Here is a 115,343-nt window from a genome sequence, read left to right as displayed (position 1 = left end):
AGCATTAAACCAAAAACTACATTGTTTTCCTGCTTGAACATCGCCAACTATTGTTGCGTTCTCTGCTATGTAACAATCTTCTGGAAGTTGTGGTGATTTACCGTTTACTGGTTTTATAATTGGCATTTTGATTTACTATTTTTTATTTACGGTTTAAATTTCTCTTTCATAGAGATTCCTTCTTACGCAGGAATTTTTAATTAAAATACGATAATAATCCTGATTTTTTGGATGCTGAAACCATAATTTCTTTTCCGTTACTTAATATTACGCTTCCGCCTTTTCCTTTTACATATTTAACGACTTCTGCTACATTTACTAAATAACTTTTGTGGACACGTGCAAAACCATTTTCGGCTAAAATATCTTCAAAATACTTTAGTGTTTTACTTACTAATTTTTTCTTATTGTTATTTAAAAATATTTGAGTGTAATTATCGTCTGCTTTACAATATAATATGTCTTTGGTATTTAAAACTTCAAAACCGTCTTGCTGCGGAATAGTAATTTTACCATCCATAGTCTTGGTTTTTGCCACAAGGATTTGATCTTGTAAAGCATCTTCTTTTGCTTTTATTTCGGCAACATAATTTACTGCTTTTATTAGCTCGTCAATATCTATTGGTTTCATTAAATAGTATGAAGCGTGAGCATTTAAGGCGTCCATTGCATAATTATTGTATGCAGTAACAAAGATAGTCTCGAAGTTGCGGTTATCTACTTTATCAAGTAAATCGAATGCATTACCAAATGGCATTTCCACATCCAAAAACACCAAATCTAAATCTAATGTTCTTATAAGTTCTAATCCTTCGTTTATGTTAGATGCTTCTCCTAACACATTAACTTTTGGGCAGTATTTGGACAAGTAGTTTTTTAAAATGGTTCTACTTTGCGCTTCGTCTTCTACTAATATGGCGTTTAGTTTCATTGTATTTTGTTTGAAGCTTGAAGACCGAAGTCTGTAGCTTTATTTATTAATCCTTTTTTAAAGTCACTATTACTTTTGTACCAACATCTTCTGCATCTGTTAGATTATCTTCTATGCTAATGTCTACTTTATCTTTATACATTTCATTTAAAATAGTAACACGTTTTTTTATGTTTCCTAAGCCTTTAGAGTTGTGTTTTTTCTGATTTTCGGTCTTTAATGCTTTAGATTTTTTGCGTCCAATACCGTTATCTGCAATCGTAATTTCAATTTCGTCCTTACGCTTTTTACTTATTTTAATGTCTAAAATTCCCTTTTCTTCTTTGTAACGTAATCCATGCCAAACCGCATTTTCTATATAAGGTTGTAGTAACATTGGTGGTATTTTGTAAGCTTCTACATCTATAGTGTCTTCGACAGAAATTGTATAATCAAACTTATCTTTAAATCTAAAATGCTCTAACTTAGTATATAATTCTATTAGTTGAATTTCTTTTTCTAATGGAATAAAATCTTCTTCTGAATTTTCTAAAACTGCTCGCATTAGTTTTGAAAAATCGGAAAGGTATTTATTAGCTGTACGCTCGTCATTAGTAGCAATAAAACTATTTACAGAATTTAATGCATTGAAGATAAAGTGCGGATTCATTTGGCTTCGTAAAGATTTTAGCGCCAGTAAATTATTAGCCAATTTTTGCTGTTTAATGTTTTTAAACATTAAATAAGCGGTAATTACTAGTAAAAATAATCCTCCAATTAAAGAGTAAATGATAAGCTGTTGGCGCTTATTTTTCTCGTCAGACAATTGTATTTGGCTTAAGGTAAGTTGCCTATCGTTTTCTAGTGATAGAATACGGTTTTGTTTTTCGGCTATACTTTTAGAAAACCTTGCTGCTTGCGATATTTCTTGCTCTTTTTTTATATATAGTTGGTCTACAGCTTCTGTATAAGCATTAAAGGCTTCTTTGGCTTTTTCAAAATTACCAGATGCAACAAATACATCTGCTAACTTTTTTGTAGCGTCTTTTTTAACAATTAAATCTTCTTTTTTATTAGCTTCTTCAATACTTTCTTCTAAATAAGGAATTGCTGCATCTAGATTATTACTTAAATAATAAGCGTTTCCTATTTTATAATTTTGTTTTTGCTTTGTTAATGGACTTTCATTAGTGATGATAGAATCTTTTTCTATAGAATTTATGTCTTTAATAATTTGTTTTCGGGTTTCTATCTCCTTGGAATATGCTCTATTGGTGTTTTGAAAATCGGCAAATTTCACCTTTTGTTCTACCTCTTTGGTTTTGTTAACTTTTGACGCAACTGTAACCGAATTTTCTAAATAATTTTCTGCTTCTTGGGCATTACCAGATTGTGTGTACACTTGTCCAATTTTAGCGTTTAATTCGGCTATTTTTACAGTAATCTTATTGTCTTTAGCTATTGCTAATCCGATTGCATACGCGTTTTTAGCCTTTTCGATTTTATTTTGCTTTAAATACACGTCACCAAGACCTTCTTGTTTTAAAATTTGTTGCCAGTTTGAGAGTTTACTGGTATTTAAAGCATCATATTCTTCTAAACTTTTACTTAAGTTATTATTAAAAAAATAGGCTTTGGCTAGTTTAAGTCTTACATCTACATTTGCTTGATTTTTTAAACTAATACGGTAGTTGGTTGTTGCTAAATCATACTGTTTCCAATACATATTTACATCTGCTAACAACTCAAATGCTTCTGCATTTTGTTGTACAGATTTGCTTTTTGCTATACTTTCGGTTAAAAACTGTATGCTTTTTTCGGCAGATGTTGTTTTATATATTTTTGCAGAATCTATTGCGCTTTCAAACGTATTTTCTTTATTTTTTTTCTTGTACGTATAGTTTGTTGTTTCGGCTGGATGAACTTCGACTGTAATATCATCGTCGTCTTTTATTATGTAATAAACGGTTTCAAAATCTTTGTGACTTATAATAACTTCATCTCCTTTTTTTACTTTAATTCTAAATGTTCCATCTAATAACGTTGTGGTATAATTACCACCATTTACTTGAATTTCTACATCAGAAATTGGCGCATTATCTTCGCTGTCTTTTACAATTCCTTTGACTGTAAAAGAAGCATCTTCTTTGTAATTGTAGTTTTGCGCATTTGCTTTTAGACTAGCAAATATTACAAGTAGGATTGATATGTATTTAAAAAACTTCATTTAAAAAATATAATGTATAAAGCTAATTGTTTTAATGCATTTAATAAAATCAATTATCGCTTAAAACAAACCAAAAACAACCAAAATACACCTGTTAACTAAGCTAAATAACCCTTTTACTAATTACTAATAATGACTCACTCAATTTACCTTTAGTGATAAAAAAGTTGCTTTTAGGTTTACATAAATTTAAATACTTAAAGATGAAAAAACTTATCCTAACTCTTGCATTACTATTTAGTTATGTTACCCTTATTAGCCAACATAAGGGTAATTACGACGCGTCTATTTCTAGACAAAACATTTCGGGAAACGCTATTGTATATGGACATATGCCTAAACATAATATGTCTACTTTAAACCCAAATAGCACTATTACTATTGATGTAAGAGCTTTACAAAATGTAAAAGCTAGTAGTTATACTGCGATTTTTAATGTATCCCAAATAGGTGAAACTGCCGAAATCACAAAGAATTTAATACAGAATAAAATAGACGCAATTAAAAAAGCATTATTAAATATAGGTATTTCTGAAAAGTCAATTGTGATAGACGTCATATCCTTTGTTCCAGTGTATGAAGTTGAAGTTACTAAAAAGTTGTTTAGTAAATCTTATACCGAAGTTCCTAAAGGTTTTGAATTACAACAAAACATACATATCCAATTTACTGAAGCTAATCAATTTGAAAAAATCCTTTCTGCATGCGCAAATAATGAAGTTTATAATTTAGTAAAGGTTGATTATTTTATTGATAATATTGCAGAAGTTTATAGTAATTTACAATCTAAATTACTTGCCTTAATTAAAGACAAAAAAGATTACTACAATGCTTTAGGTTTTAATTTAAACAACTATAATGCGATGATGGCAGATCAAAAATATTGCTACTTCCCAAAAGATTTTTATCAAAGTTATCAGGCTTTTAATAGTATTTCTTTTGAAGCAATAAATCAAAGTAAAGGTATTACTAGTGTAAAAAAACAAACATCCTATTACTATCAACCTTTACCCTATCACAACTACGACATAGTTATAAACTCTGCTATTCTAGAACCTGTTATACAAGTAGGAATGGAGATTAAAATTAATTTTTCTCCTAAACCAAAAGAAAATACTCCTGAACCAATTACCAAAACAGAAACCAAACATAAATATTATGTGATTTCGCCAAACGGTAATGTAGACATTAAAGAGCTAAATACTAATTAAAAAAAAGCCTTGAGACATCTCAAGGCTTTTTTTTTAATTAGTATTATATTTTAGTTAACTGCAGGACAATTACAACTATAAGCTGCTCTACCACAATTAAAATTAAATCCTAATGTTATTTGATGAAAACCACCACTATTATAAACAATATCATTCGCTTGGTAGTTGTAAGAATACGCAAACATAAAATCTTTAACATTAACACCTAATAAAGGAGTAATGTACTGTAATTTTTGGCTACTAACAGACTGACCATCTAAATACTCTGCACCATCTAAAGAACGTCTATAAGATAATCCGCCCCAAACTTTACCAAAATCCATTTCTTTATAAACCTTTAAATTTACATCAAAAGATGCTTCTTCTGTTGCATCTCTATACATAAACATTGCAGAAGGTTCAAAACTCCATTCACTACCGTAACTTCCAAAGGTATTACCTACAGACACTAAATACGTTCTTAAATTATTAAAGTTTAAATTTCCTGGATTGTTATTAAAATTTACACCGTCGTTTTTTAATAAGTTTTTTACGGTTGCATGCGCATAAAAATCATATAGATTATAAGAAAAACCAAAATCTACATTAAATTCTGTTGCAGATTGTTCTATACCTCCAATAATAGGATCTGGACCATCGGCTAAAAAGCTAGTTTCATCTAACTTATATTGTATAGCTCCTATACTTAATCCAAAAGATAACTGGTTTAAATCTGCAGTACTTCTAGAAAACATTAAATGGTGTGCATAAGTAAAATAAGCTCCTGTTTGAGAATGAAATCCATTTCTATCAGAATATACAATTGCACCAATTCCTGAAGGCGAATCTCCTATTCTTCCATTAACACTAGCAGTAATTAATCTTGGCGCATCATCATCTCCAAACCATTGTTGTCTTCCTGTAACTCTTACTTTTGCACAGTTTGCTGCACCAGCCATAGAAGGATGAATTAAATAATAATTATCTGTTAAATAATCTGAATAAATTGGTAAGCCTTCTTGTGCTTTTACTAGCTGTAAACTAAATAGTGTTGCAACAGCAAAAAATAGAATGTTTTTTAATTTCATAATCTCTTATTTCTCGAGGTCGATAGTCTGTAATTGTGTAAGCTATAAAAATATAACTTTCTTTTCTCTAAAAAATTATTACGATTGTAAATATATAAATTTAGAACGTATTAATTTACCGAAAAAAGTTAAAGGTTTAAATATAAAATTGATTTTACAATAGCTAATTACTTAAGCAAATAAAAACCTTTGTATAATCTTCAAATATATAGATATCTCTGTTATTCTTTTAGTATTTTTGTAAAAAATTTAGCTTAATGAGTAACTATAAAATCACAATACAAGAAACTAATAATCCTACAATATTAAAATTTGATGTAAACCAATTTATCACCAAACATCAAAATTTTGAATATAATAACATAGACGAAGCTAAAGAATCGCCTTTAGCACAACAATTATTTTTCCTTCCATTTGTAAAAAAAGTATACATTTCTAGCAATTTTATTGCTATAGAACGCTATAATATTGTAGAGTGGAATGATGTAAAACAAGAAGTTGCAGATCAAATAGAAAACTACCTTAATACAGGAGGAATTATTGTAGAAGAACATGCTACAACAAAAAAAGTACCTGTTACAGTTTATACAGAAAGTACGCCTAATCCATCTGCGCTTAAGTTTGTAGCCAATAAAAAATTAGTAACAGCTACTTACGAATATGACTCTATTGAAAAAGCAAAAACATCACCTCTTGCTACTTCCTTGTTTCATTTTCCATTTGTAAAAAGTGTATTCTTTGATGAAAACTATATTTCTATCACTAAATATGATATCGCTGAGTGGAATGACGTATCTATGGAATTAAGAGATTTTATAAAAAATTACATAGAAAACGGTAAAGAAATTGTAAATCCAGATGCTCCAGAAGTAATTGAAAAATCTGCCGAAAAAGTTGAAGCTCATTTTGAAAGCTTAGATAACACATCTAAAGAAATTATTAATATTCTAGAACAGTATGTAAAACCAGCTGTTGCAAGTGATGGAGGAAACATCCAATTTCAATCTTACGATGAAAACTCTCAAATTGTAAAAGTAATATTACAAGGTGCATGTAGTGGTTGTCCATCTTCTACTTTTACATTAAAAAATGGAATTGAAAATATGCTTAAAGAAATGTTACCTGGTAAGGTTAATACTGTAGAAGCTATAAACGGGTAAATTATCGATTTTTTTTACGTTTCATCTATACTTTTTATTATAACCGTTTAAATAATCATTACTAAAATAATAATTGTAACTTTAAGTAATTAACAAAAAAACAAATTATTATGGCAGTATTAAAAGTAATCGAGGTATTATCAAATTCTGATAAAAGTTGGGAAGATGCAACTAAAAAAGCTGTAAAACAAGCAGCAAAAAGCGTTAAAAACATTAAATCTGTTTACGTACAAGACCAAAGCGCAATAGTAAAAGACGACGAGGTTATTGAGTTTAGAGTTAATCTTAAATTAACTTTTGAAGTAAAGTAATCTTTCTTTTCTTTTTATTGAATATTAAAAAAGCCTGAACTTTTCGTTCAGGCTTTTTCTTTTGTTTGTGGTTTGTTTATTCTTAGTTGTATTCCCTATTATCGTTTTAATGTAAAGTGTGCTCTAAATTGCTTCTTCGCTGTCTCTTGTGATGCGCCTGGTTCTCTATACTCTACCGTAAACCAATAGTCACTTGTTGGTAATGGATTACCATTATAAGTTCCATCCCATCCTTCGCCCATTGGACTTAATTGCTTTATTAATTTCCCATACCTATCAAATATATAGATGACTGCATCTGGCTGATCGCTTATTCCGTAAATCTGCCATGTCTCATTATAACCATCGCCATTTGGTGTGAAATAATGTGGGTAATCCATTACCATTACTGTTATACTTGACTCGCCACAACCATTTATATCTCTTACCGTTATTGTATGTTCGCCTCCGCTTACATCGTTAAATAGATACGTGTTATCATTTGGTGTGTTTGTATACCACGAACCGCCATCTAATTGGAATTCATATTCTGATATTCCTGTTCCTGTTGCTGTTACTTGTATACTATGCTCATCTGCAAACGCTGGCGTTACTACATCGGCTTGTATACTTGGCGGCGCACTTTCTTCTACGATTGTATTATCGGTACTTATACATCCTGTTACGTTGTCTTCTATGGTTACTGTATAGTTTCCTCCTTGGATTGGTGCTATACTGCTGCCTGTTCCTACTACTGTTCCGTTTAAGGTCCATTCAAACGTGTAGTCTGATGGGTTTAAACCTGTTTCTATCACTAATGGATTGATTACTTCTGTTCCATTTGTATTTACACATAATAGATAATTAGCCTCTAAATCTACTACTGGTAATGGATTTACTGACAATGTTATTTCTGCTACTTCGTAACATACAGAGCTATCTACCATAGTTCCTGTTCCATCGTCTTCCATTGTGTCATTATCTACTCTTACGTAAATTATTTGTGGATTAGATGTGTTTTCATACACTGTTGGTATTGGGTTTGTTCCTGCTTCTGCATCTTGTAAATTATCATAGTAAGTTACTGTATAATTAGTTGGATCTTGACCCATTAATACATCTGCATTTTGCGTGGTTAAATCAAACTGTGCTTGATCATCTGTTGGATCTCCATCAAACTCTATATTATCATCACATTCATAATAGATTGGCATTGATTGATTAGCTTGCGCTGCTTCATTAACTTCTATATTAAACATTGTTGTTACATCACATCCTGTTATTGTATTGGTTATGTTGACATAAATCTCTTGAGGATTTGTGATGTTAAAATATGGACTTACTAATGCGTTTATTCCTGAATCTGCATCAGATTGACTCTCGTGATAGGTTACTGTAAATACTGTCGCATCTTGACCATTTAGTATCTCATCTGTTTTACTTTCTAAATCAAATCCTGCTACTTCATCTGTGTTTAATTCGCATATAATATAATCCTCTATTGGACTTACCTCTGGTAATGGGTTTACTGTAATATCAAAGTTTACCAAAGTAAAGCATCCTGTACCGCCTTTTGTAACTCTCATATAAATAGTTTGAGGGTTTATAGCGGTTCCTGGATTAGCTGGATCTTCATTGGTATGCATTGTTGGGGCTACTATTGGGTTTACTCCCATTAACGCATCATCTAAATCGGTATAATAACTTGCTGTTACATTTGGCTCGCCATTTAATGTTACGTTTTCATAAGTCGTTAAATCAAACATCTCTATCAAATCATTTGGACCTACTATATTAGTATCGTCACACAACTCTAAATCTGTTGGATTTTGATTTGGTGTTGGATTTGGTAACACACGAATGGTTAATGTGGTTAAAGAGAAACATCCTGTATCTGAATCTACAACTCTTACATATACCGTTTGCGCTCCTGATGCTGTATTTTGATACATTGTTGGATCTGGTATTGCATTAACTCCGGTTTGTGCGTCTGATGATGTTTCATAATAACTAACTGTCCAACTTGCTGTTGCTCCCGTTATCTCATCATTTTTTACCGTTAAATCAAATACCGCATAACCATCATTATTCTCATAATATACTGCGTCTAACTCATCACAAATCTCTAATGGTGTTGGTTGAACTAGTACTGGTGGAAACTCTACTCTAATCTCAAATTCACCTGTAGTCACACAACCATTAACATTGCTTTCTAATCGCACATATATGGTTTGAGGGTTATTTTGATTCGTATAATTTCCTGGATTAACAATTGGCATATTACCTGTATCTGCTCCTGCTTGTGTGGTATGATATGTTAATGTGAAATCTAATGGATCTTGTGTCCCTAAGATTTGTGGCGTCATTACTGTTACAAAATCAAATTGATTGTAACCGTCGTTATCATCATCACATATAATATAATCTGGTATATTTACTGGAACTTCTGGTGATGGCTCTACAACTAAATCCATTGTTACTATCGTATAACATCCCGTTAACGTATTCTCTGCTCTTATATAAATGGTTTGAACATTTTCTACTATATTTTCATAAGGACTACTTAATGTATTTTGTCCATTTTCTGCATCTGCTTGGGTCTCATGATAGCTTAAAACTATGTTTGGCTCGTTATTTATAATTCCTGCTGTTTGACTGTCTAAATCAAATCCTGAATAAATCCCATCATTATCTTCATCACATGCTACTAATGGCGATGGCGCTACTGGTGATGGTAATGGATTAACTCTTAAATCTAATGTGATTGTATTAACACAACCTGTAGTATTATCTTCTGCTCTTACATATACCGTTTGCGGATTTGGTCCATTGGTATATGGACTAAATATTTGTGCTGTAGCATCTGCTGTATCTGCACCTAACTGAGTGTCATAATACGTTAAGGTAATTCCGGTTTGACCGTTTAATATTTGTGCATTTGCGTCTTCCAACGTAAATGCTTCTTGCTCATCACCTGGATTATTATAATCACATAAATTTAATTGATCTGGTTGCACCAATACTGGCAATGGATTTACAATTAGATCTAACTCTGTAAGTTTATAACATCCTGTTGCATTATACTCTACACGAACCCAAATGGTTTCCATATTTGGTGTTGTGTTGGTGTAGTTTGATGGTGTTGCTATTGCATTTGATGGTGTTTGTGCATCTGCTTGTGTTTGATAATAGCTTATGGTCACATCGGATGGATTTATATCGTTACTAGAATCTGAATCCAATAAGTTTAATATCTCATCATTAGATTGTATTAAATCAAATGCTACTAACCCATCTGTGTCATCATCACACTCCTCTAATGCTGTTGGTGTAATATCTATTTGAGGTGTTGGGTTTACTATTAATTGTAAATCTACGTAGCTAGCACAATCGGTTACTATAGTTTGACTCTCTACACGCACATAAATAGTTTGTGTGTTTACTACTATATTATCATATGGACTTGTTAATGCATTTACATTATTCTCTGCATCACTCATCGTCTCATGATAGGTTACTACCAATCCTGCTGCGCCTCCTGTTATTTGCCCATCTGCATCTGTTAACATAAACTCACCAAAACCATCACTGTCTGGATCACAATACTCTAATGGTGTTGGGGTAAAAGCGGTTGGTGCTTGCTCTACCTGTAATTCCAGTGTTGTTGTGTCATAACACGTTGTATTTGCATCTTCTACCCTTACATAAATTAATTGTGGGTTAGTTAGATTTGTATACGGAATTGGTAATGGATTTGTTGCTGTTTCTGCATCGGTTAATGTTAAATAATAACTCGCAACATATGAGGCTACTCCGCCTGTAACTTCAGTATCTTTTAATGTTAAGTCTATTTGTGTAATTCCATCTGGTGTGTTATCATCACAAACTTCTAATGGTGTTGGATCTATTGCTATTACCTCTGGATGTACTGTTACATTTTGAGTTGTTGTTGTTGGACATGGTCCGTTTGTTGTATATTCTACAGTATGTACTGAACCTGGTAAAGCTCCTGTTACTGTTCCGGTTGCTGCATCTATTGTCGCTCCTGTTGTGGTTAACACAAATGTTCCGCCTGATAATCCTGTTACTGTCGCTGTTGCACCATCACAGGTTGGGTCTAAATTAAAACTTGAATTATCTGCAGGTAATACATTTAATACAAATGTACTGGTTGCTGGACATTGCGTGGCTGTTGTATACTCTACCGTATAACTTGTACCTGGTGTGGCCATAGTCACTGCTCCTGTACTTGCATCTATCTGTACTGTATCTCCTGATGGTGCTGGTGGATTAAACGTATAGGTTCCGCCTGGCATTGCTACACTATCTACTGTTCCTCCATCACAGTTTGGCACCATTGTAAAACTTGGATCGTCTTGCGCTAATACTGTTACATTTTGTGCACTTACTTCTGGACATGGTCCGCCTGTAGTATATTCTATTGTATAGGTATCACCATAAGTTCCACCTGTTACTGTTCCCGTTACTGAATCTATTGTTATTGGTGATCCTGGATCTGGATTTAATACAAATGTACCACCGGTATCGCCTGTTATTGTTACTGTCGCACCATCACACGTCGCTGTTGGTACAAAACTAGCATCTTCTAATGGATACACTGTAACGGTTGCTGTTGAACTCGCTGGACAAACTCCGTTAGTTGTGTGTTCTACTGTATAGGTTGCTCCTGGTGTGGCATTTAAAATTGTTCCTGTTGCTGTATCTATAGTAGCTCCATCTCCTGGTATTGGATTAAAGGCATAACTTCCTGGTGTTGCTTCGCTATCTACTACAGCGCCATCACAAGTTGGTTGTAAGGTAAAACTTGGATCGTCTGTAACTAATACTGTAAAGTCTACGGTGGTGGTGGTTGGACATGCGCCTGTTGTTGTATAACTTATACTATGCGTCGCTCCTGATGCTGCGCCTGTTACCAGTCCTGTTACCGGATCTATTGTTGCTCCGGTTGGTGAACTAAAAGTACCGCCTGGTGTTGATACATTACTTACCGTAGCACCATCGCATGTTGGTGTTACTGTGTAACTGGAATCGTCGTTTAAATTTACTATTAAATTAAATAATGGTGTTGTGGTTACATTATAACAACTCGCATCTCCTATAACTTCTATCCTTACATATATTGGCTCTGGATTTGTTACATTAGTATATGGACTCATTAATGCGTTTACATCACCATCTGCATCTGCAAAACTAGTATGATATGTAACTTCATAATTAGATGCCGGCTGTGTACCTAATATTAATGGCGTCTGAGTCTCTAAATCAAATGGCATAAATCCATCATTATCCATATCGTCACATTGCACCATGTCAGGCGCTGGATTGATGGTAGTAGAAAATATATCTAAAGTGAAACTAGATGTATCTATACAGGTTTGTGAAGCATTATCTTCTATTCTAATGAAAATGGTTTCAGGATAAGCTCCTGAAGTAATGTACGCAGAAGGATTTGCTATTTCATTTATATCATTTTGAGCATCTGATAAAGAATTAAAATAACTAACTGTGACTGTTGTTGGATCTTGAGTACCAATCGCTTCACTATCATTTAAGGTTAAATCAAAAGTTTCTGGACCACCAAATACATCACACACAGTTAAATCTATTGTGTTTTCTATAGTTGGACCAGGAATAAATTCAATATAAATTGAATCTGAAGTTTGACATGATGCAGAATACACAATATCTACACTATAATTACCATCTTGAGTTGCAGAAATCACCGGACCTGTTTCACCTGGAATTACATCACCTTCGTAGTACCAAGTGTGAGTAGCAGTTGTTAAACCGGTATCTAAAGTTATCGCTCCACCTGCACAAACAGCTGTTCCTGCAGCAATAGTTACATCATCTCCTAAATCTCCTCCTAAATCAAACGTACCTGCACCTAAAAATACTGCTGCATTATAAGCTGTATCAAAAGCATCTGCAATAACTAATTTAATTCTGTAATTATTATTAGGTGTAACTGCAGAAAATGCTGTCATTGATGTTGTATATCCTCTAAAGTTTATTGGGTCATTAACAGTAGGTAATCCACCTGCACCATAATAGGAATCAAAATATTGAGGATTTACTGAGTTACATCCATTATTATACGTGTTATCTCTAACTGTATAAACTGAAACCACATCTGTTGTACCAGGTACTAATGCTAAATTTGTTGTAATCCCTGTAGATAAATCTGTAAGCAAAAATGCAAATGCATCTGTAAAACTACATTGAAAAGTACCGTATTCTTCTGAAGCAAATAAGAAGTCAAAACTTATACTGTTTGCTATTGGTACAAAATCAAACTCTATAAAAGATGCATCGTTAGAATTTGTTAAACTTGGTATAGCTGCTTCTAAGTCTGCATCACCTGGCCAACCACCACTACTTTGCGTGCCTGTTTCTGGTCCTTCAGCTTCCATAGCATCACCAGAATTTAATACAATTCCTGCTTCAAAAGGAAATGCTCCTGGTAATGCAGAGAAATACCCAATCCCGTTTTCTTGACCAAAATTTGTACCTGTACTCCAGTTAATATTCGAAACGGATGCACAAGGACTATCTATTAAAACATCTGTTACTAATTGATCTACGGTATATGTAGTTTGATCTACATCAATATAAGGACTTAATACTTCTACATCTATTTGGTAAAAAGCTGAACAACCTGTTGGGTTGGTATCTGTAACTGTAAAAGTTACAGTATAGGTTCCAATATTATTATATGTATGACTTACATTTTGCCCACTGCCTACTGTAGCATCACCAAAATTCCAACTGTAAGTCGCTCCTGCACCATCAACCTCAAAAATTGCGCTACCTTCAAAATCTACTGTTCCGCCTAACGGAATTTCTACTACTCCAGCTCCATTAGCTGCTGGCGTTGTAGAATCTATGGTTGGTGTAATAACTTGACACGATTGTAAACAAGAAATATCTGCAGCCCAACCTAAAGTATTGCCGGATCCATCTGAAACAAATTCTAAAGTTAAACATCCTGTTGCACTTGTAGTTGATGCAGAAATTGTCCCAGGATTATTTGCTGCTCCACCACCAGAAAATGTTCCAATTACTGGAGCCGAAGTATCATCACCATCATATACTGTTAAAATATCAAGGTTTAATTGAGTACTAAAAAGAGTAAAGTCTAATTGTATAAATTGATCCGGTCCATCTGGACAAATTGTTAAGACGAAATTTTCGTCATTAGCATAATTTGCCGATCCGCCACCAGAATCGTATAATACTCCAGAACATTGAGAAAATGTCCCGTTTTGCATATTTATATCTTGAGAATATATGCAAAATGTTACTAAAAAAGTAAAGATTGATAGTAGAAGTTTCTTCATGCTTGTAAAGAATTTGTTAAAACCTTGTTGAAGGTACAATTTAGATAAAATTTCACCTAATAAATCTGATTATTTAACTATTTCATCGATAAAATTCGCTTTTGGACTATTTGGTCTAATTTTAATCTTATATTAACTATTACTATAACAGCTTAAATTGTATAATTCCTAACTTTGACTTTTTATTTAAACTAACACAAATTTTATTTATGAAAGAAGAATGGATTGACACAGGTATAAAATATGCAGCCGATTATGGTTTAAGAATAATTGCCGCTATTATTATCTGGATTGTAGGATCTTGGATTATAAAAAAACTACTTGGTTCTACTAAAAAATTTATGGAAAAAAGAGCTTACGACGAAAGCTTAAAAAAATTTCTTGTAAACTTTTTAGGATGGACTTTAAAAATATTATTGATTTTAGCCATTCTTTCTAAATTAGGTGTAGAAACAACTTCTTTTGCAGCCATTTTAGCTGCTGCAGGATTAGCTATTGGTATGGCGTTACAAGGCTCGTTAGGGAATTTTGCTGGTGGAGTTTTACTAATGATTTTTAAACCTATAAAGATTGGCGATTTGATTGAAGCTCAAGGAGAAATTGGAGTAGTTAAAGAAATAGAAATTTTTACTACGAAACTTATCGGTCTTTCAAATAAAGAAATTATTATTCCTAATGGCGCTTTATCTAACGGAAACATTGTTAATTACACGACAGAAGGTACAAGACGTGTAGACTTAGTTTTTGGTGTTGGATACGACTCTGACATTAAAAAGACTAAAGAAGTTTTAATGAAAGTAATTACCGATAACCCTAAAGTTTTACAAGAACCAGCTCCAACTGTTAATGTATTAGAATTAGCAGACAGTTCTGTTAATTTTGCTGTTAGACCTTGGTGTAAAACAGAAGATTATTGGGCTGTATATTTTGAAACTATGGAAAACACAAAAGAAGCTTTAGATGCTGCAGGAATAGAAATACCTTATCCGCATAGCGTAGAAATACAAAAACAGGAAAACTAATTTATTTCTTAGATTTTACAGCAACAAAATCTTTTAAATAAAAAGGCTCAAAATAAGCAACATCTTGTATGTTGCTTTTTTTGTACGCTTCAAAGGACAAAAGACTCATTTGATTTGCAGAAGGCAACTTTTCTTCTATAAAAACTGCGTTTTTGTTTGTAATTAAATCCATTGTCTTTTTTACACCATTTCCTATAAAATAGACTTTACGTTCTTTTAAATATTCTGAGAACGAATTTTCATCTAAAACTTGTGCTTCAATAGCTCTTACTTCTTGATAATCTGAATTAAATATTTCTGAATACACTTCTAATCGTCTTGCATCTAACATAGGTATTATCAATCCGTTTTCTGCTTTTACTTGATGCGCTAAAGCTTCTAATGTAGATACTGCAATAAGAGGAATGTCTAACGCAAAACACAATCCTTTTGCTGCCGAAACGCCAATACGCAATCCTGTATAAGATCCTGGTCCTTTACTTACTGCAATTGCATCTAATTGTTGTTTTTCAATTTGCACCTCTTTTAAAACTTCATCTATATATACATGAAGTTTTTCTGCATGACTATAACCATTATCGTAGTCTTCTTTTAACGCTATAGTTTTTCCGTCTTTTGCGACAGATACCGAGCAGTTTGTGGTTGCTGTCTCTATATTTAAAATGTATGCCAATGTTTATTCTGTTATTGGTTTTCCAAGGTAGAAATCTAATACTTTTGTTTTAAAAATAAAATCGTATTTAGCATTAATTAAAGATGATTCTGCATTGACTAATCGCAATCTTGTTTGTTCTAAATCAAAAGCATTCATAGCTCCAATGTTATATCGTTCTTGCGAATTTTGAAATGCAATTGTTTGTGCTTCTAAACTAACTTTTGCTGCTTCATATGCTCTAAACGCTGCTTTTGCATCTGTAAATGCTCTTTGCACGTTAGACTCTAAATTCAACTTTGTTTGCTCTAAATTTAACAAAGCATTTTTTTCTTGAATTTCTGCCTTAGCCACATTAGTTTTATTTTGAAACTGCGAAAATATAGGTACGTTTACGTTAAGTGTAAATCTATGTCCTTTTTGGTTATTTAACTGATTGAAAAAAGAATCTTCTGTATCGTATAAGTTGGTATAAAACACATTTGAACCAAACCCATATCCAAAGGAAACTGAAGGTAAAAATCCGCTTTTTGAAATTTCTGTATTTAACTTAGAGTTTTCAATGTTTTTTTGAGCTACTTTAATTTCATTTCTATTTTGAAGTGCATAACTTACAATTGGAGTTGCATTATCATACATTAATTCGGCAGAAGGATCGTCCAGATTTATTACTTCTACATCAAAACCTTCAAAAGGTAATTGTAATAATTGCGATAAAGTTAATAGTGCTAATTGGTAGTTATTTTCGGCAACTGTTACATTTTGCACATCGTTACTTAATGTTGCTTGCGCATCATAAATATTTGCACTTGGTTGTACGCCAGCGTCTACTAATTGTTTAACTTGATCTAATTGTTTTTGTGTAAATTCTAATTGCGCTTGTGCTATTTCAAGATTTTCAATATTAAATAAAACGTTTAAATATGCATTAACCACATTTAAAGAAATATCGTCTTTAATACGGTTTAATTCTAGTTGCGACGTCTCTAAATTTAACTGTGATTGTTTGTATAGATTAGTTAATCTAAATCCATTAAATACAGTTTGACTTACGTTAATAGACGCATTTGTTGAATTATCTGTACGATCTACAAATTGTCCTGGAAACAACTCTCTATTACCTAAGCTAATGGTATGCCCTAAGTTTGCGCCAACACTTGGTAAAAATTGTCCTTTAGAGGCTTTTATGTCTTGCTCGTTACTTAATATTGTGTTTTGACCTTGTAGTATCGTAATATTATTTTGTAACGCGTGATCTACACATTCTTGTAATGTCCATTTTTTTTGAGCCGATGCAGTAAAACCTACAAACAGCAATACTACTAATGCTATCTGTTTCATCTTAATTGTTTTGGTTATCATTATTATCTTCAGATGCTTTGTTCCACACTTTTATGTTGTCACCTTCTTTAACACCGTTAGTGATTTCTATATTTATCCCATCAGATATACCAGTTTCTACATCTACTTTTTTAAATGAACCGTCTTCATTCTTTATTTCTACAAAAGGTTTTTCTGTAATTCTATCAAACTGAAGTAATGATTCTTTAATTGAAAGAATACTGTCTTTGCTTTCCATTTCTATTTCGGCATTAGCGCTATAACCAGCTCTAATTTTTGTAGACTGTTCTACCTGTACATCTGCTTTAATTGTAAATTGTACAGCACCGTTTTCTTCTATCCCTTTAGGCGCCACAAAGGTTAATGTTGCTGGAAAATCTTTTTCGTTTAATGCACCTAAAACCACTTTAATTTTTTTGCCTTCTTCTATTTTACCAACTTCAGCTTCATCAACTTTTCCTTCAAAAATCATTTTACTCATATCTGCAATGGTAGCGATTGTTGTACCTGCATTAAAGTTGTTACTTTGAATAACTTGATCTCCTTCACGAATTGGAATTTCTAGTATTGTACCAGGAATTTGAGCCGTAATATTAGTGTTTGCACTGCTTCCGCCAGACAACGATCCTTGCTTGATGATTTGATAATCGTTTTGTGCTTGTCTGTAAGTTTCTTTTGCTTGATTGTAAGACAGCTCACTGTTTTCAAAATCTTGTTTAGAGACAATACCTTTTTCAAAAAGCGCTTTATTTCTTTTATACAATGTTTCGGCATTATTAACAGATAATTTTGCAGATGAAATTCTGCTGTTAGCGCTAGCCAAATTCTGCTCGTTAGGTACAACTCTAATTTTTGCAATTAGGTCGCCTTTTTGTACTATATCTCCTTCTTCTACTAAAATTTTATCTACTATTCCAGAGATTTGAGGTTTTAACTCAATTTCTTCTTCAGGGTTTAATTTTCCTGTAGCAACAACCTTTGTGTTTATTGAAGTGAAAAATGGTTGTTCTGTTTTAAAATCTACAACAGACTCTTTATTTGAGTCGTTAAAGTATTTTAATACCACTAATAATAGTAGTACTAAAACGATACCGATTATAATTTTTACTGCTTTACTCATTGTATAGATTATTTTATTTTGATTGTTTAGTTATTCTTCTCTTAATGCTTCTATTGGTTTTATACTTGTAGCTTTAAATGCTGGTATTAATCCTATTAATGTTCCTAAAATGACTAATATGATTAAGGCGATAAATACGACTGCTATAGATACAGAAGCGTTAACAATTACAGCCTCGTCACCTTGTCCAAATGCTGAGTCTAATAGAATTAAAATCCATCCGCCAGAAATTATCCCTATAATTCCTGCTAATAAGGTGATAAAAACAGCTTCTACTAATATTTGTCGTTTTATCTCAAAAGGTGTTGCACCTAAAGCACGTCTTACACCAATTTCTTTTGTACGTTCTTTTACTGTGATTAATAGTATATTACCAATTGCAAAAACACCTGCAATTAGTGTTGCTATTCCTACAAACCATGTTAAAAATTGCATTCCTACTAAAAAGCCCGTTACTTTTTTAAACTCTTTACCTAAGTTAAAACTACCAAAAGCACGATTATCTTCTGGATGAATTCTATTTAAATTGCGAAGTAATAACTTGGCATCTTGTTCTATTTGAGCGATGTCATATTCTGGTTTACCGGTAATCATCATCCAACCAATTCTATCTCCTAAATTGTAGATTTGCTGAAAGGTTGTAAACGGTATATGCATATCACTGGTTGGTCCCATATTTACATTTCCGTTTTGAAACATACCAATCACTTTAAAATTCATGTCGTTTATTTGAACGTATTCACCAATCATTTCGGCATCCTTTTCAAATAATTGTTTATAAACTTCTTCTGAAATCACTACGACCTTACGGTTGTTATCAATATCATTTTGATTTATAAATCTACCGTGAATTAGCTTTTTTTTCTGTACTTGATCTAACAAAGGGTAATCTCCATTTAGGCTAAATGATCCTGATAGAAAATTTCTAACCACTTGTGCTTGATTTTGATTACGAGGCACAACAAACTCTATGCCTTCTACATTTTCTTCTACTTTTTTAGCATCTGTTAAGCTTAATTGTACTTGACGACCTTCTTGAAACCCTTTAAATGGTTTGCTTGTACTTTGTCCCCAAACAAAAACACTGTTGGTTGCAAAGTCACCAAATAATCTGTTAAACGAGTTTTCTAATCCGCGAGCTGCGCCAAGTAAGCCAATAAGCAGTAAAATTCCCCACCAAACACCAACCATGGTTAAAATGGTACGAAGTTTATTTTTACTTAAACTCTCGTATACCTCTTGCCATGTATCTCTTTCAAATAAAAACTTCATAATTTAATCGTTTCTAAGTGCTACAATTGGTTTTATTTTTGATGCTTTTTTTGCTGGTAAATAACCTGCAATAGATCCTGCTATTATTAAAGTAATAGTCGCACTAAGTACTAAGCTTGTACTTACACTTGGATCTTTTATAAAGTAAGGCTCTAATACTGGACCAATAAATTCTAATACGCCAACACCAACTAGTAGTCCTATGTATCCTGCTATTGTTGTAATAAGTATAGATTCTAATAGTATTATTGCAATTATAGATTTTGGTGATGCACCTAATGCCTTACGTATACCAATCTCTTTTGTTCGTTCTTTAACTATAAAAATCATGATATTACTTATACCAACTACGCCAGCGATTAATGTTCCAAATCCAATCACTATAATTATTACAGATAATCCAAAAGTCATCATACCAACTTGTTTGGTACCTTCTGCCATATTACGAATTCTTATCGCACGTTGATCTTTTGGAGATACTGTAAATCGATTTTTTAAATCCCTTTCTAATTCTCTACCAAAACTTATAGCTTGATCGTAGTCTAATTCTGGATTGTATCCTAAATTGATTTGATCTACGTAATCGTTGTTACCATAAATTAGTTGCGCTGTAGAAACAGGCATGTAAATCATACGTTCTTCATTATCGCCACCATCGTCTGTAAAAATTCCAACAACTTTATAAGGTATACCACTTAAATTAATGTATTTACCTAATGCTGTGGTTTTTAAAAACAAATCCTCTTCAACCAATCTACCTATAACAACAACTTTTGCTTTGTTATCTATATCCAATTGGTTAATGTATCTTCCATCTCTAATTTTTGTTTTTTCTAAAAATTGATGATCTGGATTTACTGCTCTTAAATTGTAAGTGTTTTTTTCGTTTCTAAAAGAAGCGTTTACATTTTTATAAATTCTTGAAGTGATATACTGTATTTTATTTCCGTACTCGTCTTCTATGTAATTTTGATCTTCGTTTTTTAATTGAATTCGTCTACCTGATTGTAACCCTTTGTAGGCTTTTGTTGTTAATCCTGTATTTATAAAAATTGAATTTGTAGCATCGTCTACAAATGCTTGCGCAAACGTATTTTTTAATCCGTTTGCGATACCAAAAAGTATCACGAAAAGTAGAATTGCAAATGCTACGGTAAATCCCGACAACAAGCTTCTAGTACGGTTTTTATTGATACTTTGAAATATCTCGCGCCAAAGATCTATATCAAACATATTGAGACGCTCTTACTTGATTAACTGCTGTATCTTCCATAATTACACCATCTTTTAGACGCACAATACGTTTACACATATTGGCAATATCTTCTTCGTGGGTAACCATTAATATTGTTTTTCCTTCATCGTTTAAAGACTGGATAAAATCCATAATCTCATAAGATGTTTTGGTATCTAAAGCTCCTGTTGGCTCATCTGCTAGTAACAGTTTTGGGTTTGCTGCTAAAGCGCGTGCAATAGCGACACGTTGTTTTTGTCCTCCAGACAACTCGTTAGGTAAGTGATGTGCCCATTCTTTTAAACCTACTTTTTCTAGATGAAACAAGGCTTTTTCCAAACGGTCTTTTCTTTTTTGACCTTGATAATATAGTGGTAACGCTACATTTTCTAAAGCGTTTTTGTAACTAATAAGGTTAAAGGACTGAAATATAAATCCTAAAAATTTATTACGATAAATAGCTGCTTTTTTCTCGGTAAGATTTTTAATTGGTACGCCATCTAAAATGTATTCGCCTAAATCTGCTTCGTCTAACATACCAATAATATTAAGTAAAGTAGATTTTCCTGAACCAGAAGAACCCATAATGGCTACCATTTCGCCTTCATTGACTTGCAAATCAATTCCTTTTAAAACATGAAGACTTGAGTCGCCAATAGGATAAGATTTGTGTAGCTTTTTTATTGTAAGCATAATTGGTGGTTTTTGATTGATTGAAGTTACTCAATATCAATTAGACTACAAAGCACAAGATTTGTTACAAGCTAAACTTTAAAAAAATGTTAAAGTTTTAAGACTTCTTTACTTTAAAATATTTCCAATACACGAAAAAGCCTAAACCAAACACTAGGATATAAGGTATAGACATTAGATATAAAATACCGTCGTTAATTCCTTTTGCTGCAGATTGCCCTTCTTCGTTCTCTAAAACTGCACGACACATAGCACATTGTGCGTTACTTTTTAGAAAAAAGAAACATGATATTATTATAAAAAGAATTTTAGTTTTCATCTGCTAACTTTTATAGTTTTTAATTGTCAGATGGAACATCCTAATTATTATTCTTCTGTATTATTAAGAATTAATCAAGGCTGTTTCATTATTTATTAGGTTAGACTGCGCTCAAACTGACAAATTATACATAATAAGGCGAAATCATTATATAAACAATAACTCCGGTAACCGCTACATACAACCATAACGGAAAGGTGATTTTTGCTATTTTTTTATGTCTTTCTATATTATTAGTTATTCCTCTTACATAAGTAATTAATACAAATGGTATGACTACTATAGATAATAGTATATGTGTTATTAAAATGAAAAAATAAATATATCTTAAAACACCTTCTCCACCATATTTAGTAGAATCGCTAGTCATGTGATAGGCTACATACATAACTAAAAAAAGCACAGATAATGTAATGGCAAATTTTATTAAATTTTCATGCTGTTTCCTTTTGCCTTTTTTGATTGCAGAAACTGCTAGCACTAAAACTATTGCTGTAATACCATTAATTGCTGCGTAAATTGGTGGTAAAAAAGTTAACGGTTCTACATCTATACCATAATCTTTTAGTTTTACTCCAAAAAGTATAGCAACTGCAACTGGTATTATGATTGAAAGTGCAACAATCCATTTGTTGTACTTTTTTTCTTCTTGTAGGTTTTCTGTATTCATAATGTCTTCTTTACACAATTTCTTTTGGGCCTCAAAGTCACCAAAAAGTGACGTTAATTTATTCTTTTAATAATTTTGCTATATCTTCTTTTAGCATTGATATTTCTTGCGGATTTCCATCTTCATCTACTTTTTCTTGTTCACTTATCACACCTTTGTAAAATATTTTAGGATTGCCAAAATTGTCTTTTCTTGATCTTAAAAATCCGTTTTTATCTACTAAAGCAAAATCGCCAGAATGTTCAAAATTTTCTACATCTACAAAGATATTAAATCCAATATTAGCAAGGTTGTAAACATCTTGCTTATCGCCTGTCATTAAATGCCAATCTGGATTAGTAATACCATAATTTTGAGCATATTCTTTAAGCTTTTCTGGTGTATCTGTATCTGGCATAATACTAAAAGATGCTACGCCAAAATCGGTTTCATTTTTAAATGTGTTTTGAATGTCTACTAAATTTCTATTCATCCTTGGACAAATTGTTGGACATGTAGTAAAGAAAAACTCTACTATGTATACTTTTCCTAAGTAATCATTATTTGTAATTGTATTTCCGTTTTGATCTGTAAAACTAAAGTTTGGAACTTTTTTACGTTTACCGTTAATTACCAAGTAGTCTAATTTATCTACAGAAGTTGGTGCTTCTGTGTTTTTTAAAACACTACCAGATCTACTTTCGTAATTTCTATTAATGTCTTTATTAGAAATTCTGTCTATAATTTTTGGTATAAATAAGATTCCGAATAATAAAATTATAAATGAAATTCCTACGTAAGAATAGTTTGCTTTTTTACTCATTTGTTGTGCCTTTTAAATCGTCTGCTCTACGTGTTGTCGAATTAAATTCTCCTTTTCTTTTTTGTCTGTATTCTGTAAAAAGCACACGTAAATCTTCTGCTGCCATTTTATTTTTAAGTTCTGATACCATTGTACAATCATAAGAGTACAAAGGATATTCTGTCTGGTTTAATTTAATTTCTCTTTTATTACGATCATCAAATCGTCCTCTTTGATTTAAATCTTTATCTATAATAAACACATTATTTGTTGCTTGATTATTATCTAATACTAAACTTGATTTTAGGCTATTAAATAATTTTACAGTGTCTAAACTATCTAGACTAACAAAGTTCCAATATTTTAAAGGTTCGAATTTAGATAGCTCTTTAGTTAATCGTTCTGTCTTTTCTTCTGCATTATTTGCAACTACCATTACAACTTGAAATTTTTTAAAACCTTGAAATTTATCATAGATTAATTCTTTCAAATTAGAAGTTTCGACAATTTTAGATTCTGGATCTGTGCCTAAAAACCCTAATACTGTAATATGATCTTTTAATTGTACGTTAGTCTGTGTAGACATTAAATTAGAAAAATCTAAGACTTGATTTTTTACAATAGGTAATGGATTATAATTGTTTGTAGAAGGATACAAAAACAATAAGAAAATTACTGGCAAAAAGAATAATACGCTAAGAATTGCTGGTTTTTTAATCTTTTTTAACTGCATAATTTTTCTTTTTTATTTGTTTTACAAAAATAAAAAAGGTGGCTTTAAAAAACCACCTTTTACCTATATTTTATGTCTAATAAATTGAATTAGAAATCTCTTTTGATAAATCCTTTATCGTAAACATCAAAAACATATCCTCCTTCTTGTAATAGTATAAATACCATATAGCAAATTAAGAAAATTCCGGTCCAAACTACAGCACGACGTAAACCTGGTGTTTCGTCTCTCATGTGCATAAAGTCCCAAGTAATGTAATATGCTTTAACTATTGTTAGTATAATAAATATCCAGTTTAAAGCTTTCATCCCTAAAACATGTGCTTCTAAAGATGCTGGCTTGTATATACCTAAAACAACTTCTATTGCAGTGATTATAGATAATAATATTAATACGCCCCAAATTTTTTGAGTGTTTGACTTAAATTTAATTAGTCCTCTAAATATTTCTAATTTATGTGTATCTGCCATGATTTTTCTTTTCTAATATTATTAAACTAAGTAGAAGAATGTAAATACGAATACCCAAACTAAATCTACAAAGTGCCAGTAAAGACCAACTTTTTCTACCATTTCGTAGCTTTTACGTCTTTCGTATGTACCAATAATTACATTAAACCAAATGATTATGTTTATCACTACACCTGACAATACGTGAAAACCGTGAAATCCTGTGATGAAGAAGAAAAAGTCTGCAAATAATGGTGATCCATATTCGTTTACTTCTAGGTTAGCTCCTTCAACGACTCTTTTTCCGTTATCCTTTAAAGCCGCTAAAGATGCTTCTCTTGAAAGGATTGTTTTTTTACCTTCTTCGTTAATTAACTGTGTTCTTACTAAAATATCTTTATTAGCTTCTAGTCCTTTAACTACGTCTTTTACTTGGAAAGGAGGTAATGTACCTTCGTCTACAAACCATAATCCGTTTTTACGCTCATGGTTAGTTCTTTCGGTAGGAGAAGCAACCACAAAATCTCTTACAGCTACTCTCTTAAATACTTGTTCTCCGTCTTCGTTAGTTTGGTATTTACCAAATTGTAAAATATTTCCTCCTTTTGTTTGTACTGCTCCATAATCTCCTTTAATAAAAGTTGCCCATTCCCAAGCTTGAGAACCAACAAAGATTATACCTCCAATAATGGTTAAGAACATGTATAGAGTTACTTTACTTTTATTTAAATGATGACCTGCATCTACAGCTAATACCATAGTTACAGAAGACATGATTAATACAAACGTCATAAACGCTACATAAATCATAGGTAATTCTTGACCGTGTAAAAATGGGACGTGAGTAAAAACTTCGTCTGCAATTGGCCAAGCATCTATAAATTTAAATCTTGAAAATCCGTACGCAGCTAAAAAACCAGAGAATGTTAAGGCATCTGTTACGATAAAAAACCACATCATCATTTTACCATAACTTGCTTTAAGTGGCTCATTTCCACCACTCCAAGTTTTACCTTCTGTATTGGTTGTTGCAACTGTAGTGCTCATAATGTTAAATTAGTTGTTAAAAAGTGTGACAAAAATAATCATTTTATTGAGTTAAAAAAATAGGAAAGTCTAAATTTTAAAGCATCTAAATAAGGTTATTCTTGATTTTTTAGTTTAGAAAAAAGTATAAGAAGAAAAATAAATACAGCCATAATATATCAACGAAATGCCAAAAAATTTCAGCTAACTCAAATCCTAGATAATTGTTAGGTGTATATTTTCCTCTTAAATGGTTAATTATTACTACTAAAATTGGAATTAATCCTGCAGCAACGTGCAATATATGCACGACTGCAATAAGGTAGATATAGCTTACAGTTACATTACTTGTAGGACCTGTAAAATTATATCCCATTTCTATAATTTGACTAAAACCTTTAAATTGATTAAAAACAAAAAACAATCCTAAAACAAATGTTACTACTAACATTATGGTTGTTAAATTTTTATTGTTTTTCTCTAGTGCTTTTCTTGCTATTATAAAAGTTACACTGCTTATTAACATGATAACTATACTAGTCCAAAAAGGTGTTGGCATAACAAAATCTTGAAGCCAATCTGGTCTAGAACTACTAACAATAAATGCACTTGTCCAACCTGCAAAAGACATGACTAATGCTCCAATACCAAAATAAAGCATCATTTTTTTTGCTCTACTGTTTTTATCTTGTTTTGTCCCTTGTGTTAAATCCATGTTCTTATAAATTTATCTAATACATATATAACCTGTATTACAGTTATATATAATACGCTAGCTAACATTAATTGTTTAGCAGCTTTTTCGGTCATTTTCTTGTAAAGTTGCACAGCATAATACAGCATAAATAATCCAAAACCAAAGACTATTAATGCAGCAACTATTGATAATTTTAATTTCCCTGTTATACCAAACACAGGAACTATAGACACTAATATGGTCCAAATAGTATATAGTATTGTTTGTATTGCTGTACCTTTATCTTGCTTACCTGTTGGCAACATAAAAAAGCCACCTTTTTTATAATCTTCAAATAAAAACCAGCCTATTGCCCAAAAATGAGGAAATTGCCAAAAAAACTGAAGCGCAAATAATGTACCTGGCTCTATACCAAAATCATCTGTTGCTGCAACCCAACCTAACATAAATGGAATTGCTCCTGGAATTGCACCTACAAAGACAGATAACGGTGTTTTTGTTTTTAATGGTGTATAAACGCTTGTATATAAAAAAATTGAAATTGCGCCAAACATTGCTGTTTGTTGATTAATTGTATACAATATTATAATTCCTAATATTGTGAACACACAAGCAATTACAAAAGCTGTATTTACAGTCATTCTACCAGAAGCTACTGGTCTATTTTTGGTACGTAACATTAAAGCATCTAAATCTTTCTCTATGATTTGATTAAATGCGTTACTTGCACCAACCATAAAATAACCGCCTAAAGCAAGTAGTAATAAAATTTTAAAACTTATGGTATCTGCGCCTAACAAATATCCTGCTATAGAAGAAAACACGACGCTTAATGATAAACGCATTTTTGTGATTTCTTTAAAATCTGAAATTGCAGAATGTTTAATTGCCGATGTTGTTGTACTCAAAATTGAAGCGTAATTTTTGCTGGCGCAAAGATACTGCTAATTGTTATTTTTACCCAATTTATACAATTAAAAAAACCACAAGGAATTTAACTTGTGGATTTTAACTGTTTTAATTGAAACTTATAAATCAAAATACCAATTAAACAAATCGGTTCTTATTCCAAAATTTACCCAAACTGTACTATTATTAAATACATTTAATGTTTGTGCTTCTGGATTAAAGTTTCTATAATTTACGTTTACAAAAGCTTTTAAGTTAGAAGAAGGATTAACTAAATAACCTAATTGTGTACTTGCGTTAATTGAGGTTGTTTTTATCCCTTGTCCTATTTTAACGCCTGTATCAAAAGGTCTATCGTTATAATCACGATAAATATCTCCACCATAACTAAAATTATCAGTATCATTATTATAATCAAAGCCTCTTACTCCAGCTATAAATTTGGCTTCTGCAAACCAACGATCTTTTTGATAACGTCCTATTAATACTAATTCTCTAAAATTTGCGCCCCAAAGATGCGCCATAGGCTGATTATTATGTGCGTAGTTTAGGACTATTGTATTATGAGAATAAGTATAAGGTCTAACCTGGTTATATTCTGCCTGTAACATTAAATTCTTCACTTTAAAAGCATTGTAATATTTTGCACCTAACTGAAAACCATACTTGTTTTTCCAACTTTTTTCACCTGCTTTTACATCGTTTAGAGAAAATTCATCTAATATAAATTGACCGTAAACATTTACGTTGTCATTAAATTTATACTTACCTGAAGCTCCTAAAATAGCATTTCCTGCGCCTTGACCTGTTTCAAATTCTATAGCTCTAAAAAATATTACTGGATTTAAATAATTTATATCAAATCCTCTATCGTTTGTATTTTCCCAAATTACAGATTCAAACAATCCTAAATTTAATCGTTTTGATACATTCCAACTTAAAAAATGATTTGCAATATATTTTGTCCTAAAAGCATCATTTTCTACAGCTTCTGGTCTCACATCTTTTAACCAAGTCCAAGTATTTGTGTATTTAATTTTCCAAAATTTTGTATTCAATTTTAAATAAGGATATGGTGAGGCTACATCACTTTGTAATAAACTACGGTAACCATCACCTATAAATTGTTTTCCGTGTCCAAATTGAATATTAATAAATTTTGCTGGAGAATAAGATAGATAACCTTCTGCAACAGGATAATCATAAGCGTCTTCTTTAAATCTTTTTGCAATACCACGACCTGGTATTATAGCTGGATCTGGCCCAAAAGCTTTTAATGACTCTGCATATTGATTATAATATTGGGCAAATCTTCCTTGGTTTTCAAAGACAGATGCCGAAAAACTAAACTTTTTACCTAATCCACCTTGTATATACACGCCTCTTGTATTATTGTAAGTAGTATTAAAATCCGCATCTGTATCTTTTCCTAATTGAAGATCAAAAATAGGATCTAAAGTAAACCAATAGTCTTTACCTTGTAGTTGGACTAAATGCTCGTTCCATATTTTTTTACCAGACCAAGTTTGTCTGTCTTGTTTTAAAGCTTCATTTTCTGAAACAAAATCATAATAATTCACCAGATCTTCATACATATATGGTTTTGAAGCAGTATGACTATTTGTGCCAACTAAATTAATAGCTCTATCAAACCTAAAATAATTTTCGTGACTAAATGGAATATTTATTTGACTTTGATAAGCTTTATTTTGATAATTAACTACTGCTTTTTGAACACTATCAAATTCGGCTTTTGCTTTTTGTTCTAAAGCTGTTAACTCTTCAATTTTATTTATTGCTGGTTTGGTCTCTAATTGTTTTGGATTAGATAATTTAGGCGGAATATTATCTGCATTTAATGGCAAATAAATAGACATCGAATACTGCTTAAATGTAGGATTACCATTATATGTTGCTGGTTGTATTTGTGGTATACTATCAAAAACTCTGTTTGTTTCATTTTTTAAACTCTCGAATTGAGATTGCACGAATAATGTTTTAAAGTTTCCTGTTTTAGAAACTTCAAACACAACTCTAATCTCTCCAGAATAGTACTTTTGGACATCTTGAGGATATTTAAAATTAGAATATATAAAATTGAAAACTTCTTGATTAAAACAATTCTCTAAAGCTTCAGCATTTAACTCCTCACAAGCATTAAACTTTGGAGACGTCGTGACATAGTTGTCTTGCTGTGCTACACTTAAAGATGAAATAAATAGTATTGAAAGTAAAATGAAAGATTTCATTTAATAGTTTTTTTATTTTGCCGAAAGATAATGCTTTTTTTATAACACTTTTAACCCAAAAAAAAAGTCGTTACACAAGATAACGACTTTAGATTTAGATAAACATTAAATTAATACTTAACCTGAAAAGCAATAGGCAAGGTATATAAAACTGACACATTATTATTTCCTTGTTTACCAGGTTGCATTGTTGGTATTTGACCAACTACTTTTTTTGCTTCTTCTTCTAACTTAGGATGTGCTGCTCTAGTTTTTAATACGTGCGCCTTACCATTAGTATCTATCTTAAAGTTTACATATATTTTTTGAACACCTTCTTTTAATCCTAATTCTGTCCCTAAACCTGTATCAAACTTTTTTCTCACTAACTTAGAGAGCTGCTCTGATAAGCATTTTTTACGCTCAAGATTTGTAGTTTGATTTTCGCAACCAGGATAAATAGGTACTTGCTCTACAAAATTAACATTTACTATTTCCGGTATATCTTCTATAGGCTTTTCTACAAAAAAGTCGTTAGGATTAATGTTTTTTTGTGGTTTAGGATTAGTATCAGTAACAATATTGTCTGTTATCAATTTGTCTGGTGTATCATCTGGTACCTCAACAATATCGATTAGCTCTTTGGGCAACTCTACTTTTTGAGTTTGTTCTACTTTTTGAGGTTCTTCAATTGTAAAGTTTAACTTATCTAAAGAAAACTCTTCAAACTGCACATCTTCATCCATCACAATATCTGGATGAGATGTTGTTTCAAACTTCATTTCTAAAGCGCCATATACACCAAGCAAACACAATATTAGCCCTATTTGAAAATATAAGACGGTGTTTTTTTGTAAATTTACATCATGTTTTTGCGACTTTAACACATTTTTCTCTGTTTGGCGATCGAGAATCTTGTTGTTTTTAAATTTTTCCATAATTAATTAAGTTTAAATGTTAATATTATGAAATAGTCACAATAAACATACCAAAAACAAAAATCCCGCTACGTAAGTAACGGGATTTTTAAATTTATATGGAAATTGTATTATTCTACTTTAAAAGTAATTGGTAAAGAATATGGTACATTTACTGGCTTACCTCTTTGTTTTCCTGGTTTCATCTTTGGTAATTTATTAATTACTCTAGCTGCTTCTTGCTCTAATTTAGGATGCGGAGCTCTAGATCTAATTCCAACAATATTACCTTGAGTATCTACCTTAAATGATACAAATATTCTTTTTATACCAGAGTCTAACCCTAAATCTTGTGCTAAATCTGTATTAAAGTTACGTTGTACAAATTTGTTAATCTTATCTGACATACATTTTCTTTTTGCATCGTTATTACCGCTTTCACAACCTGGAAATACTGGTACGTTTTCGATAATTGAGAATGGTACGTCTTCTATAACTTCTTCTACTTCTTCTACTTCTACTTCTTCTACTTCTACGATTACTTCTTCTTGTGTAGTTTCTGTAGATTCTATAACTGTCTCTTCCACTTCTTCCTCATCTTCTACAACTTCAATTACTTCTGGAGCTGCTGGTGGTGGCGGTGGTGGCGGAGGCGTATTTTGGATTTCAGTAATTGGAATTTCTTCTTCAATTTCGTCTTCTAGATTTAGTTGACCTATGTCAATTACTTCTTTATCGTAAGTCTTGTAGTTAATAGCTGTGTATGCTAAAAACATCATTAATGCTAGACCAACTGCTAAGTAAAGACTACTGTTACGTCCTACATTTGCTTCTGGATTTTTCTTTGGTTCCATATTTGTAAATTTTACTGAACGCTAAAATAACTATTTATTTGTTAAAAAAACAAGGTATTAATTATATTTAACGTTAATCTTTAATACTAATTTTATTATTAACACCGCTAATATTGCGCCTAATGTATTGGCTATAACATCGTTAATATCTGCTTGGCGATATTGTGTTAATGTGTGTTGTAATATTTCAATTATTATGCCAAATACTATAGCATAAATTACTGTTATAATTATTGCTTTTTTTGTACTTATCTTATTTTTATAAGTAAAAAATAAATACCAAACTATGGTAAATATAAAGTAAGCTATTGTATGAAATACTTTGTCACTATTACTAGGCATGTTTGAAGGACCAACTTGAGGTAACAGGCTTAATACTGTTAACAAAATGGTATACGGTATGCTAGCAAAAGCTAATAATTTATGCACCAATAATTGCTTTGTAATCTTCTGCAGATAATAAGCTATCAAGATCTGAAACGTTTGATACTTTTACTTTAATCATCCAACCATCACCGTAAGGATCTGTATTTACCTTTTCTGGCTCGTCTTCTAAAGTTTCATTAAACTCTATTATTTCTCCTGCAACTGGTAAAAATAAATCTGACACTGTTTTTACAGCTTCTACAGTACCAAAAACTTCTTCTGCTTCTAAGATTTCATCTAAAGTTTCTACTTCTACGTATACGATGTCTCCTAACTCACTTTGTGCAAAGTCTGTAATTCCTACTGTTATTTGATCGCCATCTACTTTAATCCACTCGTGGTCTTTTGTATATTTTAATTCTGCTGGGATATTCATTGTGTTTTTATTTAGTTGCTACAAATGTATTTAAATGGGTAGTAATTTCAAACAGTGTTTTATTAATTTCCGAAATTATATCGTAATGTTAATCCTGATCGTATCGTAGTTTGCGGAAATGCTGTAGATATCGCGTACTCTGAGAATGTATAATCAAAATAAAATATTCCTGTTAAGTTACGACTAAATGCATATTCTGCATTATACTTTAATCCCCAAATAGTTTGTCCGTTAGTGATTTGGTTATTATCTACATCTAGATATCTTATTATTGTTTTATTATCTCTTACAGATACGTCTGCAGACATTATTAAATCTGAAACTATTGATCGTCTTGGACCTGCTAATTTAGATTTTATTCTAACGTCTTTTAATCGATATCCTAATCCTACTACATATTCGTTGCCTGCAATTTCTGTCATTAGATTATTATCAAAACTTAATGATAACAACCTGTCTTTTTTCATTTCTAATAATACTCTAACAGAATTTTTCATCTCCATATCAAACCTAAATAATGGGCTAAACATTTCTGTTAACGTTACACCACTAAGTAAGTTTTTTGATTTAAAGTTACCTGCTTGATCTAACGATTGGTTTGGTTGTGAATCGTAATCTAAAGTGTAATCTATTGGCGAATAATCTAAGTTTGTTCTAAATTGTTGTACTGTATACGTAGATCTATAACCGTGTGTCAAAGAGAATCTTTTAAATCGTTTTTTAAACCAATTCATCTTCATAAATCCAGTGTACTTTAAATCCCAATTAGGAATTGGTACATCTCTTAATGCTCCTAATGGTGTTTTATCTGGACTTTTTCCTGTATAAGCACTTACAAAAGCTGGTAATAATACTTGCTGACTTGTTTTTCCAAATCCTTTTGGATAACCTTCTTCATCTAAATTTGCTGGATCATTTACGTTTATTCCTTGTTGTGAAGCTAGTCGTTTTGCGATTTGGATTCTATTGGTTCTAAATGCATTAAATGCTTCCGAGCTAACCTCGTCACTTTTAGAAAACGCAGTTGGTAGTGTAAACGTAGAAATACTAAAGTTACCGTAAGTATTTGGTGTTAATGATACGTATTGATCATTTTCTATTCTATAGTTTTCGGTATAATTTTCTGCATAAGTTCTAAATCCTACTAAATCTATTTTTAGATCATTTATTGGCTCTAAATTAGCAGATAAATCTAATTGTTTAGTTTGGTTTGTCGTGTATTGCTGGTTGAATTCTGGGAACAATGTTAACCAACCGTTTCTTGCTGCTAGATCTCTAACATCTCTTTGACTTCCTAATGTATATCCTAACGTAGGTTTTGATGTTCCTAAAAAGCCTGGTGTTTGTAAATAACCTGGTAAATATGTACCATTTGTTTCGCTATAAACAGCTTGAATTCTTTTAACTGAAGTTAATAAACCAATTCCAAAATTACCAAGTTTAGATGCAAATCCATCACCTTTTTTAGCAACTGGTTTTGCTGGGTTTTCTTGGTTTTTACTTGGTGGAGCTGAGTTACGACTTACACGACTAACTTTGTTACCTCTTCGTACATTTCGTTTTTTAGCAATACCTAAATATTTATACAACTTATTCATGTCTAAAGTTGAATTTATATTATGTGTATTACCGTTTGAAATAGAATTACCTAAATCGTAATAACTATCATCTGCTTCATAATAAATTTCTCCAAACAAATCAGAGCCTTTTTGCCACTGGTATAATCCAGAATAGCTATAGGTTGCTTTTATAAAATTAAGTGTTGGAATTTTGCTAAACGGAATTTCATAATTAATTCCTATTTGTTGTTGTTGTCTATTTGGGTCACCAAAATCAAAAAATCCGTCCCAAACATCTAATAATGGATCTGGTTCTCCGTTAACTATGTTATCCTTGAAATAGTTTCTGACAATGTTATTATTTGATGCAGATAAATTGAATTGTAATGATTTTGTTAGATTCCAGTTAACGTTATACTGGTAATCGAAAGTGTAATTACGTCTGTACAATTCTTCTAACCCAATATTTGCGCCTCCTAAATCTACATCTCTAAACTTTTGTCTATTATATTGTCTATTTAAATCTGTATTTACAGTAAAACTTGCTGGTAATAAGTTTACATTAAAATCTTTTAAAATTTGCCAATATTTACCTGTAAATAAAGAATCGTTTTTCTTAAAAGGCTCAATTATTTTTGGCTCGAAATTATATGCATAATTAACACCTGCTCTTACTTGTTTGTCTACAGAATTTTGAATTTCGAAATCTCTATGTTCAGTTTTATTATAAGAATAGTTTAGTGTTAAATTTTCTACATCGTAAAAACGAGGTTTACTTTCGCCTGTTCTATTTTTCTTTACACCTATAAAGTTTATGCTTTTACGTTTTGTATATTCTTCAGATTGTTCTAGAATCTTATCTTGTTCTTCTTGATCTGCTGCTTCATCTATTCTTGTTTGAAGTTCTAAATCTTCGTATTGCTGATCGTATTTAGGTGTTACTACTTCTACACCTTGACCATAATTAAATGGTATTTGTAATCCCCATTTTTTTGGTAAAAGCTGTCCTACATTTACATTTGTTACAACATCGTATTGTTTAACATCTTCAAGACTTCTTTCACTTGGACCTTGATTAATATCTCCAAATCCAGAAGTACTCATTCTTCCTGTTGCACTTACATTTGCAAAATCTGCTAAGTTGGTGTCTACACTCATTACTGCTGCCCAACCACCTTCGTTATCCATGTCAGACAGTCTAAGCTCGTTAAACCATACATCACCACATAAATCGTTATTTGTAGCATTTTTAACACCAACCATAAGTGTTCTAATATCTCCAAAATTAGGATTACCTTTTATGGCTACACGATGTTGACCTGCAACATAACCTTCAAATTGGTTTGCTAAAGGCACTTCTATTAAATCATCACCAACTACATCATAAAAACTAGGATCGCCGTTAGTTAAAGTTTGGTTACTAATTCCTAGAGATTTTATACGCTGTAAAACTTCTAGTTTTAAGTTAATTTCATTTACTGAAGGCCAATAATCTTCTGCAGATCCACCACCATTGTAGACTTCAAGAGGAATTTCTATTTGGTAATAATTTTCGGTTAAATCATTACCCATTCTTATAAAACCAACTAATTCATTATCGGACAATCCTGGAGTTTCACCTTGTCTAGCATGCATAAACATTCTCAGTTTTTTAAATTGACGCATGTCTACTGATATGTTTTTGAATACTGCTCTTGCATCTTTTGCTTCTAGATCACAGACTTTTACAACTAGAGATTGTTCGTTTTGTCTTACAATTGTATTGTTGTTATTTAATTGTTCTGGTACTACGCTTGGTGGCGACACATAACTTCCATCGTTTTCTTGTGTACTAACTGCTCCAACACTAAAATCTGTATCTTCAAAGTTTGGATCTGTTGGTCCGCCATCTAAAGCTAATTTAAATCGTCTCCAATCACTTCTTACTAAATCTAAAGTTCCAAATCGTAATACAGTTTGTTCTTGGAATTGATTTAAAAACATTCTAGTAAACCTAATTGATCTTAAATCTGTAATTCCGTTAATTGCTTCTCCTGCACTTACAGGAATTCTAAATTGATACCATCTTGGATAAGCTGTATCACCATTTGGTAACACACGTGGATTGTTATTATCTGTTACGTTTTTGGTATCTACGATGTATTGGTTATCTATGTTTAAAGTTGCTGGTGTGATATCTAACTCGTATTGATAATAACTATCTATTGTATTCATAGTATTATCTCTGTTCACATCTTCTACATCTGGTTGAGTTGTAGATCCTCTATTGGTGTCACTAAAAATATCTGGTGAGTTACCATCTACACCATTGTATAGTTTATATCTATCAAAAATACCACCTTCAGTATTTAAATAATATGAATAATTATCTTTTGCTGGATCTTCTAAACTTGAGAATGCAGATGGAAAATTAATAGCCTCTTCTGCATCGTCATAACCATCTAACCCAACATCTTGGTTAGTACGCTCTTGTCCTGTTGTATCAAACGCATAAATTAATGCTTGATTTTGAGGCACTACAGATTGATAATCTGTTTGAGGTAATAAACTTATATTACCATCTTGTGGTAATCCGTTTTCGTATTGTTTACGACCATCTTTTAAAATATCTTCTGATATACTTCCTAAGTTTATAAACAGTTTTCCTCCAGGATTTGATGGGTTTTCTTGAAATGGATCTTGAAGCCAAAACTCGATATATTCTACATTAGATTGTTCAAAATCTGTAGAAGTGATTTGTCGTGTTATTCCTGCCCAACTATTTTGGGGATTAACTGTATTTCCGTTTTCAGATCCTGGTTCGAAATTATAAGGACCTCTTTCTTCTGGATAATAGGCTAAATCTAATGTGTTTATAACCGTAGTTTGTCCTTGCGCTATATCTTGCTCTGGAAATAATTCGTTTACAAATACACGACTTGTGTAAAGACTTGACATATCATCGTCTGATATCCCTGTTGGTCTTTGGCTACCGTAAAAAATTGGATCTATAGTATACCAGTTTAATTGCGCTCTACCATAGCCGTTTTCTATTCCAACTCCATCAAACGTCGTGACATTATTTAAATTTAATGGTCTACTTGATAATGTCCAAGATTGCGGTGATTTTAAATCAATTCCGTTTTGTGTACCTTCAAAATCGTCTATATAAGATGTAGCTTCACCATTAAAACTTGTTCCTTTTGGTGCTCCTGGTAATAAATAGGCAAAATCACCTCTTACAGATAAATTAGATGGTGCATCTGTATCTATATTTGGAAGTTTATTTACTAATCTTGTAAAAAATGGTACTTCTGTAGAGTAGTTTCCGTTAAAGCCTAATATTGTATTATTTATTGGCTCTGTACCATAATTGGCTTTTTGTGTTATTGGACGCTCATTTAAATTTAAATATGTTGCTCCAACTACAAAATTATCACTAAAACGATGTTCTACATTTATACCTGTAAATCGTTTTGTTTGCTGACCAAATATCGAGTTGTTTTCTGTTGAAACTTGTATTGGAGTGTTAGATGCTTTTAAACTTTCATCTAAAATATATACACGTCCTAATTGATAATTTACGGTATAATCTACACCTTCTACTAAAACTCTTCCTCCTGCTTGTACTCTTACTGATCCTCTTGGAACATTAAATCCGCCAATTGGTATTCCGTCTCCTCCAGACGATTTATAGCGACCTTTTATTAAGAATTTATTTTTTTGAGACTCGTCTAAAGCTGCTGTTTTTGTAGCCTTATATAATAAATCGTAAACGTATTTTTCTTGGTTTGGGTTGGTGTAGGTTTCATCTTCATAATCTGCTGCGTTATCTGCCTGATTACCATCATCGTCTAAAATATCAAATAAATAACGACCAAATGGTTCTACTTTTGTAAATACGATTTTACCATTTTGAGGTATTACTGTAATATTTGGCACAAAATCGAAGAAACCATCTCCGTTTGCTTGTGGATCGTTGTTAAAATTTAATCGATCAAAATTGAATAATCTTAGTAATGTTGTTTCTGGAATTGGAACATTTTCTGTAGACGGATTATTATCTGGATCGAATAACGGAAACGATGTTCCATCTACTGGTGTAATGTAGTTTAACGGAGCAGATTCGTTATAAAATATATTTAATTTAAAATCTTCTTGTGTTAATTGATATGCACCAGTATCGTAGATGTTTTTCATCATTAAATCCCAAATAGGTTGCGATACACTAGTTATACTACTTTTAAGTAATTTTAATATTAATGCATTGTTTGTTACACTGGTTACTTGTCCTTGAGAATTTGTATTTACATCTGTTGCTTCTAATCCATCGTTAGCAAATTCTCCTACTTGAAAAACTTGTCCGCCAACCGTATATTGGTAAGCTACTGCTAATACTTCGTCATTATTTAACCTTTGATTTAAAGAAATATACCCTAATTGAGTATTTAACGTATATTCTTGTCCTTCTATTAATTTTCTAGTATTTTCTTGTTTTGCATAATCAAACCCTTCATTAAATCCTGGAATTGTTATACCGTTTTGTACAGTAGCAATGTCTCTTACTGCGTTTGTAAGTTGAGATGTTGCTTGACCAATTATTGTTGGATCTAAACCGTTATTACCGTTGTCTGGATATGCATTTGGACCTTGATAAACAGCAACACCTGTATTTCCTATTTTAGAAGTTTCGGCTAAATCTTGGAATGCTACAATATTTCTTACATTTTCTGTAGAATTACTTCTGTTTGTAACCCAAACTTCTATTCTAGTTATTTGAATATTATTATTGATAAACGGGTAATTTTCTAACGCTTTATCATAATTATCTCTAAAATAATGCGATAAGAAAAAGTGCCTATTTTCATCATAATCTCTAATAAAAAACTCAAATTCGTCTAAAGTTCCTCCACCTTGTGCAACAACAGATCTTGTGTCTGATCTTTGGTCAGAGAATACACCAGTAATTGTTGTGTTACCAAATTTTAATTGGGTTTTTACACCAAATAAACTTTGTGCTCCAGAAATTAAAGAGCTGTTAATTGGCATGTTTACATTACCTACTTCTATTTTTTGAATTATATCATCTTCTGTAGGTGTATATTCTAATTTTATTAAGTTTTGAAAATCAAAAGTAGATTGTGTATCGTAATTAGCATTTACTTGCAATCTTGTACCTACTTTACCTAACATACTTAGACTTATACGTTGGTCAAAATCGAAGGTAAAGTTTCTTCTATTACGAGGTGAAAATGATGGATTATCTTGCTTTGTAAATAAAACACCTAAATCCATCTCTACAGATCCTTGAGGGATAAATTCTATTGTATTACCGCCAAATATACTTTCAAAAAAACCTGAGTTGACATAAAATTCAGGCAATAAATTTTTTTGAGCTTCTTCCGAGTTTTCTTTTTTTCCATCATATGCATCTATCTTTTCTTTGTAATAAGATTGCATATTTTCTTGGTCCACAATAGATTGATATTCTTGCGGAGTTAATATTACTGGATAATTAATATTAAATTGTCCAACAGACTCTGTATAAATATATCTATCTGTTACTGGATCATACGTATATTTAGAAACTATACTATTAGGATTAGGCATTTGCATTTGCCCTAAACTGTAACCTGTTTTTGTACTATCTGTAACAGTTTCTGGAGTTTCTTGAGCTACTATTACAATACTAAAAAGAAAGAAAAAGGTGGTTAGCAGATTAGATAGCGCAGATTTATAAAAACTATGTTGATTTGTATTCAAAATATATTATAAATTTTTTAATGCAAGTTTAATTATGGTTTCTACGTTAGCATCAGGTTGAGCTGCAACAATTTTATCTATAACTTTCTCTGCTTGCTTTTTAGCAAAACCTAAAACTTCTAAAGCAGATAACGCTTCTTCTTTATTGGTATTGCTTTCTTTAACAGAAACTTCGTCAATATCATAGATTTTAAGAATTTTATCTTTTAAATCTATAATTACACGTTGTGCTGTTTTAGCTCCTATACCTTTAATAGATTGAATTAGTGCTACGTCTTCTGTTGCTATACCTTCTCTAATCTGTTTTGGTGTTAGAGAAGACAACATTGTTCTTGCTGTATTTGCACCAATACCACTTACAGATATTAGTAACCTAAACAACTCTCTTTCTGCTTTAGAAGCAAAACCATATAGCGTATGTGCATCTTCTCTTACTTGAAGATGTGTATACAGTTTTAAGGCTTCTTGATCTGGAATTTGAGAGTAAGTATGCAACGAGATATTTAATATATAACCAACACCATTACAATCTATTATAACATCTGTAGGATTTTTTTCTACTAATTTACCTTGTATGTGTGTAATCATATATTTGCTGCTGTTAAACTTTCAAATGTAATAAAATTATCTGTACTATATATTACTTCTTATTTTTAAGGCTAACTTCTAATTTTTCCTTTTGTTGCGCATCTATTACAGCAATTGCAGCCATACTTACAATCTCGTCTACACTAGCATCTAATTGAAGGATATGTACTGGTTTTCTCATACCCATCATAATTGGACCTATAGAATCTGCTTTATTTAATTCTTTTAATAACTTATAAGTAATATTTGCTGCGTCTAGGTTTGGAAATATTAAAGCATTTACTTTTTTACCTGCTAATTTAGAAAATGGGAAAATGTCTTGTAACATTTCGCTATTTAAAGCAAAATCTGTTTGTAATTCTCCATCCACAATTAAATCTGGATAAGAATTATGTAAATATTTTACAGCTTCTCTAACTTTTGAAGCTCTTTCGTTAGTTGAAGATCCAAAATTAGAATAAGACGTCATTGCCATTACAGGCTCTAAACCAAACATTTTCATCGTTTTTGCTGTCATTTGGGCAATTCTCGCTAAATCCTTAGCAGATGGATCTATGTTTATTGCCGTATCACTTAAAAACATTGGTCCACGTTGCGTCATCATTAGGTTTGTGGTAGCAAGTCTTGAAGATCCTGGTGCAAGACCAAATAATTCTAACATAGGCTTTACAACAGATGGATAGTTACGCGAATATCCTGTTATTAATGCATCTGCATCACCTTCGTTTACCATCATTGCTGCAAAATAATTACGCTCTCGCATAATTTTTTGAGCATTAAATAATGTTACTCCGCGACGTTTACGTTGTTCCCAATAGACTTTAGCATATCTGTTTTTATTTTCAAGTTGCTCGTCAGATTTTGGATCTATAATTGGGACTTCTGCATCAAATTCTATTTCTTCTTTTAACCTTTCAATCTCGTCTTGTCTTCCTAATAAAATTGGATGTGCTATACCTTCTTCATAAACAACTTGAGCCGCTTTTAAAACATCTAATTGATCTGCTTCTGCAAAAACTACACGCTTAGGATTAAGTTTTGCACGATTAAAAAGTAATCGCATTAACTTATTATCAGAGCCTAAACGTTGCATTAATTCGTCTTTATATTTTTCCCAATCTGTTATTGGCTCTTGCGCAACACCACTTTCTATTGCTGCTTTTGCTACAGCTGGTGGCACTTCTGAAATTAATCTTGGATCAAACGGTTTTGGGATAATGTAATCTTTTCCAAACGCTAATCGTGTTTCTCCGTATGCAATATTTACTTGTTCAGGAACTGGTTCTTTAGCTAAATCTGCAAGTGCTTTTACCGCAGCCATTTTCATCGCTTCGTTAATTTTTGTTGCACGAACATCTAATGCACCTCTAAAAATAAAAGGAAACCCTAATACGTTATTTACTTGGTTAGGATGATCGCTACGTCCTGTAGCCATAATTATATCTTCTCGAGTTGCAATTGCAACATCATAAGCTATTTCTGGATCAGGATTTGCCATAGCAAATACTATTGGGTTTTTAGCCATAGATTTTAACATATCTTGACTAACAATATCTGATGTAGATAAACCAATAAATACATCTGCATCTTGCATAGCTTGATCTAATGTATCTATTTTTCTGTGTGTAGCAAACTCGGCTTTTTGTGCTGTTAGATTATCTCTATCGTCTCTAATAACACCTTTACTATCTAACATGACAATATTCTCACGTTTTGCACCAAACGCTTGGTATAATCTTGTACATGATATTGCTGCTGCTCCTGCACCACTTACTACAATTTTTATTTCATCTATCTTTTTTTCTGCTAATTCTAATGCATTTAGTAAGGCTGCTGCTGATATAATTGCTGTTCCGTGTTGATCGTCATGCATTACAGGAATGTCTAATTCTTCTTTAAGACGACGTTCTATTTCAAAAGCTTCTGGAGCTTTAATATCTTCTAAATTTATACCTCCAAAAGTTGGTGCAATATTTTTTACGGTTTGTATAAATTCTTCTACATTTTTTGTATCTACTTCTATATCAAACACATCAATATCTGCGAAGATTTTAAATAACAGACCTTTACCTTCCATTACTGGTTTTGAAGCTTCTGGTCCTATATCTCCTAATCCTAATACAGCTGTACCATTAGAGATTACAGCTACTAAATTTCCTTTAGAAGTATATTTATAAGCGTTATTTTTATCTTTTTCGATTTCTAAACAAGGCTCTGCTACACCAGGAGAATATGCTAAAGATAAATCTCTTTGTGTGGCATATCGTTTTGTTGGTACAACTTTTATTTTCCCTGGAGTTGGCTTTGCATGATATACTAAAGCCTCACGACGTCTACTTTGTTTACTCATATGATATATAATTTTTTCGCTTTCGCGGAAAAGATATTTTTAATTTTAAATGAAATACAAATGTAACAATACTAAAACGTTTTTAAACTAGTCTTTTAAAAAATTGATGTTTCGATTTAATCCTGAAAGTTTTGTTCTTTTTACTGCAGATTTTTTAAAAATCTTCCTGAATGTGTCTTCTGTAATTTCATCCCAATCTTTTTTTGTCATTGATAATAAATCAGGATGTGGATTAAATAATGGTTCTGAATGTGGTTTACTAAACCTATTCCATGGACAAACATCTTGACAAACATCACAACCAAACATCCAATCGTCAAACTTGTTTTTCATTGTAGAAGGTAATTCTTCTTTTAATTCTATAGTAAAGTAACTTATACATTTACTTCCATCTACTACGTAAGGTTGTACAATTGCTTGCGTTGGACATGCGTCTATACATGCAGTACATGTCCCACAATGGTCTGTTGTTGGATTATCGTAATCTAAATCTAGATCTATTATAAGTTCTGCTATAAAATAAAAGCTTCCTGTTTGTTTACTTAATAAATTACTGTGCTTACCTATCCAACCTAATCCGCTTTTTGCAGCCCAAGCTTTATCTAATACTGGTGCAGAATCTACAAAAGCACGTCCGTTTACATCTCCTATGTTTTCTTTTATAAATTGTAACAACTGCTTAAGTTTATCTTTTATTACAAAATGATAATCTGTACCGTATGCGTATTTAGATAACTTGTAACTGTCTTCTGTTTGTGTTTGGTCTGGATAGTAATTTAGCAATAAAGAGATAACACTTTTAGAATCTTCTACTAATTTGGTTGGATCTAATCGTTTATCAAAATGGTTTTCCATATACTGCATTTTTCCATGCATATTATTGTTTAACCATTGTTCTAACCTTGGCGCTTCTTCATCTAAAAATTGTGCTTTACTTATACCACAAGACAAAAAACCTAATCGTTTTGCCTCTTCTTTTATTAATCTAGTATGTTTAGATGTATTATTTATCAAACGTAATTACCTTTCTATAAAGTTAACAAATGCATTTTTAGGCTTTAATGTTATTAATGGTAATATTTCAATTTGATCAAATTTAGGTTCGATTTTATAAGTTTTAACTAAGTGATTTATTGCTAAAATTATTTCATATATCGCAAAATTATTACCTATACACTTTCTTGGTCCAGCGCCAAAAGGGAAATAAAATGAAGAAAACGGTCTACTTCCATCTTTAAAACGTGTTGGTGAAAATGTATTTGGTTTATCCCATAATTTAGGATGGCGATGTATTTCGAATATAGAAAACAACAAATTAGACCCTTTTTTAAAACTGTAAGTTTTAAATTTATCTGCTTCAATATTTACACGATCAATAAAGTAAACTGGCGGATATAATCGCATTGCTTCTTCTATAACTTGTTGACAAATTGTAGAATTAGCTATTACAGACATTAAATTATCTTGATCTTCATTTTTTTTAATCTCTTCATAAATTTGCTCTTGCCAGTTTGGATGCTTAGCTAGCAATTGAACAATAAATGTAAGTGCATTAGATGTGGTTTCGTGACCTGCAGTGAATAGAATTAAAATTTCATCTAAAAGCTGTTGTTCTTCCATTGATGATCCATCTTCATAAGTCGCAGATAAAAGCATATCTAATAAATCATTATAAACTGTATTAGAATTTAGTCTATCCTTAACTATATCTCTTAAAATTTGTCTTGCTTCTAAGGATAAATTAAGATGATTTTTTAAAGTACCACTCAACTTAAACCACCATCCAAGATACGGTTGTCTAAGTTCTTTAACCAGCATTTTTTGCTCTGCTTCAGTAATGTATTGCAGTCTATTAATTTGATCTTGATTAGCAGCATCGCTAAATAGGGACTTTACGACTATATTAAATGCTAAATCATTAAATGCCGGAAATACATCTGTTGTTTGATTTACAGAAAATGCTTGATACTGATCTTCTATTGTATCTTGAATTGTTTGAAGCAACAATTCTATTTGTTTTTTATGAAAAGCAGGTTGAATTAGTCTACGTTGCGTTTTCCAGTGTTCGCCTTCTGCAGTTAACAAACCATTACCAACGTATTTTGCCAAATCTTGTGTTTGAATTTTGGACTTTGTATAGTTTCGGTTGTTTTTTTGAAGGACATATTCTGCTAACTCAGCATCTCTACAAAAATAGATGTATTTATTAAATCCTATTTTAAGTTTAAATAGGTCACCATGTTTTTCAAAATTAGATTTATGAAAAGGAAGCGGATTTTTTAAAATTTGAAACGAATGTTTTATGAAATGAAACAACGAAACTTCAGGTATGCTATTGTTATCTTCCATACATTTTAACTAGAATAATCCTCCTTGTATTGGTCCTTTAATTTTTCCAAGGTGTTTATATGCTAACTCTGTAACTTCTCTTCCTCGTGGTGTACGAATAATGAAACCTTGCTGAATTAAGAATGGCTCATAAACTTCTTCAATAGTTTCTGCACTTTCACTTACAGCAGTTGCAATAGTAGTTATACCTACTGGTCCGCCTTTAAATTTATCAATAATAGTAGAAAGGATGCGATTATCCATTTCATCTAAACCATAGGCATCAACATTTAAAGCCTCTAAAGCATACTTTGCAATTTTAATATCTATTGCACCGTTACCTTTTATTTGTGCAAAATCTCTAACTCTACGTAACAAAGCATTAGCAATTCTAGGTGTACCACGACTTCTACCAGCAACTTCTATTGCGGCTTCCATAGAGATTGGTACATTTAATATATCTGCACTTCTTTGAATAATTGTAGTAAGTAATTCGGTACTATAATATTGCAGCCTACTTTGAATACCAAAACGAGCACGCATTGGTGCTGTAAGTAATCCTGAACGAGTAGTTGCGCCAACTAAAGTAAATGGGTTAAGATTAATTTGAACAGTTCTGGCGTTAGGACCAGATTCTATCATAATATCAATCTTATAATCTTCCATAGCAGAATAAAGATATTCTTCTACAATTGGGCTTAATCTATGTATTTCATCAATAAAAAGAACATCTCTTTCATCTAAATTAGTTAGAAGTCCTGCAAGATCGCCTGGTTTATCTAATACTGGTCCAGAAGTAATCTTAATGCTAACTCCTAATTCATTGGCTAAAATATTAGCTAATGTCGTTTTTCCTAAACCTGGAGGACCATGAAATAAAGTGTGATCTAAAGCTTCTGAGCGTTGATTAGCTGCTTGAACAAAAACTTGAAGATTTTCTAAAACTTGATCTTGACCTGTAAAATCATTAAAATTTAAGGGTCTAAGTGTTTTTTCTATATCAAATTCTTCCGAAGAAAAATTATCGTTTGTAGGATCTAAATGTTCATTCATCTTAAAACAAAGATAAAGAAAAAGCCTTTCTGTTAGGAAAGGCTTTTAAATATTTTAAAAGAAAATAATTAGTGTTGTAACTCTTCTTCTCCATCTTTTAATGGAATGTCTTGAGGTACAAAATCATCTTCGTGTCCCGGTTTACTATAATCATAAGCCCATCTGTGAACTGTTGGTATTTCACCAGGCCAGTTACCGTGAATGTGCTCTACTGGAGTAGTCCATTCTAGTGTATTAGATTTCCAAGGGTTTTGTTCTGCTCTTTTTCCGTAGAAAATACTAGAGAAGAAGTTATAGAAAAATACGATTTGGAATGCTCCTCCTACTAATGCAAATACTGTAATTACAACATTAACATTAGATAAATCGTCAAATAAAGGAAATGCACTATTTGTATAATAACGTCTTGGTAATCCAGCCATACCTATAAAATGCATTGGGAAGAATACACCGTAAGCACATACTGCTGTTACCCAAAAGTGAACATATCCTAAATTCTTGTTCATCATTCTTCCAAACATTTTAGGAAACCAGTGGTAAACACCAGCAAAGAAACCGTATAATGCAGATATACCCATTACTAAGTGGAAGTGAGCTACTACGAAGTATGTATCGTGTACATTAATGTCTAATGCACTATCACCTAATATGATACCAGTTAATCCTCCTGTAATGAAAGTTGAAACTAATCCTATAGAGAATAACATCGCAGGGTTAAGTTGCAAGTTACCTTTCCATAATGTTGTAATATAATTAAAAGCTTTAACCGCAGAAGGAATAGCAATTAATAACGTTGTGAAAGTAAATACAGATCCTAAGAAAGGATTCATACCAGATACAAACATGTGGTGACCCCAAACTATTGTAGAAAGGAATGCAATTGCTAATACTGAAGCGATCATTGCACGGTAACCAAAAATAGGTTTACGTGAGTTAGTCGCAATAATTTCTGAAGTTATACCTAAAGCTGGTAATAATACAATGTATACTTCTGGATGACCTAAGAACCAAAATAAATGTTCAAATAATACTGGTGATCCACCTTGGTAATGTAATACTTCTCCTTGTATAAAAATATCTGATAAGAAGAATGATGTTCCAAAACTTCTATCCATAATCAACAATAAAGCTGCTGATAATAATACTGGGAATGAAACGATACCAATTATAGCTGTTACAAAAAATGTCCAAATTGTTAAAGGTAATCTTGTCATAGACATACCTTTTGTACGTAAGTTTAATACAGTTACAACATAGTTAAGAGATCCTAAAGCAGAAGATGCAATAAATATAGCCATAGATGTTAACCATAATGTCATACCCATTCCTGATCCACCTTGCGCCATAGGTAAAGCACTTAATGGTGGATAAATTGTCCAACCTGCTGCTGCTGGTCCAGCCTCAACAAAAAATGAAGCAACCATTATTACACATGAAACAAAAAACAACCAATAAGATACCATATTAAGGAATCCTGAAGCCATATCTCTTGCTCCAATTTGTAATGGAATTAATAAATTACTAAACGTACCTGATAGTCCTGCTGTTAATACGAAGAATACCATTATAGTACCGTGAATTGTCACTAACGCTAAATAGATATCTGCGCTCATAACACCATCTGGAGCCCATTTACCTAAAAATGTCTCTAAAAAAGCATTTGGTTCTCCTGGCCATGCGATTTGAATACGCATCATTAAGGACATTAAAACACCTACAACACCCATAATTAGTCCAGTAATTAAATACTGCTTTGCGATCATTTTATGATCTTGACTAAAAATATATTTTGTTATAAAGGTCTCTTTATGGTGATGACCGTGATCGTCATGAGCATGTGCTTCTACGTGTGCTGACATATCTAAATATCTTTTCTTAAATTAAAATTTTCTTTTTCTTTATTACAAATTTAACGAATTTTCGAACACTTTTTGTTCTTTCATCCAAGCGTCAAATTCTTCTTGAGTTTCTACGACTATCTTCATTTGCATGTTGTAGTGAGATGTTCCGCAGATTTTATTACATAATAATAAGAAATCAAACTCATAAGGTTCTAAAGCTTCTTCACCTTTAGCGATTAACTCTTGACTATTTTGAGTTCTTATTTTATTAATATTTGCAACTTTGTCTTTGATTTCTGGTAATTCACGCATCTCTTCTGTAGTTTTAGTTGGCGTGAAACTGAATTGTGTAATCATTCCTGGTACACAGTTCATTTGAGCTCTAAAGTGAGGCATGTAAGCCGAGTGTAAAACGTCTTGAGAACGCATTTTGAATAATACTGGCTTTCCTACTGGTAAGTGTAATTCTGTAACGATTACATCGTCTTTTGCATTAGGATCAGACTCATCAACTCCAAGGATATTTGCTTTATCTAAATCAATTAATCTAACGTTGGCTTTACCTAAAGCGTTGTCTTGACCTGCATAACGTGCTTTCCAGTTAAATTGTTGAGCGTAAAGTTCAACAACCATTGGATCAGACTCTTCATCAACGTTCATAATACTTGTCCAAGTGAATAAACCTTGAATTATTAATCCTGCTAAAACGATTACTGGAATAATTGTCCAAATTGCTTCTAATTTATTATTATCTGCAAAGAATAAAGCTTTTCTCCCTTTTTGACCACGGTATTTAAATGCGAAGTAGTGTAAAAGAAACTGAGTTATAGTTTGAACAAAGAAAATTACTAAAAGTGAAATTATCATTAATCGATCTACACTTGGTCCATGTTCTGAAGCAGAGTTAGATAATAATGGTAAATCTCCATATTTTATAAGACATACTATAGTTATTACATAGATGAAGATTAAAAATCCTATCATTAGATAACCGTTTACTTTGTTGTCGTTATCATTAGCGATTTGGTTATTTACATTTGATTTTCCTGTTTGAGTTAAATCAAATATTTTAACCATTTGCCAAATGGCAACAAAGATAAATACTAAAACTAAAATTGATAATAAAGCCGTCATTGTTGTCGTTCTTCTTTACTTATTTTATTAATAATGGAAATGTTCACTTTCTTTTACAAAAGGATTTCCTTTCGCTTTTAATGGTGCTTTTGAAATTGCATAGAATACAAATAGTATAAACAATCCAGCAAATAATAATATTGCACTAATTTCTGGAACTCCTATAAACCATCTGTCACCTACTGTAGCTGGCATTATCATATTGAATATATCTAAATAATGTCCTGCTAAAATCACTATACCTGCCATAACAACAAACCAAGGAATTCTCTTATAATCGCTATTCATTAATAGTAATAATGGGAATAAGAAATTCATTGCAACCATACCGAAGAATGGTAATCTATAATCTTCAATTCTAGTAACGAAGTAAGTTACTTCTTCAGGTATGTTAGAATACCAGATTAACATGAATTGAGAGAACCATAAGTATGTCCAAAAGATACTGATACCAAACATGAATTTAGCTAAATCATGGATATGACTATCATTTACTTCTGGAAGTAATCCTTTTGATTTTAAATAGATAGTTATTAAAGCAATAACTGTAATACCACTTACAAACATACTAGCAAAAACGTACCAACCAAATAATGTTGAGAACCAGTGAGGATCAACACTCATTATCCAATCCCATGACATCATAGATTCTGAGTAAATAAAGAATACTAAGAATCCAGCAGCTATACGAAAAGATTTTTTAAAGTTACTATTATCTCCAGCTTGAGCTTCGTCTTGTGCTAAAGAAAATTTGCGAGCGAAGAAACGGTAAATACTCCATCCAGCTATAAAAATAACTCCTCTTATTAAAAACCCAGTTGAATTTAACCAACCTGATTTTCCGTCTACTAACTTATCATAGTGTTCACTTTCTGGGTTAACCATATCTGGATTCATCCAAACAAAAATGTGATCTCCTGCGAATAAAGCTATAGCTAAAACTATGATTGCACCTGGTAATAAATAATATGTTATTCCTTCCATTACTCTGAATAACAATGGAGACCAACCAGCTTGTGCTGCAAATTGTATTGCATAAAAAGCTAATACACCTAAAGCAATCATCATAAAAAAGAATGCTGCTACATATAATGCAGAATATGGTCTATTATGTATTTGATGCATTACATGCTCTGCATGCGCATCATCATGACCAACATTTGCATGATGATCGTTTGTTGCAGTTTCAGCATGATGTGCATCTGTTGAGTGTGCGTTAGAAACATCATGAGCATCTGTTTCATGACTATCGCCATGTCCACCATGACTTGCTTCTGCTGCTATCATTTCTTTTACTTCGTCTAATGATTTATGAGAACTCATAAAACCATAAGCAACTCCTAAAAGTCCTAAAACAATTAAGATACCAGCAAAAATCTTTAGTCTATTTGAAAATGTGTACATATCTATATATAAACTTTATCTTGATCTTATTTTTCTAATTCTGCTTTTAAGTTTAGTACGTAAGCAACTACTTGCCAACGCTCTTCTTCATTAAGCTGATTTGCGTAACTACCCATTGCGTTCTTACCATAGTAAATCACGTGATAAATGCTGCCAGCATTAATTGCTCTACCAGCATCATCGTAACTTGGTACACCAAGGATTTTTTCTCTTTTAACTAATTGTCCTTGACCTTTTCCTTTTGTACCGTGACAAATACCACAATAAATATTGTAAAGTTCTTTACCTCTATTTAAATCTATTTGAGTTGAGTCTAAAGGACTAGTTAATTGAGCTTTTGCTAAATTATACCCTTCTGTATCTGAAGCATAGTCAAAAGGCATATATCCTCTTGGTATTGTTCCTTCTGCTGGTAATTGTCCTTCTTTACCATTTTGAAAAGCAGCAGATTCTTGATACGTTTCGTAAGCTAAAGACTCGTACATGTTTGGCATGTACTCATAATTAGGTCTTGATTTTTTATTACAAGAGACAAACGAAATTGCTACTAAGGCTACTAATGTTATTTTAATTAAATGTTTCATTGTATCTAATTAGTGTGCTTTATCAACTATGTTAATTTCTACTGCTCCAGTTTCAGCTAACAAGTTTTGTAATTCATTTTCATTACCATGAACAGGAATTTCCATTAAAAAATGATCATCTGTTGTTCTTGGATCTGGGTTTTCGGCTTTCTTAAAAGGCCACATTCTACTTCTTAAGTAAAAAGTAATTACCATTAAGTGAGCAGCAAAAAATACTGTAAGCTCAAACATAATTGGAACAAATGCTGGCATGTTTTCTAGAAAACTAAAACTTGGTTTTCCACCTATATCTTGTGGCCAATCTTGAATCATGATAAAATTCATCATCAAAACAGCAACAGATAATCCAACACAACCATATAAGAAAGCAGTTATTGCGATTCTTGTTGGCGCAAGTCCCATAGCTTTATCTAGTCCATGTACAGGAAATGGTGTGTAAATTTCTTCTATATGATGCTTTGCAGTTTTAACTTTTTTAACTGCATTCATTAACACATCATCATCGTTATAAATAGCGTGAATTACTTTTGAAGATTCCATATGCTACTTTTAGTTTATTAAGTTTTTAGCTTGACCTGACCAATCATCTCTTTCGGCTCTTCCTGGGAAAGAACCTGTGATTTCGTCTAATAAGTCATATTCTTTTTTAGACATTTTACTTACTTGTAAATAAGTATAAATACCTAAACTATTTAATACTTCTTCCATTTTTGGTCCAATACCGTTGATTTTCTTTAAATCATCAGCTGTTTGTGTATTAGGATCAAAAGTTCCTAAACCTGATAAAAGGTTATTTACTTTTTCAGTATTTTCAGGTTTTGGTAAAGGTTTTGGTGCTTCATTAGCTGTAAGTTTATCTGTGTAAACTGATGTTCTTGCATCTGAACCTGTTCCAACTAAACTATCACCTCTTTCTCTAATATTTTTATAACGCTGTCCTGAAGACTTTAAAATAGTCTTAACTTCGGCTTGTGCAATTACAGGGAAAGTTCTTGAGTATAATAAGAATAATACGAAGAAGAAACCGATTGTACCGATAAAAATACCTATATCAACAAAAGTTGGTGAGAACATCGTCCAAGAAGAAGGTAAATAATCACGGTGTAATGATGTAACAATAATTACAAAACGCTCAAACCACATTCCGATATTTACAACAATAGAAATAAAGAAAGAGAACATAATACTTGTACGTAATTTTTTAAACCACATAAATTGAGGTGAAAATACATTACAAGACATCATTGCCCAATATGCCCAAGCATAAGGTCCAGTTGCTCTGTTTAAAAATGCATATTGTTCAAATTCTACACCAGAGTACCAAGCTACAAAAAGCTCAGTAATATATGCTACACCAACTATAGAACCAGTAATCATGATTACTATGTTCATTAATTCGATATGCTGTACAGTGATATAATCTTCCATGTTACACACTTTTCTCATGATAATAAGAAGTGTATTTACCATCGCGAAACCAGAGAAAATAGCTCCGGCAACAAAATATGGTGGGAAAATAGTAGTATGCCAACCTGGTATTACAGATGTAGCGAAGTCAAAAGATACAATTGTATGTACAGAAAGTACTAATGGTGTAGCTAATCCTGCTAATACAAGAGAAACTTCTTCAAAACGTTGCCAATCTTTTGCTCTACCAGACCATCCAAAACTTAAAAGGCTGTATATTTTTTTCTGAAATGGTTTGATCGCTCTATCACGTAACATTGCAAAATCTGGTAATAAACCTGTCCACCAGAAAACTAATGATACAGATAAATAAGTAGAAATTGCAAATACATCCCAAAGTAATGGTGAATTAAAGTTTACCCACAAAGATCCAAATTGGTTTGGTATTGGTAGTACCCAATATGCTAACCAAGGACGACCCATGTGAATAATTGGGAATAATCCTGCTTGAACAACAGAGAATATTGTCATAGCTTCTGCAGAACGGTTAATTGCCATTCTCCATTTTTGACGGAATAATAAAAGTACTGCAGAAATTAGTGTTCCTGCGTGACCAATACCAACCCACCAAACGAAGTTAGTAATATCCCAAGCCCAGTTAACTGTTCTGTTTAATCCCCAAGTTCCGATACCTGTTGAAACGGTATAAATAATACAACCTATTCCCCAAAGGAAAGCTACAAGAGCAATTGAAAAAACAATCCACCATTGTTTATTAGCTTTACCTTCTACAGGAGCTGCGATATCTACAGTTACATCGTGGTAAGATTTCTCACCGGTAACTAGAGGTCTTCTAATAGGTGCTTCGTAATGAGACGCCATAATCCTTATATAAGTGTTTCTTAATTAATTTATGATTCTTTTGTATTTCTTACTTTCACGTGGTACATCACATTTGGTTTTGTTCCAACACTTTCAAGTAAGTGATACATTCTATTATCTTCAGTAAGCTTTGCTACTTTACTTTCTTTATCATTGATATCTCCAAATATCATTGCTCCACTACTACAAGCTGCAGAACAAGCAGTTTGGAATTCGCCATCTTTGATTTCTCTTCCTTCTCTTTTAGCATCAAGGATAGTTTTTTGTGTCATTTGGATACACATAGAACATTTTTCCATCACGCCACGAGAACGCACAGTCACATCAGGATTAATTACCATACGACCTAAATCGTTATTCATGTGGTAATCAAACTCATCGTTTCCATTGTATAAGAACCAGTTAAAACGACGAACTTTGTATGGACAGTTATTTGCACAATATCTTGTACCTACACAACGGTTATAAGCCATGTGATTTTGACCTTGTCTACCATGTGCTGTTGCAGCTACTGGACAAACAGTCTCACAAGGCGCATGGTTACAGTGCTGACACATTACTGGTTGGAATGCTACTTGAGGGTTATCTGCAGGATCTTCTAATTCTCCAAATCCACCTAAAGATCCATTATCACCAAATAGACCAGAGAAACCTTCTTTTTTAGCATCATCTTGAGCAAATGTATCCTCTGATGAATAATATCTATCAATACGTAACCAGTGCATATCACGACTACGTCTAATTTCTTCTTTACCTACTACAGGAACATTATTTTCAGCATGACAAGCGATAACACAAGCTCCACATCCTGTACAAGCATTTAAATCTATAGAAAGATTAAAATGATGTCCTATACTTCTATCAAACTCATCCCAAAGATCTACATCTGGTGATGTAACAGGTGTTTCCTCGTGATTTAAAGATACTTCTGGGATTGGGTTCCAATAATGTTTATCTTTTGTATTAAACACTTCAAGAGTTGTTTCTCTAATAATGTCACCACGACCCATTAAAGTGTTTTGTAATTGTAAACAAGCAAATTCATGCATACCTGTAGCAGCTTCTACTGTTACATTTTGTACATTATTAAAGTCTTTATATAATGGGTAAGCATTAACACCTGTTTGCATTTCTTCTTTTAATCCTGCTGTTCTACCATAACCAAATGATAAACCAACAGTACCTTTTGCTTGACCTGGCTGTATAATTACAGGAATAGTTAGACTTAGCCCATTAGCTTTTACAGTAGCATAACTACCATTTAAAGCTCCTGTTGCTTCGTGTTCGTTAACTAATCCCCAAGCTTTTGCATCTGACTTAGATACGGTAAGGTAGTTATCCCAAGATGTTCTTGAAATTGGATCTGGGAATTCTTGTAACCAAGGGTTATTAGCTTGTTGTCCATCACCCATACCAGTTTTAGTATATAAAACTAACTCTGTACCGTTTGATTTAGCAGAAGAAGCTAAAGCTCTTGCTGCGTTGCTTGAAGGTGTTTCGTCTTGTTCAATTTCTTCTGTAACTTCAGGAGTTGCTTCTGCAACAGAACTTACAAATACACCATCATGTAAAGCTTTATTAAAAGAACTACCTCCTAATACGTTTGCAGTCCATGTTGACTTAATGTAATCATTAAGAGTAGAACTATTACCGTTCCATTTTAAAAGAGCTTCTTGAAATTGTCTTGTATCAAATAAAGGTCTAATTGTTGGTTGCATTAAACCAAAATGACCTTTTTTAAACTCTACATCTCCCCAAGACTCTAAGTAATGAGGTGCAGCAGCTATATATTGAGAAACACTTGCAGTTTCATCTTCTTTCATTGTAAAATATACTGAAAGATCAATGTTTTTTATTGCTTCTTCAAATTCTTTTGCATTTGGTAATGTATACATTGGGTTTACACCACTCATGATTACAGCTCCTACTTTACCAGATTTCATATCTGATATTAAAGTTTGAACTGCAGACACATTACCTTGACGTGTTTTTATTGGAGTGCTAGAATCAAACGCCTTACTTTGTAAAGCTTCGTTTATTTCTAATACAACAGTTTGAGCGTTTACATCTTGTAATCCAGAAACTACAACTCCGTTACTTCCTGCTCTTTTTAATTGAGATGCTGCTTGCTGTACTGCTTCTTTAACCTGAGCTGGTAAAGCATTAGCATTAACAGATCCTCCAACAATTAAACTATGTAATTGCGCTAAAACTAATTTTTGATTAGTTGGTGTTACAGGTACACGCTTATCTGCATTTGCACCAGTTAGAGACATATTAGCTTCAAATTGAATATGTCTTGACATTTTTCCTTCAGTAGGAATACGTCCTTTAGCGTAACCTGAATCAAATCCTCCGCCTTGCCAATCACCTAAGAAATCTGCACCAACAGAAACTATTGTCATTGCTTTAGAGAAATCGTAACTAGCTAAGCCTCTTTCTCTATATTTAGCTTGGAACGCATCTAATGCAGCTGATTCTGAAACAGCATCATAAACTACATGATTTACATTTCCGTAATTTTCAGCAAATTCACTAACTAACTTAGACGTTGTTGGACTTGAATATGTTTGAGTCAATAAAGCAATTTGCTTTCCTGACGATTTTATTTCGTTTAATTTTTTTGTTGTTTCAGCATCAAATTGAGACCAAGAAATATTGCTATCTCCTTTTTTAGGTCCTTGAACTCTTAAGCTATCGTATAAATCTAAAACAGATGCATTAACTCTTGCATTAGCACTACCGTGTGTAGGCGCTAAATTGTTATTTTCTATTTTTATTGGACGACCTTCGCGAGTTTTTACTAAAACACTAGCATAATCAAAACCGTTTGCAATTACAGTTGCATAATAATTAGCAACACCAGGAATAATTGTTTCTGGCTGCACTACATAAGGAATTGATTTTACAACTGGTCCTTCGCAAGCCGCCAATGAAGCTGCAGCTGTACTAAAACCAACATACTTTAAGAAATCACGACGTGTTGTTGAAGATTTCTCTAATGTATCCTTATCACCTAAGAACTCATCAGTAGGAATTTCTTGAACAAATTCGTTTTGTTTTAGCGTCTCAACAATAGAGCTATTATCGTTTAGCTCCTCAACACTTTTCCAGTATTTCTTGTTTGATGACATATTATATATAGAATTTATTTCTTATTAATTTTTAATAGTGACATTTACCACACTCAAGTCCACCCATTTGTGCAGCGGTTAGGTTTTCTACACCATACTTCTTAGCAAGTTGCTCATGAATCTTAGTGTAATACCCGTTGTCTTTAACTTTTACGTTTGTCTCTCTATGACAGTTAATACACCAACCCATTGTTAAAGGCGCATGTTGATACATAATCTCCATTTCTTCTACTGGACCGTGACATGTTTGACACTCTACACCAGCAACAGTTACGTGTTGCGAGTGATTAAAGTATGCAAAATCTGGTAAATTATGAATTCTAATCCATTTTACTGGTGATGTTTCTCCTGTATACTTTTGTTCAGCGTCATCCCAACCTACAGCTGCATATAACTTTTTAATTTCTGCATTGTAGTCTACACCATACTCTGCTAAACCTTCTTGTTGTGTTTCTGGAGCTACTTCATAAATTGATTTATGACAATTCATACAAACATTTAATGAAGGTATCCCAGAATGTTTACTTACTCTAGCAGAAGAGTGACAATATTTACAATCTATACCATTTTCTCCTGCATGGATACGGTGTGAATAATGAATTGGTTGTACTGGCTCGTAACCTTGATTAACACCAACTTGCATTAAAAATCCGTAAACAAAATATGCACTAGCTAATAATAAGATAATAACAGACACTAACACTAAGAACTGATTTTGAACAAAAGCTTTCCAAATTGGCGTACGTTTTGTTTTTTCTAAATCAACACCTTTTGCTTCTGCAAAACGACGTAATGTTTGGTTTACTAAAAATAATGCTATAGCTAATAAAGCAAATAATAATCCTAAAGCTCCTAAAATAATCTCGTTAGAAATACCACTTCCAGAAGTTTGACCAGCTTGACCTTCAGTTCCTGGAACTGGAGGTGGTGGCGGAGTAGCTTCTGTAGCTGTGTAAGCTAAAATATTATCTATATCTGCATTTGAAAGCTGAGGAAATGGTGTCATTGCTGCTCCACCATACTCATTATAGATTTTATTAGCATAAGCATCTCCAGATTTAATTAAAGCCGGACTGTTTTTAATCCATGCATATAACCATTCTCTATCTAACCCTTCAGATTCTGCTAAACGCTCTTCTACATTACGTAATGCAGGACCAGTCATTTTCTTATCTAGCTTATGACAAGCCGCACAATTTGCATTAAATAAAGATTTTCCTGCTACAGGATCGCCGCTTTGAGCGAATAAGGAAGTAGAAAAAGTTAGTAAAAAAATTAAGCTTAAACGAAGAAAGTTATTGCCTAACTTACGGTGAATCACCTGTTTCATATTATATATTGAATTTACTTCTTGACTTTGGTATGATTTTTTCATCTATATTTTAAAAACACAGTTATAAAATATGCTATGCAAAAGTAATATTTAAAGTCGATTTTAGAAATGTTAGCGAAGTGTTAATTGGTAATTTAGAGTAATTCTAAATAATAAAACTACCAATATTTAAGTTTAATAAATTTACATTTGTACTAAATAACAATAATATGAACAAAACAAGTCCCTCTTTTTTTTATATGGTCTTAACTGGTTTATTGATGTTTACATCTTTATCCTTTGCACAAAACGGATCATTAACACTTAATGAAGACCCTGAATTATCACAGGTTATTGAGCTTAAAAAAGCGATAAACAAAGAAGAAAGTGATTCTAACAATTATAAGATCCAAATATACTCTGGATCGTTATCTAATGCTGAATCTACAAAATCGAAATTTAATTCTAGTGTTGGAAAATGGTCTAGTCAATTGGTTTATGAAACACCAAATTATAAAGTTTGGGTTGGAAGTTTTAGATCAAGATTAGAGGCTGATAGAGCTTTAATTGAAATCCATAAAAAATTTCCTTCAGCATTTATTTTTAAACCTAAAAAAGAAAAAGAATAACGCAAATAGTCTTTAAAAGAAAAAGCGATTCAGTTAAGTTTGAATCGCTTTTTTTATATCATGAAATTAAATTTTATTTTAATTTCTTCTTTACTTCTACTTCATGGAATGCTTCTATTACATCTCCAATTTGTATATCGTTGTAGTTTTTAATCTGAAGTCCACAATCGTATCCTTTAGAAACTTCTTTTACATCGTCTTTAAAGCGTTTTAAAGAGGCTAATTCTCCTGTATGTACTACTACTCCATCTCTAATAATTCTAACTTGAGATGATCTAAGTATTTTACCATTTGTTACCATACAACCAGCAATAGTACCTACTTTAGACACTTTAAATAGTTCTCTAATTTCTACAGTACCTGTTACCTCTTCTTTTACTTCTGGAGATAACATTCCTTCCATTGCATCTTTAAGATCGTTAATTGCGTCGTAGATGATAGAGTATGTTCTAATATCTACTTCTTCTTGATCTGCAATTGTTCTTGCATTACCTACTGGCCTTACGTTAAATCCAATAATTATGGCATCTGAAGCTGATGCTAATAACACATCACTTTCTGTAATTGCTCCTACACCTTTATGTAAGATTTTAACTTGAATTTCTTCAGTAGATAATTTCTGGAACGAATCTGTTAATGCTTCTACCGAACCATCTACGTCTCCTTTTAGGATAATATTTAATTCTTTGAAAGTACCTAATGCTATACGACGTCCAATCTCGTCTAGAGTTAAAGTTTTTGTTGTTCTAACATCTTGCTCACGTTGTAATTGCATACGCTTATTAGCAATTTGTTTTGCTTCACGTTCATCTTCAAAGACATTAAACTTATCACCTGCTTGTGGTGCACCATCTAATCCTAAGATTGAAACTGGAGTTGATGGACCAGCTTCGGTTACATCATGACCACGTTCGTCATGCATTGCTTTTATTTTACCACTATGCTTACCTGCTAATACATAATCACCAATTTTAAGTGTTCCTGCTTGAACAAGGACTGTAGCTACATAACCACGACCTTTATCTAAGAACGCTTCTACTATAGTACCTACAGCTGGTTTATTTGGATTAGCTTTAAGCTCTAATAATTCTGCTTCAAGCAATACTTTTTCTAATAAGTCTTTAACACCTGTACCTACTTTTGCTGAGATATCGTGAGATTGAATTTTTCCTCCCCAATCTTCAACTAGTAAATTCATGTTTGCTAAACCTTCTTTAATACGATCTGGATTAGCTGTTGGCTTATCTATTTTGTTTATAGCAAATACTATTGGTACTCCTGCTGCTTGTGCATGCGCGATTGCTTCTTTTGTCTGAGGCATTATATCGTCATCCGCAGCTGCTACAATTATTGCAATATCTGTTACTTGAGCTCCACGAGCACGCATTGCTGTAAAGGCTTCGTGACCTGGTGTATCTAAAAATGCTATTTTTTGACCATTATCTAGCTCTACACTATATGCTCCAATATGCTGTGTGATTCCTCCAGATTCTCCAGCAATTACGTTTTCTTTACGTATGTAATCTAAAAGTGAAGTTTTACCATGATCTACGTGTCCCATTACAGTTACGATAGGTGCACGAGGTTTTAAATCTTCTGGTTTATCTTGTACTTCTTCTATAGATTCTTCTATATCTGCAGTTACAAATTCTACTTCATAACCAAACTCTTCTGCAACAATTGTTAAGGTCTCGGCATCTAAACGTTGGTTCATTGTAACCATCATTCCTAAAGACATACATGCTGAAATAACTGAAGTTACTGGTACATCCATCATAGTTGCAACTTCACTTGCTGTAACAAACTCTGTTACTTTAAGGACTTTACTTTCTGCAGCTTCTGCTTGTAAGTCTTTTTCGGTTTGCTCTCTATGTTGTTCTCTTTTCTCTCTTCTATATTTAGCTCCTTTACCTTTATTAGATTTACCTTGTAGTTTTTCTAAGGTTTCTCTAATTTGTCTTTGTACTTCTTCTTCGCTTGGCTCTTCTTTAACTGGTGCACTTTTACGTCCACCTTTTTTACCTTTAAATCTATTGTCTTTTCCTCTATTGTTATTGTTATTATTGTTGTTTGAGGAATTGTTATCTCCTGGTTTAGAGATACGACGACGTTTTTTCTTATTAGCGTTGTCTCCTGACGCTGTTTTTTTATCGTCTTTTTTCTTTTTAGGCTTTTTAAACTGAGATAAGTCTATTTTTTCTCCAGCTATTTTAGGTCCTGTTAACTTTTTGTATTGAGTTTTTAGGGTTTCTTCAACTGGCTCTGAAGGTTTTTCTTCTTGAGGTTTTTTCTCTTCCTTTTTAGGCGCATCTTGTTTTACAACTTTTGGCTGCTCTACTTTTGGTGCTTCTTTTTTAGGAGTTTCTGGCTTAGGCTGTTCTGGAGAAACTTTAGGTTGATCTGCTTTAGGCTTGTCTTGGTTTTTTACTTTTTTATCTTGATCTAAATCTATTTTACCAACAGTTTTAGGTCCAGAAAGTATTTTTGCAGCTTTTACAACTTCTTGCTCTTTCTCTTTTTCTTTCTCCTTTTCCTTCTCTTTCTTTAAAGCTTCTGCTTTTGCTTTTGCTGCTTCTTCTGCCTTTTGCTTTTCCTCTAACTCTTTTTCGCGTTTAAGCCTAAGTTCTTCTTTTTCTTTATTCTTTTCTTCGTTTACTTTTTGAGACTTCATTTTTTTGTTTGCATCAGTCTCAAATTCGTCTGAAAGAATATTGTAAGTTTCTTGCGAAATTTTTGTAGTAGGACGCTTCTCTATCTCGATGCCTTTAGAATCTAAAAATTCTACAGCTCGATCTAGCGAAATGTTTAGCTCGCGTAATACTTTATTTAATCTAATTGTTTCAGCCATAAATTGCCTTTAACCTTTTTTTTTTCCTCAAATATATGTTAATCTTCGAATTCTTCCTTAAGAATTCTAATAACATCTAAAATTGTTTCTTCTTCTAAGTCTGTTCTTTTTACTAAATCTGCTACGTCTTGTTCTAATACACTTTTAGCAGTATCTAAACCTACTTTTGAGAATTCGTCTATGATCCACTCTTCGATCTCGTCCGAGAACTCTCTTAATTCTACATCTTCTTCTGCACCTTCGCGTAATACATCTATCTCGTAGCCTGTTAATTGTCCTGCAAGTCTAATATTGTGTCCTCCACGACCAATTGCTTTACTTACTTCTTCTGGTTTTAAGATAGCTTCTGCGCGTTTGTTTTCTTCATCTATTTTTATAGATGTAACTCTTGCTGGGCTTAATGCACGTGTAATATACAATTGTAAATTGTTTGTGAAGTTAATTACGTCTATATTTTCGTTTCCTAACTCTCTTACAATACCGTGTATTCTAGAACCTTTCATTCCTACACAAGCTCCAACTGGATCTATTCTATCATCGTAAGAATCTACCGCTACTTTTGCTTTTTCACCTGGTATTCTTACAACATTTTTTATTGTTATTAAACCATCAAATACTTCTGGTATTTCGGTTTCAAATAATTTTTCTAAGAATTTTGGAGATGTTCTAGACATGATTATTGCTGGCTTGTTTCCTTTAAGCTCTACACTATCTATAATACCTCTTACATTGTCTCCTTTTCTAAAAAAATCTGAAGGTATTTGCTTGTCTTTTGGAAGAATTATCTCGTTACCTTCATCATCTAATAAAATTACAGCTCTGTGTCTTATATGATGTACTTCTGCTGTATATAAATCACCTACTAAATCTTTAAATTGCTTGTAGATGTTAGTATTGTCGTGTTCGTGAATTTTAGAGATTAGATTTTGTCTTAATGCTAATATTGCACGTCTTCCTAAATCTATTAATTTAACTTCTTCAGATACATCTTCTCCAACTTCAAAATCTGGCTCTATTTTTCTAGCTTCTGTTAAAGAGATTTCTTGATTTGGTTCTTCTACCTCTCCATCTGCTACAACAATTCTATTTCTCCAAATTTCTAAATCTCCTTTATCTGGATTTATAATTATATCAAAATTATCGTCATCTCCAAATTTCTTTTTTAATGCATTTCTAAATACATCTTCTAAAATAGCCATTAGTGTAACACGATCTATTAACTTATCGTCTTTGAATTCTGAAAAAGATTCAATTAATGCTATATTCTCCATAACTCTATTACTGAATTAAAATTTTATTATCACTTTAGCCTCTAAAATATCTTTAAAAGCAATATTCTGTTTTTTATTAACTGTTACTTTTCCTTTACCTACTGGTTTAGGTTCTCTAGATTTCCACTCTAAAGTTATTTCTTCTTCAGTTGTGTTGGTTAATTTTCCTTCTATGGTTTCTGTTTGTGTTTTAACCTCTAAAGTTCTACCTACGTGTTTAGTAAATTGTCTTGGCATATTAAAAGATGATGCTGCTCCTGCAGACATGACTTCTAGAGAAAAATCATATTCTTCTCTGTCTATATTATGCTCTATTGCTCTACTTACAAATATACAATCTTCTACCGTTACTCCTTTATCACCGTCTATGATAACTTTTATTGCGTTATCGTTAGACATCTTAAAATCTATCAAGAATAAGTCTTGACGTTCTTCTAATGCTTGGTTTAATAATTTTTTTACGGTATCTAAAAACATATTTAAGTATAAAAAGAGGGGACAAAATCGTCCCCTCAATTAATCTTTTTTCGTTCAACGCTGCAAATATACACAATTTTATTGATTTTCATAATATTTTGATTATCAATTTTTATTGCTAAATTTATAGAACAGTCTATCTCTAAAATTACCTGTCTTATGAAAAAATTACTTGTCCCAACTGACTTTTCTAAAGAAGCTGAAAAAGCTTTAAAAGTTGCCGCTCAAATCGCTAAAAAACATAATTGTGAAATTTTACTTTTACACATGTTAGATTTACCAATACAACAGTTAAATGTTGGTAGTGCTCCTTCTGATCTACCAGAAGCTATGTATTTTATGAAACTTGCCCATAAGCAATTTGAAGAAGTTTTAAAATATGACTTTTTAGACAACATTACTGTAACAGAAATGGTTGATTTTCATGAAGTTTCCAAAGGTATTTTAGATACTTGTGAAAAACATGAAGTAGATTTAATTATTATGGGTTCTCATGGTGCCGATGGCTTAAAAGAATTATTTATTGGATCTACTGCAGAAAAAGTTGTTAGAACTTCTAACACACCTGTATTGGTTGTTAAAAACCATCATGCTCATTTCGAAATTAAAGATTTTGTTTTCGCTTCTGATTTTAAAAACGATAATAAAGAAACTTATAGTCAAGCTGTTAAACTAGCAAGATTATTCAATTCTAAAATTCATTTATTATACGTTAACACACCAAGTAATTTTGCAACTACTGCAACATCTAAGGTTAGAATTTTTGATTTTATTGAAGGTCAAGATTACGAAAACTACACTATAAACATTTATAATGATGAGACGGTAGAAAAAGGAATTTTAAACTTTTCTAAAATAATTAATGCGGATTTAATTGGGATTAATACTCACGGTAGACAAGGAATTGCCCATTTCTTTAATGGAAGCATTAGTGAAGATCTTGTTAACCACGCAAATAGACCTGTTATTACTTTTAAAATCTAGTTACAAAACATATAAAAATAAAAAAGCTTCCTAATTTAGGAAGCTTTTTTGTTGGCCTACTAGGGCTCGAACCTAGACTCTTCTGGACCAAAACCAGACGTGTTGCCAGTTACACCATAGGCCAATAACATTATTGAGCGTGCAAATTTAAAACATTCTTTTATATGTCCAAATATTTTTTCAATAAAATATCAATAAAATTATAACGTTAACTTAAAAAATGAGGTAATAACATAATAATTACTAAATTCGCCCACGTAAATAATCCAAAATATATGACAACTTTAAGTTTTAAAAAATGGAATCTAATTTTAGGTTGGTTCGCTTTTTTAATTGCATTAATAACTTATTCTTTAACTGTAGAGCCTACTGTTAGCTTTTGGGACGCAGGAGAATATATTTTAACAGCTTCTAAACTGCAAGTTGGTCATCCTCCAGGAGCACCACTTTACCAAATGCTTGGTGCGGTTTTTTCGGTGTTTGCTTTAAATGCAGATCAAATTGGTTTATTAATGAATATGATGAGTGCCGTATCCAGCGCATTTACCATACTTTTTATGTTTTGGACAATTGTACTAATTCTTGAAAAAATACTTGGCGAAGGTAAATCCCTAAAAAAAGGACAACAAATTGCTGTTTTAGGTAGTGCTTTAGTTGGATCTTTAGCTTTCACTTTTACAGATTCGTTTTGGTTTAACGCTGTAGAAACAGAAGTATACGCTATGGCTACATTAATCATGTCTGTAATGTTCTATCTTGGATTAAGATGGGAAAAAGACATGAACAAACCTCGTGGTAATCGTTGGCTTATTTTAATAGCATTTGTAATTGGATTGTCTTTTGGAATACATTTTATGGGATTACTTACCATTCCCGCTATTGGACTTATTTATTATTTCAAAAATTATAAAGACATAACTATTAAAAATTTTATTATAGCAAACATTGTATCTGTAGCTATATTATTATTTGTATTTAAACTTATGTTTCCTAATGTACTTAGATATTTTAGTGCTTTAGAATTATTCTTTGTTAATCAAATTGGACTACCTTTTAATTCTGGGTCTATTATAGCTGGACTCTTATTAATCGCTGCATTTTATTACGGCTTAAAATATACAAGAGCAAAGCAACTATACCATTACAATACTGGTATTTTATGCCTTCTTTTTATATTAATTGGATCTTCCTCTTGGTTAATGCTTCCTATTAGAGCTAATGCAAATGTTGTTATAAATGAAAATAATCCGTCTAGTGCTAGAGAATTACTAGCTTATTATAACTTAGAACAATATCCAGAAACGCATTTATTTTACGGTCCTTTATTTTCTGATCAATATTCTGGTTTAGATCAAAACGAACCTTATGTTGATGACAAACCTAAATATGAAAAAGATGAAGTTGCTGGAAAATACATAATTGTAAACGATTATAAGAGAGCTAAGCAAAACTACAACTCTGATCATGCTGCTATTTTACCTAGAATGTGGAGTACAGAAAATGCCGAAAACTACATGCTTTTTACCGGATATTTAGACTTTAGAATTAAAGCAGAATATCAAGGAGAACCTAGATTAGAACAATCTATTTTAGATTTTAAAAATGATGTTGCAAAAGGCTTAGTAGACTATGAAGATTATCATAAGTTTTTAAAGCAGTTTGGACAATTTTTAGATGTAGAAAAACCATCTTTTGGTGACAATTTAGCGTTTATGTTCGAGTACCAATTAGGCTACATGTATTGGCGCTATTTTATGTGGAATTTTGTTGGAAGACAAGACGATATTCAAGGTAAATACGATCAACACGGTAATTGGATTAGTGGTATAAATTTTATAGATAGTTGGCACTTAGGACAATCGCAAGACAATCTTCCAAGCGATGTAAAAAACAACAAAGCCAGAAACACCTATTATTTTTTCCCGTTAATTTTAGGTTTAATAGGCTTATTCTTTCTTTTTAATAAAGACAAAAAGTTATTTTGGGTAATGCTTGTCTTTTTCTTATTTACAGGTCTAGCTATACAAGTCTATACAAATGTAAGACCTTTTGAACCTAGAGAAAGAGACTATTCTGTAGTTGGTAGTTTTTATGTATTTGCAATATGGATAGGATTTGGTGTATATGCAATATTCGAAATGCTAAAAAAATACATGAATAACAAAATACTAGCGCCTGCGGTTACTATAATTTGCCTTGCTTTGGTTCCGTTAATAATGGCAAACCAAAATTGGGACGATCATGACCGTTCTGGAAAATATACAGCTCTAGCTATGGCTAAAAAGTATCTGGATTCTTGTGACGAAAATGGCATATTATTTTCTATAGGCGACAACGATACGTTTGCACTTTGGTATGCTCAAGAAATTGAAAATTACCGTACAGATGTAAGAGTTGTAAATACAAGTTTATTTCAAACAGATTGGTATATCGATCAAATGAAAAGACAGGCTTACGAGAGCGAACCTATTCCTTCAGCATTAACACATAATAAATATAAACACGGTACAAGAGATTATATAATGAAACGTCTAAGATTTAAGGACACTTTAATGATTGACGATTTTATGAACTTTGTTAGTAGCGATAACCCTAAAACAAAATTAAAATACGCATTACAACAAGAAGGTGATGATATATCTGGTTATCCTACACAATTGTTAAATTCTAATTATTTCCCTGCCGAACATATTAGAATTCCAGTAAACAAAAATGCTGTTTTAGAAAACAATATTGTAAAAGAAAAAGACTCTGCATTAATAGAAGATTACTTAGATATTACAATAAGTGATAATGCTATTTACAAAAACAGACTTTTAATGCTAGATATAGTTGCAAATAACAACTGGAAAAGACCTATTTACTTTACTGGTGGCGCATTTGGAGATGACGACTACATTTGGATGAAAGACTACTTACAGCTTAACGGAATGGTTTACAAATTAGTTCCTATTAAAACACCAGTTTCTAGAGCTAATCCATATGATATGGGTAGAATAGACACCGATTTTATGTTTAATAAAGTTATAAATTGGGATTGGGGAAATAGCGGCGGAGACATTTATCATGATCCAGAAACCAGAAAAAACTCTATAACCTATAGAGGTAATCTAGCAAGACTTATAGAGGCTTTAATAAATGAAGAAAAACTAGAAAAAGCAGAACAAATTGCAGACATAGCAATGCAAAACATGCCAGTAGACAAATACGGTTTTTACACTTTATTAGAACCTTACATTAGCGCTTATTACGAAGTTGGAAACAAAGAAAAAGCAAGACAATTATTTAAAGATGTAGCTGTAAAATATCAAGAATATTTAAAATATTACGGTAGTCTTACTATTAAAAATCAAGAAGAAAACTTTACAGAAATTCTAACTAACATAGAACGCTACAAAGCTTTAGTAGATGTATTAACTAATTACGATAGTAATTTTGCAAAAGAAGAATCTATCACTTTTGAAAGTTACCTTCAATTATTTAAACATTTTTATCAAGACGAACCTTCTTCTCAAGAAGTAACACCTTTAACAGAAGAAGATTTTTTAAAAGAATTTGATACGGTTTTAAAAGGAGAATAAATGTTTCGATTTCCTGTAAAAACACCAAAAATTGTTCAACGCCTTTTTCCTAAGTATTTATGGAAAAAGGCGTTTTTAGATAAAACCATATATCTAACCTTTGATGATGGTCCAACTCCTGAAGTTACACAGTGGACTTTAAACACTTTAAAACAATTTAATGCAAAAGCTACTTTTTTTTGTATTGGTGACAACGTTAGAAAATATCCAGAAATAGCCATTAAAGTACATGAAGAAGGTCACACTATTGGCAACCATACTTTTAATCATTTAAAAGGCTGGAAAATTAATACAGATCAATATATAGAGAATACAAATCTAGCACAGGAGCAGATCTTAAAAACTATCCCAAATTACAGCAAACAACTTTTTAGACCACCTTACGGAAAGATTAAAAACAAACAAGCAAAAACACTAATTAGTCAAGGTTACAAAATAGTAATGTGGACTGTCATTTCGTACGATTGGGACAACTCCTTAACCAAAGAAGATTGCTTAGATATCACATTAAAAAATACAACTAACGGAACCATTATTGTATTTCATGACAGTCTAAAAGCTAAAGAAAATATGATGTATGCACTTCCTAAATTTCTGGATTATTATTCAAAAAAAGGCTATACCTTTAAAGCGCTTTAAATATACTGTTGTACAATATTTATTAAAGCATTAGCATCATGTTGTCCAGTTTGTCGCCATTTCATTTCACCATTTTTATAAATTATAAACGTTGGCAAGGTCTTTACCCTTAATGCTTCAGATAAAGCTTTATTTTTATCTACATCTATTTTTATAACTTTTGCTTTATTACCTAAAGCAGCAGCAACATCTCTTAATACAGGATGCATAGATTTTGATGTTTCATTCCATTCTGTAAAAAAATCTAACAGTACAGGAACATCAACATCAATTAATTCTCCAAATTTTGACATTTCATCAAATAGTTTGATTATACGTTACTTTAAAAATAAAACATTTAGTTGAAATTAAGCTAGTTGCGAAGACTTTTTAAGTTTAATTACAGTAATTTCAGGCCAAATACCAACTCTTCCAGGAAATGCTAAATACCCAAATCCTCTATTTACATTTATAATTTGTTTATCCTGTTCGTATAATCCAGCCCAATATTTATAGCGCCATTTTGCTGGACTCCATTTAATCCAACCAGGTATTTCTATTCCAAATTGCATTCCGTGTGTATGACCGCTTAATGTTAAGTGATAATGCAATGGATGTGTCACTGCTATTTGCTCCCAATGGGTTGGGTCATGAGACATTAGTATTTTAAAATCTTCTTTATTAACATTTACAGTCGCTTTGTCAATATCTCCAGCTTTTTTAAATCGTCCTGCGCCCCAATTTTCCACACCAACTAATGCTATCCTTTGGTCATTTTTGGTAATAAAATGTGTTTCGTTTTTCAACAATTTAAAACCCATATCTTCTTGAATTTTAAATAGTTTTTCGAGATTTTTTACTTTAGCTTCTTCACTTGGCCAATTTACATAATCACCATAATCGTGATTTCCTAGTACAGAAAACACTCCATCTTTGGCTGTTAATTTAGCAAAAGTGCTTTTCCATTGCTCCATTTCATCAGCTTTATTATTTACCATATCGCCTGTAAATAAGATCGCATCAGATTGTTGCTGATTAACCAAATTTACAGCGTATTCTATTTTTTCTTTATTATCAAAACTTCCAGAATGTATATCGCTTAATTGTGTGATTTGATAACCATCAAAAGCTTCTGGTAAATCAGGATACTCCAATTCATAAGTTAATACTTTAAAATTGTATCTTCCTTTATAAATTCCATATAACATTGATGCAAACGGTATTGCTGCAATGCCTAAAGCGATTTGACTTATAAATTTTCGTCTTGAAGGCAAATAAAATGATGGTTTTTCTCCAAACAATTTCCCGTAAATCCCGTAAAAAACTCTTAAAACATCTTCAATAAATAAAAAGGAAATCAGTACAACCTTTAATGCTATTATAGTTAATAAAAAACCTAAAGCATAACTTTTTGCTGGTGTTAATACACGACCTTCTGTTGGTGTTATAAATTGATAAATAAAATTAGCTAACACGATTAAGGTTAATGCAAAAAACATTACATAAACCCATTTTTTACCAGTTAGTGTTTTAACAGATTGAAAAGCATAAAAGTTAAAAAGTAAGTAAATAACAATAAATAAAATCCAACGCATTAGTAAGTAAATTTTAACAAAATTAAGGTGTAAATATTTAAATACTTTCTAATTAAGGTAAGATTAACAAGAAAAAGCATGTTTAACCAAAAACACACATATGTTTACTAACTATACATTATTTAAAGTTAAACATACATTTACAAACTAAACACATAATAGTAAATTTATTTTTGTAAGTAAATACGCCTTAAAATCTATTACGAGCCTAATGTACAAGCTATTAATCTTAACATTTTGGCAATGAAACATTTTTACCTTTTAACAGCACTAACCATCTGTTTAAATTATTTAAGTTACGCACAATCTGCAAACGACACTTGTGCTAATGCAGAACTTATTAACGTAGATGCTACCTCAACAACATACAGTTTTGATATAAATTCTGCAACAATAAATAACGAAGAAGGTTGTAGTGGTACAACAAACGATTATGCAGACGTTTGGTTTGAATTTACAATGCCATTTAACGGAAATGTTTATGTTGGCGGAAGTATCTCTTGGAACATGTTTGCGCTTTACGACAGTTGTTCTGGTGCACAAATCCAATGCGGTGTTACCAATCAATTATTCACCAGCCTTACAAGTGGTACAACCTATAAGTTAAGAGTTTTTAGAGCGTCCAATACAGCGTCTAACACAGGATATCAAAGTTTTTTCATTCAAGCATTTCAAGAAGCTAGTAATGACGATTGCGCTTCCGCAGAAACTATTACAGTAACTACCGCTTCTACTACAACAATCAATTTTGAAATTGGTGGCGCTAGCATAAATAATGAAGAAGGTTGTACAGGCACAACTAACGATTACGCAGATATTTGGTATGAATTTACAATGCCTGTAACCGGAAACATTTACATTGAAGGCGGAATAAACTGGAATATTTTTGCGCTTTACGACAGTTGTTCTGGCACACAAATTCAATGCGGCATCACTAACCAACTTATAACCGGTTTAACTTCTGGCACAACATACAAATTACGTGTATTAAGGCTTGTATCTAATGCAGACAATGCAGGTTATAAGAGTTTTACTATTCAAGCATTTCAAGAAGCAACAAACGACGATTGCGCTTCCGCAGAAACTATTTCTGTAACAACTACTTCTGCAACAACCGTTAATTTTGAAATTGCTGGAGCAGATATAAATAATGAAGTTGGTTGTCCAGGAATAACAAACGATTATGCAGATATTTGGTATGAATTTACAATGCCTGTTAATGGAAATGTTTTTGTAAACGGAAACATCTCTTGGAACATATTTGCGTTATACGATAGTTGTAGTGGCACACAATTACATTGTAGTATAACAAGTGAAATCATGACAGATTTAACGGCTGGAACAACTTATAAACTTCGTGTTTTTAGGTTACTATCTAATGTAGACAACGCAGGATATAAAAGTTTTACTATTCAAGCTTTTGAAAAACCAGCAAACGATACTTGTGCAACTTCAGAAAATATAACATTAGATACTGCTTCTGCAACTTCAATAGATTTTGAAATCACTGGAGCCGAAATTAATTACGAATTAGGTTGCAATGGTACTACAGCAGATTATGCAGATATGTGGTATGATTTTACAATGCCTGTTAATGGTAATGTATTTGTAGACGGAGTTATTTCATGGAATAATTTTACGCTTTTCGATAGCTGTAATGGTACCGAAATACAATGCGGCTTAACCGACGAGCTATTTACAGGTCTTACTGCAGGCACTAATTACAAACTTCGCGTATTTAGGCTTTTAGCAAACGCTGATAATGCTGGATACAAAACCTTTACCATACAACCTTTTGAAGTTATAACTAACGATGATTGCGCAACTGCAGAAACAATATCTGTCACATCTACACCATCAGATATTTATTTTGGCGTAAGTGGCGCTGTTATAAATAACGAGGTTGGTTGCGATGGTGATAGCGCACAAGACTTAGCAGATGTATGGTACCAATTTACTATGCCTTTTAATGGTTCTATTAGTATAAACGGAACTATAGGTTGGAATTATTTTGCACTTTATGATGACTGCGGAACAACACAATTAGATTGCTTTAATCTATCTGGAGATTTTTACAATTTAGTTAGCGGAAACATTTATAAACTTAGAGCATTTAGAACCCAAATTGAAGCTGGAGAACCTAGTTTTAAAGAATTTTCTATTGTTGCTAACGAAACATTAAGCATAGCTTCATTTCAAGAAAAATCGGTTACAATTTACCCAAATCCAGCACAAAACATTTTAAACATAAACACTAATCAACCTATTGAAAATATTAGCATTACAGATATTAATGGTAGACTAGTTTTAAAACAAGACTATTCTTCTACAATTGATATTTCTAATATATCAAAAGGGATTTATTTTTTATCACTTAGACTTAAGAACAGCACTATCACCAAAAAAATAATTATTAAATAATTTCTAACTAACGATGAAAAAAATATTATCCCTTATTGTTTTTTCTTTTACTTTAAATTTATCGATAGCTCAAACTTGTGGTGCAGGAAACATTAGCTTATATTCTCAATCCGCAGTAGATAATTTTGTTACTATATACTCTGGTACATGTGATACTATTAATGGAAATTTATATATTAGTGGAAGTAGTGTAGTAGACCTATCTGGATTATCTTTTTTAACAACTGTAACAGGCTACTTATATATTTCATTTACAAATATAACTAGTAGTACTGGGCTAGAAAACATTATATCAATAGGAGATGAAGTAAACATATCCTATAACAATAACTTAACCAATTTAAATTTAAATAACCTAAATAGTATTGGAACAAATTTATATTTAAATCAAAATACTAGCCTAAATAATTTTAATGCTCCTAACCTAACAAATGTACCTGACAATTTAACCATTGGGTATTCAAATTTCACGGATTTATCTGATTTTTCAGCAATAACAACAGTTGGCAACAATTTAGTTATCTCCTCAAATTCTGTTTTATCAGACTTAAATAATATTACTAATGTAATAGGGGTAAATATTAATATAACAAATAATCCATCTTTAACAGATTTAGGAAACATCTCTAACATTACAACTCTTAATGGTAATTTATCTATTTCAGATAATGATATTTTAACTACTATTAGCCTTACAAGCTTAACTAATGCGAGTAATGGATTTATCAACATTTCTAATAATGATGCTTTAACTACTATAAATGCTAATAACTTTAGTAACTGCAACGCTATAACAGTTAACAATAATATATCTTTAATTAACTTATCCTTGAGTAACTTAAATAGTATATCAACAAATTTATATATCTCAAACAACACACTATTAACTTCAATAGCTTCACTAAGCAGTTTAACTACAATCAACAATGTATTAGGTATTGGAGGTAATAATCTTTCATCATTAAATGGTTTAGAAAACCTAAGCACGCTTTCTACTTTACAAATAACTGGTGAGAATAACTTAGTAGACCTGCAAGAATTCAGCAACATTAATAGTTTAACAACTCTAAACTTATACAATAATACATCATTACAAAGTTTATATGGACTTCAAAATTTGACTAACTTGAGTTCTAACGTATCAATTCAAAACAACTCCAACTTAACAGATATTACCGCTTTAGACAACATTTTCTATATTGGTAATGATTTAACTGTAGCAGACAACGCTAATTTAGATGAATGTTGTGTGTTAAGAGATTTTATTACAGGAAGTGGTTACTTAGGAGGAACCCTAAATATTAGCAACAACAATGCTAATTGTAACGATGCTTACTCAATTATTACTTACTGTCAAGTTTCTCAAGCAGATTCTGATAATGATGGCGTTATTGACAGTAATGACAATTGTAACTCTGCAGACAACCCTTTACAAGAAGATACAGATGGAGATGGTATTGGTGATGCTTGTGATAATTGTCCAACGCTTGCTAATCCATCCCAAACAGACACTAACGGTGATGGAGTTGGTGACGATTGCGAAGCTTCAGGATCAATAAATACCGGAAGTGGTAATGGTGGCGTTGGTATAGGTACAACAGATCCAAAAAGCTTATTAGAAGTAAAAGACGGCGATGTCTTTATTAACAACATTCATCGTGGTGTGATTTTAAAATCTGTTAGCGGTAAATGCTTTAGATATCAACCAGATGAAACTGGTCAACTTTTAGGCAAACAAATTACTTGTCCAGATATTTAATTAATTACTTTTTTAAAACAGCAGTATCACGTAATTTTATAAGATATATCATCTTATGAAACGTAGAAAATTTTTAAAAAACGCATCCTTATCAGGTATTGGATTATCACTAGGTTCTACATTTGCCAACAGCAATTATTCTACTAAGGTAAATCCAATATCAACCAATTCAGACAAACCATCGCTTCCTGTAGTAATAGCAACTTGGCATGTACCAAATGCAACTGCAAAAGCTATGGAAATCCTCCAAAACAATGGTAACGTTTTAGATGCTGTAGAGCAAGGTTGCATGGTAGAAGAAGCAGATATAAAAAACTCTACTGTTGGAAAAGGCGGATTACCAGACAGAGACGGAAATGTCACATTAGATGCTTGCGTTATGGACAAAAACGGTAATTGCGGATCTGTGGTTTATCTTCAAAACATCACTCATGCAGTATCTGTTGCTAGAAAAGTCATGGAAGATACGCCACATGTAATGTTAGCTGGTGAAGGCGCTAAACAATTTGCTATTTCAAAAGGATTTCAAGCAGAAAATTTACTTACAGAATCTTCCAAAAAAGCATGGGAAGAATGGAAAATAAAAAGTGAATACAAACCTATTATCAACATAGAAAATCACGACACTATCGGTATGCTTGCAATGGATAAAAACGGAGATATTTCTGGTGCATGTACAACTAGTGGTTTAGCTTATAAAATGGGCGGACGCGTTGGCGATAGCCCAATAATTGGATCTGGTTTATTTGTAGATAATCAGGTTGGTGCTTGCGTAGCAACTGGCTTAGGTGAAGAAGTTGTAAAAACCGTAGGTAGCTTTTTGGTTGTCGAGTTAATGCGCCAAGGTAAATCGCCTCAACAAGCGTGTGAAGAAGCGATCCTACGTATTGTAAACAAACCTAATAGCAACTATAAAAATTTTCAAGTTGGCTACATTGCGATGAATAAAAAAGGCGAAACAGGAAGTTATGCTATTCATCAATGGTTTAGTATGACAAAATTTCAAGATGAAAAAAACGAGCAAATACAATCTGATTATTTCCTTAAAAAATAAAGCTTGTTAACAAATTTTCAAGCAAAGCTGCATTAAGTTTCGTAGTTTTGATATTCTTGTCTGTTTAAGTGCAGTCAAGAACTTTTTAAAAGATTAAAATTCAAAACATGTCAGAACAAAAACGTCTCTTTTTAGTCGATGCTTACGCGCTTATTTTTCGTGGGTATTATGCTTTTATAAAAAACCCAAGAATAAACTCTAAAGGTGAAGATACTTCAGCAATTATGGGTTTTATGAACTCACTTTTAGATGTCATCAAACGCGAAAGACCAGACCATTTAGCAGTATGTTTTGATAAAGGCGGAAGTGTAGATCGTGTAGAAATGTACGAAGCTTACAAAGCCAACCGTGATGAGACACCAGAAGGCATTCGCACTGCAATTCCGCACATTTGTAACATTTTGGAAGCTATGCATATTCCAATTATGGTAAAGGAAGGTTTTGAGGCAGATGATGTTATTGGGACACTTTCCCGTCAAGCGGAAAAAGAAGGTTACAAAACCTATATGGTCACGCCAGATAAAGATTTTGCGCAATTAGTGACCGAAAATATTTTTATGTATCGTCCAAAATCGTTTGGTGGCGGATATGAAACTTGGGGAATTCCAGAAGTTCAGAAAAAATTTGAAGTCGAAAGACCAGAACAAGTCATCGACTTTTTAGGAATGATGGGCGACTCTAGTGATAATATTCCTGGCTTACCTGGCGTTGGCGAGAAAACCGCTAAAAAATTCATCAAACAATTTGGTAGCATGGAAGGACTTTTAGCCAACACAGACCAGCTAAAAGGTAAGATGAAAGAAAAGGTTGAAGCTAATGCAGAATTAGGAAGACTTTCAAAAGAACTAGCGCGAATTATGCTTGATGTTCCTGTGGAATTCAACGCGAAAGATTTCGAGTTAGATCATCCAGATATTGAAAAAGTAAAAGAAATTTTTCAAGAGTTAGAGTTTAGACGTCTTACAGATAATTTTATTAAAACGTTTACTTCAGAAAGTGATAATTCAGCTACAACGACTAATCAAAATGTCACTTCGAGCGCAGTCGAGAAGTCTCAAACAACAAAAGAAAAAGCATCTGCTGGTGCAGGACAATTCTCATTATTTGGTGGCGGCGATGATGATTCGCAAACCGAAGCAAATACATCTTTTACAAGAAATACTGCCGAAAACACAAGCCACTTTTACCAAAGCGTTGCCAGCGGAATGGCAACTAAACTATTTGTAAAAAACCTGCTTAATCAAACATCGGTGTGTTTTGACACCGAAACTACAGGCTTAAATCCGTTAACTGCAGAATTGGTTGGGATTGCTTTTTCTTGGGAAACTGGTAAAGGATTTTACTTACCATTTCCTGAAAATAAAGATGATGCACAAGAATTAATTGAAGAATTACGTCCGTTTTTTGAAGCTGAAAACATTCAGAAAATCGGTCAGAATTTAAAATACGACATCAAGGTTTTAGCCAAATACAATATTGAAGTCAAAGGACCTTTATTCGATACCATGTTAGCGCACTATTTAATTAATCCAGACATGCGTCACAACATGGATGTGCTATCAGAAACGTATTTAAACTACTCGCCCATTTCCATTGAAACATTGATTGGTAAAAAAGGCAAAAATCAATTATCTATGCGCGATGTGCCTTTAGATAAACAAACCGAATATGCTGTAGAAGATGCCGATATCACACTTCAACTTAAAGAACATTTTGAAAAAGAGTTAGGCGAAGCTAACACTCAAAAACTATTTGATGAGATTGAAATCCCATTACTACGTGTTTTAGCTGCTATGGAATTGGAAGGTATCAACCTTGATAAAGACTTTTTAAACAGCTTATCAGAGCAATTAAATACAGACATTGCCAACTTAGAAAAGAGCATTTACGAAGCTGCTGGCGAAGAATTCAACATTGCATCACCAAAGCAATTAGGTGTTATTTTATTCGAAAAAATGAAACTGGTTGACAAGCCAAAAAAGACCAAAACTGGACAATATTCTACCGCAGAAGACGTATTGAGTTACTTAGCAAAAGACCATGAAATTATCCAAAACATTCTTGATTTTAGAGGGTTATCCAAACTAAAAAGCACGTATGTAGATGCCTTACCACTTCAAGTTGAAGAAGCTACAGGTCGCGTACATACCGATTATATGCAAACCGTTGCTGCAACTGGTCGTTTAAGTAGTAATAATCCTAATTTACAAAACATTCCTATTCGTACAGAACGTGGAAGACAAGTAAGAAAAGCGTTCGTTCCTCGTAATAAAGACTACACCTTATTAGCTGCCGATTATTCTCAAATTGAATTACGCATCATCGCAGCCTTAAGTGAAGAAGAAACGATGATTGAAGCCTTTAAACATGGTGAAGACATTCACGCTTCAACCGCTTCAAAAGTATTTAATGTTGCTATTGAAGACGTGACTAGAGAACAACGTAGCAATGCGAAAACAGTTAACTTCGGGATTATTTATGGTGTGTCGGCATTCGGTTTAAGTAACCAAACCGATTTATCACGTAGCGAAGCTAAAGAACTAATCGATACCTATTATGAAACCTATCCAAAACTGAAAAACTACATCAGCAAACAAGTCGATTTTGCGCGTGATCACGGTTATGTGCAAACGGTTTTAGGCAGACGCAGATATTTAAAAGATATCAATTCTAGAAATGCGGTTGTTCGCGGTGCAGCAGAGCGAAATGCTGTTAACGCACCAATTCAAGGTAGTGCTGCAGACATCATCAAACTAGCAATGATTAATATTTATGAGAAATTAGAAGCTGGTGATTACAAAACCAAAATGCTACTACAAGTACATGATGAATTGGTGTTTGATGTCTATAAACCAGAACTTGATGAAATTTCAAAACTCATAAAAACTGAAATGGAAAATGCCTTTACATTATCGGTACCATTAGATGTTGAAATTGGTCTTGGCGATAATTGGTTAGAAGCGCATTAAATTTAAAATCTCTATCGAACTTTGAAAATAGACAAATTCGTCATTGCTATTATAATTACCGTGATAGCGGCATACATTTATCCTGATTTGGGTAAAGGTGAAAGCGCTCAAGTTTTAAACACTTTAAGCAGTATTGGTATATCGCTGATTTTCTTTTTCTACGGACTAAAATTAAGTCCTCAGCAAATAAAAATTGGCTTAAAAAACTGGAAACTACACCTATTAATACAAGCGACAACGTTTATTGTTTTTCCTTTAATTGTATTGACCACATACCCTTTAATTACTGAAGATAACAAAGCACTTTGGCTAGCTTTTATGTTTTTAGCAGCGTTGCCTTCAACAGTATCATCATCTGTAGTTATGGTATCTATTGCCAAAGGAAATATTCCTGCAGCTATTTTTAATGCTAGTATTTCTGGATTAATTGGTGTGATCCTTACACCCTTATGGATTGGTCTTTTTATGACCTCTACTGGAACAGATTATAGCTTAATCGAAGTCTATCAAAAGTTATTATTAGAAATTTTAGCACCAGTTATTTTAGGTTTATTGTTGCGACGATTTTTAGGTGCTTTTGCTTTAAAACACAGCAAAAAAATTACACTATTTGATAAAAGTGTGATTTTGTTGATTATCTACAAAAGCTTTTCTAAATCCTTTTTAGATCGCATTTTTGAAAATTTAAGCCCATTAAAATTACTAGCTGTCTTAGCTGTTGCTATCTTAATCTTTTGGATAGTATATTTCTTTATAGGTTTTATCGCAAAACGATTTCATTTTTCTATTGAAGACCAAATCACCGCACAGTTTTGCGGGACCAAAAAGTCTTTAGTACACGGTACAGTATTTTCTAAAATACTATTTCAAAACGCCTCATTTTTAGGCATTATTTTATTGCCAATTATGATGTTTCATGCATTTCAAATTGTAGCAATTAGTGTGATTGCTGCAAAGCATAGTAGAAGGGATTTATAAAAGTAAAGAAATTACTTTCGTTTTTTCTTTTTATACTTTACCTTATTTTTTCGTTGGTTAAAAGGTACAGCATCGTTAAAAGTATGCTTAGTTTTACCAGGTTTATTTTTACGCCATTTTTCATCTTTTTTAGGCAATAAAACATCAAGTAAATCTTGGCGACCAAGTTTATTAAGCGTGTTTTTAATCCAAGCTTTATTTTCATCTTTATACCAAAAGAAAAAACGGTGTTGTTCGTCTTTTTCCTTTCTGGTTTTTGGCGTATTTACCTTTTTAAGTGTGTATGGATGGTAACCACTGTAATAAATCACCGTTGCAACCGTCATTGGTGTTGGCGTGAATCCTTGTACTTGCTCAAGCTGAAAGCCCATATCTTTAGTTTCGGCAGCCAAATTTGCCATGTCTTCTGCTTCACAAGCTGGATGGTTCGAAATGAAATACGGTATTAACTGTAAGTTCAGTTTATTCTTAATATTGATTTTATCGAAGCGTTCTTTAAACTTATGGAAGTAACTAAACGATGGCTTGCGCATGAGTTTTAATACGGGATCGCTAGTATGTTCTGGCGCTACTTTTAGTCGTCCAGAAACATGCTTTGTCATCACTTCTTCGGTATAATCGTCTAACTCTTTAGGATCTGCGTTTTTATTGAATTCTGGCACCAACATATCGTGTCTAATTCCAGAACCGATAAACGATTTTTTAACCTTTGGATGACTATCAACCGCTTGATATAATTCGGTTAAGGGTTTGTGTGACGTATCTAAGTTGCTACAAATTACTGGCGAAATACAACTTGGCGCGACACATTTATCACAAATAGCTTGCACCTTACCTTTCATTTGGTACATGTTGGCACTTGGTCCACCAATATCAGATAAATAGCCTTTAAAATCTGGCATGTTTGCCACTTTATCAACTTCTCTTAATATGGACTCTTTACTACGACTCGCTATAAATTTTCCTTGATGCGCCGAAATGGTACAAAAACTACATCCACCAAAACAACCACGATGAATGTTTATAGACGTTTTTATCATCTCGTAAGCAGGAATTGGTCCACGCTTATTGTATTTTGGATGCGGTAAACGCGTGTAAGGCAAATCGAAAGAGGCATCAATTTCGGCTTCCGTCATGGTAGGATAAGGCGGATTTATCATCAGCATCTTATTACCTACTTTTTGAAAAATTCGTCTTGCAGCCAATTTATTAGACTCTTGCTCTATCACTTTAAAGTTAGATGCGTAAGCCTTTTTGTCTTTTAAACAGGTTTCATGAGACGCGATTTCAACATCTTCCCAATTTTTATTTTTTGGGATATCGTTTTCATCATTAATAAGAATCGCCGTTTGGTTTACGGTATTAATACTATTAAAAGGAACTCCACGTTCTAGCAATCGTACAATTTCACGTAGTGGTTGCTCGCCCATTCCGTATACCAACATATCGGCTTTAGAGGTTTCTAAAATAGTTGGCATTAATTGGTCGCTCCAATAATCGTAATGCGTAACACGACGTAACGAGCCTTCAATACCACCAATTAAAACTGGTGTATCAGGCCATTTTTCTTTTAAAATTTTACTGTAAACGGTTGATGCATAATCTGGTCTAAAACCAATTTCGCCATTTGGCGTGTAGGCATCTTTATCGCGACGCTTTTTATTGGCGTTGTAATTGCTAATCATAGGATCCATACAACCACCAGTAACACCAAAGAATAAACGTGGTTTACCTAACTTAACAAAATCCTGAAGATTATCGTTAACGTTAGGTTGTGGCACGATAGCCACTTTTAGTCCAAAACTTTCTAACAAACGTCCAATTACTGCTGGACCAAAGGTTGGGTGATCTACATAGGCATCGCCGCTAAATAGGATAACGTCAAGTTCTTCCCATCCGCGAATTTTCACCTCTTTGTTTGTGGTAGGCAACCAACTAGAAAGTCTTAATTCTTCTTGCATAACGCTGCAAAATTAATCAAAAATTATACTATAAATGATTTTTTAAAAGGAATTATTAAATAAGACCCAACTTGCTTACACAACAAAACAACAACTCATAATGAGACAGTTAACAACTGTGCTAATTAAGTTTGTCTGCGTGTAATTCTCTTAGCTTATTCAATTTTGGATCTATGACATAGGTGCAATACCCATAATCTGGATTATTTTGATAAAATTCTTGATGTTCTTTTTCGGCTTCATAAAAAATACCCATTGGACTTACTTCTGTAACTATTTGATTGTTATATAAAGGATTTAATTCTTCTAAAACACGATTAGCAATTTCCTTTTGTGTATCATTATAATAGTATATCACAGATCGATATTGCGTCCCAACATCTGCACCTTGTCTATTTAAGGTTGTAGGATCGTGTGTTGTCATAAAGATTTCAATAATGTCTTTATAACTAATAATATTGGCATCAAAAGTTACTTTAACCACTTCAGCATGACCAGTTAACCCAGAACATATTTCGCGATAAGTTGGTTTTCCTGGTGCATTACCACCTGTGTAACCAGAAATTACTTCTTCTACACCTCTAACATGATTAAAAACTGCTTCTGTACACCAAAAGCATCCGCCACCAACGGTAGCAACTTCTAACTTTTTTGTAGTCATTAAATTATCCTTCTTTATTAAGAATTAAAGATTCTGAATTTACACAATAACGCAAACCACTTGGTTCTGGACCATCTGGGAAAACATGTCCTAAATGTGCATCGCAAGTATTACACATAATTTCTACACGGATCATCCCAAAAGACGAATCTTTTTCATATTTAACAGCATTAGTTTGTATTGGCTGCGTAAAACTAGGCCAACCTGTACCTGAGCTAAATTTAATAGTCGAATCAAATAATGGCGAATCACAACACACACAATTGTATTGTCCAGCTTCAAAAGCACTACATAATGCACCGCTATGAGGCGCTTCGGTTCCTTTTAATCTTGTAATTCTATATTGATCTTGCGTTAATTGTTGTTTCCATTGCTCATCGGATTTTTCAACACGATGATTTGGTTCAGGATTACCTTTTACAGTAAAACTTATAATATCTTTCCAAGTTAGCATTGTAATAGCTACGTTTTAAATTATGTAATAATGTGTTTGGTAAGTCGAAAAATTACGATAAACCTTTCAACTTAAATAAAAAGCTAAAATAGTTTAATCTTAAATCTTAATTATTAAAGCATTAGTTATTTTTTAGCTAAAAAAATGAGTTAAAAAAAAGATATCAACAGAGTTATCAAATAAAAGTGAGTGCAGTATTTGGTAATCAAATATATAATCGTAAATTTGCAAACTCTTTTTGAGAGAGGAATGTTTAATAAAAAATAATTAATAACGTGGACACATTAAGCTACAAAACGATTTCAGCTAACAAAGCTACTGTAGATAAGCAGTGGGTTTTAGTAGATGCTGAAGGTCAGACATTAGGTCGTTTAGCTTCTAAAGTTGCAAAACTTTTAAGAGGAAAACACAAGCCTAGCTTTACACCACATGTTGATTGTGGAGATAACGTAATTGTTGTTAACGCAGAAAAAATCAACTTAACAGGTAACAAATGGACGGAGAAAACTTACTTACGTCATACAGGTTACCCAGGTGGACAAAGAAGTTTAACTGCTACAGAAATGTTTGGAAAAGATCCAGCAAGGTTAGTAGAAAAATCAGTAAAAGGTATGTTACCTAAAAACAAATTAGGAGCAAACTTATTCCGTAATTTAACCGTTGTAGTTGGTACAGAGCATGCTCACGAAGCTCAAAAACCAAAGACAATTAACTTAAACGAATTCAAGTAATGGAAGTAATTCACAAAATTGGTCGTCGTAAGACCGCTGTTGCTCGTGCTTATGTTGCAAAAGGAAATGGTAACATTACGATTAACAAAAAAGATTTAAACGACTACTTCACAACAGGAACTTTACAGTACAAAGTAAAACAACCGTTAGCTTTAACAGAAAACGTAGAAAACTTTGACATTAAAGTAAATGTTTATGGTGGTGGTATTACAGGACAAGCAGAAGCTATCCGTTTAGCAATCTCTCGCGCAATGTGCGAAGTAGATGCAGAAAACAGAAGCATCTTAAAACCTGAAGGATTATTAACAAGAGATCCAAGAATGGTAGAGCGTAAAAAATTCGGTCAGAAGAAAGCGCGTAAGAAATTCCAGTTCTCTAAACGTTAATACCATTGCTAATTTATTTAGCACAAAACAAAAAAATTAAACTAGTTATTGTTGTACTTAGCCTATTAAGAGGCAAGTATAGTTTAGCATCTAAATAATTAAGGCGATTTAAATAAATGACCACTTAATTATTGCTAATTCAACAGAACGTAAACTATTACAAAATGGCAGTAGAAGTAAAAGAATTACTTGAAGCAGGTGTACACTTCGGTCACCTTACACGTAAATGGGACCCAAACATGGCTCCTTACGTATATATGGAGCGTAACGGTATCCATATCATAAACTTATATAAAACAGCAGCTAAAATAGACGAAGCTGGTGCAGCGTTAGCAAAAATCGCAGCATCTGGTCGTAAGATTTTATTTGTTGCTACAAAAAAACAAGCTAAAGACATCGTATCAGAAAAAGCAAGCAGCATTAACATGCCTTACATTACTGAAAGATGGCCTGGTGGAATGTTAACAAACTTTGTTACTATTAGAAAAGCTATCAAGAAAATGGCTACTATTGATAGAATGAAGAAAGATGGTACATTTAACACGTTATCTAAAAAAGAGCGTTTACAAGTAGACCGTTTAAGAGCTAAGTTAGAGAAAAACTTAGGATCTATCGTTGATATGACACGTTTACCAGGAGCTTTATTTGTTGTAGATATTAAGCGTGAGCACATTGCAATTAAAGAAGCACAAAAATTAAACATTCCTATCTTTGCTATGGTAGATACTAACTCTGATCCACGTGAGGTAGACTACGTTATACCAGCAAACGATGACGCTTCTAAATCTATTGATAAAATCTTAACGCACGTTACAGAAGCTATCACAACTGGCTTAAACGAACGTAAAGCTGAAAAGGCTGAAAAAGAGGCTGCTAAAGCAGACAAAAAATCAGCTCCTAAAAAAGCTAAAGCAACAAAAGACGAAGAAGAATAAAATAACAATTTACAAACATTAATAAGTCGTTTAGTTCTTTTCTTTGTAGAAAAATAATTGAACGACTTTTTTTTAAAATAACTTATTATGAGTGAAGTAAAAATTTCTGCAGCAGAAGTAAACAAATTAAGAAAAGCTACAGGTGCAGGTATGATGGACTGCAAAAAAGCATTAGTTGAAGCAGGAGGAGATTTTGATAAAGCAATTGATGTTTTACGTAAAAAAGGACAAAAAGTTGCTGAAAAAAGAGCAGATCGTGACTCTTCAGAAGGTGCTGCTATCGCTAAAGTAAACGACGATAACACTACAGGTGTTGCTATCGTATTAGGATGCGAAACTGACTTTGTTGGTAAAAACGAATCATTTGTTGCTTTAGCTAACGAAATGGCAGATAACGCTATTAACTTTGATACTAAAGAAGACTTTTTAGCTTCAGATTTTAATGGAATTTCAGTTTCTGAAAAATTAGTAGAACAAACTGGTGTAATTGGTGAAAAATTAGACATCAATGCATTTGAAAAAGTAAGTGCTCCTTATGTTGGTTCTTACGTACATATAAACAAAATAGCTGCTATCGTTGGACTTTCGGCTGCTGTAGACAATGCTGAAACTTTAGCTAAAGATTTAGCAATGCAAATTGCATCTATGGGAGCAACAACATTATCTTACAAAGATTTTGATCCTGCTTACGTAGCAAACGAAACTGAAGCAAGAATTGCTGCTATTGAAAAAGAAAATGAAGAATTAGAGCGTTTAGGAAAAACATTAAAAAATGTTCCTCAATACATCTCTATGTCTCAATTAACTCCTGAAGTTTTAGCTCAAGCTGAAGAAGACGCAAAAGCTCAATTAAAAGCTGAAGGTAAACCAGAACAAATCTGGGATAAGATTTTACCAGGTAAAATGGAACGTTTTATTTCTGATAATACAACTTTAGATCAAGAACAATGTTTATTAGATCAAAAGTTTATCAAAGACGAAAAAATGACTGTTGCAGATTACGTAAAATCTTACGGAGAAGTAGAAATCACAGACTTTAAACGTGTAAATGTAGGTTAATTTTAACCTAATATCTATATAAAAAGCCTTTACAATATTTGTAAAGGCTTTTTTTATACAAGGTAATAAACCCAGAATAATCTGGGTTTATTTGTTATGTTATTCTTTAATAATTTTGAATACAGAAGTGTTTCCGTTATCAACAATGCTTAATACATAAACACCACTTTGTAAATTACTTAAATCAAATTGCATTGTATTTTGATTTAGTTTTGTTACAGTTGTTTTATGATTAATTTGTCTTCCTAATAAGTCTACTAAAGTAAATTTAGCCGACTCTATGTTACTTGATGTTGTTACATTCACAACATTATCTGTAGGATTAGGATAAACTTTAAAAGAATTAGTATTAAATTCACTGTTAGATAAAGTCTCTGTTACATCTAAATTAAATGTCATATTCTGAGGAGCAAATCCTGAATTTGGACAATCGTTAGTAAATGTAAAATCTACAGACCAGTTACCTTCTACTGCTACATCACCATCTACAATACCTGTTAAAGACACCGTATCTGAATTGTAAGTTGTACCGTTTGGAGAAGTCCAAACAGCAGATCCAACATAAGCTCCATTTGGCACTCTTAAATCAAGGCTAGAACCAGCTGTAACAGTTATTGTTTGAGTTGTAGCAAAAGAAGTATATCCACCACCATCAACACTATATTCTGTATCACCATCTGTTAAATCAGGATTATAAGGGTTTACAATTAATGTAGCAGTAATAGCTTTTGCAGCATTTCCTCCAGGTGTAATAGTTATTGTATGAGTACCAGCAGAAAGATTACTTACATCCATACTAAATAAACCTGTATCTTTCATTGTATTAGGAGTAAATGTAGCATTAGCTCCAACTGGTAAACCAGATGCTGCAAATCCAGTATCCGTATCAAAACCATTTTGTTCGTTAAACACAAAATCAAATGTTACCGATGAAGTTCCTTCACAAACTTCTATAACTCCAGAATCTCCATTAGTAATTAAATAATCTGGATTACATCCTAAACCATTAGGAAGTGTGTAATCTGCGTTTCCATCTGATGTAGAGTTAGTGTTTCCTTGATTAGCATTTACACCTAATCCTCTTCTAGCAAAAGCAGACCAAATAGCACACTGATTAGCACCACCATATAAATTTTGATCGGCTTGTAAAATAGCATTACGACCATCAACAAAACCAGGATCACATGCAGTAAGTTTAAATCCTTCTACTACTAAATTTAGTGCTATTACATTACCAGCTGTTCCATTAGAATTGTATATATCTGGATCAAACCCATGAATTGCAATTAAATCCCAAGTTAAATCCCAAAGCATACCAGCCCAAACAGATCCAACACCATGAGGAATTGTAAATGTTGCATTACCTGTATCATTTAACAACATTTGGTAATCCATTGGATTATTATTTAAATCTCCTGAATAAGGAGCTGGTCTTATACCTACTCCATCTGGTGCTTGACCAACAGCAAATGTCCCTACACCAGAAAAAGCAATTCCGTTATCAATTTCGCGAAGCTGAAGTATTTTACCAATGTAATCTGCCCATCCTTCACCCATAGACTCGTTAGCGTTTACACAACCAGAGTTGTTTCTACCTCCAACTAATCTAATATTAATACCGTGACCATACTCGTGAGAAACAATTCCGTTATCAAAAGAACCATCTATATTTACAAATCCTCCTGGTTCTGGGTAAAAAGTAATGTTTACAGTGTTTGATTGCATTTCTGTAATAATATTTTCACCATCAGCTTGATTTATACTATAAGCAGGAATAGATACACCTGCATCTCCTCCACCCATTGTAATGTCTCCAGCTTGATTATTAACTACTAAAACTGCAATTGCACCAACATTTTGAGCATTAATTACTTTAGCCGTAAAGTTACAAGATCCTCTTCTTACAACTGCAATTTTTCCATTTAAAGCAGCTCCATTAACCGCTACTTCACAAGCATCTGTATTATCTGGTATAGCATCTTGATATAATACCAATTCTCCTGATAAATTTGAAGCAATATCTACTTTACCTGGAGCAAAATTGTTATTTAACGCTGGATAATCTCCTGCTAACGCACCATTATCTATACTCATAATTGGATTTGGGTTGTAAGCACCAACATCCCATAAGTACATTTGCATTCTAGGATTATTTCCATCTGTTGGAGTTGCAAAATTTGCGTTATTTGTTCCACTACCATCTTGGCAGTCTGCGTCTACAGAGTCACCTTGAGTTCCTCCATTTCCAAAATTAAACTCTTGAAAGTTACCAGAAGCTTCATCAAAACCATATAAGTAATAAATGTCATGCACAACATTACTCATATAAAATAAATTAGTTTGAGACGCATCCATATAACTATCTGCAGCAACATAAGGTCCTCCATAAGCATAATCAAAAACTAAACCTGGACTACTTTGGTTAGTTTGTGGTCCATTAGTATTATTTGCTCCAAATGGTCCAGTTGTATCACCAGATGCATCATATACTCTAACATTATTACCTCTAGTTGTTGTATAATTTGTTGCATTTATTGTATGCCATCCAGATGGTGATGCTGTAGCATTATCTGGATCTGTAATAAATTCAAAATCACCATGATTTGGACTTTCCACATAGTAAGGTATTACTCTATATCCACCAGCCATTACACTTTCTTCACTTTCATTTTTAAATAATGAAAAGTTGTTTTCTTTTTTATGTATTGCAGTATTAGATGTATGATTGTGATCTTCAAAAGTACAAGTTGTAACCCAATCATACTTACTAATAAACTCTCCAGTTGAAGCGTCTATACTTATATTCCACCAGTGTTTACCGTTAGATAAATTTAAATTTACAACATAAACTAATTTAACATCAGTTTGATTAACAAGCTCATACATTAAAGCTACTTTAACTTCGCTTTGCGTACCTTCTATAGAAGCAAAAGTTGATTCTTTTTTTAATTCATCTTTAGATTGAAATTTTACTTGTGAAGGTACATTTAAACCTGCTTCGATAGCTGCTTTTTTTATAGCTTCTACCTCAGAAATACTTGGTGATGTACTATTAACTTTAGAAGCTAAATCTTTTACAAAACCAATGTTATTTACTGTAGCTGTACCATTATTAACAAATACATTTGCTATTGCTCCGTGAACAGGAATGTCTTGATGAGTTTGTACTAAGTAATAGTACCAACCATTTTCTATTCTTGAAGACGCATCACTTTGAACAGACCAATTGTTAAGATCTGAACTAGTAAAACCTTCAAAACTAGAATTATTTAAGGATTTTTTAATAACCGAAAGATCGGTTTTCTTAATGGATTTATCTAGATAATCTTGGGCATTACCTAAATAACTAGCCATTAAAGCTAAACTAAGTAGTAGTTTTTTCATAATTTACATTTATAGATTCGGGTCGCGCAATATATTAATTAATTGTTATTTTTTAAAGAGTTACATTGTTAAATTGACAATTTTTTAATCATATTTATCAATATTACTCATTGGTCTATTTGCATCAAAAAGTATTCGAAATTGAATATTTTGATTTCAAAAAATTATGTAGCTTTGCTAAACTTTCAGAATAAAGATGAAATACAACAGAATTCTACTAAAATTATCAGGCGAAGCTTTAATGGGTAAACGCCAATATGGTATAGATCCTGAGCGATTAGCCGAATACGCAGAAGAAATAAAACTATTAACCGATAAAGGTGTTGAAGTTGCAATTGTTATTGGTGGCGGAAACATTTTTAGAGGTGTTGCAGGAGCAAGCAACGGTATGGATCGTGTACAAGGTGACCATATGGGTATGCTAGCAACAGTAATTAATGGGTTGGCTTTACAAAGTGCACTTGAAGATGCTGGCGTAAAAACAAGACTTCAGACAGCTATTAAAATAAATGAAGTTGCCGAACCTTTTATTAGAAGAAAAGCATTAAGCCATTTAAGGAAAGGTCGTGTTGTGATTTTTGGTGGCGGAACAGGTAACCCTTACTTCACAACAGATTCTGCAGCAGTTTTAAGAGCTATAGAAATTGAAGCTGACGTAATTTTAAAGGGCACAAGAGTAGATGGTATTTATAATGCAGATCCAGAAAAAGATAAATCTGCTATAAAATTTGATCAAATAACTTTTGACGATGTAATTAGACAAGGCTTAAAAGTTATGGACACTACTGCATTTACTTTAAGTCAAGAAAACAAATTACCTATTATTGTTTTTGACATGAATAAAAAAGGAAACTTACTTAAAGTAGTCTCTGGAGAAAATATAGGAACAGAAGTTAATTTATAATTTTTAATTTTGGCTTAATATTTGAAAAGAGCATAAAAAATTAAATACTATGGAAGATATTACATTTATAATAGATACTGCTAAAGAAGCAATGGATAAAGCAGTAAAACATTTAGAAAAAGAATTTTTAAATATTAGAGCTGGAAAAGCTAGTCCAGCAATGTTAGGAAGCGTAATGGTAGAATATTACGGTTCTCAAACACCATTAAGTCAAGTAGCAAACGTAAATACTCCAGATGGTAGAACTATTAGTGTACAACCTTGGGAAAAAAACATGCTAGAAGAAATAGAAAAAGCTATTATGAATGCTAACTTAGGATTTAATCCTATGAATAATGGCGAAACTATTATAATAAACGTACCGCCTTTAACAGAAGAACGTAGACGCGACCTAGCAAAACAAGCAAAATCTGAAGCTGAAGATGCTAAAATTGGTGTAAGAAATGCTAGAAAAGAAGCAAATAATGATATAAAGAAATTAGAAGACGCTTCTGAAGATTTACAAAAAAATGCCGAAACAGATATTCAAGATCTTACAGATAATTACGTTAAAAAAATTGATCAGCTACTTACAGTAAAAGAAGCCGAGATCATGACCGTATAATTAATTAAAGCGACTTAATTGTCGCTTTTTTTTATATCTTTTTATTAATACCTTCGTTAGTCTACAAAACGTAGACTTTTTTAATGCATATCAAACTATCACATATTTTCAAAATTAGTCTTTTAGCTATTTTATTTAATACTAATCTAAGTTTAGCGCAACAAAAAGACAGTACAAGCGTAGAAAAAGATTCTATAAGAAAAGCTAATTTTTTAAATAGATTAGGTAACGGATTTTTTCCTACTAAATTCTTAGATATTGACTTAAGATATTTAGTAAAATTTAATCAATACGAAGGATTTAGAACTGGTTTAGGTGGACAAACTAGCGAAGATTTTTCTAATAAATACCGTTTAAACGGTTATGTTGTTTATGGTTTTGTAGACAAACAAATTAAATATAGTTTAGGTGGCGGATTTAGAGTTGCTCCTAAAACAAACACTTGGATTAACCTATCTTACACAGACGATTTACAAGAAACAGGAAGCACTCAATTTATCTTAGACAAACGTTTTTTTCAATTATTTGAGCCTCGTTTATTAAACATAGATTTATTTCATAAACATATTACAACAAAAGTATCTGTAGAACATGAAATAACACCTAAACTTCTAACCGAAGTCCAACTAGCAACAAGTAATATTAATCCAACGTATGGCTATAATTTTATTGTAAATAATAAAAATTACCATGGATTTGAAGTGTCTACATCCAAAATAGCTTTGCAATACAATCCTTTTGATGTATATAAAACAACAGAGGATAAAACAACACTAGAAAAAGAAGGTTTTCCAAGATTTACATTTCAATATACAAAAAGCTACAAGTCTGTATTAGGATCTAATTTCAACTTTTCAAAAGTAGATTTTAGGACTATTCATAAAGTAACATATAAAAACAACTCGCATACGCTTTTAACATTAACTGGTGGAATTGCCGAAGGCGAAACACCTTTAACCCATTTGTATCATGCGTATCCAAATAACATTAGAAAAGAAACCATAATGCAACGGTTTTCGGTCGCTGGATTGAACAGTTTTGAAACCATGTATTTTAATGAATTTTTCTCGGATAAATTCTCCACGTTTATTGTTAAACATTACTTTAAACCCTTTAATATATCTCAAAGGTTTAAACCACAGTTAGTCTTAACTTCAAGATATGCAGTTGGTAACATGCGTAACAAATCCAGACATCAAAATATAACTTTTAACACCTTAAATCATGGGTATACAGAAAGTGGTTTTGAAATAAACAAATTACTTTTTGGATTTGGCTTAAGTGCAACTTATAGATATGGCGCTTACCATTTACCAAAAGTAGAAGATAATGTTGCATTAAAATTCACTTTTAATATAACATTATAAATTTAAAATATCCTTAGTAAATACATAGCTTTTACATACCTTTGCATGATTTTTTAAAGGAATATGTTAAAACTATTTTCAAATAACTTCTGGGATTTTATTGCTAGAAAAATATTACGTAATAAAATTGGTATTTTATTAACCATTGTTGGAGTTACTATTTTACTTAGTACGCAATGGAAATACATGCGATTTACTTACACTGAAGCAAATCTTTTACCAGATGATCACGAAGTAAATATTAAATACAACGAGTTTTTAAAAGTTTTTGGTGAAGAAGGAAATTTAATTGTACTTGGTGTTAAAGACAGTTCTTTATTTACTGTAGAAAAACTTAACGCTTGGAATAATTTATCTGAAAGTTTTAAAACTGCTCCAGAAGTAGAAACGGTAGTTTCTATAAAAGATTTACAAAAACTGGTCAAGGATACAGATTTAAAAAAATTTAAACTAACGCCATTTATTAAAGACAGCATAAGCTCTATAGCTCAAATAGACACACTTCAAGACGAGCTATTTAATAAATATCCGTTTTACGACAATTTCCTTTTCAACAAAAAAACAAAAACTGTTAGAACAGCTATTTACTTAAAAAAAGAAATAGTAAATACACCAGCAAGAAAAGACTTTGTATTAAACAATTTAGTTGAAAAAATTGAAGCTTTTGACAAAGCAAACCAAATGAAGGTTCGTGTATCCGGAATGCCTTATATACGCACTTTAAATGCGCAAAACATAGTAGACGAAATTAACCTGTTTGTAATTGCTGCTTTAGTTGTCACATCGCTTATTTTCTTTTTGTTTTTTAGATCCTTTAGAGCAACATTAATTTCTTTAGTTGTTGTTTGTATTGGTGTAATGTGGACACTTGGTTTTTTAGGATTACTTAAATACGAAATCACGGTACTTACAGCATTAATTCCGCCATTAATAATAGTAATTGGTATACCTAATTGTATTTTCTTAATTAATAAATATCAGCACGAAGTAAAATCCCATGGTAATAAAGTAAAAAGTTTACAACGTGTAATTACTAAAGTTGGTAATGCTACGCTAATGACTAATGTCACTACAGCATCTGGATTTGCAACATTTATACTAACCGAAAGTAAACTTTTAAAAGAATTTGGTGTTGTAGCCTCTTTAAGTATACTCGCCATATTTGTACTTTGTCTTTTAATTATTCCAATAATTTACACCTTTTTACCTTATCCAAAACAAAGACATTTAGAGCATCTAAACAAACGTTGGATTGGTGGTTTTGTAGATTGGATGGAGCATATGGTAAGAGAAAAGCGTATAACTATTTACATTACGTCTTTAGTGTTATTAGTGATGTGTATCATCGGTATTTATCAAATACGTATCTCTGGAAGTTTGATAGAAGACATGCCAAAAAAGGCACAATTCTTTAAAGATATTCGTTTTTTTGAAGAAGAATTTAATGGCATCATGCCTCTAGAAATTATGGTAGACACCAAACGCAAACAAGGCGTAATGAAGCTATCTACCTTAAAACGAATGGATAAAATTGAAGAATTTATTGGAGAAACCCCAGAATTATCAAAACCAATTTCTGTTGTTGACTTAGTAAAATACTCTAAACAAGCTTATTATAACGGAAATCCAAAATACTATCAACTACCTACAAGTCAAGAAAACAGCTTTATATTAAGCTATGCTAAAAATTCTACATCTAATGTAGATCTACTTACCAACTTTGTAGACAGTACAGGACAATACGCACGTATCACAACCTTTATGAAAGATATAGGTACAGATAGAATGGAGCGTATTCAAGAAAATTTACAAGAAAAAATAGATAATACCTTCCCAAAAGACCGTTACAATGTAACAATGACGGGTAAGGCTTTAGTGTTTCAAAAAGGGACAAAATATTTAGTTAAAAACTTAGCCATTTCATTAAGCTTAGCCATTTTATTAATTTCATTATTTATGGCCTATATGTTTAGATCCTTTAGGATGATTATGGTGTCTCTAATACCTAACTTGTTACCATTAGTAGTTACTGCAGGATTAATGGGCTATTTAGGCGTTCCTATTAAACCTTCTACAATATTAGTATTTAGTATCGCTTTTGGTATATCTGTAGATGATACCATTCACTTTTTAGCAAAATATAGACAAGAGTTACAAGCCAATAACTGGAAGATTAAAAAATCGGTTTATGGTGCTTTACGCGAAACCGGCGTTAGTATGTTTTACACTTCAATTGTGTTATTTTTCGGCTTTTCTGTATTTATCATTTCCAGTTTTGGTGGTACGGTTGCATTAGGCGCATTAGTTTCTGTAACGTTACTTTTTGCTATGCTATCTAACTTACTATTATTACCATCGTTACTTTTATCTTTAGAAAGAAATATTGCCAATAAAGAAGTATTAAAAGAACCTTCAATAAATATTATTCCTGAAGAAGACGATGAAGAGGCATCAATATCAGATGAAAAATAAAGAAAAAACTCTATTTTTGAACTAAAATTTAAAACAATGAACCAATATACAGTTGCTACATTATTAAACGAAACAAACTTTAAAGAAGTACATATAAAAGGTTGGGTACGCACCTTTAGAGCAAACCGTTTTATTGCATTAAATGATGGATCTACAATTAACAACATACAATGTGTTGTAGATTTTGAAAATACAGATGAAAACATCTTAAAACGCATTACAACTGGTGCTGCTGTTGCCATTACTGGAGATTTAGTAGAAAGTCAAGGTAAAGGACAAAGTGTAGAAATTGCAGTTACAAATATTGAAATTTTAGGAGATTCGGACGCAGAAACTTACCCAATTCAACCTAAAAAACACACGTTTGAATTTTTAAGAGAAAATGCACACTTACGCACAAGAACAAACACATTTAGTGCTGTGATGCGTTTAAGATCTGCATTATCTTTTGCTATTCATAAATATTTTAATGACAACGGATTTTACTACATGCACACGCCAATCATTACCGGAAGTGATGCAGAAGGTGCAGGAGAAATGTTCCGCGTAAGCGCATTAGACCCTAAAAATCCACCATTAACAGAAGACGGAGACGTTAATTATAAAGAAGATTTTTTTGGCAAAGAAACTAACCTTACTGTTTCTGGCCAATTAGAAGCTGAAACGTATGCTATGTCTTTAGGTAAAGTGTACACATTTGGACCAACATTTAGAGCCGAAAACTCTAACACATCTCGTCACTTAGCAGAGTTTTGGATGATTGAGCCTGAAGTTGCTTTTATGGATCTTGCAGGTAATATGGATTTGGCAGAAGATTTTATGAAAAGTGTGATCACTTACGTTTTAGAAAATTGCCAAGACGATTTACAGTTTTTAGACGACCGTTTATTTAACGAAGAAAAAACAAAACCACAAGCAGAACGTAGTGAAATGCGCCTTATAGAAAAATTAAAGTTTGTAACAGAAAACAACTTTAAGCGCGTAAGCTATACAGAAGCTATCGATATTTTACGTAACAGTAAACCAAACAAAAAGAAAAAATTCAAATATATTATAGAAGAATGGGGCGCAGATTTACAATCTGAGCACGAACGTTTTTTAGTTGAAAAACACTTTAAATGTCCAGTAATTTTATTTGATTATCCAGCAAATATAAAAGCGTTTTACATGCGTTTAAACGAAGACGGAAAAACGGTTAGAGCAATGGATATTTTATTCCCAGGTATTGGAGAAATTGTAGGTGGATCACAACGTGAAGAGCGTTTAGACGTTTTAAAAGAAAAAATGGCTGCATTAGACATACCTGAAGAAGAATTATGGTGGTATTTAGACTTACGTAAATACGGTACTGCAGTGCATTCTGGCTTTGGTTTAGGGTTTGAACGATTAGTTATGTTTGCAACAGGTATGACAAACATTAGAGACGTAATTCCTTATCCAAGAACACCACAAAACGCAGAGTTTTAAAAAAATCTTAATCCTACAGGAATTTCAAACCTTGTAGGATTTTTTTATTATTTTTATAATTCATCCCATTTTTTATGCTTAAACAATATTTACAGTTCAAATTATCACAAAAATTGTCTCCGCAACAAATTCAATTAATGAAATTGATACAGTTGCCTACACAAGCTTTTGAACAACGTTTAAAGCAAGAATTAGAAGAAAATCCAGCGTTAGAAACTGGTAAAGAAGAAAGAATTGACGATTACGAAGATAATTTTGATAATAGTCAAGAGGATTATAATGATAATGAATCTATCACTGCAGATGATATAAATGTTGACGATTATTTAAGCGACGACGAAATACCTGATTATCGTACTAGCGCTAATAATTACAGTGCAGACGATGATGAAAAGAATGTACCTTATGCTTCTGGCACAACCTTTACACAACATTTAATCAATCAATTAAACACATTTAGATTAAATGATGAAGAACGAGAAATTGCAGAATTTTTAGTTGGTAGTGTTGACGAAAGCGGTTACATAAGAAGAGAGTTAATAGACATAGTAGACGACTTAGCTTTTACGCAAAGTGTTTACACTGATGAAACTAAAGTTGAAAACGTATTAAAAAAAGTACAACAATTAGATCCAGCTGGTGTTGCTGCAAGAAGTCTACAAGAGTGTTTAAGTATTCAATTACACCGCAAAGAAAAACATCCTGACGTAGAACTTGCAATAAAAATTATTGATCAAGCTTTTGAAAAATTCACAAAAAAGCATTACAAAAAGTTAATGCAAAAGTTTGATGTCAATGAAGAGCAATTAAAAGATGCAATACACGAGATAGAGCGACTTAATCCAAAACCTGGTGGTTCTTATGCTGGTAATAATCGCATTGTAGAACATGTAGTTCCTGACTTTGCTATCAAAATAGTAGATGGCGAATTAGAGCTTACATTAAATGGTCGTAATGCTCCAGAACTTCATGTGTCTAGAGAATACAATAACATGCTTAAAGGCTACAAAGAGTCTAAAGAAAAGAGTAAACAGCAAAAAGATGCAGTGTTATTTATAAAACAAAAATTAGATGCTGCTAAATGGTTTATAGAAGCTATTAAACAGCGTCAACAAACGCTTTTTGTTACGATGAGTGCTATTATGCATTATCAAAAAGAATACTTTTTAACTGGTGATGAGCGTAAGTTAAAACCAATGATCTTAAAAGATATTGCTGACGAGATTGATATGGATGTCTCTACCGTATCTCGTGTAGCTAATAGCAAGTATGTAGATACGCCTTATGGTACCAAATTAATTAAAGAGTTTTTCTCAGAATCTATGACTAACGATCAAGGTGAAGAGGTTTCTACTAGAGAAATTAAAAAAATCTTAGAAACGGTTATTGAAGAAGAAAACAAAAAGAAACCTTTAACCGACGAAGCTCTATCTAAAATTTTAAAAGAAAAAGGATATCCTATCGCTAGAAGGACTGTTGCAAAATATAGAGAACAGTTAGACATTCCTGTGGCAAGACTTAGAAAAACAATATAATGAAGTGGTTTTTTAACTGCATATCGTTTGTTTTTCATCCTATTGTAATGCCTTTAATTGCGGTAGTATTTTATTTCCATAAATCACCAAGATTTATACCAGAACAATGGATAGACGCTAAAATAATTTCTCTTTTTATATTAACCGTATTACTACCTATTTTAATATTTTATCTATTAAAAACCTTAGGTAAAGCTAACTCTATTTATCTAAGAACAACCAAAGAAAGAATTTTACCCTTATTAGTTAATATTATTATTATTCTTTTAATATTATATAGAGTATTTCCTTCTCACCAAATAATCGAATTATACTATTTCTTTATTGGTGTATTAATTTCTAATATTACAGCTCTAGTACTTAATATTATTAAGTTTAAAGTTAGTTTACATATGGTCGCCATAAGTGGTGTTTTTATGTTTTTTATTGGATTTGCATTACACTTTAGCAAGAACATAAATGGAACTTTAGCTCTAATGTCTTTAATCACTGGAACAGTAGCTACAGCAAGGTTATATTTAAAAGCACATACACCAAGAGAATTATTTATAGGACTTTTAATTGGCGTTATACCTCAAATAATTGCTGAAAATTATTGGTTATAAAATATAAAACATCAAACCTATTTTAACTGCATTGCTATTAATTTGATGAGTATTGACAAAAGCTGTATCATCAAATAAACTATTTAGACCATAATACAAATGAAAATTCCAAGTATTATAACCTGCACTTAAAGTAAGGCCATATTGAAGAGAATTAATGCTATTAACATCTTTTAAATAGATATTATCTGGTTCGCCTTCATATTTAGAAGAACTATTAAATACATAACCTAATTTAACTCCTGTATATATTCTCCAAAAGCTATATTCAGTAGCTGTAGAAGTTCGCCATCTAAATTCTATAGGTATTTCAATAACTGAGGTATAAAATTTATTTTTAGAATAATTGATTTCATCATTATCCAGGATAGAATATCCTAGTTTATTCTGGTTAGAAGAAATTTGCAAGTTTTGATTATACGAATTGAATGATAAACCTAAACCAACACCAATAGATTTGTTTCTTCTTTTATTTATTGGCATATCTCTAATAAAACCAAAATTAAAACCACTAGAGAAACCATTTTGCTTTACTTCATTTGGCTTATTATTTAATAGGTTATACGTTATACCTAAATAAAATTGATCTTCTCTATATAGCGAATCTATAACTTGCGGAAATGGGCTTGAATTATCTTGTGCATTTACAGAAGTTAACCCTAAAAAACAAATAATGGCAATAAATAAATTTTTCATAAAAACAATAAAACTATATAAAGTTATAAAAAACAAAAGGTGTTTTGAACATCAAAACACCTTTTGTTATAAAATTAAGAGTATTACTATTTAAGTGCACTACCTTTTTTAGTAGTGTAATTAATCTTAAGTTGTCCGGCTTTACGTAAAGCCTGTTCAATATCAGAAACCAATCCCATATTTGTTTCTTTATCTACTTTTAAAGCAGTAATTAACTTAGGGATTTCTTCTTCACGTTTAGTTGCACGTTCTGCAGCAACAAAAGCTCCAATATCGTTAACGCTTGCAAGTTTATCATTTAATTGAATTCTTGCTTCGGTACCATATCTGTCTTTGTAACTATCACTAGGTGGACCTGCGTATATAAACATGATTAAATTTTTCTGACCTAATTTTTCTGTATCTGCAGCAGAAGGTAAATTGTTTTTAATTTTCAAACTATTGTCTCTCATTACGGTCGCAACCATGAAAAAGAATAATAGCATGAATACAATATCCGGTAAAGATGCTGTAGAAATTGCTGGTAGCTCATTACTACCTTTCTTTTTAAATTTTGACATAGTTTTTAATTAAAATTTAGGTTCTGCTTTAGATATAATTCTAGGATACTTTTTCTTGATATCCTCGATCTTATCTTTTAGTTTTTCGCTTTTAAAATCAGGAGATTTAGAATCGTCATAAGCGGCTTCCATTTCTTTAAAAGAACGGTTGTATTGCTTTTGCGCTAATCTTTCTCTTAATTCTGAATAAGCACTAACTAATTGATCATAAACTGTTATAAACGTTTCATAATCTGTAGCTCTAGAGTGCGTTATAGATATAATCGCTTTTCCAGGATTATCTGAAGACGCAGGATCTTTTGCACCTTTACAATAAGTACATTTATCATCTCCTTGTCCGCCACCATTATCTATAAACTTAATCGCTGCTGCTTTAAGATCTTTAACTTCCATTAAGTCTCCTTCAACAAGCATTTGATTATTCTTGTTTAGCTCTACAGTAAAGATATTCTTTTGCTTAATTCTTACATCGTCTTTTGGCGGTTCATCTGGTGGTAACTTAGAGTTAATACCAGAATCCACTTCTATAGTTGTAGTTACTAAGAAGAATATTAATAATAAGAAGGCAATGTCAGCCATAGAGCCTGCATTAACTTCTGGTGCTGATCTTTTTGCCATAATTACTTAATTAATTTTTTAATACCTGAGAATAACATTGCTGCTGCTGCTGTTAAGATTAACACATAAAATGCTATTAATCCAGCTCCAACTAAATGTGATTCGCCTTCAGTAACTGGGTTACCTCCGTATTTGTATACCATAGTGTCTCCTCCTGATACTGCATAGGCTACAATAAGCACTGCTAAGAATGCTCCTACACCTATTAACGTATTTTTTAGAGATCCAGTATTTGAAAATAAATTTTTAAATACAAAAATGACTACTAATAATAGGATTATAAATAATACGATATAAGCAACATAAGACATATAGTCTACTACAGCGTTGTCTCCACCTTTAATAGCTTCGTCACCAGTTGCTAAAATACCTATTAATAAACCTATTCCAAGTAAACTCAATACTAAAGCAACTATTTTTAAAATCTTGTGCATGTTCTTTAATTTTTTAAAGTTAGTAATTGAGTTAAATTATTTCTTGTACTTAGATAACATATCGATTAAAGTGATAGAAGAATCTTCCATGTCATTAACAATGCTATCAATTTTTGCAATAATATAGTTGTAGAAAATTTGTAAGATAATTGCTACGATAAGACCAAATACTGTAGTTAATAAGGCTACTTTAATACCTCCTGCTACTAATGATGGTTGCATATCTCCAGCTGCTTCAATTTTATCAAAAGCTTGGATCATACCAATTACCGTACCCATGAATCCTAACATTGGTGCTAATGCGATAAATAAAGAAATCCAAGATACGTTTTTCTCTAATTGTCCCATTTGTACTCCACCGTAAGCTACTACTGCTTTTTCTGCAGCTTCTAAATCTCCGTCTGCTCTATCTAAACCTTGGTAGAAGATAGATGCAACAGGACCTTTTGTATTACGACAAACTTCTTTTGCAGCTTCTATACCTCCAGATTGTAATGCATCTTCTACATCTTGAGTTAATTTTTTAGAATTTGTTGTAGATAAATTTAAAAAGATAATTCTCTCAATAGCAATTGCTAAACCAAGAATTAAACATAATAAAACAATCCCCATAAATCCTGGACCACCTTCAATAAAACGTTTTTTAAGTTCTTGGTGGAAACCTAATTCCTCAGCTGGAGCATCAGCGCTAGGTTCATCTTGAGATAAAACTACAGTTGTTGCAGTTGTCATTGCAGCATTTGCAGTTGCGTTAGCTGTTCCGAAAGCCATAATACATGCTATAGCTAGGATAGAACATAATCTTTTCATTTTGTTGTTCTTAATTTTATTAGTTAAAGTGTTAAAGATATAAAAAAAATGTAATTAAAAAATAAAAAACTACGCAGAGAGGAAGGGATTCGAACCCTCGATACGCTATTAACGCATACACACTTTCCAGGCGTGCGCCTTCAACCACTCGGCCACCTCTCTGTAATTATTTATCAATTCTTACAGCGTAGCAAATAACAAAAAATTATTCTAAAGCTGAAATTTTAGACGTTAATTTTAAGACATTTCTCCTCTTAGCGAGGTTTCGAATATGGTTTTGAACAAGTTAGGAGATATATTTTGACCTAGCAAATACATCATTTTTACTAATGCAGCTTCTGTTGTAATGTCTTTTCCAGAAATTAGTCCAATTTTTTTAAGCTTTTCGCTAGTTTCATATTGTCCCATAATAACACTTCCTCCAGAACATTGTGTGACATTTACTATATGTATTCCTTTTTTTACAGTTTGTTTTAATAAATCTAAAAACCATTGTTCTGTAGAGCAATTTCCTGCTCCGTAAGTTTCTAATATTACACCTTTAAGTCCTTTACTATTAAAGATTGTTTCTAATATTTGTTGTGTAATCCCTGGGAATAACTTTACTAGCGCAATATTTTCATCTAAATGTTTATGAACAATTAAGTCTTTTCTAGGATTTGGTTTCCATAGATATTCATTGTTAATTTTAAGATGAACGCCACTTTCGGCTAAATCTGGGTAATTTAGACTTGCAAATGCTTCGAAATGTTCTGCATTTATTTTTGTTGTTCTATTTGCTCTGTAAAGTTTATATTCAAAATATAGTCCTACTTCTTTTATAATAGGTTTATTGTAATGTTGCAATGATGCAATTTGTATCGAAGTTATTAAATTTTCTTTAGCATCTGTACGTAAATCTCCAATTGGTAGTTGTGATCCAGTAAATATGACTGGTTTTGCTAAATGCTCTAACATAAAACTTAATGCTGATGCTGTATAGCTCATAGTGTCACTACCGTGAAGCACGACAAAACCATCAAAATCTTCGTAATTATTTTCAATAATTTCAGCAATTTGCGTCCAATATTTTGGCTGCATATTACTAGAATCTATTGGATCTTTAAACGAAATGGTTTCTATATTACAATCTAACAGTTTTAATTCTGGAATTCGTTTTAATAAATTATTAAAATCGAAAGCTCGTAAAGCTCCTGTTTCGGCATCTTTTATCATACCGATTGTTCCTCCGGTATAAATTAAAAGTATGTTTGGTATAGATTTAGTCATTTCGATTTTAAATTTATTTTGTTTAAACTCCAAATACGTCTTTAGAATTTTCTGTTGTAATCTCTGCTATTTTTTCTTCTGAAATTTGATAAATATCCGATAGTTTTTCTAATACTCTAGTAACATAACTACTTTCGTTTCTTTTACCTCTATATGGTGTTGGCGCTAAATAAGGCGCATCGGTTTCTAAAACAATATGTTTTATATCAATTTGATTTAAAAACTGATCTATTTTTCCGTTTTTAAACGTTGCTACGCCACCAATTCCTAACTTCATATTATAGCTTATGGCTTGTTTTGCTTGCTCTAAACTTCCTGTAAAGCAATGAAAAATACCGTATAAATTATCTGCTTTTTCTTCTTCTAAAATTTGAAAAACCTCATCAAATGCATCACGACAATGGATTACTATTGGTAACTCATGCTGCTTTGCCAATTGTATTTGCTGTCTAAAGGCATCTTGCTGAATTGATAATGTAGATTTATCCCAATATAAATCGATACCAATTTCACCAACAGCATAAAATTTATGCTTATCTAACATGTCTACAACATGATCTAATTCTTCATTATAATTATCTTTTACATGTGTTGGATGTAAACCAGTCATTAAAAACACATTGTTTGGATAATTTTTTTCTAAAGTTAACATACCTTCTGTGTACGTACTATCTATTGCCGGAACAAAAAAACGTGTTACTCCAGCGTCCAAAGCACGTTGCATCATTTGTTCTCTATCTTCGTCAAAAGCTTCGCTATATAAATGTGTATGTGTATCTGTAATTATCATGTTGCAAAAGTAAAAAAGTCATCTTGTTTAAGATGACTTTTTAAGGGTTATTTAAAATTGATTTTTAATCTAGTTTATTTAATAATTTTTGTGCTTGTTTATAATCTTCGGCGTCTTCAGGAATGTTTTTTAATATATTTTTACAACCTTCTAAATTATCTTGTTTTAATTTGCTTAAGGCTAAATACCACGTCGCTTTATTTTTATAGATTGAATTACCTTCAGATATTCCTTTTAATAATTCATCTGCTTCACTAAACTGATTGGTCTCTATTAACGTGATGCTTTTATAAAATTGAATTTCAGTATTACTAGAATCTTCTTCTAAAATTTGATTAAAAAGCTGCTCTGCTTGTTCATAATTTTTGCTGTTAAATGCAGTTTCAGCTTCATTTAAAAGTGCGTCACTTGTTCCTCTTACTGTCAAACTAATTTGATCATAATTAGCAAAATCTGAATAATTTGGTTCTCCAGAAAATTGATTAAACACAAAAAAACCTAATAACAAAGCTACACTTGCAGCTATTGCAAACTTGTAAAAACCAGAAGATTTTTTCACGTTTACTTCTTCTTGTTGCGTATTGAGTTTTGAAAAATAATTATGAGATATATTATCTAAATTAGCTCTAAAATCTGTAGCATTTTCTTCATTACCAATTTCATGCTCTAAATGTGCAGAAATATCTTTATATATACTAAAAGACTGCTTAAATGCTTTGTCTGTTTCTAATCTAGTTTCAAAAGCATTTATAGCATTTTCATCTAAATTGCCTGATAAATAGTCTTCAAAAAGGATGTAATCTTGTTCTTCCATAACATTAATAATTTAGCTGATTAAACGTTGGCGACTCTTGTACCATTTTTGTTAATTGTCCTATGCATAACGATTTTTTCTTTCGTGCATAAGCATAACTTACATTAAGGCTTGCTGCGACTTCTTCCATAGATTTTATTTTAAAAGTTGCATTTAGCAAGTCTTTACAAGCTTTACCTAATTGATCAAACATTTGATTAAACAGGTTTAGCTTGGTTTCAAAAATGGACGTTTCAAATACAAATTGAGCTGCGTCGTCATCTTTAGATAACACCTCTTCGTTAATTGTTACCTCTTTATTATTAAGTTTTTTTAAAGTATTTAACCACTTACGCTTACACAATAAGAAAAAATACGCATCAAAAGGGCAAGTAAGCTGTAAGTTTTTTTGTGTTGCTTGGTTGTAAATGATTACAATCGTGTCTTGCACTACATCTTGTGCATACTCTTCATCACCACTATTTTGTTTTACATAGTTAATCACTTTAGGTACAAATTTATCATAGATAGCTTGAATGATAAATGAATTATTGTTAACCAAACCATCTATATACTTCTGGTCTTCGTGTACTTTTTTAACGCTCATAAACCCTTTGTTTTAAACGAATTTAAAAAAAGTTGAACAAATAAGGGTAACAATTTTTAAATGGATTTGATATAAGGGTGAATTAGCCAAAAAGGCAACACAACTTAAAACGAAACAACAATTTAAAAATTAGAAATTATGAAACGTACAATTTTAATTATCGCAACCGTAATATTTGGAATATTACATGCAAACGCTACAACAGTTACAACCAATCCTAACAACGAAACAATTGTAACAATGACCAAAGACGATTTAATAAAAGTCTACGATTGGTATGTAAAAACTACTACAGGCGAATTTAGAGGCACATCAAAAACCTTATTTGACGCTAAAAAACGCGCCAATTTAGTTAGCCAAAACGAAGTGGTTTTGGAACAAAAAATTAGTAACTATTTCATCTTAAAAAGTGAACTGAATAAAAACCAAAGCAGATTGTACTTCTGGGAAGTAAAAAGTGAAAAAGGTGAAGCTAAAGGATTTTCAACTTCAGAAGTTTCAGCAAAAAAGATGATTCAATTACTCGCAAAAGGAGACATAATCTCTTATAAAATAATAGCAAGCAAAACATTAAAATAAAAAAAAGTAAAAAAATAGGGTAACAAAACCTTTACCCAGTTTATATAAACGTGTAACATATAAAAATTAAAAATCATGAAAACTTTATTAAACAACTCAAAACACATTTTAGGATCTTTATTATTAACTACTTTATTATTTAGTAGCTGTAAAACAACAGACGATAACGATTTACCACCAGTAGAACATATTCCTGCAACAGAACAAGAGTTTAAAAGCATTAAAGATGAAGCTTTAGCAGATCTTACTCAAAACTTTAGTTTTAACTCGGATGATGGTTACATCACCTTAACTTCAGAAAACGGAGTGCAAATAGGAATTAACGGTGATTGCTTAACATTAAACGGTGACGAAATTAGCGGAAACGTAGATATAGAATTTGTAGAAATTTTTGAAAAAGGCAATATGCTTACAACCAACAAACCTACAATGGGTAGATTACCTAATGGCGACAAAGCAATGCTTTTAACTGGTGGCGAATTTTTTATAGAAGCCACAAAAGATGGTCAACTTTTAGACACTAATTGCTTAATCAACCTTATTGTTCCTTCTAGTCTTACTGGCGGTACAGATAACGAAATGGTACTTTGGACAGGAACTATTGAAGAAGACGATACACTTACTTGGGACGAAGTAGATAATGCTACAGGACAAGGTGGTGTTTTTGCTGAAGGCGGACAATATTACACATTACTAGAAGGATTTGGATGGACTAACGTAGATCGTTTTTATAATGATCCAAGACCTAAAACACAAATACAAGTTCAAGCTCCAGTTGGTTATAACTATACAAATAGTGCTGTTTACTTATCTTACGATGGTGAAGATACTGGACTTGCTGCTTTAGATACTTACGACGGAACATTAAATTTATTTAGCGAACATTATGGTCAAATCCCAATTGGTTTAGAATGTCACGTTATTTTTGCAACAGAAGACAATGGTATTTGGAGATATGCAGTAAAAGCTGTTACTATAGCTGAAAATGATATAATTACTTTTAATATAGACGAAACAACTACAGGTACAAAAGCATCTTTAACCGCATTAATTAATGCTTTACCATAATTAAACCTACTTTTTTAAAAGCCAGAATATAATTCTGGCTTTTTTTATCGAATTATAATAAACCCAAAACCGTTAATAGTTTAAAACCTACTGATTATCAATTAAACATAAAATGTCTAAATAATAATCCTTACATTTAATTGCTTTAATCTTTCAATAAAAATGAAACCACTAATTACTTTTTTATTCATTTTAACAACCACTTTTTTGTGTGTCGCACAACAAGAAAAACAACAAGACACAATTAACAGAATTGTAACTATACAACATCAAGTAATTGGTGATAGTATAAAATTTACACCAATTACACCGCCATTAAATCAGATTGCTGGTGCACCTAAAGCGTTTTACACCAATTATTGGGAATTTGACGATGGGACTTACAGTAAAGACAATACGCCAACTAAATCTTTTAAAAATAATGGTGAGTATGAAATTAAAGTTTGGAGCACTAATAATTACGACACAGGAAAAACACCAACTGCTAGACCTAAAAAAATTAAAGTAAATAACGCTAACCCAGATGCTAAAGATACTGCAAGCATGATTAGTAATTTTGAATTAGAGCGTAATAGAGAACCCATTCCAGAAGAAGAGCTAGTATTAATTGTAAAGTATAAAAACACTAAAGATTATGTGGCTAATGGTAAAGTGATTTTATTTTATAACGAAAAACAATTTAAAGCAGATAATTTTGAGATTTTAGATACTAGAATGTATCATAACGAATCTACTATTAACACAACAGACTTTGTTGTAAGCCAATCCAAAAATCAACATTTGGATGTAGCATCTACCGAAGATTTTATTTCAAACTACCATATAAAAGTTCAAGATTCAACTAAAAAAGAAAATCTAGCATTAACCTTAGAAGAAGCCAAAGCAAAATACAATAATAGTACCTCTTTTACTTTTGAAAACATAGAACCTAATGAAGAACGTAATGTATTTTACACCTTAAAAACAACACCAGAAATGGTTAAAGATACAAGCGCTATTGTGACAGTAAGAGGTATATATATTCCAGATTCTAACTTAGACACACATCATGTAAAGGATATGGAAATGGAAATTGTTACGTCACACGATCCAAACAAAATGTCTACAAATGCTTTCTTATTAAATTATAGATTGGTACGCTATAAAAAGCCAAAATTTAAGATTAAATTTCAAAATAATGGCGAAGGTCCTGCTAGAACAATTCGTTTAGAGACGGACATTCCGGAGATTTTCGATAAATCTTCGATTAAAGTTTTAGACATGTATCCTAAAGTAAAAATTTGTCCAAAATACGATGTAGAATACAGTTGTTTAGATACTACGTACACACAAAAACAAGCCATTTTCACCTTTAAAAACATTTACCTACCTGGAAGCGAGCAAAAAAATGTCAAAGAATACGATTCGACTAAAGGCTTTGTAAAATATCAAATAAAATTTGGTGACAACTTTCATAAAATAAAAACTAAGTCTAGAACAGCTATTATTTTTGATAAAAATGATCCTGTAATAACCAATTATTCTACCACTAGATTTATGCCTGGAATTTCAATTGGTGCAAAAGCTGGTTATAATTACTTTTTAGATTTAGACAATTCAAAAAGTTATTTTGTTGGCGCAACACTTTCGCCTTACAAATCGTATCGATTGTATTGGCAAGTAGAGTTTTTAAATAGTTTTCATGAATTTGATGCTGATACTCAAATTTCGGAACAATTCACAGATAACAGTGCTACAGGAGAATTACTTTTTAGACGCACAACAACATCTACAACATATAACAATATAGATTGGGAAATTCCCGTTTTATTAAGATATAACGTCAATAATTATATTGGTTTAGGCGCAGGATTGCAAGGTATGATTTCGGTTAGTCAAAAAGAGAATATTACAACTACTACAGAAGATTATGAAAATATAAACATGCTTCCTGGCGCATTAATAAATAGTGAAACGTCTACTTCTCAAAGCAAATCTTCTTTTACCAATTTAAGAAGCGGTTTGTTATTTGAAGCTACTGCTGGTTTTGCTAGAATTGGACCAAGTGTTGGTGCTAGATATGTTTTAAATTTTAAAAACAGTTACAACTACATGCAATTTTATGCTATTTGGAAATTTTAATTAAATGAAATATAGCTTTTTAGTCATTCTCCTATTTTCTTTTACTACTTTATTTTCTCAAAATTTAGAAGAAGCTATTTATGTTGCTACCGAAACATTTAATACTAATAGAACATCTAAAAGTTATGATTTATTATTAAAAAAAGAAACAGAGTTTGTTTCTAATCTAAATACTATTGATGAGCAGTTAGCGTATTTTTTCTTATTAATTAATAAAGGACATTATTTAGACAACATCAATAAAAAAACACAATCTATTACAGCCTATGAAACTGCTTGGAACAATTACAACCAATTTAAATTAAATGAAATCACAGATTACGATGTGATAGAATACTGCTTAAAACCTTTAGGTATTTTATATAACAAGATTGGCGATTTTACCAATGCAGAACATATTATTAAACAGTATATTTATTTAGCTGAACAAAATAAAAACAATTCGCAACGTATTGCTGGCGCAATAAATCTTGCCCAGTTGTATTATACTGCAGGTAGATTTAATAATGCAATTCTTGTTATAGAGAAGGCTTTAGAACTAAAAAACATTCCGCTTAAAAAACAAGAATTATTAGAATCTATTAAAGCCAACTGTTTATTAGCATTAAATAAAAAAATAACCTCAAATCAAACAACTAATCCTAAAATTAAATACGCAGAAGCATTACAAAAAGAAGATTATAAAACGGCATTATTACACTTAAGGCAAGTTATAACCAATTTGTATGCTCAGGACAAATTTTCAGCAAGAGATATTGCTAAACACCATGTTTTAAATGCACAACTTCATCTTAAACTAAATCATAAAAATGCATGTGCTTTAGAACTTAAAAATGCGCTAAAAATACTTTTACCCAATCATGATAATAATAAACTTCCAGATATTTTAGATCTATATCCGGAAAACACATTTATAGATATATTTGACTTACTTGGCCAAATTCAATTAAGCAACACAAATGCTTTAGACTGTTATGATCGTAGCTTTTATGTATCAAAATTAATAAACGACCAATTAACATCTCCAGAATCTAAACTATTACATAATTATAAAAACAGAAATCGTAGTGAAGCTTGTTTAGACTTGCTTTATGAAGAGTATCAAATATTAAAGCAAAATACGACCATTACAAAAGCCTTACAATATGCAGAACGTTACAAATCTGCAATACTTAAAGAAACGGTTTCTAAAAAATCACTGCTAAACTTACATCCAAAAGATAGTTTACTTATTGAAGAAAACAGCTTATTAATAAAACAAACAGAATTAACTAATCAGTTAATTAAAGCCGAATTCTTAAAACAACCCGAATTAGTGAGCAAACTTAGTTTAAGTCTTAATAAAGTAAGTACACAGTTAAAAAACTTAAAGCCAGTTATAGATAATAAATACCCAACTTCTGTAAATCAACATAGCTTTGAAACGTTACCCAAAAAGTTAAAAAAAGACAAAGCAACATTAGTACAATATTTTTATGGAAACAACCATATTTATGTATTTACACTAACACATAATAAAAGTACTTTTAATAAGATAAAATTAGACCGTAATACAACTAATCAAATAGCTAATTATATCGATTATTTTAATGATGCCAACCGAATTAACAATAATATTAATACATACACAACAGACGCTAACAAACTATACAAAACACTATTATTAGATAAAATAAAATCTAATAAAAACCTGATAATAATACCCGATGGTTTTTTAAATTTTATTGCTTTTGAAAGTTTAATAACGCAACCTACAAATACAACTAACTATAGTAATATTCCTTTTTTAATTAAAGATTTTAATATTACGTACAACACTAGTGTAATGCTTTATTTAGAAAGTAGCAAACCTAAATTTACTAACTCCGTTTTAGGTGTTTTTCCTGTATTTAAAAACAGTAACAAAGAATTAAACTATTCTATAAACGAAGCTGAAAGTATTGACAAATACACAGACGCTAAATTTTTAATGTATAACGATGCAAAAATGCATACTACATTTAATGAGGTAAAGGATTACAGCATTTTACACCTTTCTACTCATGCAAACGCAGGTACATTTAGTACACCTGCTTATATAGAATTTAATGATAAGAATTTATATTTAAATGAAATTTACAGTAAACAACTTAACAATCAACTTGTAGTATTAAGTGCTTGCGAAACAGGAATTGGACAACTAATAAAAGGTGAAGGTAGTTTAAGTCTTGCTAGAGGATTTCAATATGCTGGTGTTAATCAATTACTATTTTCTTTATGGAAAGTAAATGATTTATCTACATCCCAAATTATGCATAATTTTTATAAAACATATGTAAAAAGTAAATCTGCAAGTATAGCAAATACACAATCCAAAATAGATTATTTACAAGACAAAACCATTGTAAATGCAAAAAAGTCGCCATATTACTGGAGCGCATTTGTGTATTATGGTTCACCTACAAAACATGCAAATAACACCTATTTAAAATATGTCTTATATACTTTAATAACACTAAGTATTGGTTTACTTTTATGGAAAATAATAAGAAAGAAGTTAAATGGAAGACAAGCTTAAAGATTTTTTACTTACACAGGATTATGTAAGAGTAAAGCTTAAATTAACCAAAACCAATCATTTTGAAATCAAAGCAACAATTAACGGTATTAAAGGTGTTTTTATACTTGATACAGGAGCATCTAATAGTTGTGTAGGTTTTGAAGCAGCAGAAAAATTTACATTAAAAAAAGTAAAAGACTCTAAAATATTAGCAGCTGGTGCAGGAGCAATAGATATGTCTACACAAGTCTCCAAAAAAAATAAACTAAAAATTGGACACTTAAAATTAGAAAAAATCACTTTAGTACTATTTGATTTAAGTCATGTAAATATGGCTTTAATTAATCACAACTCTAAACCAGTAGATGGAATTATAGGCGCAGATATTTTAAAAAAAGTAAAAGCCATAATAGATTACGACAAAAAATATTTATACCTTAAAAACCTAGCCTAGTACTAGAATTTTATTAACTTTAATGGCTATTATTAATTCTCCAACTTATAAAAATGAGTGTTTCAATTGTCATAGCAGATGACCATCCATTAATGCTTAGAGGCTTATCAGATTACATATCTTCTAGAGGCTTTAACATTATAGGAAGTGCCGAAGATGGTAAAACAGCCTATAATCAAATCGTAAAACTAAAACCAGATTTAGCTTTATTAGATATAAGAATGCCAGGTATGACTGGATTAGAAGTAGCCAAAGCATGTTACAAAAATAATCTTGGCACAAAAATCATACTAATTACTTTTGATAATGAAGAACATTTATTTGATCAAGCTAAAGAATACAACGTCTACGGATACATTTTAAAAGAATTTGCTATAGAAGAAATTGAAACTTGCATAAATCATGCTGTTAGAGGCGAACCTTATTTTAGTGAAGAAATTGCCTCTTATCTAAACTCTAAAATAAACTATTCTAGTAATAACTTAAATGAAATTTTAACACCAACAGAACTTAAGATTTTAAAAATGATTTCTCAAGAAATGTCTAGTGCAAAAATCTCTGAAACATTAGACTCTTCTATAAGAACCGTAGAAAAGCATCGCAGTAATTTAGTGAAAAAATTAAATCTAAAAGCTTCCCAAAATGCATTAGCAATATGGGCACAATTAAATAAAGAATTAATTAAAAATACGTAGAAGTACGTATTTTATATCATAAAAATATGATTTATTTTAGCAGAGCTATTAATCATATTTTATTATGGGACAACATATTAAAACCCAGAACCTAACGGTTTTGGGTTTTGTCTTTTATAATGTTTTCGTAACATTTTCGTAAATATACGTAGACATACGTATTTTGTATATCCTTATTAATTTATAATTTAGCAAAGCTATTAATCAATTTTTGGGAGAATTGTTAAAAGCTCTAGAATACCCTTAAGTTCTAGAGCTTTTTTTATGTTTTAATTTAAAAGTTTTCGTAAAGTTTTCGTAAATATACGTAGACCTACGTATTTTATATATTCATTTTATAACATACCTTAGCATTGCTATAAATCAATTTGGGAGAATTGACAAGGCTCTAATCAAACTTCTGATTAGAGCTTTTTTTATTAGTAAAATCAAGAGTTTTCGTAATGTTTTCGTAAATATACGTAGACCTACGTATTTCACAGATCATAAAAACAACATACCTTTACAGTGCTATTAATTAGTTCTTAGGGAGAATTATTTATTTAACTCTGCATCATTAATGGTGCAGGGTTTTTTTTTACTAAAATTATGATGGAAACTTCTAACACTAAATACAGCAATTTATTTATTGTATTAGTCTTAATATTAGCTTTTACTGTAATTGCGTTTAATATTTACGCCTTTTTACGGTAATAAAAAAGCGCTACTTTAAAGTAGCGCTTTTTTATTTTATGCTTTATTATTAAGCTATTATAATTCTAAAGCTTTTTTAATATCATTATTCATTAATAACTCTTTAGGGTTTTCTAGCGCTTCTTTTACTGCTACTAAAAATCCAACACTTTCTCTACCATCAATAATTCTATGATCGTAAGATAATGCTACGTACATCATTGGATGAATTTCTACTTTTCCATCTACAGCTATTGGACGCTCTATAATGTTATGCATTCCTAAAATACCACTTTGAGGCGGATTAATGATTGGTGTAGACAACATACTTCCAAATACTCCACCATTAGAAATTGTAAATGTTCCTCCTGTCATTTCATCTACAGTAATTTGTCCATCTCTAGCACGTAAAGCAAGTCTTTTTACTTCAGATTCTACACCTCTAAAAGTTAGATTTTCTGCATTTCTAATTACAGGCACCATTAAACCTTTTGGTCCAGATACAGCTATACTTACATCTACAAAATCGTAAGAAATCATTTCTTTACCATCTATCATAGAGTTTACAGCTGGATATTCTTTTAAAGCTCTAACTACTGCTAAGGTAAAGAAAGACATAAATCCTAAACCTACTCCATGTTTAGACTTAAACTCTTCTTTATATTGTTTACGTAGTTCAAAAATTGGTGTCATGTTAACCTCGTTAAACGTAGTTAACATTGCAGTTGTATTTTTTGCTTCTACCAAACGCTCTGCTACTTTACGACGTAACATAGACATCTTACTTCTTGATTGTCCTCTGTTTCCTCCTGTTGGTGTACCCATAGATGGTACTGCTTTTACAGCATCGTCTTTAGTCACACGTCCATCTTTACCAGTTCCAGAAACTGCACTAGCTTCTATACCTTTTTCGGCAAGAATTTTCTTTGCTGCTGGACTTGCTACTCCAGATGCATAAGTGTCTTTTGCTGGATTTGGCGCTTTTTCTTCTGTATTTGGTGTTGCTTTTTGTGCTTTTGCAACATCTTTTTCAGCATCATTGTTTCCTCCTTCATCGCCACCTTCGTAAGTGCTACTTGCAGGTGCTTCTGCACTTGTGTCTATTAAACAAACCACTTGTCCAACTGCTACTGCATCTCCTTCTTCGGCTTTAAGAGTTATTACACCACTTGCTTCTGCTGGTAGCTCTAAAGTTGCTTTATCACTATCTACTTCTGCTATTGCTTGGTCTTTTTCTACGTAATCACCATCTTGAACTAGCCATTCTGCTATTTCAACTTCTGTAATTGATTCGCCTGGAGAAGGCACTTTCATTTCTAAAATCATCGTAATATAATTTTATGCTTTGTGTTATTTGGTTTTATTGTTTTTTATACATCTGAAATCCTTTGATTTGATTAGCTTCATCTAGTAGAAAAAAAGCTGTACAAGTTCCGTTTTCAAATGTAAATGTATAATTGTGTCCTGTTCGAACTATCGAGTTTAATGTTCTTTCTTCTATCTTTCCTAATGCGTCTGCATTAATTTCTTCTTTGAAAAAAGTTTTGACTTTATCTAATGTAAATACTTGTTTAAAATTGGCATCAAACATATTATAAATCGCTTGATAATTACCTTTATTATAGTGTGATGTAAAGGTGTTTACAGTTGTTTTATAATTTGCTTTTTCTACTTCTTGAGATAATCCTATACTAAACGTTAATAGTGTTATTATTATTAAAAGTCCTTTTTTCATTTTGTATTGATTTATAGCTTATCGCTGGTTATTTTTTGTTTTATCAAAGACAAAATCTATAACTTCTTTATGACGCTTTTTAGATCTTACTGAACTACCTGCTGCTGGAGCACCATATGGTCTTCTTGAAGCTGCTCTAAAGTTTTTTGCTTCTTCTAAATGCATCATCATATGCATATATGCACCCATATTTCTTGGTTCTTCTTGTGCCCAAACTACGTCTTCTACGTGCTTATATTTGTCTAGAATTTCTCTTATTTTTTGCACTGGTAATGGGAATAGTTGCTCGATTCTTACTAATGCAACATCGTTACGGTTTAGCTGTTCTCTTTCTTCATCTAAATCATAATAGAATTTACCTGTTACAAATACTAATGTTTTTACGTCTTCTGTTTTTACAGTAGTATCTTCGATTACCGTTTGGAAACTTCCGTTAGCAAATTCTTCTACGGTACTTACACATTTTGGATGACGTAATAAACTTTTTGGTGTAAACACGATTAATGGTTTACGGTAGTTAGATAACATTTGACGTCTTAACAAGTGGAACATGTTTGCTGGTGTTGTACAGTCTGCAACAAACATATTGTCTTTTGCGCATAGTTGTAGGTAACGCTCCATACGTGCTGATGAATGCTCTGCACCTTGACCTTCGTAACCGTGAGGTAAAAGCATTACAAGACCATTTTGTGTTTTCCACTTATCTTCTCCAGAAGAAATGTATTGGTCTAACATGATTTGCGCTCCGTTACTAAAGTCTCCAAATTGCGCTTCCCAAATGGTTAAGGTGTTTGGACTTGCCATAGCATAACCGTAGTCAAAACCTACAACTCCATATTCTGACAACAATGAATTGTAAATATAAAAATGACCGTTACTGTCTTTTAGGTTATTTAAAAGTACGATTTCTTCTTCGCTATCTTCTACTTTAACCACTGCATGTCTATGAGAAAAAGTACCACGCTCTACATCTTGACCTGTGATACGCACATCATAACCTTCGGTTAATAATGTACCATAAGCTAAATGTTCTGCCATAGCCCAATCTAACTTATCCTCGTCAAACATTGTTTGTCTAGATTGGATTAGTCGCTCTATTTTTCTTATAAACTTTTTATCTTCTGGTAAGTTAGAGATTACATTGGTAATCTGTGCAAGTTTATCTTTACTTACAGTTGTATCTACTGTTTCCATCATTACGTTTTCGTCGACACGTACAAAATCTTTCCACGTATCTTCCATAAATGGAGTAATGATAGTTTTATCTTCTTTTCTAGAATCTTCTAATTTTTCTTCTAGCTTTTCTTTGTAATCTTGTTCTAATTGCTTTACATAATCTTTATTAATTACGCCTTGTGCGATTAATTTTTCTGCATAAATATCTCTTGGATTATTATGCTTTGCTATTGCTTTGTATAATTTTGGTTGCGTAAACCTAGGCTCGTCTCCTTCGTTATGCCCGTATTTTCTGTATCCTAAAAGATCAATAAAGACATCACGTTTGAAATTCATTCTAAAATCTAAAGCAAACAACATGGCATGTACTACTGCTTCTGCATCGTCTGCATTAACATGTAATACTGGAGATAACGTTACTTTACCTACATCAGTACAATATGTACTTGATCTTGCGTCTAAATAATTGGTTGTAAATCCTACTTGATTATTAATTACAACATGTATCGTTCCGTTAGTTTTATAACCATCAAGTTTTGCCATTTGTACAATCTCATACACTAATCCTTGTCCTGCGATTGCTGCATCACCATGCACTACTATTGGTAGTACTTTACTAAAATTATCTTGATGATTATGATCTTGTTTTGCTCTTGAAATACCTTCTACTACTGCTCCAACCGTTTCTAAATGCGATGGGTTAGGCGCAATACTTAGGTTTATTTTTTTACCTGTATCTGTACTTCTTTGACTTG

Annotated in this window: 89 protein-coding genes and 2 tRNA genes (2 of these 91 cut by a window edge); 30 read left to right on the top strand and 61 right to left on the bottom strand. The window is 32.0% G+C overall.

The features are described 5' to 3' along the window. The 3 genes from IFB02_RS07630 to IFB02_RS07620 all read right to left on the bottom strand — a co-directional run. Window positions 1-126 carry the start of a gamma carbonic anhydrase family protein gene (locus tag IFB02_RS07630; RefSeq protein ID WP_106687866.1) on the bottom strand. Its footprint begins 390 nt before the window's first position, so only the first 126 of its 516 coding nucleotides appear in the window; it begins with the start codon at window positions 124-126; the stop codon falls past the left edge of the window. A gap of 70 nt (window positions 127-196) precedes the next feature. Continuing rightward, window positions 197-931 carry a LytR/AlgR family response regulator transcription factor gene (locus IFB02_RS07625; protein WP_106687867.1) on the bottom strand — a complete coding sequence of 245 codons (735 nt, stop codon included), beginning with the start codon at window positions 929-931 and terminating at the stop codon, window positions 197-199. Window positions 932-977: 46 nt separating this feature from the next. Then, the gene (locus IFB02_RS07620) at window positions 978-3,137 is read right to left on the bottom strand and encodes a histidine kinase (RefSeq protein WP_106687868.1); all 2,160 of its coding nucleotides are present in this window, start codon (window positions 3,135-3,137) and stop codon (window positions 978-980) included. A gap of 203 nt (window positions 3,138-3,340) precedes the next feature. On the opposite strand from IFB02_RS07620, the gene IFB02_RS07615 reads away from it, so the two are divergent. Then, a complete protein-coding gene (locus IFB02_RS07615; protein WP_106687869.1) occupies window positions 3,341-4,348 on the top strand; it encodes an SIMPL domain-containing protein in 1,008 nt (335 codons plus the stop codon). A gap of 50 nt (window positions 4,349-4,398) precedes the next feature. Here the strand turns inward: IFB02_RS07615 and IFB02_RS07610 are convergent, their stop codons facing one another. After that, window positions 4,399-5,415 (bottom strand): PorP/SprF family type IX secretion system membrane protein, encoded by a 1,017-nt coding sequence (locus tag IFB02_RS07610; protein ID WP_106687870.1) that lies wholly within the window; start codon window positions 5,413-5,415, stop codon window positions 4,399-4,401. 257 nt (window positions 5,416-5,672) lie between these two features. On the opposite strand from IFB02_RS07610, the gene IFB02_RS07605 reads away from it, so the two are divergent. Beyond that, a complete protein-coding gene (locus tag IFB02_RS07605) occupies window positions 5,673-6,575 on the top strand; it encodes a NifU family protein (protein WP_106687871.1) in 903 nt (300 codons plus the stop codon). Between the two features lie 110 nt (window positions 6,576-6,685). Continuing rightward, the gene (locus IFB02_RS07600) at window positions 6,686-6,886 is read left to right on the top strand and encodes a dodecin family protein (protein WP_106687872.1); all 201 of its coding nucleotides are present in this window, start codon (window positions 6,686-6,688) and stop codon (window positions 6,884-6,886) included. Window positions 6,887-6,984: 98 nt separating this feature from the next. Here the strand turns inward: IFB02_RS07600 and IFB02_RS07595 are convergent, their stop codons facing one another. Beyond that, window positions 6,985-14,226: a choice-of-anchor L domain-containing protein gene (locus IFB02_RS07595; RefSeq protein WP_191072612.1), complete on the bottom strand. Its 7,242-nt coding sequence runs from the start codon at window positions 14,224-14,226 to the stop codon at window positions 6,985-6,987. A gap of 209 nt (window positions 14,227-14,435) precedes the next feature. On the opposite strand from IFB02_RS07595, the gene IFB02_RS07590 reads away from it, so the two are divergent. Continuing rightward, window positions 14,436-15,248, top strand: coding sequence for a mechanosensitive ion channel family protein (locus IFB02_RS07590; protein ID WP_106687342.1), 813 nt, complete (start codon window positions 14,436-14,438; stop codon window positions 15,246-15,248). Between the two features lies 1 nt (window position 15,249). Here the strand turns inward: IFB02_RS07590 and tsaB are convergent, their stop codons facing one another. From tsaB to IFB02_RS07425, 33 genes are all read right to left on the bottom strand, one after another. Further along, window positions 15,250-15,921 (bottom strand): tRNA (adenosine(37)-N6)-threonylcarbamoyltransferase complex dimerization subunit type 1 TsaB, encoded by a 672-nt coding sequence (gene tsaB / locus IFB02_RS07585; protein WP_106687343.1) that lies wholly within the window; start codon window positions 15,919-15,921, stop codon window positions 15,250-15,252. Window positions 15,922-15,924: 3 nt separating this feature from the next. Continuing rightward, window positions 15,925-17,241 carry a TolC family protein gene (locus tag IFB02_RS07580; protein ID WP_158256265.1) on the bottom strand — a complete coding sequence of 439 codons (1,317 nt, stop codon included), beginning with the start codon at window positions 17,239-17,241 and terminating at the stop codon, window positions 15,925-15,927. A 1-nt stretch (window position 17,242) separates the two neighbouring features. Next, window positions 17,243-18,361 (bottom strand): efflux RND transporter periplasmic adaptor subunit, encoded by a 1,119-nt coding sequence (locus tag IFB02_RS07575; RefSeq protein ID WP_106687345.1) that lies wholly within the window; start codon window positions 18,359-18,361, stop codon window positions 17,243-17,245. Between the two features lie 30 nt (window positions 18,362-18,391). Further along, window positions 18,392-19,633, bottom strand: coding sequence for an ABC transporter permease (locus IFB02_RS07570; protein WP_106687346.1), 1,242 nt, complete (start codon window positions 19,631-19,633; stop codon window positions 18,392-18,394). A 3-nt stretch (window positions 19,634-19,636) separates the two neighbouring features. Next, the gene (locus tag IFB02_RS07565; RefSeq protein WP_106687347.1) at window positions 19,637-20,866 is read right to left on the bottom strand and encodes an ABC transporter permease; all 1,230 of its coding nucleotides are present in this window, start codon (window positions 20,864-20,866) and stop codon (window positions 19,637-19,639) included. Beyond that, a complete protein-coding gene (locus tag IFB02_RS07560) occupies window positions 20,859-21,560 on the bottom strand; it encodes an ABC transporter ATP-binding protein (RefSeq protein WP_106687348.1) in 702 nt (233 codons plus the stop codon). Before IFB02_RS07560 ends, IFB02_RS07565 begins: the two co-directional genes overlap by 8 nt. 97 nt (window positions 21,561-21,657) lie before the next feature. After that, window positions 21,658-21,879: a hypothetical protein gene (locus tag IFB02_RS07555; RefSeq protein ID WP_191072611.1), complete on the bottom strand. Its 222-nt coding sequence runs from the start codon at window positions 21,877-21,879 to the stop codon at window positions 21,658-21,660. 124 nt (window positions 21,880-22,003) lie between these two features. After that, window positions 22,004-22,549 carry a DUF420 domain-containing protein gene (locus IFB02_RS07550; protein ID WP_191072610.1) on the bottom strand — a complete coding sequence of 182 codons (546 nt, stop codon included), beginning with the start codon at window positions 22,547-22,549 and terminating at the stop codon, window positions 22,004-22,006. A 58-nt stretch (window positions 22,550-22,607) separates the two neighbouring features. Further along, complete coding sequence (locus tag IFB02_RS07545) at window positions 22,608-23,351, bottom strand: SCO family protein (protein ID WP_191072609.1); 744 nt, start codon at window positions 23,349-23,351, stop codon at window positions 22,608-22,610. Further along, the gene (locus tag IFB02_RS07540; protein ID WP_191072608.1) at window positions 23,344-24,063 is read right to left on the bottom strand and encodes a hypothetical protein; all 720 of its coding nucleotides are present in this window, start codon (window positions 24,061-24,063) and stop codon (window positions 23,344-23,346) included. The genes IFB02_RS07545 and IFB02_RS07540 overlap by 8 nt, the downstream gene beginning before the upstream one ends. Window positions 24,064-24,152: 89 nt before the next feature. Further along, the gene (locus tag IFB02_RS07535) at window positions 24,153-24,533 is read right to left on the bottom strand and encodes a cytochrome C oxidase subunit IV family protein (protein ID WP_106687353.1); all 381 of its coding nucleotides are present in this window, start codon (window positions 24,531-24,533) and stop codon (window positions 24,153-24,155) included. Window positions 24,534-24,554: 21 nt separating this feature from the next. Continuing rightward, window positions 24,555-25,559 (bottom strand): cytochrome c oxidase subunit 3, encoded by a 1,005-nt coding sequence (locus IFB02_RS07530; protein WP_106687354.1) that lies wholly within the window; start codon window positions 25,557-25,559, stop codon window positions 24,555-24,557. Window positions 25,560-25,668: 109 nt separating this feature from the next. Then, window positions 25,669-26,253, bottom strand: coding sequence for a cytochrome c oxidase subunit 3 (locus tag IFB02_RS07525; RefSeq protein ID WP_106687355.1), 585 nt, complete (start codon window positions 26,251-26,253; stop codon window positions 25,669-25,671). Continuing rightward, a complete protein-coding gene (gene cyoE / locus IFB02_RS07520) occupies window positions 26,244-27,146 on the bottom strand; it encodes a heme o synthase (RefSeq protein ID WP_106687356.1) in 903 nt (300 codons plus the stop codon). The genes IFB02_RS07525 and cyoE overlap by 10 nt, the downstream gene beginning before the upstream one ends. A 117-nt stretch (window positions 27,147-27,263) precedes the next feature. After that, window positions 27,264-29,393 carry a gliding motility protein RemB gene (locus IFB02_RS07515; protein WP_106687357.1) on the bottom strand — a complete coding sequence of 710 codons (2,130 nt, stop codon included), beginning with the start codon at window positions 29,391-29,393 and terminating at the stop codon, window positions 27,264-27,266. Window positions 29,394-29,503: 110 nt separating this feature from the next. After that, complete coding sequence (locus IFB02_RS07510) at window positions 29,504-30,310, bottom strand: energy transducer TonB (protein WP_106687358.1); 807 nt, start codon at window positions 30,308-30,310, stop codon at window positions 29,504-29,506. Between the two features lie 110 nt (window positions 30,311-30,420). Continuing rightward, on the bottom strand, window positions 30,421-31,143 hold the full coding sequence (locus IFB02_RS07505) for an energy transducer TonB (protein WP_106687359.1): 723 nt from the start codon (window positions 31,141-31,143) through the stop codon (window positions 30,421-30,423). Window positions 31,144-31,200: 57 nt separating this feature from the next. Beyond that, window positions 31,201-31,572, bottom strand: a complete 372-nt coding sequence (locus tag IFB02_RS07500) for a VanZ family protein (RefSeq protein ID WP_223878824.1) — start codon at window positions 31,570-31,572, stop codon at window positions 31,201-31,203. Next, complete coding sequence (gcvH, locus tag IFB02_RS07495) at window positions 31,565-31,945, bottom strand: glycine cleavage system protein GcvH (protein WP_106687360.1); 381 nt, start codon at window positions 31,943-31,945, stop codon at window positions 31,565-31,567. Before gcvH ends, IFB02_RS07500 begins: the two co-directional genes overlap by 8 nt. Window positions 31,946-32,007: 62 nt before the next feature. After that, the gene (gene sov, locus IFB02_RS07490) at window positions 32,008-39,246 is read right to left on the bottom strand and encodes a T9SS outer membrane translocon Sov/SprA (RefSeq protein WP_223878823.1); all 7,239 of its coding nucleotides are present in this window, start codon (window positions 39,244-39,246) and stop codon (window positions 32,008-32,010) included. 6 nt (window positions 39,247-39,252) lie between these two features. Beyond that, window positions 39,253-39,834 (bottom strand): Holliday junction branch migration protein RuvA, encoded by a 582-nt coding sequence (ruvA, locus tag IFB02_RS07485; RefSeq protein ID WP_106687361.1) that lies wholly within the window; start codon window positions 39,832-39,834, stop codon window positions 39,253-39,255. Window positions 39,835-39,886: 52 nt separating this feature from the next. Next, a complete protein-coding gene (locus IFB02_RS07480) occupies window positions 39,887-42,184 on the bottom strand; it encodes an NADP-dependent malic enzyme (protein WP_106687362.1) in 2,298 nt (765 codons plus the stop codon). A gap of 87 nt (window positions 42,185-42,271) precedes the next feature. Continuing rightward, a complete protein-coding gene (queG, locus tag IFB02_RS07475) occupies window positions 42,272-43,198 on the bottom strand; it encodes a tRNA epoxyqueuosine(34) reductase QueG (RefSeq protein ID WP_370520678.1) in 927 nt (308 codons plus the stop codon). A 6-nt stretch (window positions 43,199-43,204) separates the two neighbouring features. Then, window positions 43,205-44,533, bottom strand: coding sequence for a cytochrome P450 (locus IFB02_RS07470; RefSeq protein ID WP_191072607.1), 1,329 nt, complete (start codon window positions 44,531-44,533; stop codon window positions 43,205-43,207). Between the two features lie 9 nt (window positions 44,534-44,542). Next, window positions 44,543-45,565 (bottom strand): Holliday junction branch migration DNA helicase RuvB, encoded by a 1,023-nt coding sequence (gene ruvB / locus IFB02_RS07465; RefSeq protein ID WP_191072606.1) that lies wholly within the window; start codon window positions 45,563-45,565, stop codon window positions 44,543-44,545. 68 nt (window positions 45,566-45,633) lie between these two features. Further along, window positions 45,634-47,424, bottom strand: a complete 1,791-nt coding sequence (locus tag IFB02_RS07460) for a cytochrome c oxidase subunit I (protein WP_106687365.1) — start codon at window positions 47,422-47,424, stop codon at window positions 45,634-45,636. Between the two features lie 42 nt (window positions 47,425-47,466). Further along, window positions 47,467-48,540 carry a cytochrome c oxidase subunit II gene (locus IFB02_RS07455; RefSeq protein ID WP_106687366.1) on the bottom strand — a complete coding sequence of 358 codons (1,074 nt, stop codon included), beginning with the start codon at window positions 48,538-48,540 and terminating at the stop codon, window positions 47,467-47,469. Between the two features lie 27 nt (window positions 48,541-48,567). Next, entirely contained in the window at window positions 48,568-49,944 is a 1,377-nt protein-coding gene (locus IFB02_RS07450) for a quinol:cytochrome C oxidoreductase (protein ID WP_106687367.1), read from the bottom strand. A gap of 26 nt (window positions 49,945-49,970) precedes the next feature. Next, a complete protein-coding gene (locus IFB02_RS07445) occupies window positions 49,971-50,528 on the bottom strand; it encodes a c-type cytochrome (RefSeq protein WP_106687368.1) in 558 nt (185 codons plus the stop codon). A 9-nt stretch (window positions 50,529-50,537) separates the two neighbouring features. Continuing rightward, window positions 50,538-51,068: a DUF3341 domain-containing protein gene (locus tag IFB02_RS07440; RefSeq protein ID WP_106687369.1), complete on the bottom strand. Its 531-nt coding sequence runs from the start codon at window positions 51,066-51,068 to the stop codon at window positions 50,538-50,540. A gap of 9 nt (window positions 51,069-51,077) precedes the next feature. Beyond that, complete coding sequence (nrfD, locus tag IFB02_RS07435; protein ID WP_106687370.1) at window positions 51,078-52,817, bottom strand: NrfD/PsrC family molybdoenzyme membrane anchor subunit; 1,740 nt, start codon at window positions 52,815-52,817, stop codon at window positions 51,078-51,080. Between the two features lie 29 nt (window positions 52,818-52,846). Further along, window positions 52,847-55,951 carry a TAT-variant-translocated molybdopterin oxidoreductase gene (locus IFB02_RS07430; protein ID WP_106687371.1) on the bottom strand — a complete coding sequence of 1,035 codons (3,105 nt, stop codon included), beginning with the start codon at window positions 55,949-55,951 and terminating at the stop codon, window positions 52,847-52,849. A gap of 31 nt (window positions 55,952-55,982) precedes the next feature. Continuing rightward, on the bottom strand, window positions 55,983-57,281 hold the full coding sequence (locus tag IFB02_RS07425; protein ID WP_106687600.1) for a cytochrome c3 family protein: 1,299 nt from the start codon (window positions 57,279-57,281) through the stop codon (window positions 55,983-55,985). Between the two features lie 263 nt (window positions 57,282-57,544). On the opposite strand from IFB02_RS07425, the gene IFB02_RS07420 reads away from it, so the two are divergent. Further along, the gene (locus IFB02_RS07420) at window positions 57,545-57,892 is read left to right on the top strand and encodes an SPOR domain-containing protein (RefSeq protein WP_223878822.1); all 348 of its coding nucleotides are present in this window, start codon (window positions 57,545-57,547) and stop codon (window positions 57,890-57,892) included. Between the two features lie 73 nt (window positions 57,893-57,965). Here IFB02_RS07420 and infB read toward each other — a convergent pair whose 3' ends face one another. The 3 genes from infB to rimP are packed head-to-tail and all read right to left on the bottom strand — an operon-like array spanning window position 57,966 to window position 62,488. Beyond that, the gene (gene infB / locus IFB02_RS07415; protein ID WP_191072605.1) at window positions 57,966-60,740 is read right to left on the bottom strand and encodes a translation initiation factor IF-2; all 2,775 of its coding nucleotides are present in this window, start codon (window positions 60,738-60,740) and stop codon (window positions 57,966-57,968) included. Between the two features lie 38 nt (window positions 60,741-60,778). Continuing rightward, the gene (gene nusA / locus IFB02_RS07410) at window positions 60,779-62,011 is read right to left on the bottom strand and encodes a transcription termination factor NusA (RefSeq protein WP_106687374.1); all 1,233 of its coding nucleotides are present in this window, start codon (window positions 62,009-62,011) and stop codon (window positions 60,779-60,781) included. Between the two features lie 15 nt (window positions 62,012-62,026). Continuing rightward, complete coding sequence (gene rimP / locus IFB02_RS07405) at window positions 62,027-62,488, bottom strand: ribosome assembly cofactor RimP (RefSeq protein ID WP_106687375.1); 462 nt, start codon at window positions 62,486-62,488, stop codon at window positions 62,027-62,029. Window positions 62,489-62,647: 159 nt separating this feature from the next. On the opposite strand from rimP, the gene IFB02_RS07400 reads away from it, so the two are divergent. After that, window positions 62,648-63,472, top strand: coding sequence for a universal stress protein (locus IFB02_RS07400; RefSeq protein WP_191072604.1), 825 nt, complete (start codon window positions 62,648-62,650; stop codon window positions 63,470-63,472). A 51-nt stretch (window positions 63,473-63,523) separates the two neighbouring features. Here IFB02_RS07400 and IFB02_RS07395 read toward each other — a convergent pair. Then, a tRNA-Gln gene (locus tag IFB02_RS07395) sits at window positions 63,524-63,596 on the bottom strand. A gap of 151 nt (window positions 63,597-63,747) precedes the next feature. On the opposite strand from IFB02_RS07395, the gene IFB02_RS07390 reads away from it, so the two are divergent. Beyond that, window positions 63,748-67,053 (top strand): glycosyltransferase family 117 protein, encoded by a 3,306-nt coding sequence (locus IFB02_RS07390; RefSeq protein ID WP_191072603.1) that lies wholly within the window; start codon window positions 63,748-63,750, stop codon window positions 67,051-67,053. Continuing rightward, window positions 67,054-67,692: a polysaccharide deacetylase family protein gene (locus IFB02_RS07385; protein ID WP_191072602.1), complete on the top strand. Its 639-nt coding sequence runs from the start codon at window positions 67,054-67,056 to the stop codon at window positions 67,690-67,692. Here the strand turns inward: IFB02_RS07385 and IFB02_RS07380 are convergent. Continuing rightward, window positions 67,689-68,003, bottom strand: coding sequence for a thioredoxin family protein (locus IFB02_RS07380; protein ID WP_255457293.1), 315 nt, complete (start codon window positions 68,001-68,003; stop codon window positions 67,689-67,691). The genes IFB02_RS07385 and IFB02_RS07380 overlap by 4 nt on opposite strands. A gap of 36 nt (window positions 68,004-68,039) precedes the next feature. Further along, window positions 68,040-69,266 (bottom strand): metallophosphoesterase, encoded by a 1,227-nt coding sequence (locus IFB02_RS07375; protein ID WP_191072601.1) that lies wholly within the window; start codon window positions 69,264-69,266, stop codon window positions 68,040-68,042. Between the two features lie 243 nt (window positions 69,267-69,509). Between IFB02_RS07375 and IFB02_RS07370 the strand changes: the two genes are divergently transcribed. The 5 genes from IFB02_RS07370 (at window position 69,510) to IFB02_RS07350 (ending at window position 78,447) form a co-directional block, all read left to right on the top strand. After that, window positions 69,510-71,687 carry a T9SS type A sorting domain-containing protein gene (locus IFB02_RS07370; protein WP_106687381.1) on the top strand — a complete coding sequence of 726 codons (2,178 nt, stop codon included), beginning with the start codon at window positions 69,510-69,512 and terminating at the stop codon, window positions 71,685-71,687. Window positions 71,688-71,700: 13 nt separating this feature from the next. Then, the gene (locus IFB02_RS07365) at window positions 71,701-73,446 is read left to right on the top strand and encodes a thrombospondin type 3 repeat-containing protein (RefSeq protein WP_106687382.1); all 1,746 of its coding nucleotides are present in this window, start codon (window positions 71,701-71,703) and stop codon (window positions 73,444-73,446) included. Between the two features lie 55 nt (window positions 73,447-73,501). Further along, entirely contained in the window at window positions 73,502-74,500 is a 999-nt protein-coding gene (locus IFB02_RS07360; RefSeq protein ID WP_106687383.1) for an isoaspartyl peptidase/L-asparaginase family protein, read from the top strand. A 107-nt stretch (window positions 74,501-74,607) separates the two neighbouring features. Then, window positions 74,608-77,469, top strand: coding sequence for a DNA polymerase I (gene polA / locus IFB02_RS07355; protein WP_191072600.1), 2,862 nt, complete (start codon window positions 74,608-74,610; stop codon window positions 77,467-77,469). A gap of 21 nt (window positions 77,470-77,490) precedes the next feature. Then, a complete protein-coding gene (locus IFB02_RS07350; RefSeq protein WP_191072599.1) occupies window positions 77,491-78,447 on the top strand; it encodes a bile acid:sodium symporter family protein in 957 nt (318 codons plus the stop codon). An 11-nt stretch (window positions 78,448-78,458) separates the two neighbouring features. Here IFB02_RS07350 and IFB02_RS07345 read toward each other — a convergent pair whose 3' ends face one another. The 3 genes from IFB02_RS07345 to msrB form a co-directional block, all read right to left on the bottom strand. Then, window positions 78,459-80,408 carry a YgiQ family radical SAM protein gene (locus tag IFB02_RS07345; RefSeq protein ID WP_106687386.1) on the bottom strand — a complete coding sequence of 650 codons (1,950 nt, stop codon included), beginning with the start codon at window positions 80,406-80,408 and terminating at the stop codon, window positions 78,459-78,461. A 121-nt stretch (window positions 80,409-80,529) separates the two neighbouring features. Beyond that, the gene (gene msrA, locus IFB02_RS07340) at window positions 80,530-81,069 is read right to left on the bottom strand and encodes a peptide-methionine (S)-S-oxide reductase MsrA (RefSeq protein WP_106687387.1); all 540 of its coding nucleotides are present in this window, start codon (window positions 81,067-81,069) and stop codon (window positions 80,530-80,532) included. 4 nt (window positions 81,070-81,073) lie between these two features. After that, on the bottom strand, window positions 81,074-81,523 hold the full coding sequence (msrB, locus tag IFB02_RS07335; RefSeq protein WP_106687388.1) for a peptide-methionine (R)-S-oxide reductase MsrB: 450 nt from the start codon (window positions 81,521-81,523) through the stop codon (window positions 81,074-81,076). Between the two features lie 275 nt (window positions 81,524-81,798). Here msrB and rplM point away from each other — a divergent pair, with 275 nt between their 5' ends. The 4 genes from rplM (at window position 81,799) to tsf (ending at window position 84,634) form a co-directional block, all read left to right on the top strand. Next, window positions 81,799-82,254, top strand: a complete 456-nt coding sequence (rplM, locus tag IFB02_RS07330) for a 50S ribosomal protein L13 (RefSeq protein ID WP_106687389.1) — start codon at window positions 81,799-81,801, stop codon at window positions 82,252-82,254. Beyond that, on the top strand, window positions 82,254-82,640 hold the full coding sequence (gene rpsI, locus IFB02_RS07325) for a 30S ribosomal protein S9 (RefSeq protein ID WP_106687390.1): 387 nt from the start codon (window positions 82,254-82,256) through the stop codon (window positions 82,638-82,640). Before rplM ends, rpsI begins: the two co-directional genes overlap by 1 nt. Window positions 82,641-82,804: 164 nt before the next feature. After that, window positions 82,805-83,575, top strand: coding sequence for a 30S ribosomal protein S2 (rpsB, locus tag IFB02_RS07320; protein WP_106687391.1), 771 nt, complete (start codon window positions 82,805-82,807; stop codon window positions 83,573-83,575). A gap of 87 nt (window positions 83,576-83,662) precedes the next feature. After that, window positions 83,663-84,634, top strand: a complete 972-nt coding sequence (gene tsf, locus IFB02_RS07315; protein WP_106687392.1) for a translation elongation factor Ts — start codon at window positions 83,663-83,665, stop codon at window positions 84,632-84,634. 99 nt (window positions 84,635-84,733) lie between these two features. Here tsf and IFB02_RS07310 read toward each other — a convergent pair whose 3' ends face one another. After that, entirely contained in the window at window positions 84,734-88,018 is a 3,285-nt protein-coding gene (locus tag IFB02_RS07310) for a M36 family metallopeptidase (RefSeq protein WP_106687393.1), read from the bottom strand. A 196-nt stretch (window positions 88,019-88,214) separates the two neighbouring features. Between IFB02_RS07310 and pyrH the strand changes: the two genes are divergently transcribed. The 7 genes from pyrH (at window position 88,215) to IFB02_RS07275 (ending at window position 96,972) form a co-directional block, all read left to right on the top strand. Next, the gene (pyrH, locus tag IFB02_RS07305; RefSeq protein ID WP_106687394.1) at window positions 88,215-88,922 is read left to right on the top strand and encodes a UMP kinase; all 708 of its coding nucleotides are present in this window, start codon (window positions 88,215-88,217) and stop codon (window positions 88,920-88,922) included. A 49-nt stretch (window positions 88,923-88,971) separates the two neighbouring features. Continuing rightward, window positions 88,972-89,526, top strand: coding sequence for a ribosome recycling factor (gene frr, locus IFB02_RS07300; protein WP_106687395.1), 555 nt, complete (start codon window positions 88,972-88,974; stop codon window positions 89,524-89,526). 83 nt (window positions 89,527-89,609) lie between these two features. Then, window positions 89,610-90,893, top strand: coding sequence for a DUF5686 family protein (locus IFB02_RS07295; protein WP_223878821.1), 1,284 nt, complete (start codon window positions 89,610-89,612; stop codon window positions 90,891-90,893). Between the two features lie 63 nt (window positions 90,894-90,956). Then, window positions 90,957-93,365 carry an efflux RND transporter permease subunit gene (locus IFB02_RS07290; RefSeq protein WP_106687396.1) on the top strand — a complete coding sequence of 803 codons (2,409 nt, stop codon included), beginning with the start codon at window positions 90,957-90,959 and terminating at the stop codon, window positions 93,363-93,365. Window positions 93,366-93,401: 36 nt separating this feature from the next. Further along, window positions 93,402-94,832 carry an asparagine--tRNA ligase gene (gene asnS / locus IFB02_RS07285; protein WP_191072598.1) on the top strand — a complete coding sequence of 477 codons (1,431 nt, stop codon included), beginning with the start codon at window positions 93,402-93,404 and terminating at the stop codon, window positions 94,830-94,832. A 74-nt stretch (window positions 94,833-94,906) separates the two neighbouring features. Beyond that, complete coding sequence (gene rpoN / locus IFB02_RS07280; protein ID WP_191072597.1) at window positions 94,907-96,367, top strand: RNA polymerase factor sigma-54; 1,461 nt, start codon at window positions 94,907-94,909, stop codon at window positions 96,365-96,367. After that, window positions 96,367-96,972 carry a hypothetical protein gene (locus tag IFB02_RS07275; protein WP_106687399.1) on the top strand — a complete coding sequence of 202 codons (606 nt, stop codon included), beginning with the start codon at window positions 96,367-96,369 and terminating at the stop codon, window positions 96,970-96,972. The genes rpoN and IFB02_RS07275 overlap by 1 nt, the downstream gene beginning before the upstream one ends. Here the strand turns inward: IFB02_RS07275 and IFB02_RS07270 are convergent. The 10 genes from IFB02_RS07270 to IFB02_RS07225 all read right to left on the bottom strand — a co-directional run bounded on the left by IFB02_RS07270 (window position 96,967) and on the right by IFB02_RS07225 (window position 103,549). Next, a complete protein-coding gene (locus IFB02_RS07270; protein WP_191072596.1) occupies window positions 96,967-97,668 on the bottom strand; it encodes a porin family protein in 702 nt (233 codons plus the stop codon). The genes IFB02_RS07275 and IFB02_RS07270 overlap by 6 nt on opposite strands. Window positions 97,669-97,754: 86 nt before the next feature. Beyond that, window positions 97,755-98,228 (bottom strand): ExbD/TolR family protein, encoded by a 474-nt coding sequence (locus IFB02_RS07265; protein ID WP_191072595.1) that lies wholly within the window; start codon window positions 98,226-98,228, stop codon window positions 97,755-97,757. Window positions 98,229-98,237: 9 nt separating this feature from the next. After that, window positions 98,238-98,846, bottom strand: coding sequence for an ExbD/TolR family protein (locus tag IFB02_RS07260; RefSeq protein WP_191072594.1), 609 nt, complete (start codon window positions 98,844-98,846; stop codon window positions 98,238-98,240). A 2-nt stretch (window positions 98,847-98,848) separates the two neighbouring features. Beyond that, window positions 98,849-99,280, bottom strand: coding sequence for a hypothetical protein (locus IFB02_RS07255; RefSeq protein WP_191072593.1), 432 nt, complete (start codon window positions 99,278-99,280; stop codon window positions 98,849-98,851). A gap of 36 nt (window positions 99,281-99,316) precedes the next feature. Beyond that, a complete protein-coding gene (locus IFB02_RS07250; RefSeq protein ID WP_191072592.1) occupies window positions 99,317-100,090 on the bottom strand; it encodes a MotA/TolQ/ExbB proton channel family protein in 774 nt (257 codons plus the stop codon). Window positions 100,091-100,164: 74 nt separating this feature from the next. Further along, window positions 100,165-100,252, bottom strand: a tRNA-Ser gene (locus IFB02_RS07245). Window positions 100,253-100,327: 75 nt separating this feature from the next. After that, entirely contained in the window at window positions 100,328-101,359 is a 1,032-nt protein-coding gene (locus IFB02_RS07240; protein WP_191072591.1) for an asparaginase, read from the bottom strand. A gap of 22 nt (window positions 101,360-101,381) precedes the next feature. Beyond that, window positions 101,382-102,149, bottom strand: a complete 768-nt coding sequence (locus IFB02_RS07235; protein ID WP_191072590.1) for a TatD family hydrolase — start codon at window positions 102,147-102,149, stop codon at window positions 101,382-101,384. A 64-nt stretch (window positions 102,150-102,213) separates the two neighbouring features. Beyond that, window positions 102,214-102,963, bottom strand: a complete 750-nt coding sequence (locus tag IFB02_RS07230) for a tetratricopeptide repeat protein (RefSeq protein ID WP_191072589.1) — start codon at window positions 102,961-102,963, stop codon at window positions 102,214-102,216. A 4-nt stretch (window positions 102,964-102,967) separates the two neighbouring features. Then, complete coding sequence (locus tag IFB02_RS07225) at window positions 102,968-103,549, bottom strand: RNA polymerase sigma factor (RefSeq protein ID WP_191072588.1); 582 nt, start codon at window positions 103,547-103,549, stop codon at window positions 102,968-102,970. A 138-nt stretch (window positions 103,550-103,687) separates the two neighbouring features. On the opposite strand from IFB02_RS07225, the gene IFB02_RS07220 reads away from it, so the two are divergent. The 6 genes from IFB02_RS07220 (at window position 103,688) to IFB02_RS07195 (ending at window position 111,005) form a co-directional block, all read left to right on the top strand. After that, window positions 103,688-104,128, top strand: a complete 441-nt coding sequence (locus tag IFB02_RS07220; protein ID WP_191072587.1) for a hypothetical protein — start codon at window positions 103,688-103,690, stop codon at window positions 104,126-104,128. Window positions 104,129-104,203: 75 nt separating this feature from the next. After that, window positions 104,204-105,196, top strand: a complete 993-nt coding sequence (locus tag IFB02_RS07215) for a hypothetical protein (protein ID WP_106687410.1) — start codon at window positions 104,204-104,206, stop codon at window positions 105,194-105,196. Between the two features lie 162 nt (window positions 105,197-105,358). Continuing rightward, on the top strand, window positions 105,359-107,317 hold the full coding sequence (locus tag IFB02_RS07210) for a DUF7849 domain-containing protein (RefSeq protein WP_191072586.1): 1,959 nt from the start codon (window positions 105,359-105,361) through the stop codon (window positions 107,315-107,317). Between the two features lie 4 nt (window positions 107,318-107,321). Next, window positions 107,322-109,874: a CHAT domain-containing protein gene (locus IFB02_RS07205; RefSeq protein ID WP_191072585.1), complete on the top strand. Its 2,553-nt coding sequence runs from the start codon at window positions 107,322-107,324 to the stop codon at window positions 109,872-109,874. Further along, complete coding sequence (locus tag IFB02_RS07200) at window positions 109,858-110,310, top strand: retropepsin-like aspartic protease (protein WP_191072584.1); 453 nt, start codon at window positions 109,858-109,860, stop codon at window positions 110,308-110,310. Before IFB02_RS07205 ends, IFB02_RS07200 begins: the two co-directional genes overlap by 17 nt. Before the next feature lie 53 nt (window positions 110,311-110,363). Then, entirely contained in the window at window positions 110,364-111,005 is a 642-nt protein-coding gene (locus IFB02_RS07195) for a response regulator (RefSeq protein ID WP_106687414.1), read from the top strand. Window positions 111,006-111,755: 750 nt separating this feature from the next. On the opposite strand, the gene odhB is transcribed toward IFB02_RS07195, so the two are convergent. The 3 genes in view from odhB to IFB02_RS07180 are tightly spaced (at most 34 nt apart) and all read right to left on the bottom strand, a layout consistent with a single transcriptional unit that may run on beyond the window. Beyond that, window positions 111,756-113,003, bottom strand: a complete 1,248-nt coding sequence (gene odhB, locus IFB02_RS07190) for a 2-oxoglutarate dehydrogenase complex dihydrolipoyllysine-residue succinyltransferase (protein ID WP_106687415.1) — start codon at window positions 113,001-113,003, stop codon at window positions 111,756-111,758. Window positions 113,004-113,037: 34 nt separating this feature from the next. Next, on the bottom strand, window positions 113,038-113,412 hold the full coding sequence (locus tag IFB02_RS07185; protein WP_106687416.1) for a DUF3887 domain-containing protein: 375 nt from the start codon (window positions 113,410-113,412) through the stop codon (window positions 113,038-113,040). Window positions 113,413-113,430: 18 nt separating this feature from the next. Then, window positions 113,431-115,343, bottom strand: the 3' portion of a protein-coding gene (locus IFB02_RS07180; protein ID WP_106687417.1) for a 2-oxoglutarate dehydrogenase E1 component. The gene runs 844 nt beyond the window's last position; only the last 1,913 of its 2,757 coding nucleotides appear in the window; its start codon lies beyond the right edge, outside the window; its stop codon occupies window positions 113,431-113,433.

Origin of the sequence: Mesoflavibacter profundi, from assembly GCF_014764305.1 — a bacterium.
Classification (GTDB): domain Bacteria; phylum Bacteroidota; class Bacteroidia; order Flavobacteriales; family Flavobacteriaceae; genus Mesoflavibacter; species Mesoflavibacter profundi.
The sequence above is the reverse complement of the archived record's forward strand: the minus strand, read 5'-3'. Positions and strand labels throughout refer to the sequence as shown.

Coding starts and splice junctions, on each gene's coding strand:
- IFB02_RS07625 (WP_106687867.1), bottom strand. CDS start 931: ATGAAACTAAACGCCATATTAGTAGAAGACGAAGCGCAAAGTAGAACC.
- IFB02_RS07620 (WP_106687868.1), bottom strand. CDS start 3,137: ATGAAGTTTTTTAAATACATATCAATCCTACTTGTAATATTTGCTAGT.
- IFB02_RS07615 (WP_106687869.1), top strand. CDS start 3,341: ATGAAAAAACTTATCCTAACTCTTGCATTACTATTTAGTTATGTTACC.
- IFB02_RS07610 (WP_106687870.1), bottom strand. CDS start 5,415: ATGAAATTAAAAAACATTCTATTTTTTGCTGTTGCAACACTATTTAGT.
- IFB02_RS07605 (WP_106687871.1), top strand. CDS start 5,673: ATGAGTAACTATAAAATCACAATACAAGAAACTAATAATCCTACAATA.
- IFB02_RS07600 (WP_106687872.1), top strand. CDS start 6,686: ATGGCAGTATTAAAAGTAATCGAGGTATTATCAAATTCTGATAAAAGT.
- IFB02_RS07595 (WP_191072612.1), bottom strand. CDS start 14,226: ATGAAGAAACTTCTACTATCAATCTTTACTTTTTTAGTAACATTTTGC.
- IFB02_RS07590 (WP_106687342.1), top strand. CDS start 14,436: ATGAAAGAAGAATGGATTGACACAGGTATAAAATATGCAGCCGATTAT.
- IFB02_RS07580 (WP_158256265.1), bottom strand. CDS start 17,241: ATGAAACAGATAGCATTAGTAGTATTGCTGTTTGTAGGTTTTACTGCA.
- IFB02_RS07575 (WP_106687345.1), bottom strand. CDS start 18,361: ATGAGTAAAGCAGTAAAAATTATAATCGGTATCGTTTTAGTACTACTA.
- IFB02_RS07570 (WP_106687346.1), bottom strand. CDS start 19,633: ATGAAGTTTTTATTTGAAAGAGATACATGGCAAGAGGTATACGAGAGT.
- IFB02_RS07565 (WP_106687347.1), bottom strand. CDS start 20,866: ATGTTTGATATAGATCTTTGGCGCGAGATATTTCAAAGTATCAATAAA.
- IFB02_RS07560 (WP_106687348.1), bottom strand. CDS start 21,560: ATGCTTACAATAAAAAAGCTACACAAATCTTATCCTATTGGCGACTCA.
- IFB02_RS07555 (WP_191072611.1), bottom strand. CDS start 21,879: ATGAAAACTAAAATTCTTTTTATAATAATATCATGTTTCTTTTTTCTA.
- IFB02_RS07550 (WP_191072610.1), bottom strand. CDS start 22,549: ATGAATACAGAAAACCTACAAGAAGAAAAAAAGTACAACAAATGGATT.
- IFB02_RS07545 (WP_191072609.1), bottom strand. CDS start 23,351: ATGAGTAAAAAAGCAAACTATTCTTACGTAGGAATTTCATTTATAATT.
- IFB02_RS07540 (WP_191072608.1), bottom strand. CDS start 24,063: ATGCAGTTAAAAAAGATTAAAAAACCAGCAATTCTTAGCGTATTATTC.
- IFB02_RS07535 (WP_106687353.1), bottom strand. CDS start 24,533: ATGGCAGATACACATAAATTAGAAATATTTAGAGGACTAATTAAATTT.
- IFB02_RS07530 (WP_106687354.1), bottom strand. CDS start 25,559: ATGAGCACTACAGTTGCAACAACCAATACAGAAGGTAAAACTTGGAGT.
- IFB02_RS07525 (WP_106687355.1), bottom strand. CDS start 26,253: ATGGATTTAACACAAGGGACAAAACAAGATAAAAACAGTAGAGCAAAA.
- IFB02_RS07515 (WP_106687357.1), bottom strand. CDS start 29,393: ATGAAATCTTTCATTTTACTTTCAATACTATTTATTTCATCTTTAAGT.
- IFB02_RS07510 (WP_106687358.1), bottom strand. CDS start 30,310: ATGGAAAAATTTAAAAACAACAAGATTCTCGATCGCCAAACAGAGAAA.
- IFB02_RS07505 (WP_106687359.1), bottom strand. CDS start 31,143: ATGGAACCAAAGAAAAATCCAGAAGCAAATGTAGGACGTAACAGTAGT.
- gcvH (WP_106687360.1), bottom strand. CDS start 31,945: ATGAATATCCCAGCAGAATTAAAATATACAAAAGACCACGAGTGGATT.
- ruvA (WP_106687361.1), bottom strand. CDS start 39,834: ATGATTACACACATACAAGGTAAATTAGTAGAAAAAAATCCTACAGAT.
- IFB02_RS07480 (WP_106687362.1), bottom strand. CDS start 42,184: ATGAGTAAACAAAGTAGACGTCGTGAGGCTTTAGTATATCATGCAAAG.
- IFB02_RS07470 (WP_191072607.1), bottom strand. CDS start 44,533: ATGGAAGATAACAATAGCATACCTGAAGTTTCGTTGTTTCATTTCATA.
- ruvB (WP_191072606.1), bottom strand. CDS start 45,565: ATGAATGAACATTTAGATCCTACAAACGATAATTTTTCTTCGGAAGAA.
- IFB02_RS07460 (WP_106687365.1), bottom strand. CDS start 47,424: ATGTCAGCACACGTAGAAGCACATGCTCATGACGATCACGGTCATCAC.
- IFB02_RS07455 (WP_106687366.1), bottom strand. CDS start 48,540: ATGACGGCTTTATTATCAATTTTAGTTTTAGTATTTATCTTTGTTGCC.
- IFB02_RS07450 (WP_106687367.1), bottom strand. CDS start 49,944: ATGTACACATTTTCAAATAGACTAAAGATTTTTGCTGGTATCTTAATT.
- IFB02_RS07445 (WP_106687368.1), bottom strand. CDS start 50,528: ATGAAACATTTAATTAAAATAACATTAGTAGCCTTAGTAGCAATTTCG.
- IFB02_RS07440 (WP_106687369.1), bottom strand. CDS start 51,068: ATGGAATCTTCAAAAGTAATTCACGCTATTTATAACGATGATGATGTG.
- nrfD (WP_106687370.1), bottom strand. CDS start 52,817: ATGGCGTCTCATTACGAAGCACCTATTAGAAGACCTCTAGTTACCGGT.
- IFB02_RS07430 (WP_106687371.1), bottom strand. CDS start 55,951: ATGTCATCAAACAAGAAATACTGGAAAAGTGTTGAGGAGCTAAACGAT.
- IFB02_RS07425 (WP_106687600.1), bottom strand. CDS start 57,281: ATGAAACAGGTGATTCACCGTAAGTTAGGCAATAACTTTCTTCGTTTA.
- IFB02_RS07420 (WP_223878822.1), top strand. CDS start 57,545: ATGTTTACATCTTTATCCTTTGCACAAAACGGATCATTAACACTTAAT.
- infB (WP_191072605.1), bottom strand. CDS start 60,740: ATGGCTGAAACAATTAGATTAAATAAAGTATTACGCGAGCTAAACATT.
- nusA (WP_106687374.1), bottom strand. CDS start 62,011: ATGGAGAATATAGCATTAATTGAATCTTTTTCAGAATTCAAAGACGAT.
- rimP (WP_106687375.1), bottom strand. CDS start 62,488: ATGTTTTTAGATACCGTAAAAAAATTATTAAACCAAGCATTAGAAGAA.
- IFB02_RS07400 (WP_191072604.1), top strand. CDS start 62,648: ATGAAAAAATTACTTGTCCCAACTGACTTTTCTAAAGAAGCTGAAAAA.
- IFB02_RS07390 (WP_191072603.1), top strand. CDS start 63,748: ATGACAACTTTAAGTTTTAAAAAATGGAATCTAATTTTAGGTTGGTTC.
- IFB02_RS07385 (WP_191072602.1), top strand. CDS start 67,054: ATGTTTCGATTTCCTGTAAAAACACCAAAAATTGTTCAACGCCTTTTT.
- IFB02_RS07375 (WP_191072601.1), bottom strand. CDS start 69,266: ATGCGTTGGATTTTATTTATTGTTATTTACTTACTTTTTAACTTTTAT.
- IFB02_RS07370 (WP_106687381.1), top strand. CDS start 69,510: ATGAAACATTTTTACCTTTTAACAGCACTAACCATCTGTTTAAATTAT.
- IFB02_RS07365 (WP_106687382.1), top strand. CDS start 71,701: ATGAAAAAAATATTATCCCTTATTGTTTTTTCTTTTACTTTAAATTTA.
- IFB02_RS07360 (WP_106687383.1), top strand. CDS start 73,502: ATGAAACGTAGAAAATTTTTAAAAAACGCATCCTTATCAGGTATTGGA.
- polA (WP_191072600.1), top strand. CDS start 74,608: ATGTCAGAACAAAAACGTCTCTTTTTAGTCGATGCTTACGCGCTTATT.
- IFB02_RS07345 (WP_106687386.1), bottom strand. CDS start 80,408: ATGCAAGAAGAATTAAGACTTTCTAGTTGGTTGCCTACCACAAACAAA.
- msrA (WP_106687387.1), bottom strand. CDS start 81,069: ATGACTACAAAAAAGTTAGAAGTTGCTACCGTTGGTGGCGGATGCTTT.
- msrB (WP_106687388.1), bottom strand. CDS start 81,523: ATGCTAACTTGGAAAGATATTATAAGTTTTACTGTAAAAGGTAATCCT.
- rpsI (WP_106687390.1), top strand. CDS start 82,254: ATGGAAGTAATTCACAAAATTGGTCGTCGTAAGACCGCTGTTGCTCGT.
- rpsB (WP_106687391.1), top strand. CDS start 82,805: ATGGCAGTAGAAGTAAAAGAATTACTTGAAGCAGGTGTACACTTCGGT.
- tsf (WP_106687392.1), top strand. CDS start 83,663: ATGAGTGAAGTAAAAATTTCTGCAGCAGAAGTAAACAAATTAAGAAAA.
- IFB02_RS07310 (WP_106687393.1), bottom strand. CDS start 88,018: ATGAAAAAACTACTACTTAGTTTAGCTTTAATGGCTAGTTATTTAGGT.
- pyrH (WP_106687394.1), top strand. CDS start 88,215: ATGAAATACAACAGAATTCTACTAAAATTATCAGGCGAAGCTTTAATG.
- frr (WP_106687395.1), top strand. CDS start 88,972: ATGGAAGATATTACATTTATAATAGATACTGCTAAAGAAGCAATGGAT.
- IFB02_RS07295 (WP_223878821.1), top strand. CDS start 89,610: ATGCATATCAAACTATCACATATTTTCAAAATTAGTCTTTTAGCTATT.
- IFB02_RS07290 (WP_106687396.1), top strand. CDS start 90,957: ATGTTAAAACTATTTTCAAATAACTTCTGGGATTTTATTGCTAGAAAA.
- asnS (WP_191072598.1), top strand. CDS start 93,402: ATGAACCAATATACAGTTGCTACATTATTAAACGAAACAAACTTTAAA.
- rpoN (WP_191072597.1), top strand. CDS start 94,907: ATGCTTAAACAATATTTACAGTTCAAATTATCACAAAAATTGTCTCCG.
- IFB02_RS07275 (WP_106687399.1), top strand. CDS start 96,367: ATGAAGTGGTTTTTTAACTGCATATCGTTTGTTTTTCATCCTATTGTA.
- IFB02_RS07270 (WP_191072596.1), bottom strand. CDS start 97,668: ATGAAAAATTTATTTATTGCCATTATTTGTTTTTTAGGGTTAACTTCT.
- IFB02_RS07265 (WP_191072595.1), bottom strand. CDS start 98,228: ATGTCAAAATTTAAAAAGAAAGGTAGTAATGAGCTACCAGCAATTTCT.
- IFB02_RS07260 (WP_191072594.1), bottom strand. CDS start 98,846: ATGGCAAAAAGATCAGCACCAGAAGTTAATGCAGGCTCTATGGCTGAC.
- IFB02_RS07255 (WP_191072593.1), bottom strand. CDS start 99,280: ATGCACAAGATTTTAAAAATAGTTGCTTTAGTATTGAGTTTACTTGGA.
- IFB02_RS07250 (WP_191072592.1), bottom strand. CDS start 100,090: ATGAAAAGATTATGTTCTATCCTAGCTATAGCATGTATTATGGCTTTC.
- IFB02_RS07240 (WP_191072591.1), bottom strand. CDS start 101,359: ATGACTAAATCTATACCAAACATACTTTTAATTTATACCGGAGGAACA.
- IFB02_RS07235 (WP_191072590.1), bottom strand. CDS start 102,149: ATGATAATTACAGATACACATACACATTTATATAGCGAAGCTTTTGAC.
- IFB02_RS07230 (WP_191072589.1), bottom strand. CDS start 102,963: ATGGAAGAACAAGATTACATCCTTTTTGAAGACTATTTATCAGGCAAT.
- IFB02_RS07225 (WP_191072588.1), bottom strand. CDS start 103,549: ATGAGCGTTAAAAAAGTACACGAAGACCAGAAGTATATAGATGGTTTG.
- IFB02_RS07220 (WP_191072587.1), top strand. CDS start 103,688: ATGAAACGTACAATTTTAATTATCGCAACCGTAATATTTGGAATATTA.
- IFB02_RS07215 (WP_106687410.1), top strand. CDS start 104,204: ATGAAAACTTTATTAAACAACTCAAAACACATTTTAGGATCTTTATTA.
- IFB02_RS07210 (WP_191072586.1), top strand. CDS start 105,359: ATGAAACCACTAATTACTTTTTTATTCATTTTAACAACCACTTTTTTG.
- IFB02_RS07205 (WP_191072585.1), top strand. CDS start 107,322: ATGAAATATAGCTTTTTAGTCATTCTCCTATTTTCTTTTACTACTTTA.
- IFB02_RS07200 (WP_191072584.1), top strand. CDS start 109,858: ATGGAAGACAAGCTTAAAGATTTTTTACTTACACAGGATTATGTAAGA.
- IFB02_RS07195 (WP_106687414.1), top strand. CDS start 110,364: ATGAGTGTTTCAATTGTCATAGCAGATGACCATCCATTAATGCTTAGA.
- odhB (WP_106687415.1), bottom strand. CDS start 113,003: ATGATTTTAGAAATGAAAGTGCCTTCTCCAGGCGAATCAATTACAGAA.
- IFB02_RS07185 (WP_106687416.1), bottom strand. CDS start 113,412: ATGAAAAAAGGACTTTTAATAATAATAACACTATTAACGTTTAGTATA.